This is a genomic window from Aliiroseovarius subalbicans (assembly GCF_022678625.1).
GTDB lineage: Bacteria > Pseudomonadota > Alphaproteobacteria > Rhodobacterales > Rhodobacteraceae > Aliiroseovarius_A > Aliiroseovarius_A subalbicans.
In genome coordinates, this window is sequence record NZ_JALBYQ010000004.1 from 114376 (window position 1) to 228708 (window position 114333).

Genomic DNA, 114333 nt, shown 5'->3' on the forward strand with positions numbered 1-114333 from the left:
GACGAGGCCGCTTTGATCCACGCGCTGCAAAGCGGCCAGATCGGCGCGGCAGGGCTTGATGTCTATGAATTCGAACCCGACGTGCCCGAGGCGCTGATTGCTCTCGATAACGTCGTGCTTCTACCTCACCTGGGTACCGCGACACTGGAGGTGCGCAGCGCGATGGGGCTACTGGCTGTCGAAAACCTGGAAAACTTTGCGCGCGGTGACGGATTGCTGACGCCGGTGTGATCCGGTGCCTTGGATTGGGGGCCAACCCCCAAACCCCCGGGATATTTCCGGCAAGAAAAAGGCAACGAAGCATTAACCTTATTGGGGCATGAAAGTGGTGCGGTACAGGCGGGGACGCCGATGACCGCGCAAGGAAAAGAGTATGCACTCTTGAAAGGGGGAGCGGAGACGCCCCCCTTTTTCTTGCCTCAAGTATCCCCGCCGGAGGCACCCGAGGCGGAGGCGAAGCCGACAACGAGACAAACATGTGCGCCGAAGGCGCTCTTTTCAGGGCCGTGTGCGGGGCTGGTCGTGGGGCGCATCAGGACGAGTCGCGATCCCCCATCGCCTCGCGCCAATGCACGCGGCACAGCGAGACATAGCTTTCGTTCCCACCGATCACCACCTGGTCGCCGTCGCGCAGCACCCGGCCCTGATCGTCCTGGCGCACAACCATCGTGGCTTTTTTGCCGCAATGGCAGATCGTGCGCGCCTCGCGCATTTCATCGGCCAGGGCCAACAGCGCGGCCGAGCCAGGGAACAGGTTGCCCTGGAAATCCACCCGGAGGCCATAGCACATGATCGGCACCCTCAGGTCGTCCACCGCGCGGGCGAGCTGCCAGACCTGTTCGGGTTCAAGAAATTGCGCCTCATCGATGAAGACGCAGGCGACAGGCCCCTGATCCAGTTGCGCCTTGATCTTGGCAAACAGATCCTCGCCCGTTTCGAACGTGTCGGCCTGGGCGCCGATGCCGATCCGCGACCCGATCCGCGCATCTCCCGCGCGATTGTCCAGCTTTGCTGTGATCAGGAAGGTGTCCATCCCGCGTTCGCGGTAGTTGTAGGATGCCTGAAGCAACAGGGTCGATTTGCCCGCGTTCATCGTCGAATAGTGGTAATAGAGCTTAGCCATACCCTGACCTAACCTGCACCGGGGCAGGTTTTCAACCCGGTGCGCATGCATCCGGGGACACGGTCAGGTGGGGGGAGGGGTGTCAGCCTTAGGACTTAGAGGTCAGGGGCAGTGACTGCCCTGGGGATGGAACAAACCTCTCGCACTTTTACGCACTGACACTCCGCTTCACATCTCGGTTTTACCCGCAATGCCCCGCCGCAGGAACACGCGGCAGACCCCCATCTGTACCGACACTGGGGTGTCGGTCACTCGTTACTCTCTTCCGGTCACCCGGAATGTCTTCATAAAGCCATTCCATTGCGATGCGATTAATGGGAAAAGGAATATGTTATTCCCCCCAAACCGATTTGGGGGCCAGAAAACGGGGATAGTGATGGCGGGTGTCGGGAGTTACCTGAAGAAGCATACCGAGGCGTTGGTCAAGGATGTTGGGCTGGAGGCAGCCTGTGAGCTGACGGGAAAATCGAAGGCGACATTGGGGCGGTATTACTCGGATTCGGAAGAACATTCCGACCGTTTCATGCCCATCGATTCGGTTGCCGCGCTGGAAGAGGCGTCCCGCTATCCACATGTCACCAGTGCCCTGGCCGAATTACGCGGCATCACCATGTCCTATGACAGCGAGAGGCGCAACGCACCCGAGGGCGGCGTGAATGCCGATGTCATCGCGCTCAGCCACCGCTTCGCAATGCTGATGGCCGAATACCAGCAGTCGATTGAAGATGGCATCATCACGATCAACGAAGCCAAGCGCCTGCTGCGTGAAACGCTTGCGTTGCAGCACGTGTTGCTGGACATGAAACTGCACCTGGAAGACGAGGCGACCTGAGGCCTTAACCCAGAAGCACCGCCAACCACGCCACGCCCACAGCGATTGCGGTGACGGCGACGGCGCTGGACGCCAGGTCCTTGGCGCGACCCGCCAGGTCATTTTTCTCGGTCGAGATGTAATCCACCGTGCGTTCGATCGCCGTGTTCATCAGCTCGGCGGCCAGAACCAGAACCCCAAGCGCCAGAATCAGTGCGCGTTCGCCGCTGCTCATCGGGATCAGGATGGCCAGGCCGCCGGACGCCAGATTGGCCCAGACCCATTGGTGCAATGACGGCTCGTTGCGCCAGCAGTCCAACCAGCCCTGCCAGGACCAGACGGCGCGTCGCACGAATCGGCTCCATTCACGTTTGAGCATGGCGCAGCCCCGCATTGTCCAGGTAGTGATCCACCGCGTCCTGCACCCGGCGAAACCGATCGCCACCCAGCTTGGTGCCGCCATACCAGCGGGTCACGACGATGATGTGGTTCTCAAGCTGTTCGCGCTGCAACATGCGCAGGATGACCATGCCCGCCCCTGCTTCGCCATCGTCACCCTTGGTCGGGCCTTCGGGCAGTAGCGCAGCCCATGTGTTGTGGGTGGCCTTGGCATAGCGCTTGTCGCGCGTCAGTTGCTTCAGAAATGCCTTGGCGTCTGCGCGTGACGCAACCGGGCCGCCCGACACGGCATATTTCGATCCACGATCGGTCAGAAAGCTTTCGAATTGCTGCAAGGGCCCCTCCGTTGCGAAGAGGTTAGAGATATTCCCGCAGGTTTTCCAGAAGTGCCTTGTTGCGGCACAGGCCGGGGGTGTGGCGCGCGCCGGCGCCGTGCTGATCCAGCCACAGATCGCACCCGTCCGGGTCGCGGCAATCCATGCAACGCGTTACGGTAGCGTCGAACTGTGTCGCGGACAGCCGCGCGCCTTCAACCTCGCGCCTCAGGTCCAGTCCAAGGGTATCGGCCATGCGGTTCACCAGCTGGATGTGGCGGTTGCGTTTGTCGGTCTGCGGCATGTTCTGTCCCCCATTGGCACCCTCAGAAAACAGGCAAGAGCGACGGACCGCCTTGATCCGCGTCAAATCACCCACCCTTGGGGTTTTCACAAAGCCGCGCTAGTCTGGGCGCATGTTTACCATCGAGCATGAATTCGACGCCACCGTCGTGACCCTCGTGGACGAAGGCGAAGCCTTCCTGCGCGAGGATGTGACCATCAACGCCTTCGAGGATTGTGTGACCCTGGAACAATGGGAACCGCAGGAGGATAAGGTGCACAAGATCACCCTGTCGATGAGCCAGTTGCGCGACCTGGCCGCGGCGCTGGACCTGCCTGAAGGCGTCTACCAACTGCGCCGCGCGCGCTGACGCGCGAATTTTCGCAGAAAATTCGCCACCGCCCCGCAGGTGCAGATTATTTCAAATAATCTGGCTGTCGGTGGCCTCGCTGCGCTCGGAAGGTTGCGTGGCTCTGGCGGTTCACGCCACCTTGAAGGTCTTGTCCCGACTGGTTGCACCGCGCACAAGGGTCAGACGCGATTTTGGCACGCCCAATGCGGTGGCAAGAAGTTTCGTGACCGCGCTATTGGCCTTACCGCCCTCGGGCACGCTTGTGGTATAGACGCGCAGCCCGTCTGTCGTTTCCTCAACCGCATTGCGCGAAGCTTTCGGCGTGACCCGCACTGCGATCTCGGCACCCTCATGGGTCAGGTGGCTCAGCATGCCCTTTTTCATCCCGCCACCCTGTGCGATTGCGCTTTACAGGGCAAGCGGGCGCAGACAATCTGGGCCGCGCAGCGGAGGATGACATGACAACGGGCTTTTTCTGGGACGAACGGTGTTTCTGGCATTCTGGCGGCAATTATGCCGGGACCGTGCCGGTGGGCGGGTTGGTGCAGCCCCTTGCGGCCGGTGGCCTGCCTGAAAGCCCCGAGACCAAGCGGCGTTTGAAAAACCTGATTGATGTCACGGGCCTGTCTGGCGATCTGGACCTGCGCGGCGCCGATGAGGCCAGCTTTGAGGATCTTGCCCGCGTGCACCCGCCCGCTTTCCTGCGTAAGTTCAAAGACGTTTCGGACGCCGGCGGCGGTGAACTGGGTCTGCGTACGCCATTCGGGCAGGGCGGCTATGAAATCGCCGCGCTGTCGGCGGGGCTGTCAATTGCGGCGCTGGAGGCGGTTCTGCGCGGCGAGGTGACCAACGCCTATGCCCTGTCGCGCCCGCCCGGTCACCATTGTTTGCCGGAGTTTCCCAACGGCTTTTGTCTGCTCGCGAACCTTGCCATTGCCATCCGCGCCGCCCAGGCGAAGGGGCTGGCGAAACGGGTTGTCGTGGTCGATTGGGACGTGCACCACGGCAATGGGACCGAGGCCGTGTTCATCAACGATCCCGACGTGCTGACCATTTCCCTGCATCAGGAGCGGAACTATCCGCTGGACACCGGGGACGCCGAGGTGCGCGGCGAGGGCGCGGGCGAAGGCGCCAACATGAACATCCCGCTGCCCCCCGGCGCCGGGCACGCGACCTATCTTGAGGCGATGGAGCGGCTGGCTTTGCCCGCGATCCGCGCCCATGCCCCCGATGTGATCGTCATCGCCTGCGGCTATGACGCCGCCGCGATCGACCCGTTGTCGCGCATGTTGGCGACCGCCGATACGTTCCGCCAGATGACGCGCATGGTGACAGACCTGGCGGGCGAGCTGTGCGACGGGCGCCTGATGATGGCGCATGAGGGCGGCTATTCCGAGGTCTACGTGCCGTTCTGTGGCCACGCGGTTCTGGAGGAGATGTCGGGATCGGACATCACCGCGCCCGATCCGCTGGCCGACATTTTCGCGGCGCGCCAGCCCTCGCCCCGGCTTGAGGCGCTGTATTCGGACTATCTGGGCGAGCTTGTGGCGTTTTTCGGTCTCTCCGGTTGACGGGATCGGACCGAGCCCCGACATGTTGCCCGACACCGGAGGACCAAGATGCCAGACCCGAACCCCGCCGCGCTCGATTTCCTGCTGACGCGCCGATCGCGCCCTGCCAAGACGCTGGTGGCGCCCGCGCCCACGCGCGACCAACTGATGCCGATCCTGACCGCCGCCGCGCGCACGCCGGATCACGGCAAACTGGAGCCGTGGCGCTTCATCGTGCTGGAAAAACCCGCGCTGGCCCGGTTGGCCGGGCTGGCCGAAGCCCGCGGTGCCGCGCTGGGCTTCGATGCGGACAAGATCGAGAAAGCGCGCCAGCAATACGCCAACGCTGACCTTGCCGTGGCGGTCGTGTCGGCCCCAGTGGACAGCGACAAGGTGCCTCGGATCGAACAGATCTACTCGGCCGGGGCGGTGTGCCTGGCGATGCTGAATGCGGCGCTGGCGGTGGGCTGGGGCGCGAACTGGTTGTCGGGCTGGGCCAGCCACGACCGGGGGTTCTTGGCCGAAGGGCTGGGACTTGCCGCGCACGAAAACCTGGCCGGGTTGATCCATATCGGCAGCGAAAGCTGTGCGCCGCCGGAACGCCCGCGCCCGGATCTGGGCAAGATCACGGATTGGGTGGACACATGATGCTCACCGATTTCTCCCGCGCGCTTGGACAGCTGGGCGACACTCGCTTTCGCCGCGTTCTGCTTCTGGGCCTGGGGCTGACCCTTGGCCTTCTGATCGCGATCACGCTTGTGTTTTCCTGGCTTGTCGGCTGGGTGACGCCGGACAGTTTCTCGCTCCCATGGATCGGGGAAATCACCTGGGTTGGCTCGGCGCTGTCCTGGGGCGCGGTGCTGCTCATGTTCGTGCTGTCGATCTTCCTGATGGTGCCGGTGGCCTCGGCCTTTACCGGCATCTTTCTGGATGACGTGGCCGAGGCGGTCGAGGATCGGCACTATCCGGGCCTGCCCAAGGTTCCCGCGATGGGCCTGTGGGACACGATCCGCGACAGCGCGAGCTTTTTCGGCGTGATCGTGGTGGTGAACCTGCTGGCGCTGATGCTGTTCTTTTTTGTCGGCCCGTTTGCCCCGGTTCTGTTCTGGGCGGTAAACGGTTACCTTCTGGGGCGTGAATACTTCCAGATGGCCGCGATGCGGCGCCTTGGGCGTGAGGGTGCGAACCGGCTGCGTGCGCGCCATACCGGTCAGATCTGGGTGGCCGGGACCTTGATGGCGATGCCCCTGTCGATCCCGATTGTGAATCTTCTGATCCCGGTCCTGGGGGCCGCCACGTTCACGCACATGTTCCACCGTCTGAACACGGAATAGGGTCCGGGACCTGCCCCGGTCAGCGCCCGCCCACCCACCCCGCCGCCCGGGGCAGGGGGGCGGGGCTTTCATTTTTCGAAAGTATCCCCGCCGGAGGCCTGAAATCCAGCGCGCAGCGCCACAGAGCGCAGCAAGGCCTCCGCCCGCCCTCAACAGAGGGGGCGCATCGCGCCCATGATGCGAGGGTGGACTTACAGGATTTCGCTAGGCGGGTCGTAGCGATCGAACCAGTCCATGTCCTCGATCGTGATCCAGCCCGACAGGATGATGCCGGCAATCACGATCCACAGCACGGTGGCAATTGCCGTCACGATCAGCATCGTGCGTTTCAGCCGGAAGTTGGCCGGCGCGCCCGCGTGGGTGCCGGGCATCACCTCGCCTTCGTCCCCTTGGGTGCGCAGACGCACGGGCAAGGTCAGGAACATGGTCATGAACCAGATCACGGCATAGAGCACGATAGCGGCGGTGATGGTCATCAGATCTGTTCCAGCTCGACCAGCGTGCCGTTGAAATCCTTCGGGTGCAGGAACAGGACCGGTTTGCCGTGGGCGCCGATCTTGGGCTCTCCGGTGCCCAGAACGCGGGCGCCATCGGCCTTCAGCTTGTCGCGCGCGGCGATGATGTCCTCGACCTCGTAGCAGATGTGGTGGATGCCGCCAGCTGGGTTCTTTTCCAGGAACCCCGCGATGGGCGAGCCTTCGCCAAGCGGATACAGAAGCTCAATCTTCGTATTGGGCAGCGTGATGAACACCACCGTGACGCCGTGATCCGGTTCGTCCTGCGGTGCGCCGACCTCGGCCCCCAGGGTGTCGCGGTACAGCGCGGATGCGGCTTCAAGGTCCGGCACGGCAATGGCCACGTGGTTCAGGCGTCCGATCATCTTTTCTCTCCTCATATCGCGTGTTGGGCTGCTTATGCCGCCTGATCGCGCCCTGCACAAGCGACCTCGCGCCGCATCTTGCGGGGCGTTAACCCGGTATTAGGCAAAGGCGTGGTCTGGTCGTCTCAAGGAAAGGAGTCACGTCATGAGCGACGATATGGAACGATATGTCCTGAACCGGGCCCCCAGCGCCGACCGGCCGCTGCAGGGGATGACGGTTCTGGTGGTGGAAGACAGCAGATTTGCGAGCGAGGCGATCCGGCTTTTGTGCCTGCGGTCCGGCGCGCGGATCCGGCGGGCCGACAGTCTCGCGGCGGCGCATCGACACCTCGCGGTCTACCGTCCGTCGATCATCCTTGTCGACATGGGCCTGCCGGATGGGTCGGGTGCGGACCTGATCCACGAACTGGCACAGGCCACCCCGCGGGTCGCGGTCCTGATGGGGATCAGCGGCGATGACGATGCACAGGCCCTGGCGATGGAGGCGGGCGCGGACGGGTTCATGGCCAAGCCGATCGAAAGCCTGGCGCAGTTCCAGCAATCGGTGCTGGCGCATCTGCCGGCGGGAGAAGGTCCGACCAAACCGCGTGCACTGCCCACCGAAACCGTGTCGCCGGACCCCGTGGCCTTTCAGGACGACCTGACCCATGTGGCCGACGTGATCAACCAGGCCCCCGACGGGCGCACCCTGGATTACATCGCGCAATTCCTGTCTGGCGTTGCACGCACCGCGCATGATTACCCGCTTGAGGCGGCGGCGGTCAGCCTGGCCCAGTCCCGCGCCAACGGGCGTGGCACCGGGTCCGACGTGGCCCGCGTGGCCGGGATCGTGCAGGAACGCCTGCAATCACGCGTCTGGATCTGAGATCACCGTAGTGCTGGGTCACCTGCGACCCGCACCAAACGGGTAAGATCGCCCAGGCGTTCGCGCTGCCGCCCGTCGGCATCGAAATTTGACGGGGCAAGCCAGACCGCAAAGGCTTCTTTCAGCGCCGGCCAGTCCTTGTCGATGGCCGCGAACCAGGTGGTGTCGCGGTTTCGCCCCTTGACCACCGCGGCCTGGCGAAACACGCCCTCAAAACTCAACCCCAACCGCTGCGCGGCCCGGCGAGAGGCTATGTTGGCCGCGTCGCATTTCCATTCAAAGCGGCGATACCCGGCCTCGAACGCCCATTCCATCATCAGATATATCGCCTCGGTGGCGGCGCGGGTGCCTTGCAGGGCGGGGGAGAAATTGATGTGTCCGACTTCGATCGACCCGGCCTCGGGGGTGATCCGCAGGTAGGACGCGACCCCTTCCCAGACGCCGCTGTCCTTGTTCAGAATGGCATGAAACCGGGGATCTTTCCCCGCGGTCGCCTCGCGCATCCAGCGGTGATAACTGGCGGCCGAGGCGAACGGACCATAGGGCAGGTAGGACCAGATCGCGTCATTGGCGGAATTGGCCTTGAACAGGGCAGCGGCATGGGTGTCTGCCGACAAGAGGTCCAGTTGGGCGTATCTGCCCTCGAAATGGTCGGCATCCGGGAACCGGGGAGGTATCCAGTTGGTCAGCAGTTCACCCTGTGATTGTTTTTCCATTTCAACCTCTTGCGCCACACCATTCCCCTCCACCCGGTTAACGGGTTGCAATCGTCATTGCAATTCCCCGCGACTTTCGCAATTGCGCCGCATTTCAAGGGCAAAAAAGGCCCCGTGACCCCGGCTTTTGTGGGCCGGGATACGAGTGTGTGACTTTGAGGAGAGCAATAAAATGAGCGCCAAAACGCTGATCAAGAAATTCGCAGACGATGAGCTGGGCAATGCCATCGTTGACTGGGTGGTCCTGATGGCCGGCATGGTCCTGATGGCGATCGCCGTCGGCTTCACCATCGCCGAGAACATCGACACGGTCGCAGACGGCACCGCTTTGGAAATCGACGCGATGGAAGCGAACCCCAAGCTTTGAACGAAAAACACCGCCCGGCAATGCGGGCGGTGTCAAACGGGCTTCAGTCCGGAGTTTTTTCTTTTATTCCTGCGGGATGACGCGCAGGTGAAGTTCGCGCAGCTGTTCGTTCAGCGGTTCGTTGGGCGCGTTCATCATCAGGTCTTCGGCGCGCTGGTTCATCGGGAACATCACGACTTCGCGGATGTTCGCCTCGTCTGCCAGCAGCATCACGATACGGTCCACACCAGCGGCGCAGCCCCCGTGCGGCGGGGCGCCGTATTGGAACGCGTTGACCATGCCGCCGAAGCGTTTCTTCACCTCATCCGCGCCGTAACCGGCGATCTCAAAGGCCTTGAACATGATCTCGGGCGTGTGGTTCCGGATCGCACCGGACACCAGCTCATACCCGTTGCAGGCCAGATCGTATTGATAGCCGACGGCGGACAGCGGATCGCTTTCCAGAATGTCCATGCCACCCTGGGGCATCGAGAACGGGTTGTGGTCGAAATCGATCTCGCCGGTTTCCTCGTCCTTCTGGAAGATCGGGAAATCGACGATCCAGGCGAAGGCGAAGCGGTTCGTGTCGGTCAGGCCCAACTCATCCCCGATGGTGGTGCGCGCACGACCCGCGACTGGTTCGAACGCCTTGGGCTTGCCGCCCAGGAAGAACGCGGCGTCGCCGATCTCAAGTCCCAGCTGCTGGCGGATCGCCTCGGTGCGCTCCGGCCCGATGTTCTTGGCCAAGGGTCCAGCGGCTTCCATGCCACCCGCAACCTCGCCGGATTTCAGCTTGGCCTGGGCTTCTTTCACGGTGATGCCCAATTCCTGCGCCACCGCGTCGGCGGTCTTTTCACGCCAGAAGATATAGCCCATGCCGGGCAGGCCCTGTTCCTGAGCGAACTTGTTCATCCGGTCGCAGAACTTGCGGCTGCCACCCTTCGGGGCGGGAATGGCGCGAATTTCCGTGCCTTCGTTTTCCAGAAGGCTCGCGAAGATGGCAAAGCCCGAGCCGCGGAAATGTTCGGACACGACCTGCATCTTGATCGGGTTGCGCAGGTCGGGCTTGTCGGTGCCATACCACAGCGCGCTGTCGGCATAGGAGATCTGCTCCCAGTCCTGATCAACCTTGCGACCGCCGCCGAATTCCTCGAACACGCCCTTCAGCACCGGCTGGATCGTGTCGAATACGTCCTGCTGGGTGACAAACGACATCTCCATGTCGAGCTGATAGAAATCGGTGGGCGAGCGATCGGCGCGCGGGTCTTCGTCGCGGAAGCACGGCGCGATCTGGAAATACTTGTCGAAGCCCGCGACCATCATCAGCTGTTTGAACTGCTGCGGCGCCTGCGGCAGGGCGTAGAACTTGCCAGGGTGCAGGCGCGACGGCACCAGGAAGTCGCGCGCGCCTTCGGGCGACGAGGCCGTGATGATCGGCGTCTGGTATTCGCGGAAATTCAGGTCCCACATCCGCTTGCGCATCGATGTGACAACGTCCGAACGCAGCTTCATGTTGTTCTGAAGCTTCTCACGACGCAGGTCGAGAAAGCGGTATTTTAGCCGGGTTTCTTCCGGGTATTCCTGATCGCCGAACACCATCAGGGGCAGTTCGTCAGCGGCGCCCAGCACCTCCAGGTCGCGCACGAAAACTTCGACTTCGCCGGTCGGAATTTTCGTGTTCACCAGGCTTTCGTCGCGCGCCTTCACGTTGCCGTCGATGCGGATGCACCATTCGCTGCGCACCTTTTCCATGTCGGCAAACACGGGGCTGTCGGGGTCGCACAGGACCTGCGTCATGCCGTAGTGGTCGCGCAGGTCGACGAACAACACGCCGCCGTGGTCGCGGATGCGGTGCACCCAGCCCGACAGGCGGACGGTTTCGCCCACGTTGGATTTGTTCAGCTCGGCGCAGGTATGGCTGCGAAAGGCGTGCATGGTCGGCTCCCATTCGGGGTTCAATTGATCTGCGCCGATACACATGGCGGGGCGGGCAAAGTCAAGGGATATGCGGGTTAATAGGGTGGCTGCGCCGGGGATGTGGCGAAAAGTCTTACGATCCACGGGCGCCGACGCCAATTTGAACCTTGCACATGGCCTGTCGATGCCTATAACCCACGACAATTTGCACGCGCGGGGTTTCCCCGTGTGAGTCTGCCTGCTGCGGGGATGAAACTATGCCGAAAAGAACCGATATCAACTCCATCATGATCATCGGGGCGGGGCCCATTGTCATCGGGCAGGCGTGTGAGTTCGACTATTCCGGTGCCCAGGCCTGCAAGGCTTTGCGCGAGGAAGGCTACCGCGTCATCCTGGTGAACTCGAACCCCGCGACGATCATGACCGATCCCGGCCTGGCGGATGCGACTTATATCGAACCGATCACCGCCGAGATGGTCACCAAGATCATCGAGATCGAAAAACCGGATGCGCTGCTGCCCACGATGGGTGGCCAGACCGGGTTGAACACGGCGCTGGAACTGGACGATCTGGGGGTTCTGGAAAAACACAACGTCGAACTGATCGGCGCCAAGCGTGACGCGATCGAAATGGCCGAAGACCGCAAGCTGTTTCGCGAAGCGATGGACCGGCTGGGCATCGAAAACCCCAAGGCCACCATCGCCAACACGATGGATGAATGCCTGGCCGCGATTGATTATGTCGGCCTGCCTGCCATCATTCGCCCCGCCTTCACCCTGGGTGGCACCGGCGGTGGCGTGGCCTATAACCGCGAAGAATATGAACATTTCTGCCGCTCGGGCCTGGATGCCAGCCCCGTGAACCAGATTCTGATCGACGAAAGCCTGCTGGGCTGGAAGGAATACGAGATGGAGGTGGTGCGCGACACCGCCGACAACGCCATCATCGTTTGTGCCATCGAAAACGTCGATCCGATGGGCGTGCATACCGGTGATTCAATCACCGTGGCCCCCGCGCTGACCCTGACCGACAAAGAATACCAGCTGATGCGCACGCATTCGATCAATGTGCTGCGCGAAATTGGTGTGGAAACCGGCGGGTCGAACGTGCAATGGGCGGTGAACCCGGCGGACGGCCGTATGGTCGTGATCGAGATGAACCCGCGCGTGTCGCGGTCCTCGGCGCTGGCATCGAAAGCCACCGGTTTCCCGATCGCCAAGATCGCCGCGAAACTGGCCGTTGGCTATACGCTGGACGAATTGGACAACGACATCACCAAGGTGACGCCCGCGTCGTTCGAACCCACCATCGACTATGTCGTCACCAAAATCCCGAAATTCGCGTTCGAAAAATTCCCGGGCTCCGAACCCTACCTGACCACCGCGATGAAATCGGTGGGCGAGGCGATGTCGATCGGCCGCACGATCCACGAAAGCCTGCAAAAGGCGCTGGCCTCGATGGAATCGGGCCTGACCGGGTTCGACGAGGTCGAGATCGAAGGTGCGCCGGAAGTGGCGGCGATTTCGATGGCGATTTCCAAGCAGACCCCGGACCGGATGCGCACCATCGCGCAAGCCATGCGCCACGGCATGTCGGATGAAGACATCCACGCGATCACGTCCTTCGACCCCTGGTTCCTGGCCCGCATTCGCGAGATCGTCGAGGCCGAAGAGGTCGTGCGCGCGAACGGCCTGCCCCAGGACGAAGCCGGGATGCGCAAGCTCAAGATGCTGGGCTTCTCCGACGCCCGTCTGGCCATCCTTACTGGTCAATCCGAAACCGATGTGCGCCGCGCCCGCCTGAACGTTGGCGTCAAAGCCGTGTTCAAACGCATCGACACCTGCGCCGCCGAATTCGAAGCACAGACGCCTTACATGTATTCGACCTATGAGGCCCCGATGATGGGTGAGGTCGAGTGCGAAGCCCGCCCGTCGGACCGCAAAAAGGTCGTGATCCTGGGCGGTGGCCCGAACCGGATCGGTCAGGGGATCGAGTTCGATTATTGCTGCTGCCATGCCTGTTTCGCGCTGACCGACGCGGGATATGAAACCATCATGGTCAACTGCAACCCGGAAACGGTGTCGACAGACTATGACACCTCGGACCGGCTGTATTTCGAGCCGCTGACCTTTGAACACGTGATGGAAATCCTGCGGGTTGAGCAGGAAAACGGCAGCCTGCACGGCGTGATCGTGCAGTTCGGCGGGCAGACGCCGCTGAAGCTGGCCAATGCGCTTGAGGAGGAGGGCATCCCGATCCTTGGCACCACGCCGGATGCGATCGACCTGGCCGAGGACCGTGAGCGGTTCCAGGCGCTGGTCAACGACCTGAAGCTCAAGCAGCCGAAGAACGGCATCGCCTCGACCGACGCTCAGGCGCTTGATATTGCAGGGGAAATCGGCTTTCCGCTGGTGATCCGCCCGTCCTACGTCCTGGGTGGTCGCGCGATGGAAATCGTGCGCGACATGGCGCAGTTGGAACGCTACATCGCCGAAGCCGTGGTGGTGTCCGGCGACAGCCCGGTGCTGCTTGACAGCTACCTGTCCGGCGCGGTCGAACTGGACGTGGACGCGCTGTGTGACGGCAAGGCGGTGCATATCGCCGGCATCATGCAGCACATCGAAGAGGCCGGCGTGCATTCCGGCGACAGCGCCTGTTCCCTGCCGCCCTATTCCCTGCCGCAAGACATCATCGACGAGATCAAGCGCCAGACCAACGCGCTGGCGCTGGCGCTGAACGTTGTCGGCCTGATGAACGTGCAATTCGCGGTCAAGGACGGCGAGATCTACCTCATCGAGGTGAACCCGCGCGCCTCCCGTACGGTGCCGTTTGTTGCCAAGGCCGTGAACAGCCCGATCGCCACCATCGCCGCCCGCGTGATGGCCGGTGAGCCCTTGTCGAACTTCGACCTGGTCGACCCGAACATCGATGGTTTCGCGGTGAAAGAGGCGGTTCTGCCCTTCGCCCGCTTCCCCGGTGTCGACACGATCCTGGGCCCGGAAATGCGCTCGACCGGCGAGGTCATGGGGTCCGACAGCGACTTCCATCGCGCCTTCCTCAAGGCGCTGATGGGCGCAGGGGTTGAGCTTCCGCATGGTGGCACCGTGTTCCTGTCGATCAAGGACGACGACAAGACGCCGATGCTGACGGACACCGCCAAGGCGTTGAAAGAGCTTGGCTTTACCATCCTCGCCACTCGCGGCACCGCGGCTTTCCTGACCGAAAACGGGATCGACAGCGAGATTGTGCACAAGGCCTATGAAGGCGGGCGCACCATCGTCGACATCATGAAGGATGGCGAGGTTGCGTTGGTCATGAACACGACCGAAGGTGCGCAAGCGGTGAACGACAGCCGCTCGATGCGCAACGTGGCCCTGATGGACAAGATCCCGTATTTCACCACGTTGGCCGCTGCCCACGCCGCCGCCTTCGCGATGAAGTCGCGCGAAACCGGCAAGGTCGGGGTGCGGTCGCTGCAGGAAAAAGCGGCGCGCTGATTTGACGGAACCGGGGGGCGGGGCCTAGGGTGGATCAACCCGAAAAGGAGGCCCCCCATGTTCCGACGCTCGTTTCTTGCCGCCACCTTCGCCTTTGCCGCGACCGCCACCGCGCAGGTCTTCCCCGCCGACATCACCGGCACCTACACCGCCTTCGGCATGAACCCGAACGGCTCGACCTACAAAGGCCGGGTCCGGATCGAGCAATCCGACACGGGGCAAGTGGCGTTTGCCTGGCAAGTGGGCAATTCCACCTACGCCGGCCAAGGCGTGCGTGAAGACCGCGTGGTCACCATCGACTGGGGCCAGAAAGACCCGGTGGTCTATGTGATCATGGACAGCGGAGAGCTGCACGGGACGTGGGCCGGGGGGAAGGCGTTGGAGCGGTTGGTGCGGGAGTGAGGGTGGCGCGCTGCACCTCCTGGGCGCGGTTGCCCCCTATCATAATGGTCAGTTAGAAGTCTGGTTCGAGTGCTGGACCGTAGCGCGTCAATAGCTCTACAACGTGGTCAACCAATTGGCCCGTCGTATCGGTCAATACTGCGATCCCATCGTCACGCGGCATTTGAAAACCCCGAACTGTGAAATCTCCCGTTGAGGGATCAATGTCGAAGTGCCGTTCGATTATGCCAGAGTACGAAGGATGTACCTGTAGTGAGAGCGAGCGATAAACACTCTCATACTCGTGAGTCATGCCAGTCCGGTTGAACTTGTCGGTGATTGAAAGGGCTTTCCCACCCATCTCTTCAACCTCTTTCATCTTCTTGTCAGTGGAAGCAATTTCGTCCTCGATTGGGAGTTCGCTGGCAATCCGCGCAAAGAACGGGTTTCCTTTTGTTGCCTCTCGCAGCTGCGTTCGTATGCCTCTTAAGAAACTGGCCTGTAAATGTAAGTGGTAGTCAGGGAAATCGCAAAGGTTCCTCAATTCCACTAGATGCTCCAATGCGGACCGAAGAATAATTTTGGCGTCAAAGCCCTTTCCATTTTTCAGAAGGAATACCACAGCGTGACAGCGCTCCAAGAGCGAGGCGGACAGGCCTACAAAAATCTGATGGCGAAATTTTTGCTTGTCGAACTTGGTATTTTGAAGCTGGTCGATTGCTCCAAGAATCCTACCCTCGACGTCAGGCAGCGTGAAATCTGTGTCAATTTCTGCGGTTCTCAAACCAACCGCCCCCACAAATCATACTCCCCCGCCTCGTCCACCTCGACCGACACGATCTCCCCGACCGACAGTCCCTCGGTGCCCTCATCAATGAACAGGTTTCCGTCGATCTCCGGCGCGTCCGCTTTGGTGCGGCAGGTGGCGATGCCGTCTTCGTCGATGTCGTCGATGATCACGTCCATAACCTGGCCGACCTTCGCCGCCAGTTTCGCCTCGGAAATCGCCTGGGCTTTCTCCATGAAGCGGTTCCAGCGGTCCTGTTTGACCTCATCCGGCACGTGGTCGGGCAGGTCGTTGGACCGGGCGCCCGCGACGTTTTCGTATTGAAAGCAGCCGACGCGATCCAATTGCGCCTCGTCCATCCAATCCAACAGAACCTGGAATTCTTCTTCCGTTTCACCGGGATAGCCGACGATGAATGTCGATCGCAGCGTGATGCCCGGGCAATCGCGCCGCCAGGCGGTGATTTCGTCCAGCGTTCTCGCGGCGGCGGCAGGACGCGCCATACGCTTTAGTACGGATGTCGCCGCGTGCTGGAACGGGATGTCCAGGTAGGGTAGGATCAGCCCCTCGGCCATCAGCGGGATCAGCTGGCGCACGTGGGGGTAGGGGTAGACGTAATGCAGCCGCACCCAGGCGCCCAAGGAACCCAGATCGCGGGCCAGGTCAGTGATATGGGCACGGTGGCCCCGGTCTTCGGCATGGCGGATGTCCACACCATACGCTGACGTATCCTGACTGATGACCAGAAGCTCCTGCACCCCGGCCTCGACCAGCTTTTCCGCCTCGCGCATCACCGCATGGGCGGGGCGAGATGCCAGTTTGCCGCGCATGTCCGGGATGATGCAGAACTTGCAGGCGTGATTGCAGCCTTCGGAAATCTTCAGATAGGAATAATGCCGCGGGGTCAGTGACACGCCGGTTGCGGGCAGCAGGTCCACGAACGGATCCGGGTCCGGCGGCACGGCGGCGTGCACGGCGTCCAGCACCTGTTCGTATTGATGCGGGCCGGTGACGGCCAGGACGGACGGGTGCGTTCCACGGATGTAATCCTCTTCGGCGCCCAGACAGCCGGTGACGATGACTCGACCGTTTTCGTTCAACGCTTCGCCGATGGCTTCAAGGCTTTCGGCCTTGGCAGAATCCAGGAACCCGCAGGTGTTCACCACCACGGCGTCCGCGCCCGCATAGTCAGGCGAGATCGCGTAGCCTTCCGCGCGTAGGCGGGTCAGGATGCGCTCGGAATCAACCAACGCCTTGGGGCAGCCCAGGCTGACCATGCCGATCTTCGGCTGGCCGGGGCGGCTGGGTTCACTGATCCGAGCCTTCGGGGCCAGGTCGGGGCGGAGGTTGGGCGGGTTCGTTGTCATGCAGCGGGGTATAGAACGTGCCCCGCCGACAGGAAAGCGCCAATCCCGAGGGAGCGGCGAAGGCCGCTTTCGAGGAATTAAGCGCGCCGCAGGCGCACCTTTGGATCAAACCTTAAAGGTTACCGTTTGCGGTCGCGGCGCGAGGACATGGGCTGGAACGCCACGCCCACATGGGCCTCGCAATAGGGTTTTCCCTGTTGCACGGGCAGGCCGCAGAACCAGAAATCTTCCGTGGCGGGGTCGCCGATCGGCCATTTGCAGGTGCGCTCGGTCAGTTCCATCAGGTTCAGCTTCTTCGCACCTTTTTCAACTTCACGCACCGAGGCCAGCGCTTCGGGGCTGATCTCGTTGGCCGAGGGTTGCGGCGGCAGGGGCTGACCTGCGGGGATGATCTTGTTGCGGGCCGACGCCGGTTGCTTGGGCGGGGCCGCACTTTGTGTCGCGGGCTCGACCTTCTTGGGCTCGGCAGGCTTTTTCGGCGCGGGCTTTGGCTTTGCTGCTGCCGCCGTTTTCGGGGCCGGTTTTTCCTTGGCCGGGGCCTTGGTGCCGCCGCCAGCGCGGTTGGACAGGCCAAGCCGGTGCACCTTGCCGATCACGGCGTTGCGGGTGACGCCACCAAGTTCCTTGGCGATGACCGAGGCGGATTGCCCCTCCCCCCACATCTTTTTCAGAATTTCAACGCGTTCGTCGGTCCAGGACATGTCTTTTCCCATCTGCGGGCGCGCGCGCCCGGTCATTCAACAGGGGCCTATTCTAGACACCCCGCCGCCGGATACAAGGCCATTAGCGCCGTGCGCGACTTTCGCGCCACAACATCAGCGCCGCGCCCGCAATGATGATCGCCGCACCGGCAAGGCTACTGCCCGCCGGGACCACATCGAAAACAGCGAAATCATACAGCCCGACGAAGATCAGCGTGGCATAGGAGAACGGCACCGCAAAGCTTGCGTCCGCGCGTTTCATCGCCTGGATGAAGCAGGCCTGGGCGGTCGCCATCATCAACCCCAGCGTGATCAGCGCGCCCCATTGCGCGGCGGTGGGCGGGGCCCAGACGAAAAGCACCGCCAGGGTGGCGATGGCAAGCCCGATCGCGTTGTTGATCAAAAGGATCTGCAAAGGACGTTCGCGTCCGGTGAGCAGTTTTATCAGGGTGATCTCGAACCCCATGACAAGGGCCGCGCTTAGCGCCAGAAGGGCCGCAGGTTGAAACGTGCCCGCACCGGGCCGGATCAGGATCATCGCACCGATCACGGCAATGCCTGCGGCGGTCCACCGCCATGGCCCGACTCGTTCGCCCAGCAGCGGGATCGCCAGGATCATGGCAAAGACCGGGTTCAGGAATGAAATCGCGGTGGCGTCCGCCATTGGGATGAAAGCCACGGCGGCGAACATCAGGGAAATACCGGACCAACCTGCAAGGCTGCGGGCGAAATGGACCGAGAGGTTGGGCGTCTCGATCCTGGGGCGCAGGATCAGCGCCGTTGTACCGATCGCCAGAAAGGCGAACAGAAACCGCCCGTGCGAGATCTGCAGCGGGTGCAACGCATCCCCCAACACATCGCGCCCGGCCATTTTGGCAAGCAGCGAGGTGCCCGCGATCAGGGCGGCGGCCAACAGCATGAAACCTGCCGAGGCCGTGGGGTTGGGGCGCGTCTCCATCCCCCTTGCGCTAGCCCGCTGCAGCGCGAATGAAAAGGGTAGACAGGGCGCGCGGGCCGGATTATCAGCGCCCCATGATCAAACGCCTGCATATCACGACCGACCGACGCCGACGCAAATTCGTCTGACGTCCGTTTCCGTTTGATCCCGCGCCGATCTGGCGCATCCACCCTGAAATTGTTGACACGAGCCTGCCCATGCGGCACCCAAAGGCTTCTTTTACGTGGAGAAAACCATGATCCCCTCCGTTTTGCCGACCTATTCGCGCGCGCCCCTGTCGTTTGAGACGGGCGAAGGCAGCTGGCTGATGACGGCAGACGGGCGCCGATATCTGGACCTTGGCGCGGGCATCGCGGTGAACGCGCTGGGTCATGCGAACCCCGATCTGGTGAACGCTTTGACCGCGCAGGCGGGCAAGCTGTGGCATACCTCGAACCTGTATGAGATCCCGAACCAGCAGGCGCTGGCCGATGCTCTGGTCGAGGCGACCTTTGCCGACACGGTGTTTTTCACCAATTCGGGCACCGAGGCCGCTGAACTGGCGGTCAAAATGGCACGCAAGCATTTCTTTGAGGCCGGTCAACCTGAAAAGGTTGAGATCATCGCCTTTGACGGCTCGTTTCACGGCCGGTCCTCGGCCGGGATCGCGGCGGCGGGGGGCGACAAGCTGACCAAGGGCTTCGGGCCATTGCTGCCGGGGTTCAAACATCTGCCCTTTGCCGATCACGATGCAGTGGCGGCGGCGATCACCGACAAGACGGCGGCGATCATCATCGAACCGGTGCAGGGCGAAGGCGGCATTCGCCCGGTGCCGGACCAGTGCCTGAAGGGGCTGCGCGATCTGTGCGACGAACACGGGCTGCTGTTGATCTTTGACGAGGTGCAATGTGGCGTGGGCCGGACCGGCAAGCTGTTTGCCCATGAATGGGCGGGTGTGACGCCCGACATCATGATGGTCGCGAAAGGCATCGGAGGCGGTTTTCCATTGGGGGCTGTTTTGGCGACGGAACACGCGGCCAGCGGCATGGTCGCGGGCACGCATGGCTCGACCTATGGCGGTAACCCGCTGGCCTGTGCCGTGGGGCTGAAGGTGATGGAGATCGTCAGCGATCCGGCGTTCCTGGGTGAGGTGAACCGCAAGGCGGGGCTTTTGCGTCAGAAGCTTGAGGGGTTGGTGGCCAGCCACCCCGACGTGTTCGACAGCGTGCGCGGATCGGGCCTGATGCTGGGCCTGAAGTGCAAGGCGGTGAACATGGACGTGGTCAACGCGGGTTACGGCGCCAAGGTGTTGGTGGTGCCCGCCGCAGACAATGTCGTGCGCCTGCTGCCGCCCCTGACCATTTCCGACGACGAGATCAGCGAAGCCGTGTCCCGGCTTGAGAAAGCCGCAGGCGCGGTGGAGAACAGCAAATGAACCACTTTCTGGACATCAACAAGACCGACCCCGCCGACCTGCGTGGCATGATCGACCAGGCGCGGGTCATGAAGGACGCGCGCAAGGGGCTGCCCAAGGGCACCAAGGACGCAGATCAGCCGCTGAAAGACCACATTGTGGCGCTGATTTTTGAGAAACCCTCGACCCGCACGCGGGTGTCGTTCGATGTCGGCGTGCGCCAGATGGGCGGCGAAACGCTTGTGCTGTCGGGATCGGAAATGCAGCTGGGACATGGGGAAAGCATCGCGGACACGGCGCGGGTCCTGTCGCGCTATGTCGACCTGATCATGATCCGAACGTTCGAGGAAAGCGCGCTTTTGGAGCTTGCGGAATATGCTGACGTGCCGGTGATCAACGGGCTCACGAACCGCTCGCATCCCTGCCAGATCATGGCCGACATCCTGACCTATGAAGAGCACAACGGCCCGATCGCGGGGAAAAAGGTCGTGTGGACCGGGGATGGCAACAATGTCTGTGCCTCGTTCATCCATGCGGCTGGGCAGTTCGGCTTTGACCTGACCTTTACCGGGCCGCCGAACCTGGATCCCGAAGCGGTGTTCATCGAAGAGGCCCGCGCAAAAGGGGCGAAGATCGAGATCGAACGCGATGCGGCAAAGGCCGTTGAGGGTGCCGATCTGATCGTGGCAGACACCTGGGTGTCGATGCACGATGCGCAGTCGACCCGCGAGCGGCGTCACAATCAGCTACGCCCCTACCAGGTGAACGACCACCTGATGGCGGGGGCCAAGGATGATGCCTTGTTCATGCATTGCCTGCCGGCGCACCGGGAAGAGGAAGTGACCAATGCGGTCATGGACGGCCCGCAATCGGTGATCTTCGACGAGGCCGAGAACCGCCTGCACGCCCAGAAGGCCGTCATGCGCTGGTGCCTGGGCGTCTAGTCGCTGCGCGATTGCGCCCCGCCCCCTTCACGGCTGCGCCGCTTGGGGGCGCGGCGCGGCAAGCTCGCTTCGCTCGCCATGGTATCTGGTGGCCTCGCTGCGCTCGGCAGGGGGCGCAGCCTTGGTTGGGCGCGCCTACCCGACGATCGCGTTGAGGAGGAAGAAGATCACCGCTGACATCACCGCGGCGGCGGGGACGGTGATGACCCAGGCGGCGACGATCGTCATGAAGTGGGAGCGGCGCACCAGTTTGCGGCGCCGCCGTTCCTCGGGGGCGACACGTTTTTCCGCCGGTCGGTTGGCAGAGGACAGGCGCTGACGTTTCTCCATGTGCCATTCACGGTAGAAACCGACGCCGAAGACGCCGCCCACCGCGATATGGGTCGAACTGACGGGCAGGCCCAGCCAGGAAGCCACGATCACCGTGATGGCTGCCGACAGCGCGACGCAATAGGCGCGGATCGGGTTCAACTTGGTGATCTGGCTGCCCACCATTCGGATCAGCTTGGGGCCAAACAGGACCAGGCCGAACGAGATGCCGAAAGCGCCGATCACCATGACCCACATCGGGATCGTCACCTTCGCGGCGAAATCCCCGAATTGTTCCGCGTGGACGATGGCCGCCAGCGGGCCCACCGCGTTCGCCACGTCATTGGCGCCGTGGGCGAAGGACAGAAGCGCAGCCGAGAAGATCAGCGGAATGGCAAACAGGGTTTTCAGCGACTTGGTGCGGTTTTCAAGTCCCTCGGCTTGGCGCGCAACCAGCGGTGCAGCAACCGCATAGGCGATGGCCCCAATGACCACACCGATGAACAGCGCGGTGGGCAGGTCGATCTTGACGATCCGCTTCAACCCCTTGATCGACAGATAGGCGCCGAAGGCCGCCGCCATGATGCCGATCAGCACTGGCACCCAGCGTTTGGCCGCGGCGATCTTGTCCTCTTGATAGACAATGCGCGCTTTGATGAAAGCCAGGAAACCAGCGGCGATGAGACCGCCCAGCACCGGGGAAATCACCCAGCTGGCGGCGATCTTGCCCATTGTCGGCCAGTTCACAGCGACAAAGCCCGCCGCAGCAATACCCGCGCCCATCACGCCCCCTACGACAGAATGGGTCGTGGAGACCGGCGCCCCAACCCAGGTGGCCAGGTTCACCCACAAAGCCGAGGAAATCAGCGCGGCCATCATCGCCCAGATGAACACGCGTGTTTCGGCGAACCCTGCCGGGTCGATGATGCCTTTTGAGATGGTCGACACCACGTCGCCCCCGGCCAAAAGCGCCCCCGCGGTTTCAAACAGCGCTGCGATGACGATGGCGCCGCCCATGGTCAGGGCATTTGCCCCCACCGCCGGCCCCATGTTGTTGGCCACATCGTTGGCGCCAATGTTGATCGCCATATAGGCGCCGAAGGCCGCCGCCGAGACGACCACGAAGGAAATCGGCGTCTGGCCGAACAGAACCGCCGAGGCCAGCGCGGCGATCACGATGAAGGCGAGCGCGACGCCCATGCCGACCATCGGACGGGCCACATATTGCGAGGCGTACTCGAATTGGCTGATACGATTGAGGTCTTTGTCCAGTGTTTTCCACTGGCCCGAATTGTTGTTGTCGGTCATGCGCGCGTTTCCCTGTTCTCAGGTAAGACAAACTGGTCGTGGCCCTTATGGGTCCACGATTCCGCGCTACAAAATTCGGATTAGATTCGCAACACTCCTGTTGCCGGTCCTGTCAGTTTTTCAGGATGGATCAGAAATCGCGCAAAAGCTGCTGCAGGTCTTTTTCGTCGACCATTTCGGCGGCTTCCTCCGTCGCGACCCATTTCAGTTCGCGTTCCTCGGCCTCGGGGAAGTCATCCTCCATCGCCTTGACCTTGATCGGATAGACTTGGGCCGAGCAGCGCGCCGGGGCGCCTTCGTTCATCTGTTTGGTGAACTGGAATTCGCCCAGCGGTTCTTTGGCCAGCTTTCCGTCGGTCACGCCGGCTTCTTTCCAGGCGTCCTGCATCGCGGCCTCGGCGGCATTCATTCCGTCGATCGGCCAGCCCTTGGGCAGAATCCAGCGGCCAGTGCCACGCGACGTGACCAAAAGCACCTCTTTGCGGTCACCTTTGCCGCGATAACATAGCGCCGCAACCTGAAATCGGTTGGGGCGTTTGATCAAGGGGCGCACGACCTCGGACCAGGCCTGCTTGAGAAGCGTAGACATTGAAAAACCGCCTGTTTTGTTTTTTTTCGTTGAGCGGCAGATATAGGGTAATGACACGAATTTGCAAGTAAAACGCCCGAAATTGCGGTTTTTAGCTCCGAAATGTCACTTTTTGCGTGGTTTTGCCCGCAGCGTGGGATCAGCCTGGGACGGGTCTTCGGGCCAGGGATGTTTTGGGTATCGCCCGCGCATGTCCTTGCGCACATCGGCGTATGAACTGGCCCAGAAGGCAGGCAGGTCGGCAGTGGTCTGCACCGGTTTCTGACCGGGCGACAGCAGCGTGATGCGCAAAGGCGTGTGGCCCATCATCGGGTGGCGGGTGACGCCGAACATCTCTTGCAGACGCACCCGGATTTCCGGGGCTTCGCCGGAATAGTCGATCGGAATTTTGCGATCCATCGGCGTGGTGAAATGAGCTGGCGCGGCCTTGTCCAGTGCCTGCATCTGGTTCCAGTCCAGAATGGCGCGCAACGCCGGCAAGATGTCGAACTTCTTCCAACCCTCGGCCGTTTTCACACCGGTCAGATGCGGCAGCAGCCAGTCCTCCAGCGTGTCCATCAGCTGATCGTCGGACAGGTCCGGCATGTCATCGACCAAGGCCGCGCGCGCGATGAACCGCTTTGCGGCGTCCGAGGGGCGCAGGCCCAGATCGCGCACGCCGTCCAGCATGGCGCGGGCCACGGCCTCGGCGGGGGCGTCCTTCCACATCCTGTCGTCCAGAACCACGGCGCCCAGACGTTCCTGCCGCCGGGCCACCACGCGGCGCTCGCGTTTCGACCAGGTGCAGCTGTCGTGCCAGGCGATTTGGTCGCCATGCACCGCGCGCAGCTCGGCCTCGGTGATCTGGATTGCCTGACGGATTCTTGCTTCGCGCGGGTTGCCGTCCGTGTCCGTCACTACGATCAGGCGGGCGGCGGCCAGCGTGTCGTCTGCCTCCAGCAGTGCACCCTTGCCGCCCGACAGCACGAACCGCGGCTCATCTCCGGGGCGGCGCAGCCCGATGCGGTCGGGATAGGCCAGCGCGGCCATTTGCGCCGGGGTCAGCTCACTGGCGGTCTTGACCATGCGCGCCAGACGCTTGGCCTCATGGCGAACCTGCTCGATCACGCTGCGATTGGTCTGCCAGGGGCGGCGGGCGGCAAAGGCACGGGGGTCCGCCAGCGCTTCGAGCCTGAGCGACAGGTCAACCGGGGCCGAGAACGGCAGCGGGTCACGCTCGGCCAGAAGGGCCGCCAGTGGCGCGGCGGGGGCGCCCGCAATGGCCAGCATATGCCCCAGCCGGGGATGCAGCGGCAGGCGCGCGAGCGCCCGGCCATGATCAGTGATCCGCCCCTGATCCAATGCCCCCAGCTGCGTCAACAGCGCCTGCGCCTCGCCCAACACGCCCGGATTGGGCGGGGTCAGAAACGCAAGATCCGCCCCGTCCGCCGAGCCCCAAAGCGCCAGCTCCAGCCCAAGACCGGTCAGGTCGGCGGCTTCGATCTCGGCCGGGGGGAAGGGCGGCAAGCCACCCTCTTCGCCCTTGGTCCAAAGTCGGTAGCAGGTGCCTTCGGCCACACGGCCCGCACGGCCCCGGCGCTGTTCGGCCTCGGCCTTGGACACGCGTTCCGTGACCAGCCGCGACATGCCCGACCCAGGATCGAACCGCGCGCGGCGCGCCCGGCCCGCATCGACCACCACGCGCACGTCCTGAATGGTCAACGAGGTTTCCGCGATCGCGGTGGCCAGCACGATTTTGCGGCCAGAGGTGGCGGGCTGGATCGCCGCGCGCTGGTCCTTGAACGGCATCGCGCCGTAAAGCGGGCGGATCTGACAGTCGGGCGGCAGACGCAAGGCGGCAGCCACCCGGCGGATTTCGCCCTCGCCGGGCAGAAAGACCAGCACGCCGCCCCCGGTTTCGGACACCGCGCGGGTCACCAGGTCGGTCACGGCGGTCTCGAACCGGGTCCGCTTGTCGATGGGCCGCTCCAGCCAGCGCGTGCCTACCGGAAAGGCCCGGCCTTCGGAAATGACCACCGGCGCGTCGTCCAGCAACCGCGCGACTGGCTGGGCGTCGAGCGTTGCCGACATGACCAGCAGCATCAAATCGTCGCGCAGGGCGCCGCGCGCCTCCCAAGTCAGGGCCAGGCCCAGATCGGCATTCAGGGAACGTTCGTGAAATTCGTCGAAGATCACCGCGCCGATGCCCTCAAGCGCGGGGTCGGATTGCAGCATCCGGGTCAGGATGCCTTCGGTGACAACCTCGATCCGGGTGGATTTGCCCACTTTGGCCTCGCCGCGAATGCGGTAGCCGACGGTTTGCCCGACCGTTTCGCCCATGGTTTCAGCCATGCGTTCGGCGGCGGCGCGGGCGGCAAGGCGGCGTGGCTCCAGCATCAGGATGCGGCCCTGGATCAGCCCGGCATCAAGCAGCGCCAGCGGCACAACGGTGGTCTTGCCCGCGCCCGGCGGGGCCATCAGCACCGCCCGACCCTGGGCGCGCAGGGCGTCCAGAAGCGGAGGGATTGCGTCATCTATCGGCAGGCCGGAGTTCATCCGCCCGTTATGGGGCCGGACGCGGGGCGGGTCCAGCGATTCAGGATCGGTTCAGGTGCACTCGAAGACAGAGCGTCCGGACTTCCGCGCGCTTCCATCTGGACATCACGCTGCCGTGCGGGCAAGTAAACGGCAAAAGCGGGGGAAACATGGACATTCAGGACCTGTCACAACGCATCATTGCCGGAGAGCGCCGGGCGCTTGCGCGGGCCATCACCCTGGTCGAAAGTGGCCGGGCGGATCACCGCGCGCAGGCCACCGCGCTTTTGGAGGCCGTGAAGGGCGCGGGGCGCGAGGCGCTGCGTATTGGCCTGTCCGGCACGCCGGGCGTGGGCAAATCCACCTTCATCGAGGCCTTCGGCCTGCACCTGACCGGACAGGGGATGAAGGTGGCGGTGCTGGCGGTGGACCCGTCCTCGGCGCGGTCGGGCGGGTCGATCCTGGGCGACAAAACGCGCATGGAACGGCTGTCGCGCGATCCCAACGCCTTCATCCGCCCGTCGCCCTCGCAATCGCAACTGGGCGGTGTCGCACGCCGCACCCGCGAGGCTGTGGCCCTGTGCGAAGCGGCCGGATTTGACGTGGTGCTGATCGAAACGGTGGGCGTGGGCCAGTCGGAAACGATGGTGGCAGAAATGTCCGACCTGTTCCTTCTGCTGCTGGCCCCTGCGGGTGGGGATGAGCTCCAGGGTGTGAAGCGTGGCATCATGGAGATTGCCGACCTGATCCTTGTGAACAAGGCGGATGGAGAGCTGAAACCGACCGCCACGCGGACCTGTGCGGATTATTCCGGTGCGCTGCGCCTGCTGCGCAAACGGGTGCAGGACCCAGAGGGATTTCCCAAGGCGCTGATGGTGTCGGCGGTGACCCACGACGGGTTGGAGGCCGCTTGGGACGAGATGACGACGCTTGCCGAATGGCGCAAGGCGCAGGGGCATTGGCCCCGCCGCCGCGCCGAACAAGCGCGCCACTGGTTCGAGGAAGACGTGCGCCAGGGGCTGCTGGCGGTGCTGGACCGGGCAGACACGCGCGCGGCCCTGGATGCGCTGGGGCAGCAGGTGGCACTTGGAGAGCTGACGCCGTCAGCTGCGGCGACCGGTATGTTGTCGAAACTCGGCGCGTCTGACTGATCTTTGTTTGGCCTTGCGCCGCCTCATCCCGCGCTGATGCGACCTTGATCCGGGGCGCAATTTTGGCTGACGCGCGACCCGGGGTCGGGAAAACCGGGGGTGACTTGCGGGCACATTTCCGCTACCCATAGCCAAGCAACATGTAGGAGATGTGCCAGATGCGCCAATTCAGGACCCCATATCGCGCCTAGTCGCCGGTTCTGACGGGCTGCGCGACAGCCCCCATCTCACGCACTTCCCCATTTCGCGCAACGGAGCGCAGACATGTTTCGCTTTTTTGAATCCCTCGTAAACCCTTTCGGCTCGCATTCGGCCGATACACCGCCTGCGACCTTGTGGGCTTACCTGCGCAGCCATTATGGCCCGTTCCGCAAATGGATGGTCTGGATGGCGGGCACTGGCATCCTGGTCGCGCTGATCGAGACCGGGCTGATTTTCTATACCGGGCGCATCATCGACCTGATGAACCAAACGCCTGCCGAACAGTTTTGGCCCGCGCACGGGGTTGAGCTGGCTTTGGCCGCGCTGTTCATCCTGTTCATTCGCCCCCTGGCGATTACGCTGAACCACCTGTTTCTGGAGCAGACCCTGGCCGGAAACATGCAAGAACAGGTGCGTTGGCGGGCCCATAAACACCTTTTGGGGCAAAGCCTGAGCTTCTTTCAGAACGACTTCGCCGGGCGCTTGTCGAACCGGGTGATGCAGCTTGGCCCGGCGGTCGAGGACAGCACTTATATGTTCTTCGAGGGCATCTGGTACTCGGTCACCTATGTGCTCTCGGCGATGGTGATCCTGTCGCAGGTCGATCCGCGCCTTGCGGTGCCTTTAGGCCTTTGGTTGGTCATCTACGTGCTCTACGTGCGTTTTGTTGCCCGTCGGGTGGCGGTGGCAAGCGAGAAGTGGTCGGACGCGCGCAGTCTGGTCACCGGCCGGGTCGTTGATGCCTATGCCAATATCGAAAGCGTGAAGCTGTTTGCCCAGGGTGAAGGCGAGGAACGCTATGTCCTCTCTGCGATGAAACGCCTGCGGCTGCGGTTCCAGCGCTTTTTGCGCCTGATGACCGAACTTAGCCTGGGACTGAACCTGATCAACGGCTTGCTGATCGCGGGCATGTTGGGCCCGGCGATCTGGCTGTGGACGCGCGGGATCGTCTCGGCGGGCGAGGTCGCGGCGGCCTCGGCCCTGACCATTCGCTTGAACGGCATGTCCGGCTGGATCATGTGGGTCACCATTCGCCTGTTTGAGCATATGGGCGTGATCCGCGAAGGCCTGCGTTCCATTGCCGTGCCGCATGAGCTGACGGACGTGCCGAACGCGCCTGCGCTCGTCGTTACCAAGGGTGCGATCACGTTTGACGACATCAGCCATCATTATGGCAAGGGTGTTGGCGGGCTGGATCACGTCTCGCTCACCATTCCCGAGGGGCAGAAGGTCGGGCTTGTCGGGCGCTCGGGCGCGGGCAAGTCGTCCTTGGTGAACCTGCTGCTGCGCTTTCGCGATACCGAGGCCGGGCGCATTCTGATCGACGGTCAGGACGTGGCGGGCGTGACGCAGGACAGCCTGCGCCATGCGATCGGCATGGTGACGCAAGACAGCAGCCTTTTGCACCGCTCGGTGCGGGCCAACATCCTGTATGGTCGGCCTGATGCCACTGAGGCGCAGATGATAGCCGCCGCCGAACGCGCCGAGGCGCAGGACTTCATCCAGACGCTTGAGGACCCGCAGGGACGTCTGGGTTATAACGCGCAGGTGGGCGAACGCGGTGTGAAGCTGTCGGGCGGGCAACGCCAACGGATCGCCATCGCCCGCGTCATGCTGAAGGACGCGCCAATCCTGGTGTTGGACGAAGCGACATCGGCGCTGGACTCAGAGGTCGAGGCGGCGATCCAGAAGACGCTTTACGGCATGATGCAGGGCAAGACGGTGATCGCAATTGCGCACCGACTGTCCACCATCGCCCAGATGGACCGCATCATTGTGCTGGATCAGGGCCGGGTAATCGAGGACGGCAGCCACGATGATTTGCTAGGCCTCAGCGGCACCTATGCAGGACTGTGGGAGCGGCAATCGGGCGGGTTCCTGGCCGATGAGTAACCCTAGCTTGCGCAGCCGTATCTCGGACCTGATCGACGCTTTCCGTCCCGCCGAGGGCGCGCCGCCGCGCACGCTCTTGGCCTTCATCCGCTGGTGCCTGTCGGGCGCCTGGCCGGTGCTGATCGCGGGCTTCGCTATCTCGGCCATCGCGGGGCTGACGGAAACCGGCACCGCCTGGGTGCTGGGTGTGGTGATCGACGCGGTGGTTGAGCGCGGAGAGGCCGCGTTTTTCACCTCTGCCAACCTGGGGCTTCTGGCTTTGGCGCTGGGCTTTTTCCTGATCGCACGCCCGGTGGCCTTCGGCCTGTCGGCGATGGCGCAATCGGTTGTGGTCGGCCCGAACGTGACGCCCTTGGTGTTCACCCGCGTGCATCGCTGGGTGTCGCAGCAATCGGTTGATTTCTTCGACGACGATTTTGCCGGGCGGATTGCGCAGAAACAGGGGCAGGCGGCGACCTCAATCACCAACCTGGCGGTGGAAACGGTCAACGTCGTGGCCTTTGCCCTGGCCACGCTGGCGGGCACGTTTTTGTTGGTCACCACGATTTCGGGCTGGCTGGCGCTGATCTTCGCGGTCTGGCTGCTGCTCTATTTCGCGCTGATCCGGGTGTTCCTGCCGCGGATTCGCATTCGCGCGCGGGCACGGGCCGAGGCGTCGGCCTCGGTCACCGGACAGGTTGTGGATACGATCACCAACATCCGCGTGGTCAAGATGTTCGCCCACGCGGCGCGTGAGGATGACGCGGCGCTGGGCGCGGTTCAGGTGCATCGCGACAAGATGCTGGCCTTTGGCTGGCTGTCCACCGGGTTTCGCTTTTGCCTGATGTTGCTGGCGGGTCTGTTACCGATCCTTCTGGCGGGAGGCGCGCTTTTGGCTTGGCAGGCTGGGCAGGCCACGCCGGGCGACATCGTTGCGGCGGGCGTGGTGTCGATCCGTATCGCCCAGATGACCGGCTGGGTCAGTTTCACCCTGATGGGCATCTACGCCGACATCGGACAGGCCGACGACGCGATGGAGACGCTGACCCCCGATCGTCGCCTGCTGGACGCGCCGGACGCGTCGGATCTGGCTGTGCCGAACGGCGCAATCCGGTTTCAAGACGTCAGTTTTGCTTACGGGCGCAAAACCGGCGGGGTGTCGGGGATCGATCTGGACGTTCCGGCTGGACAGAAAGTGGGCATCGTCGGACAATCGGGGGCGGGCAAGTCGACGCTCGTGTCGCTGCTCTTGCGCCTTTATGACCCCGAACAGGGCCGCATCCTGATCGACGGGCAAGACCTGCGCGACGTGACGCAGGACAGCCTGCGCCGCGCCATTGGCATGGTCACGCAGGAAACCGCGCTGTTCAACCGCTCGGCCCGTGACAACATTCTGTATGGTGATCCAGAGGCCGATGAGGCCGCGATGATGGCGGCGACCGCGAAGGCCGAGGCGCATGAGTTCCTGCTTGGGCTTGAGGACAACCAGGGCCGCCCGGGATACGACGCGCATCTGGGCGAGCGCGGGGTGAAACTGTCGGGCGGTCAACGTCAGCGTATTGCCCTGGCCCGCGCGATCCTGAAGGACGCGCCGATCCTGGTGCTGGATGAGGCGACCAGCGCTTTGGACAGTGAGGTCGAGGCGGCGATCCAGGCCGCGCTTGAGCGGGTGATGCAGGGCAAGACCGTGCTGGCCATCGCCCACCGCCTGTCCACGCTGAAACAGATGGACCGGATCATCGTGTTGAGTCAGGGCCGGGTGATCGAGGACGGCCCTCACGATGTGTTGCTGGCCGCCGGGGGCACCTATGCGGGCCTGTGGGCGCGGCAATCGGGTGGGTTCCTGGCCGAGGAGTGACCCGCCCCCGCCCCACAGGCAGGGCACGCCCACCCACCCACCCCGCGCCCTGCCTGCGCGGCGGGGGCGGGGGCGGGTCAGGAAAGCCGGGGAAGGACTGCGATTCGGGTTGACGGTCGGGGTGATTCCGCCTAAAGACCGCGAACGGAATTCGGGGCGCTGCCATTGCGGCGCCCGTTTGTATTGACCGGCCGATTGTGGGAACGCTCACGTTCCGGCCCGAGAAGCAAGGAAAAGAGCCATGTCGCGTCGCTGCGAACTGACCGCCAAAGGCCCGATGTCGGGCAACAACGTGAGCCACGCCAAGAACCGCACGCGCCGTCGGTTCCTGCCCAACCTGAACGACGTCACCCTGATGTCGGACGCTCTGGGCCGCTCGTTCAAGCTGCGCATTTCGGCTGCGGCCCTGCGTAGCGTCGACCACCGTGGTGGTCTGGACGCCTTTCTGGCGAAAGCCAAGGACGAAGAGCTTTCGGCAAACGCGCTGAAGATCAAGAAAGACATCGCGAAAGCCCAGGCAGCCGCCTGATCCTTTCCGATCCGATTTCAGGCCGCCCGGGGTTCCCGTGGCGGCCTTTTTCGTGCGCCTGTGGGCGGGCCATCGCGCCGTGGCAGATTGTCACTTGCACACCGGTTTTGTGCGGCTTACCTCTTGCACCGTGATACGCGCGATATTCGCATATGTTCTGGCGCTCGTTCTGACCGTCACGGGGTTCTCCTTCGCTCAGGCGCGGGGGGTCCATCCCGATATGGGGATGGAGATGGTGATCTGCACCGGCGTTGGCATGACCACGATAACCGTGGGTCCAGACGGTGCGCCGATCGAAACAAATCATGTTTGCCCCGATGCGGCGCAGAGCTTTGTGGCTGCATTTGCGTTACCTGTTGTTCTGAGGCCCGAGGCGCGGCTTGTGGGTGTCGTGACACCGCAGGTGACCCCGCTGGTGGGGTCGCATCAGGAACTCTCTCCCTCTGCCCGTGGTCCCCCGGCGTTGGTCTGAACCCAACCCACCCCAAGACCACGACCAGATTTTTTCAGGAGAGACAGATGTCCCCGATCAAAACCCTTCTTGCGGCCACCGCCGCTGTGTCCTTCGCCATTCCCGCCTTTGCGGAAAGCCACATCATGATCCAGGATGCCTATGCGCGCGCCGCTGGCATGAACGCGATGGCTGGGGCTGCTTTCATGCAGATCATGAACCACGGCGACGAAGACGACCGGATGATCGCCGCCAAGGCAACCGTGTCCAAGCGGGTCGAGCTGCACACCCATATCGAAAATGACGAAGGCGTCATGCGCATGGTCGAAGTCGAGGAAGGCTTCCCGGTTGCGGCCGGTGAAACCCACATGCTGCAACGCGGTGGCGACCACGTGATGTTCATGGGCCTGACCGAGCCTTTCACTGATGGCAAGGTCATCTCGGTGACCCTGGTCTTTGAAAAGGCCGGTGAGATCACCGTCGACATTCCCGTCGATCTGAACCGCAAGCCTGCGAATGGTATGGCGATGCAGATGGGCGACGGCGAAGGCATGCAGCACGGCGACGGTGAAGGCATGCAGCACGGCCAGGCTACGACCGGCGCTGACAACAACTAAGGTTCGGGCGTCGGGGGGGCGGATTGCGTCCCCCGTTACCCCCCGAACCGCCTGAGACAGGGGGTTCGTCACCCCCGGATGGCCGCACCGCCAAGGTGCGGCCTTTCTGTGTTCTGGCTCAGCTTGTCAGCACCTCTTCGACCCAGTCTGGCACGATCTGGCTGGCCGGGCCGGTGCGCACGGTGTCGAACTGGCCCACCGTGTCGGACGGCTCCAAGTTCAGCTCCAGCGTCGCGATGCCAGCGGCGCGCGCTTCGCTGACGAAACCTGCAGCCGGATAAACGTTGCCCGAGGTGCCGATTGCCACGAACAGGTCGGCGCGCAGCAACGCGTCCTGGATCGCCTCCATGTGATACGGCATTTCGCCGAACCAGACGATGTCGGGGCGCGTGGTCGGGCGGTGGCAGTCGGGGCAGGGCGACAGCGGGTCCATCACTGCGGGCGCGGGCCAGCGCGCGCCGCAATCGTGGCACAGCGCGCCCGACAGGGCGCCGTGCATGTGCAGGACATCGCGCGCACCGCCTCGTTCGTGCAGGTCGTCGACATTCTGCGTGACCAGGGTCACACGACCCGCGTGCCGGGATTGAAGCCGCGCCAGGGCGTCGTGGGCCGGGTTCGGCGCCGCCGCAAGGCAATTGGCGCGCCGGGCGTTGTAGAAGTCATGCACCAGCGCCGGGTTGCGGGAAAACCCTTCCGGCGTGGCGACCTCGTTCAGGTCATAGCGGGTCCACAGCCCGTCCTTGTCGCGAAACGTGCCCAGCCCGCTTTCGGCGGAAATGCCCGCGCCGGTCAGGATCAGGATATCTGTCATCAAATGCAGCCCTCTGTTCTACCCTATTCAGGCCCGAACCCGGGGTGTGTGCAAGCCCCTTGCCCCTTGACCCAAACCGTCGGGCGGTGGTTTGCTGAGCCTATGGCCCTGACACGCCCGATACAGCCGATGCCGCCGGACATTGCCGACCGGTTGCGGGCGCTGGGCTTGAACAAGGCATTTGACGCCCGCCCGCCCTATCAACGCAACGATTACCTGGCTTGGATCGCCCGGGCAAAACGACCGGCGACGCGGGAAAAGCGGCTGGCCCAGATGCTGGAGGAGCTGGCGGGCGGCACGCGCTACATGAACATGGCCTGGCGGCGCGCGCCAGGGCGGGGCCTCTGATGGGCCACGCGCCCTGGCATATGTGGCTGGTGGCGCCGGTCGCCTTGGGCTTTGGCGGGGCGCGTGCCTGGGATTACCTGTCGACCCACGGCGGCGGGGGCGGGATTCTGACCGGGGTCACCTATGTGCAGATCGTCTCGGCCGGGCAAGGCCTGCCGGGCTGGGTGGCCGCGGCCTGGGCCGTGGGGGTCTGGCTGGGCGTGATCGGCGCGCTACTTTTGCTGCTGAAATCGCGGTTTGCCAGCACCGCATTCGCCCTGTCCCTGACGGGCACTTTCGTGACAGCGCTCGGCTGTGCCGTTCTGACAGTGGTGCCAATGGCGCAGCTTTTCGGGTCGGGAAGGTTGCTTATCACGCTCGGCATCCCGATCGTGACCTTTCTGCTTTGGCGCTATGCGCGGCGGATGACACGGGCGGGGCATTTGCGCTAGACCAACGCCATGACCACACGCATCCTGTTCGTCTGCCTTGGCAACATCTGCCGCTCTCCGTCCGCCGAGGGGGTGTTTCGCGCCCTGTCGCGGGCGCTGGATGTCGAGATCGACAGCGCGGGCACCTCGGATTGGCATGTGGGGGAGCCGCCCTATGGGCCGATGCAGGCGGCGGCGCGGGCGCGCGGCTATGACCTGTCGGCGTTTCGGGCGCGGTTATTTCAGGCGCGCGATTTTGCGGAATTCGACCTGCTGATCGGGATGGATACGGACAACCTGCGCGACATGGAGCGGCTGCGCCCACCCGGCAATGACACGCCTGTGGCCGTGTTCACCGACTACGCTGACACGGGCGCGGATCATGTGCCCGACCCGTATTACACGCGGGACTTCGACGGGGCGCTGGACCTGATCGAGGCTGCTTCACGCGGATTGATTGCTCAGCTGCCGCAATAGGTGCGCACTGCCTGACCGTATTCCTTGTAGCGCTTCCAGAACCGTTCGTCGCTGTTGCGGTCGGACTGGCGCAGTTCTTGCGTTGTGTGCGGGTCACTGAAAAACTTGGCGATTTTCGAGATTTCCGAGCGGTTGAACATTGCCTCGGCGACGTCCTGCACGCAGCCACACAACTGGCGCGACGCGTCGCGCCGATCGGCCTTCAGGCAAGCGCGCTCAATCTTGCCCGCAGCTTGCGCGTCGGGCACCAGAAGGAGCATCAGCCCCAAAGCCATCAAAAGGTGTTTCATGTCTCTGCCTCATGTTGCCGGGTTTTCCCGGTCCGTGTTGAGGACAGTATAGCAGGGCAGGGCGCCGGGCTCAAATTCACATTTTCAAGCCAGCGGCGTTTTGCCCCTGCACGCCCCAGCCACGGGGTGCGCCCACCCACCCACCCCGCCCCCCGCATCCGCGGCGCGCAGGGGCAAAAGCGGTGTCACAGCAGGCGCAAGTTGACCTGGTCGGACAGGGCGGCCACGTCCCCGGGCCGGCACAGGTTGGAGGCATCCGACATCACCGCGGCCGATGCGGCGACCACTCCCTGCGCCAGCGCCTGATCCCAATCCGCGCCGCACGACAGCGCAAGCGTGAAGGCGCCCACGAAACTGTCGCCAGCGCCAACCTTGCTTTTCACCGGAACCTCGGGCGTCACGGCATGCCAGCAGCGCCCGTCCTGGGCCAGGATCGATCCCTTGGCGCCCAGCGCCAGCACCACGACCTCGGCCACGCCGCGATGCACAAGCGACTGGGCAAACCCCGCGACCTCCTCCAGGCTTGTCAGTGGGCGCCCCGCCAGCATGTCGCTTTCGGCCCCGTCCAGGCGCAGCACGTGCTGACGCGCCGACCCGACGTCCATCAGCGCCTTCAGGGCCGCCCCGGAGGTGTCCAGCACCAGCCGCGCTTCGGCTTCGTCCACCACGGCGGCCAGTTGGGTCGGGAAATGCAGCGGTACGCCGGGTGGCTGCGAGCCGGACAGCACGACATACCCGCCCTTGGGCGTCACCGCGCGGATCGTTTCCAGTGCGCGAAAGGCGTCCTCGGGCGACCATTTCGGCCCCGGCATGACAAACCGGAATTGCTGCCCGTCCGAGCGGTCGATCACCGCCAGCGACAGCCGGGTTTCGCCTTCGATGCGAAAGCCGACCGCCTCGACGCCCTCTTCTGCCAGAAGCTCGGCGAATTGCTGGCCGCGATAGCCCGCCAGCGCCACGAAGGCGCGCGCCTTGCCGCCCAGCGCCTTGATTGCCCGTGCCACGTTGATGCCGCCCCCGCCCGGATCCAGATCCGGCACGTCACAGCGCAACTTGTCCTCGGGTCGGACGTGATCGACGCTGGAGGACATGTCCAGCGCGGGGTTCAGGGTAACGGTCAGGATGTCGGACATGGGGGACTCGGCAAAGGGGCGTCAGGTGTTCGCGCTAACGTATCCGGTCCGGTGCAGGGGGGCAATGATGTGGGTCAAAGCCCGCGCCGCCGTCAGGGGTTCAGCTCTTTCCACCGCACCACGTCATCCCAAACCGCGATGGCGGCAAGGATGGCATCAAGTATGGCATTTGCCACTTTCGCAGGCCCCATTCCGGCCCATTCGATCGCCGCCTTGGCCAATTGGCACAGCAACCTCAGCACTTCGCGGATGTTGCCGAACACCAGGGTCAGGACCATCTTGAGAATGCGCCACGCGGTTTTGAGCGCCACACCAACAAAGCCAAGGAACGCGTCCGCAAACAGCGTCATCGCCTTCTTTGCGGCGTCATGCTTGCGCGCCTTGGCGGTCTCTTCCTTGCTGCCCGCCAGATACCGTTTGTAGGCGGTATAAGCCTTGGTGAACTTGCCGAACGCCGCGCGTGCGGTGCTCAGCCAGCTTTTGGGTCGCTTCAGCTTGTCGGCCAGATTCTTTGCCCAGGTCTTGCCTTTCGCAACCCCGATCCCCAGCAGGGCAAACGCCAGTGACAGGCTGTCCAGGATGCCCTGGATGAAGACGATGATCTTGTCGATATCCTTGGCCTTCGCCTTGCCCAGTGGCATGTCTGCCGCCACCGCGCCGTTGATCATCAATTGCATCCGGTCGCCGGTTTCCTTGATCTCGAAAATCTGGAACGTGTCGACGTTCTGCGCGACGATTGTTGGATCGACCGGGCCCAGCACCGGCGCGCGGGCCACGTCCTCCCGCACGTCGTTCCACAAGGCCTGACGGCTGTCGATGCCCATTGCGTCAAGCTCATCACGGTCATCCAGGAAGGTGCCGGACAGCACCGCACGCTCAATCGCGGCCATCGCCTGGTCGGCGCTGCCCCCGGTGTCCAGAAGCGCGGCCAACTCCTCGGGCAGGTCGCTGTCGAAATCCTCGGGCGCGACGATTTCTGCGCCCAGCAAGGCCCGCAACGTGTCTGCATGAAGCAGGTCGGGGTCATAGGTCACATCGTCAATCGGCGCGGCGGTCAGGGTTTCAAGGGTCATCGGGGGCTCCCTCTATAGGTGAATGTGCGGACTGAAATTCCACCCAGTATGCCACAGTTTCCGCCAAACGCCGAATGCACGACACGGGTGAGGCCGCGTTTCGGGGTGAAAAGGCCACTCCGTCACGCTTCAAGCCAGCTTGACGCCGCGCCCATTCCCCCGCATATCCCACTCATGACTGACCTCAAACATATCCGCAATTTCTCGATCGTCGCGCATATCGACCACGGGAAATCCACGCTTGCTGACCGCTTGATCCAGGAGACGGGCACCGTCAAGGAACGCGACATGCAGGCGCAGCTTCTCGACTCGATGGATATCGAGCGCGAACGCGGCATCACGATCAAGGCCAACACGGTTCGGATCGACTATACGGCGGACAATGGTGAGGCTTATGTCCTGAACCTGATCGACACCCCCGGCCATGTCGATTTCGCCTATGAGGTCAGCCGGTCCATGCGCGCCGTCGAAGGCTCGCTTCTGGTGGTCGACAGCACCCAGGGGGTCGAGGCACAAACGCTTGCGAACGTCTATCAGGCGATCGACGCAGACCATGAAATCGTGCCGGTTCTGAACAAGATCGACCTGCCCGCGTCCGATTGTGACCGCGTGGCGGAACAGATCGAGGACGTGATCGGCATCGACGCAACCGGCGCCATTCAGGTGTCGGCCAAGACCGGCCAGGGCATCCACGAAACGCTTGAAGCGATCGTGAACGAACTACCCGCCCCGCAAGGCGACCCCGACGCGCCACTCAAGGCGATGCTGGTGGACAGCTGGTACGACGCCTACCTCGGCGTCATCGTCCTGATCCGCGTGATTGACGGCAAGTTGAAGAAGGGCGAGCGCATTCGCATGATGCACACTGACGCGGTCTATCCCGTCGACCGCATCGGCGTGTTCCGCCCGCAGATGGAGATGATCGACGAACTGGGACCGGGTGAAATCGGCTTCCTCACCGCGTCCATCAAACAGGTGCGCGACACCCGCGTGGGCGACACCGTGACCCATGAGAAGAAAGGCACGACCGACGCGCTGCCCGGCTTCAAACCGGCGCAACCGGTGGTGTTCTGTGGCCTCTTCCCGGTCGACAATGCCGAGTTCGAAGACCTGCGCGACTCGATCGAAAAACTCGCCCTGAACGACGCCAGCTTTTCCTCGGAAATGGAAACCTCGGCCGCGCTGGGCTTCGGCTTCCGCTGCGGTTTCCTTGGCCTGCTCCACCTCGAAGTCATCCGCGACCGGATCGAACGCGAATACAACATCGAGCTGATCACCACGGCGCCCTCGGTGATCTATCACGTCTATATGAAAGACGGCGAAAAGATCGAGCTGCACAACCCCGCCGATATGCCCGACCTGTCCAAGGTCGACCATTTGGAGGAACCGCGCATCAAGGCGACGATCCTGGTGCCCGACGAATACCTGGGCGACGTGCTGAAACTGTGCCAGGACCGGCGCGGCATCCAGATCGACCTGACCTACGCCGGCTCGCGCGCCATGGTCGTCTATGACCTGCCGCTGAACGAGGTCGTGTTCGACTTCTACGACCGCTTGAAATCGGTGACCAAGGGCTATGCCTCCTTCGACTATCAGATGGAGGGCTACCGCGAAGACAACCTGGTGAAAATGTCGATCCTGGTGAACGACGAACCGGTCGACGCGCTCTCCACCATGGTCCACCGCGACCGCGCCGAAATGCGTGGCCGGGCGATGGTCGAGAAACTGAAAGACCTGATCCCCCGCCACATGTTCAAAATCCCGATCCAGGCGGCCATTGGCGGCAAGGTCATCGCGCGCGAGACCCTGTCAGCCATGCGCAAGGACGTGACGGCCAAGTGCTACGGCGGCGACGCGACGCGCAAGAAGAAGCTGCTGGAGAAGCAGAAGGCGGGTAAGAAAAAGATGCGCCAGTTCGGGAAAGTGGACATTCCCCAGGAAGCATTCATTAGCGCCCTGAAAATGGACAGCTGAAAGCTGTTTCCTTTCAGGGTGAGTGCGCGGCAGCGCGTTGCCCGCAACGCGCGTGCGCACCCGCTCAAGGCCCAGTCGCAAACATCCCCACAAAGCCCCGCCCGGACGACAGGCCGGGCAGCGCCCCACCGACCGAAAGGTGCGTGCGCGCATGCGCCGGGAGGTGATCCTCCCCCCGGGAGGGCGCTTCCGCATCCGTCGCGGTATGTATCGAGGTTTCGTGTGATGGAATTCGGTCGTCCCCGATCCAAGCAAATCCAACTTTAGTATCGGTGAGCAAAGATACGTCAGGGAATTGGAAAGACGCTTTTGGCGGTGCAAAAATTCGGGAAAAGTTGCCCACTTTGGCCTGAAGTATATCAAAGGTCCGGTGAATATGTGGCTCTCTGGGTCTGAGTTGAGTTTCGTAATGAAAATGTACTCCGACCGTTCGACAAAGCAGTAGTATCTGGAGGCTACCATTTTCCCCACGACCACTTCTGAAACTGACGCCACTTCGGTCTCTCTGATGCGTCTGGACAATTTGAAACTTCAGTGGCCTTGCCCCGCACCCACCCCGTCCGCTTCACCCAGGCCGCCCCCGGGCGTTTGCCGGTTTCGGGGTCTTGCGGCCCGAAGAACTCCTCGTCCTCGTCGTCCCAGATCCGCCTGAGTGCTGCCAATGACACCAGCCGGCGGCGTCTTTGCCGTGGCGTTTGATGATGACTGTCTGGTCCTGGTGGATCACTGCGTCCAGAAGGGCGGTCAGGCGGGGGCGGACGTCGGTGGATCGGACTTTCAGGACCATTCATTAAACCTTTTAAAGACTTGCAACTTCGCCCCCGAACCCTCTTAAAACAGTTTAAAGAATTCGCAATCTGACCGAACGGAGCCGCCATGCCTTGCCCCCTTTGCGCTGCCGATCTGCCCCTGTCCAACTTCGCCGTAGAAGGCGGGCCCGAGGGCGCCTCGGTCGCCATTTGTGACACCTGTTCCGGCCAGATCGACGGCGCCTTGGACCCCGATCACTGGCGCGGTCTGGCCTCAGCCATGTGGGACGAGGACGCAGGCATACAAGTATTGGCAATACGTGTTTTGAAACGGTTGGACACGGGCTGGGCGCGTGACCTTCTGGATCAAGCCTATCTGGATGACGACACCCAGGCCTGGGTTGACAATGTCACGGCTGAAACCGCGCATCGCGACGCCAACGGCGCGCCGTTGTCTGCGGGCGACACGGTGGTGTTGATCAAGGACCTGCCGGTGAAGGGCGCGGGCTTTACTGCCAAGCGCGGCACGGCGGTGCGCGGCATATCTCTTGTCGCTGACAACCCGGCCCACATCGAAGGGCGCGTTGAGGGGCAACGCATTGTTATCGTGACGGAATTCGTGAAGAAGAAGTAGACATACAGCCGCGCCACAAGGTCGCGTGGCCGGGGCAGGGCCCTGTGTGATACCCCCCGCGCATAGGTTTTCGGAGGCGGACATGATCCGGCTAGCACTTTTGTTTCAGGGCATCATCGGCTCAACCATCGCCAGCGTTTTCGTGGTCGGCGCGCTTGTGGCGGGCGTCACCGGGTTGTGGCCGCTTCTGGGCCTCGCCGCGCTGGGGCTTGCGCTGGGTTTCCCCGTCGCGCTGATCATCGCCAAGCGTATGATGGACGACTGATCCAGATCAAAGACGTATTAGAGATAGGCCTTATAACCCCTCATCGAAACCGCGCTTTTCTATGAGGAGGGACACATGTTCCGTTTGGCTTTGCTTCTCTACGCCGTGATCGGCACATCACTGGCCGGCATCATCATGGTCGCCGCCCTGACCATGGGCTATGACACCACGATGCCCGTGATCTACTCCGCAGCAATCGGCTTCGCCCTCGGCCTGCCGATTTCCTGGTACGTCGCGAAACAACTCAGCGCCTGATTTTGCAAACCACCTGTTGCAAGGGGTCGCGTCCCGGGGGTATCCCTGCGGACAGCGACCCCTTAGCTCAACTGGATAGAGCAGCTGACTTCTAATCAGCAGGTTGAGGGTTCGAGTCCTTCAGGGGTCGCCAATTTAATAATAAATATCAAATACTTAATTGCTATGCACTTTCCTGTCCGGTAGGCTCGGTTTCCATGAGGAAGCAATAAGGAAGCACTCGGACGCATGAATTTATGTTGTAACGGAACAACAGATTCTGTTTGAAGGATCGACCTGCCCCGTGCATCGTGCGGTTGAAAATCAAGTTAGAAGGCCGATGCAGTCCATTTCAGAATTCATTGAGCGTTGGGAAAATTCGGGCGGCAGCGAGCGGGCCAATTACCAACTTTTTCTTTCCGAGCTGACCGAGGTTCTGGGGCTGGAGAAGCCTCTTCCCGCAACCGACACCGGGCAAAACGATCATTACCGGTTTGAGCGTCCCGTCACCTCTGCGGCCATTGGCGAGAACTCCACCAAGTTCATCGACCTCTACCGCCGAGGCAGCTTCGTTCTTGAAACTAAGCAAGGATCGCAAGCCAAGGTTGCCAACCCTGACCGGCTGACCCTGCCCGACATGCCCCAGGTCAAACGTGTGGGCCATGGGGTTAGGGGCACCCGGTCCTATGACCGCGCGATGGTCAAAGCCAAGGGCCAGGCTGACAACTACGCGCGCAGCGTCGCTAAGGAAGACGGCTGGCCACCGTTCATTATCGTCTGCGACGTGGGTTTCATGTTCGAGGTTTACGCGGACTTTTCGGGCCAGGGCCACGGCTACACCCAATACCCCGACGGCACCTCCTTCCGCATCGAATTGCGCGACCTGGAACGCAAGGAAATCCAGGAGTTGTTCCATGCGATCTGGAATGACCCGCTTTCCCTGGACAGTTCCAAGATCGCCGCCGCCGTCACCCGCGAAATCGCGGACCAGCTTGCCCAACTTGGCAGATCATTTGAGGCACAGGGTCACGATGCGGAAAAGGTTGCGTCCTTCCTGATGCGTTGCCTGTTTTCCATGTTCGCGGAGGATGTGGAACTGATCCCCCGCGACAGCTTTACCGACCTTCTGGTCGATATGTCCAAAGACCCCGGACACGCCCACCACATGCTGCAAGCTCTGTGGGAAACGATGGACAAGGGCGGCTTCTCGACTGTCCTGAAAACCGACCTGCTCAAGTTCAACGGTGGCCTCTTTGCCGAGGCCGAGGCATTGCCGCTGGACAGTCAGCAGATCGCTCTCTTAATCGGGGCCGCGCGCAAGGATTGGCGCAAGGTTGAACCGGCGATCTTCGGCACCCTTCTGGAACGTGCGCTGGACGAGCGCCAGCGCCACAAGCTGGGGGCGCATTACACGCCGCGCGCCTATGTGGAACGACTGGTGATGCCCACCGTCATTGAACCGCTGCGATCCGACTGGGAAGATGTGCAGGCCACCGTTGAACTGCTCCTGTCACAGGGCAAAGAGGAGGACGCGCGCAAGACCGTCCACGCGTTCCACCGCAACCTGTGCGAGGTGCGCGTGCTGGACCCCGCCTGCGGGTCTGGCAACTTCCTCTACGTCGCGCTGGAACTGATGAAACGGCTGGAAGGCGAGGTCACCGCCCTGCTGGAACAGCTGGGGGAAACCCAAGCCGCCCTTGGCCTTGCGGGCCATACCGTGGACCCGCACCAGTTTCTGGGGATCGAGCTGAACCCCTGGGCCGCCAAGGTGGCCGAACTGGTGCTGTGGATCGGGTATCTGCAATGGCACTTCCGCACCTATGGCAAGGCGACGCCCGCCGAGCCGGTGCTTAAAGACTTCCACAATATCGAACATCGCGACGCCGTGCTGGATTGGGACGACCATCAACCACGTCTGGATGATCAGGGCAACCCGGTCACCCGGTGGGATGGGGTCACTACCATACGCCACCCCGTGACGAGGGAAGAGGTGCCCGACCCTGACGCCCAGACGCAGGTCTTTGACTATACCAAACCCCGCGCGACCAAATGGCCAGAGGCCGATTTCATCGTGGGCAACCCGCCCTTCATTGGGGCCTCACGCCTACGCGACAATCTAGGCGATGGTTATGTCGAGGCGCTGTGGAAAGCCTATCCCAAGATGCCGCAAAGCGCCGATCTGGTCATGTTCTGGTGGGAAAAGGCGGCGCTGGCCGCGCGGGCCTACAACGCCAAGACGGGCAAAGGCACCCGCCGCTTTGGCCTGATCACCACGAACTCCCTGCGCCAGACCTTTAACCGCCGCGTGCTGGAGCCGCATCTGAACGACCCGAAAAAGCCGCTCTCCCTGCTCTTTGCCATCCCGGATCACCCTTGGGTCGATACGCTCTATGGCGCTGCCGTGCGGATCGCGATGACCGTGGGCGCGGCGGGCAATCGCGCAGGGCGGCTGCTTAACTTGGCAACCGAGAGCAAAGAAAAAAGCGAGGCTGACGGAAAACCGGTGACGTTTGATCATCAGGTGGGAAAGGTCCTAGCCAATCTGCAAATCGGAGCGGACGTGATCGGATGTAAGCCGCTGATGTCAAACAAGGGCTTAGCCCATATGGGCATGAAGCTTCATGGTGCCGGTTTCATAGTAACCGAAGAGGAGGCAATAGAGCTTGCCGATGGCGACGAACAAGTTTTTGGCACGTTGATCCGTCCATATATGAATGGCCGTGACCTCGCGCAGTCCTCTCGCGGCTTGTTTTCGATAGATTTGTATCCACTTTCCGAGGAAGAAGTTCGAACGCGACATCCAAAGATTTATCAACATGTCAAAGACAACGTTAAGCCGGAGCGTGACCAGAACCGCGAACCTTGGAGAAAGAAGCATTGGTGGTGGTACGGACGAACGCACGAGGACCTAAGAGCGGCAGCAAAAGACATTGAAAACGTTATCGCGACAACGCGTACTGCAAAACATCGCCTCTTTTCTTTGCTGCCATCAACACTGATTGCTGAAAGCAAAATCGTAGTGATCTCTTTGGATGACTGGTGGCAGCAGGCTGTCCTAAGTAGCCGCATACACGAGGTCTTCGCGCTCGCAGCAGGCGGTTGGCTCGGCTTCGGGAACGATCCGACCTACAACCATTCAGATTGCTTCAATAAGTTCCCCTTCCCTGATCTCACCAACAACCTGCGCACCCGTCTCCGAACGTTGGGCGAAGACCTCAATGTCCATCGCAAGCGCCAGCAGGCCGCCCACCCCAAGCTGACCCTGACACAGATGTACAACGTGCTGGAAAAGCTCCGCGCCGGAGAGACCATCGAGGGCAAGGACCGCGAGATTTACGACCAGGGCCTGATCGGCATCCTCAAGGACCTGCACGATCAGATCGATGCCGCCGTGGCCGAGGCTTATGGCTGGCCAGTGGACCTGAGCGATGAAGACATCCTCTTCCGCCTCGTGGCCCTCAACAAGGAGCGCGCCGAGGAAGAGGCGCGCGGCCATATCCGCTGGCTCCGCCCCGACTACCAGAACCCCACCGGCACCCAGACCGCCAAGGGCGAAACCAAGGGCATGGACCTTGGCCCGGTCGAAAAGGTCAAGAAACTCGCCTGGCCAAAGTCCACCCCGGATCAGGTCGCCGCCGTCCGCGACGCCCTGTCCGACATGGGCACGGCCACCCCCGAACAGCTCGCCCGCCATTTCATGCGCGGACGGGTGGCCTGGGTGCAGCCTATCCTGGACAGCATGGATGTTCTGGGCCTCGCCTCGCAGGGCGGGGACGGCACCTATCACATGACGCGCTAGTCGGGGAAGCGGTCAGTCGCAATAGGTCTTGCGAATGCCAACAATTGCCTGTCCGGGCACCTCGCTGGTGTCTATCATCCCGCCTTGTGCTTCCCACCGGGAGTATTTCGGCTCGTCGCAGTCCAGGTAGAGAACGCCGAAAAAGTCGCCGATCTTTCCGTCCCCTCTGAGATACACCTCATGCTGGTTGTCGGAAATCCTGCCCAAGTAGACCGTTGACCAGCTTTGCGTGTAGGGATGGTCCAGGATTTTTTCGTAGACAAGCACAGGCTGGTCGGCATGGGCGGCCGATCCGACCAAAGTGCTCAAGATTGCTGCTGAAAATGTTCGGGTGAATCGCATTGAATGTTCCCTCCTTGTGTATTTTAGACCTCACTAAAATACCGGGGCAAGTTCTGGTCAACCAGCCTCCCCGGCGCACGGATCAGGCAATGAAGCGATACCTGCCCTTTGCGTCATCCAGCTTGTTCGAAGCGCGCTCAGGATCGGTTCTGACGGCTTCCGAAAGCCTCTCCCCTACCTGGACCATATAGTCAGCCAATTCGGCCTCTTCAGTGCCCTCCAGGGCTGCAAGCGTGGTTGCGTTGCCGATGACCTGGGCCCGGATCATCTTGATGTGTTCTTCACGGTGAACATGCTTAATCGCATTGGCGTCAACATAGCTGCGCATTTCCACTAGGTCGTCATCGGAGACCACCGCAGCCAGGTCCCATATCGGATGATTAGCCCATCGCGCCCGGTTGGTGTCAGTCGCGTCTGGTACGCAGTAACGTACCTTCTGGAATGCCTCAGCCACCACATCGCCGAAAAGGGCGTCCAACTGCTCCCACGTCCTGATCTGCCAGCGGTCTTTCAAAAGGTCTTTCCCCGCGCGCACCTCAATCCGCCAGACGCGGCTCTGGGAGGCGTCAGAGGCGTTCAAAGGCGGCAATCCGTCCCGTTCGAGGTTGGTGTTCCAGATATCCCACCAGATGGGCTTGAGCCGGTCTATGACCTCCTGGCGCTTGTCATAGACGATGACCTGGCGTCCAGGCATTTTCCCAACTGTGACCGAGGTGAAACGACCGGACTTCCCGTTGCTCCCGACATCTTCCGGCGCGGCCCGGTGATCGGCCCGGTTGGTGTGGCTGTGAATGACAAACTGTTCCGGGTTCAGTTTGAATTCCGGCGCCAACACATCGACACAGAAATCCACCCGGGCAATGCTCACCTGGTGCGCGGCGAATTTGACGCCCAGCCTACCCAGGGTGCTGTCGATGTGGGCACGAACATGGCCAAGCCCCTGCGTTGCCAGCACGGTTGAGCCGATGATGACACGGATACCCCAGGAATCACGCGCGTTGGGTTTCTTGAAAGCCCAGCGAAAGCCCAACGGTCCGCCGGTCAGGATGAAGCGGTATCCACCCCCGCCGTGGGGTTGCAGATCAAATACGGCTCCACCGTAGGTTATGGGGCGGGGTGCACGGGCGTCTTCGGCCTGCTCCTTCTCCGCTTCAAGGAAGGCAAAGAGTTTGTGCGAGATATTTGCCTGGATGGAGAGGGTGAGGTGGTCAAAGCCTTGGTGAACGATCTTCATTGTGTGCTGTTTCCTGTGTCGGGCGGTATTTCCAGAGGGGGGTGCTACTACCACCCCCCTCTGGCGGCGACCGCCGTGTTTGGGGATAAGTTTTGGGATTGGGCGGGCGCTGTCGCGCCCTTCAATGGTGCCTCCGGCGGGGCAGCATTTGTTTTGGGGCCGGGCGGGACGCCCGGCGGCGTCACGATGCTTCCATCGTCAGCTTGCGCGAAATCCAATTCTCTGCGCGTTCAGCGCATTTGGAGACATTCAGCAGGTCATTGTGGGAAAACGAACTGGTGTTGCGCCAGTCGCCATCCTGGGTCTTGTAAGAGCGCGAGATATCGACGGAATAGAAACCGTCGTTTTCCCAGATCGTCGCGGTGATCAGACCTATTTTGAATTTGAAGGCTGGTTGCTGTGACATGTCTTTGTCCTTTGGTTCGAGTTGGCGGCATACAAAAAAGGGCGTGGAGTGGTGAGACCCCACGCCCTCAAGAGCCATCCGGCCCCAAAATCCCGCTCAGCGCTGCCAACTCCGAGCGGGCAAAACTTTTAGATGTTCGGTGCTTGCGATGTGTTCGCGACCCGGCGCTGTTCAATCCATTCCATCACGTCGCCATAGGCGTATCGGACAGAACGGGCAGAAATTTTGATGAACTTCGGACCACCGCCGCGATAGCGCCAGTTCTGCAAAGCGCGCACCGAATAGCACAGCAGGTCTGCGGCTTCGTTTTCATCCATCAGGCGGTTTGGGTCTTCGACGGGAAGAGGTAATTGGGTCTGTTGCATCTGATTTGTTCCATCTGTTGGGCTTTGGCGTCGTGCCGATGGAACAAAAGGTAGATTGGCGCAAAGGCCCGAAATAGACTCCGAAATTCTTTTTAATTGTCAGGTAATTAAAAAAGTAGATATCCCTTATTTAACAGGATTTTAGCTATGCGCCATTTGGGGCGAGGTTAATTAAGGGGACCGCCCCCTCAATTAATTCGCGATTTCTTTCTCTTGCGCCCAGGTGTTTTTCGCGACGGCGAAGCGACAATTCTCCAAACCCTGTCAAATTCCTCTCCGGAATAGTTGTTGTGTTCAGAGAACTCAGCAGCGGCCCGTAACTTGAACTCACTCTTGGAAATTTCTTCGTGCGGGTCTTTTTCGAATTGCTCACGTAAATAGCGTTCCAATTGAGCGGTGATGGTCATCTCACCTGACTTCAACGCACCTGGCCCAAACCGCGTAATCCAACCATCAAAGCTTTGCATCGGGACAAGCGCTGGACCAATGCCCATGGCTCCGAACTGTTCTGGTGCCCGAACCGTCGATAGATAGAAATCGACGTGAAACTGTGCCTCCGCTGCCCACCGGTCCCATTCAATCGGAACCCCGTCCCCGAGCATCAATTGCAGGTCACCTTCTTTGAAAGCGTTCTTCAATTCACTTTCAACGGCGCACCTTCGGTCAAACCGTTCGGGGAGTTCGTGTGTGCAGTTGGTCAGGTCCGGCAGATCGTGATATTCTTTACGCAGCTTCCGTTGCTTGCTTTTTAGGGCACCGTACTCTTCGCCCCGACGATCCCGCTCCGCCAATGTGAGGTCTGCGGTGTTTTCTGAATCAAGCTCCCGCAAACGATCGTCCAGCTTTACCAAAAAGGCCTCGATTTCCGTTTTACGCTTTTCAACAGGGCGCAGGTCATTCCAGGGTTCTCCTGTTCTGACTTCGTGACCCGACCACTCATCCCCGAACATGGCCTCTCCGGTCCGGTCGAATACCTGCAAAAGGAAGTAGTAGGGGGAAATGTGATATGACCGCACGTTAGGTTCCAATGTCTGAGCTTGCCTGTATCGTCGTGATATTGCCCTGAGAAGACAGGTGCAATGTCATGAGCCAGGTCATCGCGATAGGTGGCCGGGAAAGAATGGAAACCACTTGAAAGGTTTCAGCCATTACGTCCCCCAACTCCTTCGTAGGAATCGTATCGTAGGGAACGTTCGTACCCTACGAAGGAATGTAGCTATTAGTTAAGGCGTTCGCGCCGCGCCTATTTAGCTAATAGGCCGTCCTACCTTACGCACTCCGAACCCTTTCACTTCGGCGTCCCAGGCAAAGTAGCTTTTTGCCTTCACCTCCAGCCCTTCAACTTCCCGCTTTGTCAGTTTCATGCCTTGCTCCGTTCTCCCCGGCGCGGATTTGAGGAAGCTATAAGGAAGCAACCAACGCCGAAACATGGCGTTATTCATGAAACGTGAGCGTGGAGAGCGTCAACGTAAATGGTTGTTTCTAATGTGTTTTTGACCGTGTGGCGAAATCCGGCGAACTGGTGAGAAGCCACCTAGAGGGAGCTTCTAATCAGCAGGTTGAGGGTTCGAGTCCTTCAGGGGTCGCCATATTTTACAACAGCTTGCAAAGTATACCTCCCATCTGGCGTTCCTGTTTTAGGAGACTGGGGGACAAATTGGGGCTTTCTTTCCGGAATTCCGGAGACGGCAAGGAATTGTGAGTTTTCATTTGCTTTGACGTGGGATCGCTCTTGGCACTACCCTCAGAAAGTATCGTTTTGAGCTATTCCCCATTTGTTGGACAGTACCTGGCGTGATCTAAACTACTCTGTGCACCTGCTGATCGGGCTGTGTTGCTTCGTTTCGCTGCCAGTAGATCACAGCGGGTGGTTTGCCGCCAAATGCGGAATGTGGACGTTTGTAAACATAGAAATCGATCCACTTCCTTACGCCTGCTTTCGCCTCGGAACCGGTCACCCGTGCGTGCAGATAGACGCATTCGGAATTCAAAGACCGCCACAGCCGTTCGACGAAGATGTTGTCGAGGAAACGGCCCTTAAACCTCTGGTCTTGGGCAACCGCCCGCTCTGCCCGCCATTTGGCCCATCGTTTCCGCTGCGCCTGGGCAATACGTTCTCGCGCTACAAAGGTCTGTGGCTCGGGGGCATCGTAGCCCATGCCGCGGGTATTCTCGCCTTCCAATCAAGTTGTATCGCCATCAATTACACAGGTGTAGCGGGCACCAGAACCGCATTGTTCGAAAGCCAAACCGGGGTGCGCTGGTAGCGAAAACGCCATTGCCAATGAGATGGTCAACACTACCCGTCGCATGCGCAGCATTTGCCACCTCGGGCTCAAAGCTGGTATGTGATCAGGCCGCAAAGATGGCGGTCTTGGGCCAACATTTGTGCTCTACATCTGGGTCATGGAGAATTGTCCGTTGGGCACTGGTTGCCTAAGGTCGTGATCAACAGAGAGGAAATCCTTTGAAAAACGTGACAACTGCCCACCACGCAATATGCGCTCTCTTCCTGTTGCTATCTCCGTCTGTAGGGGGCGCCTGCACAATTCTTTCCAGCCCAAGTCTTTGCGATCCAATTGCTCAGGAATCAGATTTCTGGATTGGTGAATACAAGGGAGAAACATACAGTTTCTATATGGAGATAAACAATCAGCCCTTTACGCCAAGTTTTGAAAAACACGGAACCATGACAATTTTCGCTTTGGAGGGTGCGTTGGGGTTTGCAGGCGGAGGAGCCTTTCAGGGACAAGCTGAATTGCAGCGGTTGCCCGGTGAACCGATGGACCCCGTATCAAATCAAAACTGGGACTGGGTTTTTGATGATATGGATTACATTCGGGAAAAAAGCGAAGAGATGGAGTACATCGAGGAAGATAGCAGAGTGGTCTGCCCATTGCAGCATTGGCCGCGTTGGAGCGGACAATACCACCCACCCAATTCACCGGTCATGACCCTTTACCTCATGGCTACCGGATATGACGAAATGATTGGTCAGGCGTACTATTCAGGGGTGCAAAACGGAGCTGATGTCTTCATCGACAGCCGCTTCCTCATCAAAAATCAATCGGTAGATTCTTCCGATTTCGACCGCGAAGTTTTCCCGGATGACAGCCCCGAGTGCCAGGCGGAGTGTTCGGATAATAATCTATGCATAGATTAAGTGAACCTTCCTGACGGGTAACCTTTAAACTAGACCCCCCGAAGCCTGCCTTCCTTGCAGCAAAGTCGCGGTTTTTTTTGACTCGCTGGAGTTTGTGCCAGATTTGGCACATCGGGTATCAATACCTGGCTCAAGCAGTACACCCAAACCCGTCCGCATCAGGCACCCAACATGCGACCGCCAGTCCCCGACACTATGCACAAAGGTGGCACATAGAAATGGAACTGGACACCACCCCTTAATGATTCGACCGCAATGCCGCTAGGGCAGACTTCCAAATTCCATTTCGAGAACAATACTTAGTCAGTCAGGATGATTGTTCGAAACGTTTCAGTGTCCGATGTCAAGTTTGTCATACTCATGGAAACAATAAGGCAAAAATGTGGCGGAATTCTTGCGGTGCAGACGTATTTGAGTCAGTGTCAATGCCGCGTTGATCCTAACGCATCAGTCTGCCTATTGGGTGGGGAAGGAGGGATCATGGTTTCCCTAAAGACATTCGCACTTGCTGGATGTGTGTCACTTTCGGCGACGTTTGCAACCGCGGCGACAGTGAGTATTTCGAGTATTGAGGGCGTCTGGCAAAACTCACTCCTCAGTGATGGCGGGACTGCGACCGGAGAGGGCACGTCGTCCATCTCTTGGGGCCAACCTGCGACAAACCTTGGCGCGAGCGGTTTTAGCTTTACCTCGAGCTCAACGCCGATTGTAAACGACAACCCGTTCGAGGTTGGGATTTTTTCCCACTACAACAATCCGATTTATTTTACGTCGCTTCTCTCAACTGACTTGCTTGTAAACGTTACAGGTAGTGTCGGGGGGATTGGCTTCTCGCTCATGTCTTCGTTCAGCCTAACCCACGATGAGACCTCGAACAGTGGAACCTGCGAATACTCTGGAATAACTGTTTGCCCAGACCGGGTTTCCTTGGTTTCCTCGGTCACACCAACTTCGAGTCTTGAGGCGGATGGGCAAATCCATACCTTTTTCCTGGACGGTTTTGACACAGGCGGAGGCCCATTTACCTTTTTTGATACTGAGGAAAACGGTCTCAACACAGCGGTATTAGTTGGTAGGTTCGAAACGACCCCCTCACCGATCCCGCTTCCCGCCGCAGGCTGGATGATGCTTGCCGCAATCGGCTTTCTGGGAGCCGCGCGAAAGTTCCGAATTCCGGTCAGGCCTATGAGTGGCTGAAGTTTTTGGGGAAATGCCGGTTTGCTAACCCACAGAAACCCAATCGGCAGTTTGCCGATAAACTGGGCGTGTGCGCAACCTGTCCGATGCTGCGATGCGCGTGTGTGAGCAGCCCCACTTGAGTGGCCCAAATTGAAAGTTAGTGCATAATTGCCCTGCGCATACAGCCTCTCGTGCCACCTCACTCCTTAGCGGGAGGCGGGCGGCCACCTCTCGTTTGCCACCGCGCGCACCATGCCCCGGTTCGATACCTTCCAGAAGCTTGCCGATATTTCGTACCGCCCGAGAACGGATGCGCTTTGCCCCATTTTCAGGCCTACCTCATGGTATAGACCCGCTGCCGGAAGGCTTCTTCCGACGTCCTGTGCTACCTGGTATCCCCTGTCACAGATGAAAAAGCGGCGAGATTGGGAAAACCCCTGATACAATGCAACGAGCGACGGCACAGCACTTGCAAAGAGAGCGATTTGTGCTCGGAAGAGGATGACATCCCCTCGTGAGGTGTTGCTCCCTTGCCTCGCCCGGCACACACCTCCACCAAGGGTGGTGGTTTCGCAACACGTAATGCCGCTATAAGGGCCTGGATACTAGAACGCATTCCGGGGCGAAATTAGGGGTTATGAGGATGAGGCTTAAACTCTTCGTGTTGGTGAGCATGCTGGCAACCGCTGGCTGTGAAAATGTCGATTTGGGCGATTTCTCGTCGACCAGCGACAGTGCTGAATCCGTCCAGGACACTTCAAACGTTAGCTACTATCCGAATGATCAGTTGATTGTTTCGGGCAAAGCGCACTTCGCCGAAGGCAACTATGGTAAGGCCTATCGGTCTTTCGAGAAGGCGATTGACGTTGCGCCTCAGGACCCTCAAGCGTGGCTTGGCTTTGCGGCGTCTTCAGATATGTTGCGCCGGTTCGATAAATCTGACTTTGCATACAAGAAGCTGCAACCAGTCATCGGGAACCGCATCGAATTCCTGAACAATTACGGTTATTCGCACCTTCTTCGCGGCAACCTGACGACGGCGCGGGCTCTTTTCTTGAAGGCCTATGAAATCGATCCTTCCAACGAATTTGCCGCAACCAACCTCCAGTTGCTGCGAAACTCAGTCAATTATCAGCGTCGCTCACCTGGCGATCTGAGTGGAATCTAAAAGCTTGGGGCGGAATCGCTCTCCACAAAGGCTGTAAAGTGTCGTTCGATTGGCTGCACTCCTTGATCGTTTTCGCTGCAATAGCCTTCTTGGTCAGGATCGCCTGGTATGATTTTCTGACCTTGAAGATCTCAAATTTCGAAGTGATCATCCTGACCCTCATCGCGCTGGTGGCGTCGGTATTGGGCGGGACCTCGCTGGTCTTGCCCCATGTGCTTGCAGGGCTCCTGCTTTTTTTTATCGGGTTTTCCTTCTGGCTCCTTGGGGGACTGGGCGGAGGGGACGCAAAACTGTTCTTTCCGATTGGCGTGTTGATCGGCTGGCATGGCCTGGCCGGGTTCGCGGTCATCTTGTTGCTTGCATCCTTCTTGTCGGCCTTGGTCGTGCGATATTCTCATTCGTTGAAGGGCGATGGGCCGTTGGTTCGAAGATTGCAGGAAATTCAAGCCTCTGGAAAATTTCCTTTTGGAGTTCCAATGGGGCTGGCGGGGGTTCTGAACGCCTCATTCTGAGGGCCTGACACCAATTTTCACGCGGCAATTCAACTTACTCTGGAAATATGGTATAATGAACATCGCTTATTGCAGCGCTTGAACGGTTTTAGACTTAGCGATTGGTGACAGGGAGCTGAAAAGATGAATTTCCGACTTTTGCGCGACAATCGTGGATACGTCTTTTTCCTGACGTTGTTGTTTCTGCCCGTTTTCTTGGGGGTGGCCCTTCTGGTTATTGATCTGGGGCGCGGGAACAACTCTCATTCTGATCTTCAATCCGCCGCTGATGCTTTGGCTTTGGCTGCGGCGCGAGAGTTGGACGGGGGCACCAACGCGATCGTTCGGGCCCGCACAGCGATGGAGGCGGTGGATAATACGGTCAGCTTCCTGGGGACGACAGCGACAACATCCAATATCATCCTTGAGTATGAGGATGTTTCGGGGAATGAATTCACCGTCATTTTCCTTGATGATATCCCGGCGAATGACCACGACCCGATTAACCAGGCTTGGGTGGACGCTCACAAAACAAACTTAGGCACCGAGGCCGAATTCGTCTATGTGCGGGCGTCTTCACTGGATTTCCAGTCCATTTTTTCCTCGGCGATCGACTCTCTCGTTGGCACTGTACCGATCAGCGCCGCAGCTGTCGCAACATCACGAAGCGCAGCTTGCAACGTTCCCCCGGTGTTTATCTGCAACCCTTTTGAAGGCACCGGCATCACCGATCTCCAGACGGCCTTTGCCTCGGGTTTTTTCCACGGTCGAATCGTGAAGCTGCACCCCAAACAGAACCAGACTGATCCCGCCGCGCCGGGCAATTTCGGATACTTGCAGACAAATGGGTCGTCCAGCGCGTCAGCCATTCGCGGATACTTTGCGGGCGACAGCAATCCGACCTGCTACGATTCTTCGACGGTTGAGACCAAGCCGGGTTACGCAACATCGATCGCGACCGGCTACAACATCCGGTTTGATATCTATGACGCACCTTTCAAGAACGATCAGGACGTGTATGCGCCCGCATATAATGTTCGCAAAGGATATGAGCCGGGCAACGGGAACGTCTGCAACAAACAGGAATTGGTGGCTCCGTTCGACTCCGATTTCATGGGTTTCCCTGACAATGACGACGGCAATCCCGCCACGATTGACATGACAACGCCAGTCAACGGGGCCGGTGGAGCCCTGATCGGGACAACGAATAACTGGGATCTCCCGCTTTATTGGAGCGTCAATCACCCCTCGCAGACCGCATTGGACGTGAACACGGATTATCCTGACATCAGTTCGTTTGGCCATCTGGGGTTAATACCGTCGCGCTATGATATCTATCGCCATGAAATCGAAATGCAGGTGGACCCAAGCGAAGACAATCTGGTCGCAGAAGGGTCGCCCGGGGGTGAATCGGGATTGCCCATCTGTAGCCTTTCGAAAAACGGAAGCTTGCCTGCGTCAGATCCATTGCTTGACCCCAACGCGAGGGATCGCCGGATCATTTTTGCGGCGGTCATCGACTGCCTGGCAAATCCGTTCAACGGCCAGGCCACAATTCCGGTCAACAGTTTCGTAAGCGCCTTCATGGTTCGCCCGATGGAAAAGGCAAGTAACAACGGCAAAGGCAATAATAACTCCGAGGATTCTACGCTGCTGGAAGGTGGAACTATTGATATCGAAATTGTGGACATTACCGGTTCCGGCGGGAACGGGTCGCTTGATGCGTTTGTCCGGGACGAAGCCATTCTGGTTAGGTGAAGTAACCCATGGCTGCGAATCAACAGGATCCGATTCGGCCTTGTGCGTTTCGTTGACGCCCGGTCATTAAGTACCGATTTGTGAACAATAAAACCTGAGCTGATGCCTTTGTCGCAACGAAGAACCGCATTTTGCTGAAAAAGGGCGGAAACGAGGCGAAATTTTGACAGTGGCGCGACGTTGAACTAAACTTGAGAGTGAGCGCGACACCCGGATTGCTTGCGTGTTTCAGGGGTCGCGTATCATAGGTGGAAGGTCGAAACGTCTTTTGACTTTTCGAGCTGATTTTTTGGGAGTAAAAAAATGTTTGAATACATGAACGCATTGATGCTGCGGTTTAAGCGCGACCAGGACGGTATCGCATTGACCGAGTATCTGATCTTGCTTGGCCTGCTTACCGCCGCTGTGATTGCAGCTGTTCTTCTGTTCGGTGAACAGCTTGGGATTCAGTGGGGAACCTGGGGTACCTGGATGAGCGGTGCCAACCTGGGCGCGCCGACCTGATCGGAAAAGCTTTGCGTGCCTGAAAAGGGCGGGTTAGTACGCCTGTGATCTAGGGCGCGAGCTTTCAAAAAAACAAGTCGTGCCGGTCGCCTGTTTTGGTGGCTGGCGCGATACATTTAAAGATGAGCAGGGCCCAACCATGCGAGCAACGACCGTTATCAGCCTTGTTTTGGCACTTGTATTAGCAGGAATGGCCGCATTTGGCGCACGGCTTTGGCTGAATACTGAACGGGCGCAGCTGGCTTCAGAAGCGTCCAGGCCAGTGCAGGTAGAGCTCGAAGAAAAGAACACGATCGTCGTTGCGAAGGTCGTCCTTCAGTTTGGCCAAAGATTGACCAGGGACAAGCTGGAAGAAATCGAATGGGCGGCTTCCGAGCTTCCCAAAGGCACATTCTCTTCGATGGATCAGCTGGTGTCGAACGATGAAGAAGCGGCCCGCTTTGTCGTTTCCTCGATTGAAATCGGAGAGCCGATTTTTGCTGCCAACATCACACAGCCTGGTCAGCGCGCGAAGCTGTCGACCGCCCTTACGCCGGGGATGAAAGCTGCCGCGATCAGGGTGAACGATGTCCTGGGGGTTGCGGGTTTTGTCCTTCCCGGGGATCGGGTCGACATCATGCTTACCCAAGATTCTGGTGGAAAAGCCTTTGTGGACGTCCTGCTTCAGGGCGTGAAAGTTCTTGCGATTGACCAGATTGCCGATGACCGCAAGGACCAGCCGAGCGTCGTGCGAACCGTAACATTCGAGGTAAGCACCGAAGAGGCGCAAAAGCTTGCACTTGCCGCCTCCGTGGGACGACTGTCCCTGGCCTTGAGGAACATCGGGTCGGCGGAAACGGAAAGCCTGCGTCGCGTTACCATCCAAGACTTGGTCGACCCCAAGGTTGCCGAGGACTTGAGATTGCAGCAGGCGCGCGCCTTGGCCGAGGCGGAAAACACCGAAAGTGAAGCCGAAGTGATGCCAGATCAGGTCGAATCGTTGCTAAAAGGCTTCATGGAAGAGATTTCCGGGCGGCTTGATGGTGTGGAGACGAGTATTGATGAGGCGAATTCTGTTACTGAAGTACCTAAACCTGTAGCGGTTGCGCCGATCGCACTCGCCCCCCCCAAGCCGACAACGGCAACGGTTGGCGTTATTCGCGGTGGAAAGCGTTCCGACTACAGGGTTCCAGTCGTGGAGGCCATCGAGGCTGAACCACGTTAATCTAAGGGGCGAGCAGTTGCCCGATAAATGCATGAGGGTTGAGCCATGATTGCAGAAGGCAGAGTAAAAAAACAGCGGGCACAGGGCACAGGGTTTATCGCCTATGCCTTTATCGCATTATTAACGTCGATCAGTCTCCTTGCCAGTGGTCCACAGGCTGCTGCAGAAGAGATCGTACGCGAGGTTTCCCTGGGGGATGGTGTCGTCGACAAATTCACCCTCGCACCGGGCCACGTCCTTACAATAATGACCGACCAAGCCGTTGGTGACATTGTTGTCGGTAACTCGGCTGTTGCGGACGTGTTTCCTCTCACAGACACCTCGGTCTACATTCAGGGTAAGCAAAGCGGGTTTACCAATATCGCGCTTTACGGGCCCGGAAAGAAGCTTCTGGGCGTTGTGAATGTCCGCGTGAAGTTGGATTTCTCGGAATTGCAGACTGTTATTAACCGGACGGTTCCAAGCGCCAGCGTGAGCGTTGCCAACGTGAACGACCGAATCAGGTTGTCCGGCGAAGTTCGGGACAATGTTGATCTCAAGCGCGTCCTGGAAATTGCCCGTCAGTATTCGCCGGAGCCCGTGATCAACGGCATTCGCGTGAGAAGCGGGCAGCAGGTTCAACTGGATGTGCGCATCCTTGAAGTGCAACGAAATGCCGGAAGAGAACTGGGCGTCGACATGACGGTTACCAATGGTGCTGGCGCCACTCCCTTAACTACAACTGGGGGCGCGTCGGAGCCGTTCGGAACGATTGTTGGCAATGTTCTTTCGGTCGCGGGCACACAGGTTGACGTTGTCATCCGGGCGCTGGAAGCAAAAGGGCTTGCCCGGCGATTGGCGAACCCGCAGCTGATCACGACGAGCGGCGTTGAGGCCAATTTTGTTGCCGGTGGGGAAGTCCCGATCACGCGATCGTCGATCGATGCAAATGGGAATTCTGTTGCGGGCACGGATTACCGTGAATACGGCGTGCGCCTGAACTTCCGCCCCGAAGTTTTGGACAATGGAATCATCCGCCTGAGGGTTCGACCCGAGGTTAGTAGCATTGATGAAACCTATCTGGCCGAGACTGGATCGACAGGGTTCATTTCGCGCAAGGCAGACACGACAGTGTCCTTGCGTGACGGTCAAAGTTTTGCAATTGCCGGACTCCTTGATGTGAGCAACACACGCAGCATCGAGCAACTCCCGTGGCTTGGCCAGGTACCGATCTTGGGGGCTCTGTTCCGGTCGACCGATTTTCAAAAGCGGGAAACCGACCTTGTTATTCTCGTAACACCGCGTCTTGTTCGACCGGCTGCTCCTGATGAGCCGCTTCGAACACCGCTTGATAACACACGGTCCTCCAACGACGTCGAGCTGTTCTTGTACGGCATGCTGGAAGTCGATCGCAAAATGCTCCGAGCTTTCCGTGAAGGTGAAGGCGTCGTGGGTCCGTACGGGCATATTATCAACTTGGAGTTCGAAGATGGTCTTATTGTCAAATAAACGCGTTTTGGCGGCTTCCGCAGTTCTCGTTCTTCTTGCTGCGTGTTCGGACTACCAGAACAATCGAGATACGGTTTCCCTCAGAGCGGGAGACGCCATGCAAGCGAATTCTGCTATTCATGTGGTTTCTCCTTGGCCTCCGTATGTGGAAGATACCGATCTGACGGATGACAACTAACCTCAGCCTATTAGGCGGGTGACATTATTCTGTTTAAGAACGGAGGCTTGTGCAGGTCGGGAGGGGCACGGAAACACTAGTTTGGGGTGAACCGGTGACGAATAGATGGAAAAGGTTTTACAGAAAAGAAGACGGTGCGATCCTTGTTGAAGCGCTGATTGTTATTCCTGTCGTTTTCATAATGACCCTTGCGATCCTGGAATTCGGCAACGTGCTTTGGCAGCGCCAACAGGTGCAAACTGGTGTTCGGGATGCCGCCCGATACTGGGCCCGCTGCAAGCCGGTCGTGCCAAGCTTCGCTTCAAATTGCACAATTGATAAGGCCCGAAATGTCGCGTTCTACGGAAACCCGGAAGGCACGCCGCCTCGGCGTATTCCGAACTGGGGTCAGGCGAGCCAATTAACCATTTTGCCCACAAAGGCGAACTTGCCGGGTGCACCAACAGAAACGGATCTTGTCTATGTTCGCGCGGAATTGGACTATTCCGGATCCCCGCTTTTCAATCTTCTTGCCCTTGGCACAGTCACCATCGTGTACGCGCAATACCAGAGGTATATTGGATGGTGAGGCATGGTCGCATTCGCAGGTTCCGCGGTGACGAAAACGGAACGTCTCTTGTCGAAGGGCTTCTTGTTCTTCCGATTGTCCTGCTGACATTCGCTGCGTTGGTGGAGTTTGGTTTTGCTGTTTACCAATGGAACCAGACTGTTAAGGCTCTCCAGTTAGGCTCGCGCATTCTTGCGGTTTCTGATCCGGTCATTGACACAACGGGGTCCGCTTGGCAGGGGCTGACCGACTATGGCACCAGCCTCGAAGGCGACCCGGTTCCCGATACGTCGGTGGTGGCGCAATGCGGGGCAGGGATGGGGGCAGCCTGCCTGTCAAGCGAGATTGATAGGCTTGTTTATGGAGTAGATGCGTCTGGTAGTGTCGACTATTCCTGCGATCCCGCCTACGGGGGTCTTTCCGGCATGTGTGATTTCAGTCCAAAAATCCGTCCTGCGAACGTCTGGGTCACCTATCGTCGATCCGGTTTGGGTTATGTCGGGCGCCCTGATGGCCCGGTCGTTACGATAACAGTGGGCACTGCGGGGCTGGGGTTCAATTTGCCCTTCCTTGGCGCCCTTCTCGGCTTCAACAACATTGAAATCCCGGCTCACCCTGTTTCGATTACCAGTGAAGACCTTTCCAGCATTGCACCCTGAGGCCCTATGAACACTAAAGACGCACCATTCCATTTGTTTAATATCCTCATTGCGGGGGAGGATCATGAATCCACCCGCAAGATTGGATCAGTTGTCGAGAAATCGTCTCAGTTCCGAGTGGTGTCTGTTCTTCCCTCGAAAATCCGCAGTGTTGAAGGCGGTACAAAGATTGACGCCGTCATTCTGGATTTTTCAAAAATCGCCTCTCCGTCGTGGGACCTGATTAATGATGTTCGGGCCAACCTGGGTGATTTGCCGATAATCGTCGTGTCCGACAAGCTTGATGAAGTTCAAACACGGCGGCTCATCAAGCTTCAGGTCCACGACTGGCTTCTTTGGCCGATTGACGATGCCAATCTGATGACGACGATCAACAGCGGCATCAGGGGAGCCAGAACCCAGCTCAACAGGGTCCATGCAGTCATTTCTGGCAACGCAGGTGCGGGTGCCTCGATAATTGCGGCTTCAATGACCGATTTGATCGTTTCGAGTTTCCTGAAAAAAAGCGGCGAAACGGCTGCACTTTTTGATCTCGATTTCTCAACTGGAAATTGCGGCTACATGTTGAACATGGTCAACAGCTTCCAGCTTGAAAAGGTTACGGAAAACCCCCAGCGAATTGACGCAGAATTTGCCAACCTGATCCAGAAACGCCTTCGTCATGGGTATTTCGTCTATTCGTTCAAGCGTCCGGAATTGCTTACCGATGACAATGGCTATGAACTGGTCATGAGAATGCTTGATGCCGTGAATGTGCAGCATGAGCATACGGTTGTGGACATCCCTTATTATGAAACCGAGTGGCGCAATGATGTTCTAGCTGCAGTTAACACCTGTACAATCGTCACGGAAGGGAACCTGCCTGCGCTAAAGCATACGCTTGATACCTTGCAGTTGATCAAGTCCCTTAAAGGTGAGGATTTTGCGGTCCAGATCCTGATAAACAAGCAACGCCGATCCCTGTTTGGCAACAGAATTAGCCAACGCAAGCTTGTTGGCCTGTTTGGTGACACGCCGTTGGCCTTTATTTCACGCGATGACAATCTGATCGAAGAAAGCCTGGATCGTGGCATTCTGCCACGTGAAATCTCCAGTCGATCCCGGTTCCTCAAAGATTTGACAAAGTATGTCAAAGGGTTGTTCGAAAAGGAGAAAACGCAGAAATGACAGGGTTTTTTAGATCTCTCAATACCTTCCTGCTGCTTCTTCTCTTTGTCGCCATGCCCATTTCGGCGCATGCTTTCTGGGACAATGCCGGAGAGGAGGGTGCGCTTTTTCAAGGCAATACTTACTTGCAAGTTGAATCTGCAAAACCGGTCCCACGCGATCATGGCCCGTCGTCCGTTGAAATTGTTCCCTACGCTTCCAGCGAAAGGCCAGGGTCAATTGTGATTTCAAATTCTGACCGCTACCTTTTTCGAATTCTCGAGGGAGGGAAAGCGGAGCGATATAAAATCAGTGTTGGGCGTGATGGCTTCACTTGGACGGGCACTGCTTACGTTGGCGCCAAGAAAGAATGGCCCGCCTGGCGTCCCCCTTCGGCAATGCGTCAACGACAACCATCCTTGCCAACCTATGTGCCACCGGGGCCTTACAACCCGCTTGGCGCGCGTGCGCTATACTTGTTCCAAAATGGTGCCGATACCCTTTTTCGCATCCATGGTACGAACGACTCGGAGTCTTTGGGTGGGTTTCAGACTTCAGGATGCTTTCGGCTTTCGAATGCAGATGTGATGCGTCTGTATAAACTGGTAGGCAATGGTACAAAAGTAGTCGTGAAATAGCGGTCTCAGGGGTGGAAAAATGGTAGGACGTTTCTTCAAAAAGTCTCACGGCGCCGATGCCGGACCGGACTCACACAGTGGAGAGCCGCGTGTGGACGAGGGAATCCCCCCCTCCAACGGGTTGGACCAGGCGCGCGACAGTGATGGTCACAAGCGTGCAGCCCTGCCCGATTTCGTGTCCGAGCGCGTAGATCTTCACCGCTATCTTCTGGACAAGATCAACCTTGCTGTTCTCGACACAATGGACATGGAGGAGTTGCACGACGAACTTCGTCCGTTGGTCCGAGAATACGCTCGTGTAAACGATTTCCCCCTCAGTTCGAAGGAACTCAACAACTTCATCTCCGATATCGCCAATGAGATGTTGGGTTTGGGCCCGCTTGAGCCGCTGATTGCCGACGATTCCATTTCAGATATTTTGGTCGTTGGCGCGGGAACCGTTTACATTGAACGGTTCGGTCGATTGGAACAGACCAGCGTCAGGTTCAAAGACGAAGACCACCTGATGCGTATCGTGCAAAAAATCGTTGCGTCCGTTGGACGAAGAGTTGATGAATCCTCTCCCCTCGTTGATGCACGATTGGCGGACGGATCGCGGGTGAACGTTGCAGTCCGGCCTGTTGCTGTTGATGGTCCCCAAGTTTCAATCAGAAAGTTCTCTCGCACGCCTTTGAGTTTATCGCGATTGGTGGACAATAAGGCCTTGCCGAAAAAGATCGCGGACCTGATCTCTGCCGCCGTGGAAGGCAAGGTTTCGGTCGTGATCTCGGGGGGGACCGGTTCCGGTAAAACCACACTTCTGAACGCGCTGTCCGCGTTTATTCCGCACGAAGAACGAATGGTGACGATCGAAGATGCGGCAGAACTCCAGTTGCAGCAGCCCCACGTGGTGCGCCTTGAGACGCGCCCACCGACGCTCGATGGGCGCAATGAAATTCTTCAGCGCGACCTTGTGAAAAACGCCCTTCGGATGCGGCCTGACCGGATCATTGTCGGGGAAGTCAGGGGCAGCGAGGCCTTCGACATGCTTCAGGCTATGAACACGGGTCACGAAGGTTCCATGACAACCATTCACGCCAACAGCCCAAGGGATGCGTTGTCGAGGATTGAACAAATGGTCGGAATGGCCGGTATGCCGATGAGCCAGACGGCCATTCGGGCGCAAATTTCATCCGCGATCCATATGATCATCCAGGTTGATCGCCAGCGTGACGGGTCGCGGAAAATCGTTTCTATTGCGGAGCTTACCGGGATGGAGGGCGACGTTATTCAGCTTCAGGAAATCATGACATTCAACCGCTTGCGGATCGCACAAGATGGCACAATCGAAGGCGAATTCCGAGCAACGGGGATCAGGCCACGCTTCCTGGAAGAGCTCGAGACAATCGGCCTTTCGGTAGACAAAGAAACCTTCGATCCCTCCAAATCGATTGGATAACCAGTGGCACAAATTCTAATCACCGCGTTCGTCTTCGTATCAGCTCTGCTGCTCATTGATACCGTTCTGAGGGTGCTTTTCCGTTCAAGCACCGCGTCGAACGAAATCAATAGTCGCCTGCGCCACCTGAAGACCAACGAAACGCAAACTGGTGCTTACAACCAGTTGATATCGCGCCGCGGTGTCGGAACGCGGGGCCGCGCACGCGCGCTTTCGGATCGGTTCATGCGTTACTACAGTCAGACTGGACTGGAGTTTAACAGAGCACGGCTTTTGGGCACTTTGCTGGTTCTGTTCTCCGGTTCTTGGCTGTTTTGCATGTTCTTCCTGACCAAGGGCCTTCCGCAACAGATCGCCTTTGCATTCGGTTTCACGATTGTGGTGTCGCTTTTTACAGCGAGCATTCTGCGACGGCGCAGGATTTCCAAGTTCGTTGCACAACTCCCCACCTCGATTGATGTCATCGTTCGGTCTCTTCAGGCCGGCCACCCACTGAATGCTGCGATTGCAATGGTTTCGAAAGAAATGTCCGATCCGATCGGATCGGAATTTGGCTTGCTAAATGACCAGATAACTTTCGGGTATGACGTTGAAACCGCCATGTTGAACATGAACGAACGCGTGGGAGCCGATGAGGTGAAGCTTCTCGCGGTGACGGTGACAGTTCAATCCGGCACTGGTGGGAACTTGGCGGAAATTCTTGAAAATCTAGCGGGAATGATACGCGATCGCTCGATGCTACGCGCCAAGATCCGTGCAATTTCAGCCGAAGGAAGGATGACAGCAGTCGTGATGGCCGCATTCCCATTCGGCTTGTTCTTCATGATCCGCGCACTTGTCCCGGACTATTTCGATCCACTCATCGACACAGGGTATGCGTTAACTGTGGTCATCGTTTGTTTGTCCATGATGCTGGTTGGGATTTATGTCCTGTACCGCATGGTAAACTTTGATTTCTGATGAAATTCAAAGGCTAGGCATATGAATCAATACCTAATCCTTACCGCAGTATTCCTGTCGGTCCTGTTGCTCGCTTTCTCAATCGTGAACTACTTTGCGTCGCGTCAGGAAATGCGTCGGAAGATTTCCAGGATTCAGAAAACCTCGTCTTCTCGTCAACGGCAGGTGCAAAGACAACTCGATCAGGTTCTAACTGACGAAAATGACACCGTTCGCTATTTTTTTGAAGTCCTGCGTAACAAGTCTCCTAACAGTTTGCCTTCTCGTCTTATCCGAGCTGGATTCTTCTCACGCCGGGCACCGTTTTTCTTCAATCTGATACGCGGGCTTCTGGCGTTCTCAATTTTTGCGGGCGTTTGGCTGGGCGTCAATTTCTTGGGAACATCTGTTAGACCTGCGGTCATTTTTCTTTTTGCCGCAGCAATGTCCGGGACATCTTTCATCATGGCGAGCGTTGTGCTCGACAAGTTGGGTAAGAAACGTGAGACGGAATACAGAAAACTGTTCCCGGACTTCATGGATCTTCTCATCGTTTGTGTGGATGCGGGACTGGGTATTGATTCAGCACTCGACCGGGTTGCCCGTGAGTTTTTGCAAACGAACCCGGATTTCGGAACACACCTCAGCATCATCGTGTTGGAGCTCAGGGCAGGTCGGCCAATTCATGAGGCGCTTATGAATTTCGCGCACCAAGTTAATCTGGAAGAGGCACGATCGCTTGCAACACTCTTTCGCCAGTCCATGGAATTGGGTGCGAGTGTTGGTAAAACGCTTCGTGTTTTCAGCGCTGAAATGCGCTCACTGAGAATTATTCGCGCTGAGGAAAAGGCAAATTCATTGCCTGTAAAAATGCTGTTTCCACTCGCTCTGTTTCTCTTTCCTGTGAACCTCGTAATCGTCCTGGTGCCCGTTCTGCTCGCGATCGTGAAGATGTTCCTGAGCTTGAATCCACCGGGATGAAGTTGCGCAGAATCCTACTTTGAAAGGTCCGAGATTTTCTTCTGTGCGCGAGAGACGGCAACGTTTTTCCATGCCATCTCAAGCAGCTCCAAAGAAACCTCGGCCTTCTGATCGAGGAAAGCCGTAATTGCATTGATATGGTTGAGAAGGAAACCAGGGTGCGCGCCTGATGGGGTTATATCGCGCGTCTCATAATGGTCCGTGAAAAACTGTGAAAGAGCACCTGCCTGGTACTCAAGATCCAGTTCTTTGCACTTGTCTCGGAAAATCTGGAGATAATCTTCTTTGGTGGGGCTGGGTACAAATATCTTGAAGTAGATACGGCGCAACGAGGCATCGTCGCCCAGGTCCTCTGGGGCAATATTGGTCGAGAACATTACAAGCTGGTCGAAAGGTACTTTGAACTTTTGGCCAGTGTGCAGGGACATGATGTCAAAACCTGACTCCAAGGGCACAATCCATCTGTTCAGAAACTCAGTTGGTGTTGACCTTTGGCGTCCGAAGTCGTCGACCACAAATACCCCACCAAGTGCCTTTAGGTGCATTGGAGCTTCATAAAGCCGGGCCCTCTGGTCGAATTGTAGGTCGAGCATGTCGAGTGTGAGTTCACCACCCGCGATGACAACAGGACGCTTAACCCTTACCCAACGCCGATCCGCTTCTTTTTCTACCGAAGCATCGACCGGAACAGTTTCGTGCAAGGTTTCATCAAAGAAGCGGATAATCTGGTTTCCGACAATGATTGCGTAGGGCACGTAAATCTCTTGCTGGAAGGAATCTCCAAGTGCTTCGGCGATAGAGGTCTTCCCGTTTCCCGCATCACCATAAAGAAGAATGGAGCGGCCAGAATTTACAGCGGGCCCAAGTTGAGCCAGCATCCCCTTCGGCAATACAAGATGAGAAAGAGCTTCTGTGAGCTCGTCGCGGTGCACTTTTTCGTGCTTGATGGTCTGCAGTGATACTTGGTTCCTGAACGTGTCGAGGGGAACCGGGGCAGGCCCAACATACCGAGAATTCATCATGGATTCAAAGGCTAAAGCAGTACCCCGATCCGTCAACGCATAGCGAATGTCAGACTTGATGTCCGGGTTTTCCAACCCGCGTGCTTCAATCAATTGTAAAGACTGCATCTCTTTCAAAATCAGTCGAACCACAAAGGGGGAAAGCTTTGACACGTCGGAAATTCCCGCCGCGACCATTGAGCCGCCTTCGTTCATGATCTTGGCAACGAGTGACACCAGAAACTGTGTTTCAAGCCCAGTTTCTTCCACTGTTCTAGGTGATGAAGGGGGCGGAAAATGCATCAAATGATCCCTTTTCTTTTAGCGTATTGGACAACTCCTTTGAGGACAAGCTTAGCTGCACAGTGAAGTCACCCGACAAAACCTGGCAACCCGCGAAGGTGTATCCACCTTTTGGCAAAGTGGCTGGGGCAATCTCATGGTCGCAGGCTACTTCAGGTATTGATTTGGACAGAATTTGTGTTCGGATACCTAAGATGCAACAAAGGATCCTATGAATTTGGTTAGGCTTGGGGCTGGTACATGTTCCTCAGATTTCTGTTCTTTTCCGGCTCTGCGGCACTGGTGAACTTGTTGACCGGTCAACTCCTTTATGGCGCACTCAAGCTCAATGCCGGTGCGGAGTATGCTTTTTCGGTCGCGGTGGCGTTCCTTTCCGGCATGCTCATCAGCTATGTCCTCAATCGGCGCTACACTTTTCCGCCCTCCGGAAAAGAGGCGCGCGACGAAGTCAGTGTTTTTTTTCTGGTCTCTATCGGTGGGCTTTTGTTGACAACTGGAATAGCCCATAGCGTCTTTTTTGGCGCCCCTGCATTCTTGCAGCAGGTATCGACACTGATGCCTGGAAAATTGTCACCTGAAACGCTTGCCCATGTGATTGGGATCGGCATGACCGCCGTTTATTCGTTCTTTGCGCATAGGGATATCAGCTTCCGCCGGAAGGCGGTGCCCAAGAAGGCGACCATTTCCGAAAGCGCGCGTGGAAAAGACATTGGAGAAACTTAGATCTTGAGCAAAACAGCTATAATCATCGGCGCTGGTCCTGCGGGTTTGACCGCGGCCTATGAATTGGTAAATCGGACCGACATCAAACCGATACTTTTCGAGGCTGACCACCAGGTCGGTGGAATCTCTCGGACCGTGAACTACAAGGGCAACCGGATCGACATCGGCGGCCATCGGTTTTTTTCGAAATCGCAAAGGGTGATGAATTGGTGGGAACACATCCTGCCATTTCAAACCGCTAGCGATGCCGGTGAAAGCGTTACGCTGACGTATCAGAACAAAACCACTCAAATGCAGGCGCAGGGTCGGGGCGCAAACCCTGATGAAATCGACGATGTGATGTTGGTGCGTCCGCGCGTCTCGCGCATCCTCTACAACCGGAAATTCTTCGACTACCCGATCAGCTTCAGCTGGAAAACTCTGAGCAACCTTGGACTGTTACGGTCGGTACGGATCGGCTTCAGCTACCTGCGTGCGTCTGCCTTTCCGATCCGCCCCGAGACCAGCCTCAGGCATTTCATCATCAACCGGTTCGGGCGCGAGCTGTATGCGACCTTTTTTGAGAACTACACCGAAAAAGTCTGGGGCGTGCCCTGTGAACAGATTCCGGCCGAATGGGGCGCTCAGAGGATCAAGGGCTTGTCGGTCGTTGCGTTGCTGAAGAACGCGCTGAAGAAGATACGGCGTGAGGGAGACGGCATTGCGCAAAAAGATACCGAGACCAGCCTGATCGAGCGCTTTCTTTATCCCAAGCATGGCCCGGGGCAGTTGTGGGAGAAGGTTGCACGACAGGTCGAAGCTGATGGCGGTGAAATTCACCTGCTATCCCGTGTGGTGGCGATACACCACCAGGACGGCTCGATCACGGCCGTCGACGTTGTCGACAGCGACGGCATCAAGCGGCGTGTTGAAGGCGATCTCGTGTTTTCAACGATGCCGATCAAAGACTTGATCGAAGGCTTCGAACCGGCTGCACCGACGCCAGTGGCAGATGTTGCATCGGGTTTACCTTACCGCGATTTTCTGACCGTGGGACTGTTGCTTGATGAGTTGGCGGTCAACGGCGGTGCGCGGGCCAGTGAACTGGCCGAGAAGGTTCCTGACAACTGGATTTATGTTCAGGAACCAGATGTTACCGTTGGGAGAATACAGATATTCAACAATTGGAGCCCCTATCTGGTGGCAGAGCCGGATCGCATCTGGATCGGGTTGGAGTATTTCGTCGATGAGAGCGACGAGATTTGGTCACAACCGGATGAAAAGACAGTTTCGCTTGCAGTGGCAGAACTCGACCGGCTTGGGTTTTCGGCCCCAGAGGCCGTTCAGGACGCGGTGGTTGTTCGAACCCCGAAAGCGTATCCGGCGTATTTCGGGACCTATGACCAGATCCAGACGGTTCGTGACCACGTTGCAGATTTTGACAATTTGTACCTGATCGGGCGCAATGGAATGCACCGCTACAACAATCAGGACCACTCCATGTTGACGGCGATGGTTGCCGTCGACGGGATTGTCGAGGCGGTGGATAACCGCGATGCTCTCTGGGACATAAATGCTGAACAAGAATACCATGAGGAGAAATGACGGCGGGATGGTGCAAGGGAAAGACGCTCTGCTAGGGACCACCACTGGCCCGAACACCCCTGGGCAGCGTTTGGCCCGCATCGCTCTGCTTGTCTCTGCGGTCTGTGCGCTTTGGCTGGCAACGCGGCCTTATCGCGGGATCGTGCATGACGCGCGGCTCTACCTTGTGCAGGCGCAAAATGCGCTTGAGCCTGAGAAATTTGGCGCTGACCTGTTTTTCAAATACGGCTCGCAGGATTCGTTCTCTGTGTTTTCGAGTTTGTATTCGCCTGCCGTCGAGTTCTTTGGCCCGGGGGGCGCCCATTTGTTGTTTTGGGCTCTTGGGCAGGCTGTTTGGGTCGCGTCCCTTTCTTACATGGCCGTGACCCTCTACAACAACCGCCGTTTGGCCATCATTGCCATCGCAGCTGTCATGTCCCTCTCACCGTTTTATGGTTGGGGGGTTCTCCAGTATGGCGAGCCATTTGCAACGCCGCGTATCTTTGTCGAAGCCTTCTCGGTTTTGATGATTTCGCTAATCTACCAAAAAAGGGTGTTGCAGGCAGGCGGCTTGCTGGTTGCCGCATTTTTGCTCCACCCGCTGATGGCGCTGCCGGGCTTGGTCTTTTATTTGCTGCTCACCGTGCCGTTTTTTCGCGCAATTCTGCCCCTCACTGTTGTTGGACTTGTCGCGCTGGTGGCGCTGGCCCTAACCGGAAATGATCCGTTCACGAGGGTATTGGAAACCTATGACCCTGAATGGCTGGAAATCGTTTTTGAGCGCTCGCCCCATGCCTTCATTCAAGACTGGGCAGTACAGGGTGCCATTCTGGGGGCGATGCCGCTTGTCGCCCTCAGCTTTGTCACCTGGCGCGGGGATGGGGGGTTTCGGAGGATTGCGGCCGCTGGCCTGATCATGGGGCTGGTTTTCTTACTGATCAGTTGGATCGGCGGTGACCTCGTTTCAAATGTCCTGATCCTCAATCTGCAGCTTTGGCGCGGCCTCTGGATGGTTGCGCTGCTCGGCAATTTTTTCGCGGCCTATGTCGTTTACTTGCTTCCGGTGAACGGACGTAGCCGCACTTTTTTCATCATCGCCATTGTCATGAACGCGATTGAAACGCAATTGGGGTTCCTGCCCCTTGCGGCAACACTTGTTGTGGTAGCGTCTGGACTGGCGTTCTGGGCCGATCAATCTCTGTCCGGAAAGGTGTTGCGTGGCATTCAACTGATTGGCTCTGTGATCCTGGCCGCGGCGACACTTTTTCTGATCGCCGAAATACTTTTCAAATCTACTTCGTGGGACGTGTTTGAAACGCTACCTGATCTCGCCCGAGTGGCCACAATATTCCTAGCGGCGTTTGTGCTCGTATCCTGGCCGTTACCCCTGAGGGCAGGCAAAGGTCTCTGTATAGCCCTCTCGGTCGCACTCATTGGATGGAGTTTGTTCATCGTCGATGCGCGGGACGCAAAAGCACGATACATTTCAAGCTCTGAGCCGCCGGAGGCCGAGGTTTTCGAACAGATCGTAGGAAGGAACACCTACTGGGAAGGCGGTGTTGATATCCTGTGGTTCAAGATGCGCCAGCCAAGTTTCTTTTCCTGCACCCAAGGCGCCGGTGTCATGTTCTTCCGTGACACCGCTATTGTATATGCACGCCGCTCGAGGGTGCTGAAACCGCTGAATACTCCTGGCGATCTTGGTGGGGCCGACGCGCTATGTTTCCAACGCACCCAAAACCTCAGCGAGACCTCAATCAAACCGGAACAGATCCGGGCAGCATGTGACGCCTTGCCGAAGCTCGACGTCATGGTTTTGCGCACGAAGGTCCCCGATCTGCCATACAAGAGCTGGCAGCCCGATTTCCCCGTGCCCCCATCCGGATTTGATGTCACGGGTCCAGCCGGGTCCGACCGACGCGGCGATTTAGGGGAATCGGATGGGCTTTTCTACATTTATTATTGTGACGAGATTCGCGAGGGGATTGGGAAATAGGGTCGCATTGATCCAGGGAGAACCGGAGAACGGCCCCGTCATAGATTTCACAAACGTAGCGAAGAGCGTTTTCCAGCTGAGGGAAAAGGGGCATTTCATTCCCCGATTTGTGGACCCAATTTGGAAGATTTCAGGGTTTGCTGCTTTTCATCACCTAGCCTCAGGCGAAGTTGATGCCAACCTCACCGAACGGGCCGAAATCGGCGTCGATGACGGTGCCTGCCGGGCATTCAACTGGGCGGATGAAGCTGCCGGACAGGATGACCTGACCGGGTTCGATCCGCTGGCCATATTGCGCCATGCGGGCGGCCAGCCAGGCGACGCTTTCGGCCGGGTCGTTCAGCACGCCGGCACCCAGGCCGGTTTCTTCCACCTCGCCATTGCGGCTGACAATGGCTCCGGTCCAGCGCAGGTCGTAGGCGTCAGGCACGTGGCGCGCGTTCCCCAAGACGATCCCCGCGTTGGCCGCGTTGTCGCTGATCGTGTCCAGTACACTGCGGGTCTGTCCGGTGGCAGGGTCGGCGCGTTGGATGCGGGTGTCGAGGATTTCGATCGACGGTGTGACGTAGTCGGTCGCCGCGATCACCTCATCCCGCGTCACTTGGCCCGACAGGGGCGCCTTCATCACAAAGGCGATTTCCGCCTCGATCCGGGGCTGAATGTAACGGCCCGTGGGCACGGTGGCGCCGTGATCGAACGCCATGTCATCGAACAGCACCCCAGAGTCAGGAATGTCGATCCCCAGCGCATATTGCATCGCCTTTGAGGTCAGGCCGATCTTCCAGCCAATGACCCGCTGCCCCTGCGCCAGTTTCGCCGTCATCAACGCCGATTGGATCGCATAGGCGTCGTCCATTGTGATGTCAGGGTATTGCAGCGACAACAGGCCGATCTGCTGGCCGCTGCGTTCGGCCGCAAGCAGGGCTTCGGCGGCGTGGGCGTGATCTGCGGGCGTCATGCCTCGTCCTCGACGCCGTTGCGCAGAAGGCCAATGCCGTCCACTTCAACCTCAACCACGTCGCCGGGTTTCAGATAGCGCGGCGGGTCGAACCGCGCGCCAGCACCAGTGGGGGTGCCGGTGACGATGATGTCGCCGGGCTGCAAGGTCATGAAGGTCGAGATATAGGCGATTTCCTCGCGGATCGGGAACATCATGCGGTTCAGGGTATCGTCCTGGCGCACCTCGCCATTCACCCGCGTGATGATGCGGGCATCGTCCAGCTGGGCGGCGTCGGTGAAGGGCACCAGCCACGGGCCAATCGCGCCGGAGCGGTCCCAATTCTTGCCTTGCGTCACGTTGAACTTTGCATGCCGCACCCAGTCGCGGATGGTGCCTTCGTTGCACAGGGTCAGCGCCGCGATGTGGTCATAGGCGTCGTCTTGCGAGATGCGCCGGCCGGTCTTGCCGATCACGATCGCCACCTCGCCTTCGTAATCCAGCGTTTCGTTCTCCGGCGGGCGGATCAGGTTCTGTCCATGCCCGGTAAAGCCCGAGGCAAAGCGCGGGAACAGCGACATGTGCTTGGGCTGGGCGCTGCCATCCTTATATTCCGCGTTCCGGTCCGGGAAGTTCACGCCAACGCACAGGATGCGCGGGGCGTTCGGGATTGGGATGTCATAGGTGATGTCGGTGTGGGTCACGGCGCGACCTTCGGCGGCGGCAGCCAAAGCGGGCAGCCCCCCTGCGCGGATCACCTCCAACATTGTCGGCCATTGGGGAAAGTCAGGCGACAGGGCGATCGCGCCGGTATCAGTGATTGCGCCGTAATGGGCCGCACCATCGGCGGTGTAGCTTGCGAATTTCATGTCGATCTGCGCCCTTTACTGCACCGGAAAAATGACGTTGACCTGGCCCGTGCCGGACGAGGGGAAATAGGGCGATACAACCTCGCATTTGCCATCATAGCTGTCCCACCCCAGCGCGCCATACAGCATCGCCGTGTCATGCATGAACCCTTCGCCATCGCACTTGCGGGCGTATTCCGGCAGCATTTTCAAGAAGGTGGCGTGATCGCCCCTTTGCCACATGTCCAGCACGTGCTGATCCATCTGGTGGTTGAACTCGCTTGAGATCGTGAAGGTGCCGTTGTTGGCGGCATAATCCTTGTTGTCCCAAATCCGGTGGCTCAGGCTGCCCGACGCCAGCAGCAGCACTTTGCTGTCCGACGCCTCGACCGCCTTGCGGATGGCGGCGCCGACCAGGCGGCTTTCGTCGTGGCTGTGTACCGTTGCCCAGGCCGCAACCGACACGACTTGCATGTCATGTTCGCGGCTCATGAACCGCATCGGCACCAGGGTGCCGTATTCCAGCTCCAGGCTGTCCAGCCTGTGGGCCAGCGTAAAGGCACCCATGTCGCTGGCCGCTTCGGCAATCGCGTCACCCAGTTCGGGATTGCCGCGGTAGTCATAGGGCAGATCCCAGATGAACTGCGGAAATTCGTTCGAGGTGAACATGCCCTTGAAATGGGAATTCGCGTTGATGTGAAAGCCCGCGTTGATCACCCAATGCGTGTCACAGATCACCACCGTGTCTGCGCCCAGCGCCTTTGCCCGGCGGGCAATTTCATAATGCCCTTCGATGGCCGGTTGGCGGGTGCCTTTCAGGGGGCCCTCCTGCTCTGACATTAGCATCGTGGGCACGTGCGTGACCTTGGCGGCAAGTACGATTTCACCCATTGGTTCTTCCTCCCTTATGCGCCCAGACGCGGAATTTTGTGGTCACCCAGGGCCAGGCCCACGTGTTTTTGTTCCATGTAGAACTCAAAGCTCCAATCGCCCCCGTCGCGCCCGATGCCTGAGGCCTTCACGCCCCCGAACGGGGTTGGCAGGTGGCGCACATTTTCGCTGTTCACCCAGATCATGCCTGCTTCCAGCCGGTCCGTGAAGCGCAAAGCGCGGGTCAGGTCGTTGGTCCAGAGGTATCCGGTCAGGCCATAGGCCGTGTCATTGGCAATCTCTAGCGCTTCCTCTTCCGTTGAGAACGGGATCGAGGTCAGGACCGGGCCGAAGATCTCTTCTTGCGCGATGCGCATCTGGTTGTGGGCGTTGGTGAACAGGGTCGGGCGCACGAAATAGCCTTCGTCACCCACACGCGTGCCCCCGGCGGCGACGGTCGCGCCGTCTTTTTTTGCGATGTCGAAATAGCTGGTGACCTTGGCGAAATGTTCTTCGCCGATCATCGGGCCGATCACCGTTTCGGGGTCCAGCGGATGGCCGACCTTGATGTTGTTCACACGCTCGATCAGCCGGGCCTCGAATGCCTCGCGGATCGTGTCGTGAACCAGCAGGCGTGACGACGAGGTGCAGCGTTCACCGTTGATCGAATAGATCATGAAGATCACCGCATCCAGCGCCCGGTCCAGGTCGGCGTCGTCGAACACGATCACCGGGTTCTTGCCGCCCAGCTCAAGATGCACGCGCTTGAGCGTGTCGGCGCCCTGTTTCTGGATCATCGACCCCGTGCGGCTTTCCCCCACAAAGGCCAGCGCCTTGATCGCGGGGTGTTCGCACAGCGCCTTGCCGGCCTCTTCGCCGAACCCGTTGACCAGGTTCCAGACCCCCGGTGGCAGCCCGGCCTCTTCGGCGATTTCCATCAGGATACGGGCCGAGATGGGGGACAATTCGGCGGGTTTGTGCACCACGGTGCAGCCCGCCGCCAGTGCCGGCGCGATCTTCCAGGTCGACAGCATGAAGGGCGTGTTCCAGGGCGTGATCACGCCAACCGGGCCAATCGGCATGCGGGTGGTGATGTTCACCAATGTGGGCGAGCGCAGGTTCTTGCCATCGCGGGCCGAGGCCACCTGATCGGCGAAGTAGCGGAAGTTTTCGGCACCCCGAATGGCCGCCTTGGACATGAAACGGTGCGCCTGTCCGGTGTCCCAGCATTCGCAAAACGCGATTTCTTCGGCGCGTGCCTCGATGCCTTCGGCGATGCGGATCATGATCTTCTTGCGCTCGGCCGCCGGCATGTCGCGCCAGGCCGGGAAGGCGGTAGCGGCGGCCTTGGCGGCGGCGTCCACGTCTTTGGCCCCGCTGCGTGCGACCGTGCAGATGTGGCTCTCGTCCACCGGGGTGGCGTTGTCGAACCGGCCCAGGCTGCCGTCCACATCCTGCCCGCCGATGCGATTCAGGATGCCGGTATCGGAAAATCGGGACAGGTAGCCGTTCAGCTTTTCGATGTTCGTGGACAGGTCGGACATGGGGGCCTCGTTGCTCAAGATCAGGCGAATCTCACCGCGTTGATTAACATGTTAAATAAAAGAGTGCAGCGAAGTCAACACCGGACTGAAATGCTCACGCCGAGGCGATCCAGTTTCTGAAATGCACCAGTGGTGGGTGATCCGCGCGTGTGTCTGGCCAGACCAGATAGTAAGTGCCCAGATGCGCGGCGGGGCCTTCGGCGGCGATGATCAGGCTGCCCGCAGACAGCTCACTTTGCACCAAAAAGGTGGGGGCAAGCCCGACGCCCGCGCCGTGGATCGCCGCCTGGATCATCGTGGCGAACTGATCGAACACCATGCCGGGCGGGCGGGCCACGTCCCGTCCCTGACCGGCAAACCAATGCTGCCAGGCCCGCGCGCGGCTTTCGAGGTTGAGAAGCGGCAGGTTCAGCAGTGCATCGGGCGTCACGGCATGGCCGCCGGTCAGGTCGGGGGCGCACACCGGCACCATTTCCTCTTCCATCAGCGGCAAATATCCGACACCTGGCCAATCACGACGTCCGAAATGGATCGCGGCGTGAAACGGCTCGGTGGCAAAGTCGAACGGGCGCAGGCGGGTGGTCAGGTTCACGGTCACCTCGGGATGCGCCCGGGCAAAATCGCGCAGGCGCGGGGCCAGCCAATGCATGCCGAAGGCGGGCAGGATGGACAAGTTCAAGACCCCGCCCGACGGAGCATCCCGCAGGGTTGACGACGCCTGTGCCAGCAGGTGCAACGCCCGACGCGCCTCGCTCACGTAGTCTGCCCCGACGGGGGTCAGCGCTAACCGCACGCCGCTGCGCTCGATCAAAGCCACGCCCATCTGCGCCTCCAACGCCTTCAACTGCCGGGAAATCGCGCCCTGGGTCAGCGACAGTTCTTCGGCCGCCGCTGACGCGCCGCCCAAGCGGTCGACCGCCTCCAACGCCAGCAGGGATGAGATCGAGGGCAGGTCGCGACGGGGGGCGATCATATGAGTTTTTCTCATGGTGTGCGGACAAGCTATCAATAGCACGGCGCTGCAAAATCGGCAATAAGGGCGTGAATGCAAGTTGACCAGCCATGAGGACATGCCATGACAACGCCCGCCCTGAAAGCCAAAGACGCCCCCAATCTGGGCCGTTTCGACTGGGAAGATGCCTTTCGCCTTGAGGACCAGCTGACCGAAGATGAGCGCATGCTGCGCGACGCGGCGCGGGGGTTTGCCGACACCAACCTGGCCCCGCGCGTGGTCAAAGCCTATGCCGAAGAAACCGTCGCGCCCGAGCTGTTTCGCGAGATGGGCGAAGCGGGTCTTCTGGGTGTCACCGTGCCCGAGGAATACGGCGGGCTGGGCGTGGGCTACGTCGCCTATGGCCTGATTGCGCGTGAGATTGAGCGGGTGGACAGCGGCTACCGCTCGATGATGTCGGTGCAATCGTCGTTGGTGATATACCCGATCTATGCCTATGGCAGCGAAGAGCAGCGCAAGAAATACCTGCCGGGCCTTTGCTCGGGCGCGCTGATCGGTTGTTTCGGCCTGACCGAACCCGACGCGGGGTCCGACCCCGGCGGCATGAAGACCCGCGCGGTAAAGACCGACACGGGCTATCGCCTGACGGGCTCGAAGATGTGGATTTCCAACGCGCCGATTGCCGATGTCTTCGTGGTCTGGGCCAAATCCGAGGCCCACGGCGGCAAGATCCGTGGCTTCGTGCTGGAAAAGGGTGCCAAGGGGCTGTCGGCACCGAAAATCGAAGGCAAGCAGTCGCTGCGCGCCTCGGTCACCGGTGAAATCGTCATGGACGGGGTCGAGGTTGGCGAAGACGCGCTTTTGCCGAATGTTGAGGGCTTGAAAGGCCCGTTCGGCTGCCTGAACCGCGCGCGCTATGGCATCTCCTGGGGTGTGCTGGGTGCGGCTGAATTCTGCTGGCACGCGTCGCGGCAATACGGGCTGGACCGCAAGCAGTTCGGCAAGCCGTTGGCGCAGACGCAGCTGTTCCAGCTGAAGCTCGCCAACATGCAGACCGAGATTTCGCTGGGGCTACAGGCCAGCCTGCGCGTCGGGCGTCTGATGGATGAGGCCAACGCGGCGCCTGAGATGATTTCCATCGTCAAACGCAACAATTGCGGCAAGGCGCTGGAGATTGCCCGCCACGCCCGTGACATGCACGGCGGCAACGGGATCAGCGAAGATTTCCAGGTGATCCGTCACATGATGAATCTGGAAACGGTGAACACCTATGAAGGCACCCATGACGTGCACGCCCTGATCCTGGGCCGCGCGCAGACGGGTCTTCAGGCGTTCTTTTAAGGCGCGCGGATGGACCGGGCGGATATCATTGACGCAGCCTTTCGCGACCGTGTCGCGGCGGGCACCTTGCCGCCCGGTGCTGCGCCTTCGGGCCCGCTGAGTCGTGACAAGGCGATCGCGGTTTTTCGCGCCCAGGTGCTGAGCCGGAACCTGGACCGCCGGTCGCGCAAGATGCAGGCGGCGGGGGACGGGTATTACACCATCGGGTCGTCGGGGCACGAGGGCATGGCGGCGGTGGCCGCCGCGTTGCGCCCCACGGATATGGCATTCCTGCACTATCGCGATGGGGCGTTTCAGACCATGCGATCGGGCCAGGTGCCCGGCGTCACGCCGACCTGGGACATGTTGCTGAGCTTCGCCACATCGCGTGAAGACCCAATGTCGGGCGGGCGCCACAAGGTGCTGGGATCGCGCGCGATGATGATCCCGCCGCAGACCTCGACCATCGCAAGCCACCTGCCCAAAGCGGTTGGTGCGGCCTATTCCATCGGCCTGGCGCGGCGCCATGCGCCTGAGCACAAGGTGTTGGACGACGATGGGCTGGTGGTCTGTTCCTTCGGCGATGCCTCGGCCAATCATTCAACCGCGCAGGGTGCGATCAACACCGCCTGCTGGACCGCGTATCAGTCCATTCCCCTGCCGCTTCTGTTCGTTTGCGAGGACAACGGGATCGGCATTTCCACCCGCACGCCGGACGGCTGGATCGCCGCGAACTTTGCCGCAAAACCGGGGTTGACGTATTTCCACGCCGATGGCTTGAACCTTTATGAGACCTTCCGCGTGGCGCAAGAGGCAGCGGCGTATGTGCGTGACCGAAAACGCCCGGCGTTCCTGCATCTGCGCACGGTGCGGCTCTATGGTCATGCAGGATCGGACTTGCAGCAGGCCTATCTCTCCAAGGAGGTCTTCGAGGGTTGGGAAGGCGATGATCCGCTGCTGCATTCTGCGCGTTTGCTGATCGACGCGGGTGCGCTCAGCGCGGATGAGGTGCTTGCCATCTATGACGAGGCCGAAGCGCAATGCGCCCGGGTGGCGCAAGAGGTCGTGACCCGCCCCCGCCTGTCCAGCGCGGCAGACGTCATGGCCAGCCTGATCCCGCCGCCACGCCCCTGTGCGCCCACCAACGGCCCCGGCGCGGCAGAACGCAAGGCCACCTTTGGCGCGGATGAAAAGGTGATGGCCCAGCCGCAGCCAATGGCGAAGCTTTTGAACTGGGCGCTAACCGACCTCATGTTGGAGCACGGCGAAATTGCCTTGATGGGTGAGGACGTGGGGCGCAAGGGCGGCGTTTACGGCGTGACGCAAAAGCTGATCGACCGGTTCGGCCCGGACCGGGTGATCGACACGCTGTTGGATGAACAAAGCATCCTGGGGCTGGCGATTGGCATGGCGCACAACGGCTTCGTCCCGATCCCGGAAATTCAGTTCCTGGCTTATCTGCACAATGCCGAGGATCAGCTGAGGGGCGAAGCCGCGACGCTGCCGTTCTTTTCGAACGGGCAGTTCACCAACCCGATGGTCCTGCGCATCGCAGGGCTGGGGTATCAAAAGGGCTTTGGTGGGCATTTTCACAACGACAATTCGCTGGCGGTGCTGCGCGATATTCCCGGCCTGATCCTGGCCTGTCCGTCACGCGGGGATGACGGCGCGATGATGCTGCGTGAATGCGTGCGCCTGGCGCGCGAGGAACAGCGCGTGGTGGCTTTCGTCGAGCCGATCGCGCTGTATCCGATGCGCGATCTGCATGGCAACAAGGATGGTGGTTGGATGGCGTCATATCCCGCGCCCGACCGCCGGATCGCGCTGGGCGAGGTCGGCGTTACCGGCGACGGGCCGCTGGCCATCGTGACCTACGGCAACGGGCATTACCTGAGCCAGCAGGCCGCTAAGGCGTTGGAAAGCGACGGCATCGCCACCCGCGTGATCGATCTGCGCTGGCTGGCTCCGCTGCCGGTTGATGGGATGCTGGCCGCTCTCAAGAGGGCAGAAAAGGTGCTGGTGGTCGATGAATGCCGCATCTCTGGCAATCTGTCCGAGGCATTAATGGCGGCGCTGCACGAAGGCTGCGACCTGCCGCATGCCCGTTTGGCAGCCGAGGACAGCTTCATCGCGACCGGCCCGGCCTATGCCGCCACCATGCCGTCAGCGGCCAGCATCGCAGACGCGGCGCGCGCGCTGTGGGGGCAGGGATGACACTGACTGCCTTTGTGATCGCCCCCGGGCGCGGCACCTATTCCCGGTCGGAGCTGGGATACCTGGCGCGTCACCACCCAGGGTCCGCGGCGGTGGCCGAGGTGGACGCGCTGCGCCTTGCCGAAGGGCAACAGGCGGTGTCGGCGCTGGATGGGGCGGACCGGTTTTCGGTCGCCACGCACACGCGCGGGGACAATGCCGCGGCCCTGATCCACGCCTGCGCGTTCGCCGATTTTCAGGCGATCGACCGCGACCGGTTCGACATCCTGGGCGTCACCGGTAATTCGATGGGCTGGTACATCGCGCTGGCCTGCGCCGGGGCGCTGTCGCCGGTCGATGGTGCGCGACTGGTGAACACGATGGGCGGTCTGATGCACGACCACCTGATTGGCGGGCAGCTGATCTATCCCTTCATGGATGACAGCTGGGGCGAGATCCCCGGGCTGCGGGGCGACATCATGGAGGCGGTCGCACAGATCGACGCGCAGCCGGGCCATGCTTTGGGCCTATCGATTGACCTGGGCGGGATGCTGGTTCTGGCTGGCAATGACGCGGGGCTGGCGGCGTTCGAGTCTTCGATGCCGATAGTGCAAGACCGCTTTCCCATGCGGCTTCACAACCACGCGGCGTTTCACACCGATTTGCAGGCGCCGGTGGCCGCCGAGGGCCGCGCGCGTCTGCCGCGCGACATGATGCGTCAACCGGGGCTGGCGATGATCGACGGGCGCGGGGCGCTGTGGCATCCCGGAGCCTGTGACCTGACAGCGCTGTATGACTACACGCTGGGGCAGCAGGTGACGCAGCCCTATGATTTCACCGCAGCGATCCGCGTGGCGGCGCGTGAGTTGATGCCGGATGTCTTCATCATCCTTGGCCCCGGCACGACGCTGGGCGGCGCGGTGTCGCAATCTTTGGTGCGGGCGGGCTGGCGCGGTTGGGGCGGCAAGGCGGATGTGAAGGCCGCCGGTCCAGTGATTCTGTCGATGGGCGACGCAGCCCAGCGCGGCGCGGTAGCCCGGGGCGGGTGATCTGCCGGTCAGACATGCACGAAATGCAGCCTGTCGAAACTTGAGCGCCAGGCGGCGACTTCGGGCGCCAGCGCCTCGGGGTCGTTGCGCCCCAGCGCGCGGGCAATCAGCCCGGCCAGGCGTGGCGCGTCATCCGGGGTCATGCCCCAGCGCACCAGTTCCGGCGTGCCGATGCGCAACCCGTTCATGTCGCCTGGCACTTCGGCGATCGGCAGGCCGATGCCACAGGCCAGGAACCCAGCCCGGCGCAATGTTTTGGATGCGGCCTGACCGCCGCCAAAACCCGCCGCCTCGATGGCGAATTGATGCGACTGCGTGCCTCCGGCGAAGACCGGAAGGCCTTCGGCGGCAAGGGCAACGGCCAGGGCCTGCGCCATGTCGATCATCGCGCGGGCGTAATCCGTTCCGAAGTCGCGCCAGTCCAGCAGGCTCAGCGCCAAAGCGGCCGATTTCGCGGCGTCGAAATTCGCGGTCATGCCAGGAAAGGCGATGGCGTCCAGGCGCTGGGCAAGCGCCGCGTCATTGGTCACGATCAGGCCTGAGGGCGGGCCGCCCAGGCTTTTGTAGGTCGACATCGTCATCAGATGTGCGCCCTCGTCCAGCGGGTTCTTCCACGCCCCGCCCGCGATGATGCCGCACTGGTGCGCGGCGTCGAACAGAAGCGTCGCGCCGACCTCATCGGCGATGGCGCGGACCTGGGCCACCGGGTGTTCAAACAGGTTCAGGCTACCACCCAGGGTGATCAGCTTGGGCCGGACGTCGCGGGCCAGCACCGCCAGCGCGTCCACGTCCACCGTGTAGCCGTCGGCATTCACCGGCGCGTCGTGGGTGACAAGACCGTAGAGCCCCGCGCAGCCGTCCGCGTGGTGGGTGACATGACCGCCGATGGCGCCGGGCGGCGCGATGATGGCATCCCCCGCTTTGCACGTCGCCATGAAGCCATAGAGGTTGGCGATGGCCCCCGACGGCACCCGGATCTCGGCGTATGCCGCATCGAAAATCTCGCCCGCCAGCTCAGCGGCGATAACCTCGACCTCTTCGATCGCTTCCAACCCCATCTCATACTTGTCGCCCGGGTATCCCAGGCTGGGCCGCGTGCCCATGCCCGACGCCAGAGCGGCCTCGGCGCGTGGGTTCATCACGTTGGTGGCCGGGTTCAGGTTGAAACACTCGGCTTCGTGGATCTGGCGGTTGTCCGCGATCAGCGCGTCGATGCGCGCGGCCACCCCGGCGCTGTCTGCCTGCGCAGTCTGGGTCGCGATCCGTTGGATCAGGTCTTCGGTCGGCACCCAGGGGCGCGAGGCAAGGTGGGGCATGCTGTGTCCTTTCGCTTGACCAGACCGGACCAGAAACCGGTGCACAGGGCAATTGCGAATGCGACACGGGCTGGTCATTTTCGGCGCTGCGTGGTCTCGTATCCCGTGACCGTCAGTCGAAAGAGCCGCGATGAAACTTGCCAACCCACACCACCCCGCCCCCGAGGACGCCGAAGCGCGCCGCGCGATTGCCCCGGTGATCTGTTACCCGGTCGAGACCCTGCCGGGCCCGGACCTGGACCTTTATGCTCAGGCGCGTGAGGGGATGGAGCGGGTGGCTGAGGTGCTGGTGCCGCCACGTGACGCGCGCAGCTTTCGCGTACCGGCCGGGCATTTCTTTCGCATACGCTCGGTTGAGGGGCCGCAGGTGGGGGACCTGAACCTGTGGAACGCGGCGGACATGAACGAGCGGTTTTATTCCGGCAAGACCCGCGCCCTGCATGGCACGCATCTGTCCACCGGGGACCGGATGTGGTCGGGGTTTCCATACCTGCGCCCGATGGCGACGATCACCGACGACACGCTGGACTGGTACGGGATCGACGACTTTGGCGGCTCGGTGCATGACGTGATCGGCACGCGCTGTGACCCGTATACGCATCACCTGCTGTCCGGGGGCGATTACCACCATTGCTGCCATTCCAACCTGACCCGGGCCGTGGCCGATGCCACCGGCTGCGCGGTACCTCAGGCCGAGCCAATGGTGCACGACGTTCTGAACGTGTTCATGTGCACAGGCTTTACCCGCGACACCGGGCAATACTTTATGAAGGCAAGCCCGGTACGCCCCGGCGATTACCTTGAGTTCTTTGCCGAGATCGACCTGATGGGCGCGCTTTCCGCGTGCCCCGGCGGGGATTGTTCGGACGAACATTCCTCGGACAAGGCCGCCTGTCACCCGCTGCGGGTCGAGGTCTTCGCGCCGCGCCCCGGCGCCCTTGCGGGCTGGCAATCGCCACCGGTCAGCGGCTATTCGCGAAGCCACGGTCGGTAAGCTTGCCATTTGCGCCCCTGAGGCACAGGGTGCTTGCATTGTATTTGAAGGGGTAAACCATGCGCTCTCCGGGGTTTCGGTTCTTGGTCGTGGGTCTTTTGATCCTCGCGATGTTCATTCCGCTGATGATGGTGTCAGACATCGTCAATTCACGCCGCAGCTATTCGCAAAGCACCGTGTCCAGCGTGGGCGCGGAATGGGGTGGGCCGCAGCTTTTGTCCGGGCCGCAGGTGATGATCCCGGTGCGCGAAGCGGTGCAGGTCACGGTGACGCGCGATGTGGTCGACCCGGTGACGGGGCGGGTGGTCTTGCACGCCGAAAGCGGTCAGCCGATCCGCGAAAGCTTTGAAGAAACGCGCATAGAAGCCCGGGCGCCGGTGTTTCTGTATCCCGATCAATTTGATGTGGCCTTGTCCAGCCAGACCCAGTTGCGCCACCGCGGCATCTTCCAGGTGCCAGTCTATCAGGCCGAGGCGGTGCTTGAGTTCACCTTCCCGACGGGCGAAGCCGAAAGCGTGCTGCGCGGGCAGGAAGAGTTGATCTGGGACGAGGCCGCGCTGAGCATGGTCGTGACCGCGAACCGCGCGCTCAGGGGCGAGGCGGTGCTGGAGATCGACGGCAAGGCGGTGGCGTTGGAGCCGAAACCGAAAGGGTCAGGTATCCAGGCCGCGCTGGGCGATCCACAGGGGATGAAGGCGTTTCGCCTCTCGCTTGGCCTGAACGGGGCCGAGTGGTTGCAGGTGGCCGCAGTGGGTCGCACCACGCGGGTGACGATGCAAAGCGACTGGCCCGATCCCAGTTTCCAGGGCGCGTTCCTGCCCGATGGGTCCGACATCTCGGAAATCGGGTTCTCTGCCGACTGGACGATCCCGCATCTGGCGCGCAACCTGCCGCAGGTCGCGCGGGAAAACCACGACGGGCGCGCGCGCGCCGACACCGCCTTTGGCGTCGCCTTTTACCAGCCGAACGATTTTTATCAAAAGGCCTGGCGCGCGGCGCGCTATGGCATCCTGTTCGTCGGCCTGACCTTCCTGACCGTGCTGTTGATCGAAGGGCAGCGTGAAAAGCCGGTGCACCCGGTGCAATACATCCTGATTGGCCTCGCGCAGGCGACCTTCACGCTTCTGATGCTCGCCTATGCCGAACAGATCGGCTTTGGCCCGGCGTATCTGTTGGCGGCGGGGGCGACGATTGCCGTGCTGGTCATGTTCGGCGCCGTGGGGCTGAAACTGGGCAAACGCACCTGGGTTCTGGGCGCGATGCTGGTCGTGCTTTACGCGGTTCTGTTCCTGATCCTTTATTCCACCGATTATGCGCTGATCGCGGGGTCCACGCTGGCCTTCCTGGCGCTGGCGGCGACGATGTTCGTGACCCGGAACGAGGAATGGTATGGCCCGCCGCGCGAGCCGGGGCAGGGCTGGTTCGGGCGGCGCAAGGTGGCCGCCGCGCCGGCGCCGGCGCCGGCGCCCGCCCCGAAGGATCAGCAGTAGCGTTCGATCCCGACGATCTGCGCATCCGAGTATCGGTCGCCATGCGCCCAGCCCGGCGGCATCAGCCGGGCAATTTCAGCGCGGTCGTCGGCGCTGAAGTTGATCTGATCGGCCTCGGCCCAGTCGCGCAGGTGATCGGGCGTGCGGGTGCCGGGGATCGGGATCAGGTGGTCACCCTGATCCAGTGTCCAGGCGATGGCCAACGCGGGCAGGGTCCAACCTCGCCCATGCGCAAATCTGCGCAGGGTTTCGATCTGTGCCTGGTTGGCACTGAAATTCGGTTCAAGAAACCGCGGGTTGTTCTTGAGGAACCCGATCGACTGCACCTTTTCAAAAGACGGTGCCACTTCGCTCATCATCCCGCGCGCAAGCGGTGAGAAGGGCACGAAGGTGGTGCCAAGCTCCGCGCAGGTCTGGATCAGGCCCAGATCCGGATACCGGGTCCAGAGCGAGTATTCATTCTGAACCGCCATGACGGGCGCCACGCTGGTCGCCCGGCGCAGGGAACTGGGCGCGATTTCCGAATAGCCGAAGCCGCCGATCAGACCCTCCTGGCGAAAGCCTTCCAGCGTTTCGGTCACCGCCTCGATGGGCAGGTCGAACTGGCGCCGGTGCACATAATACAGCGCGACGTGAGCGACACCCAGCCGCGCCAGTGACCCTTCCAGCGCCCGGCGCAGGCCGGGTTCGGAATTGTCCGTCTGCCCGCGTTCGCCACCGATCACGATGCCGCCCTTGGTGGCAATGGTGAAGCTGTGGCCGCGATCCTTCTGCCAGTCACCGATCAACTGCTCGGACAGGCCGTTGCCGTAAAGCTCGGCGGTGTCCAGCAAGGTGATCCCGGCGTCGCGCGCCGCGTCCAGGGTGGCGAAGCTCTCCTCACGATTGGTTTCACCATAGAAGCCGGCAAAGCTCATGCAGCCCAACCCGATGGCAGACACCTCGGGGCCATCCAGGCCCAGCTTGCGCATCTTCATGCGAAAGCGGCTTCAAGCGCGATTTCGACCATGTCGCCGAAGGTCTTTTCGCGCTGGTCCGAGGGCAGGTCTTCGCCGGTCAACAGGTGATCAGACACGGTCATGATCCCCAAGGCGCGTACGCCGTGACGCTGGGCGAGGGTGTAAAGCTCCGCAGCTTCCATCTCGACGCCCAACACGCCGTGGCGCTGCATTTGTTCGTTCAGATCGGGGCGTTCGTCATAGAACGTGTCCGAGGAATAGATGCCGCCCACATGCACACCCACATCGGTTTTTCGGGCCGCTGCCACGGCGGCTTCAAGCAGGCCATAATCGGCGCAGGGCGAATAGTTCAGCTCGCGCATGATGGTCGAAGACGGGGTGGCGACGGTGGTGCAGGTCATCGCGATGATCACGTCGCGCACCTTGATCCGATTCTGCATCGCGCCGCAGGACCCGATGCGGATCAGCGTCTTGGCGCCATAATCCCGGATTAGTTCGTTGGCATAGATCGACAAGCTGGGCATGCCCATGCCCGAGCCCTGGATCGTCACGCGATTGCCCTTCCAGGTGCCGGTAAATCCCAGCATGCCGCGCACTTCGTTGACCAGTTCGGCACCCTCAAGGAAGGTCTCGGCCGCCCATTTCGCGCGGTAGGGGTCACCGGGCATTAGGACGGTTTCTGCGATCTGGCCGGGTTTGGCGCCGATATGGATGGTCATGGCAATCTCCTTTGTTCGCGCCAGCCTATCGCGCGGCGGGGACGGGGGGAAGGGGATCGGGACTTGTCCCGATAAGGTCGCCCGATATGGTGGTGCGACACGAAAGGGGAAAAACATGCGCGCTTTGGTTTCAGGATTGGTGGTTTTGCTGGCAGTCACGGGATCGGCGCTGGCGCTCGACAGCAGGGAAGTCGCCTTCGTGAAATCCGTCTTTGCCCAGCTGCAACCAATCTCGATCCGCAAGAACCGCGAATACTGCGGATATATCGGCTATGACGCGGGCGGACAGCTGATCGCGTCGAAGGCCAATCGCGGGCGCAAGGGATCGTGCCGGGCAGACGACCCGGTGGGGATGGAGGTGATCATCGCCTCCTACCACACCCACGGCGCCTTCTCGACGCGCTATTTCAACGAAATCCCGTCCGGGGATGACATGGAGGGTGACGAGGCCGAAGGCATCGACGGCTGGGTCGCCACGCCGGGCGGCCGGCTGTGGTATATCGACAGCCAGGACATGGTGACCAGCCAGATCTGCGGCATCGGCTGCCTGCCGATGGACCCGGATTTCATCAAGGGCGACATGGGGCTGGTGGCGCAGAGCTATAGCTATGAGCAGCTGGTCAGGCGGTTGGAGGAGTGATCACTCCGCCGCCACCGCCGCAGGGTCCACCAGCGTCACGATATCATCCATGATCACGTTCAGTTCGAAATCCTTTGGCGTATAGACCTTGGCAACCCCCATCGCGCGCAGGCGGTCGGCGTCTTCGTCGGGGATGATACCCCCGGCGACAACCGGAACATGGCCCAGACCGGCGGCGCGCATACGTTCCATCAGTTCTTCGATCAGCGGGATGTGGCTGCCGGACAGGATCGACAGGCCGACCACGTGCGCCTCATCGGCCAAGGCGGCGTCGACGATTTCCTCGGGCGTCAGGCGGATGCCTTCGTAAGAGATGTCCATGCCGCAATCGCGCGCACGCGCGGCGATCTGTTCGGCGCCGTTGGAGTGGCCATCAAGGCCGGGTTTGCCGACCAGGAACTTCAGGCGGCGGCCCAGAGTGTCAGACACGGCATCGACGCGGGCGCGTATCTCGTCCAGCCCTTCGGTGCGGTTCGACGGGTTCTTCGACACGCCTGTGGGTGCGCGATACTGGCCGAACGCGGTGCGGACCATTTCGCCCCATTCGCCGGTGGTCGCGCCGGCCTTCGCGGCGGCGATCGAAGCGGGCATGATGTTTTCCCCCGACAGGGCGGCGGCGCGCAAGGCTTCCAGCGCGGTATTTACAGCGGCATCGTCACGATCGGCGCGCCATTTCTCAAGGCGTGCGATCTGATCGGCTTCGGCGTCAGCATCGGCCACCATGATGGCGCCGTCGCCAGCGGTCAGCGGGCTTTCGGCCGCTTCCGTCCAGCGGTTCACGCCGACCACGGTGGTCTCACCCGCTTCGATCTTGCCGATCCGGGTGGCGTTACTGTCGACCAGGCGCGACTTCATGTATTCGATCGCAGCCACGGCCCCGCCCATCGCGTCGATCTGCGCCAGTTCTGCACGCGCGCCGTCCTTCAGTTCGCCCACCTTGCGGTCGACGGCAGGGTTGTTGTCGAACAGGTCGTCGAATTCCAACAGGTCGGTTTCATAGGCCAGGATCTGCTGCATACGCAGCGACCATTGCTGGTCCCAGGGGCGCGGCAGGCCAAGTGCTTCGTTCCAGGCGGGCAGCTGCACCGCGCGGGCGCGGGCGTTTTTCGACAGGGTCACGGCCAGCGTTTCCAAGAGGATGCGGTAGACGTTGTTCTCCGGCTGCTGTTCGGTCAGGCCCAGGCTGTTCACCTGAACGCCATAGCGGAAACGGCGGAATTTCGGGTCTTCGACGCCGTAGCGTTCCGCGGTGATCTCGTCCCACAGCTCAACAAATGCGCGCATCTTGCACAGTTCGGTGACGAACCGGATGCCGGCGTTTACGAAGAAGGAAATGCGCCCGACCATGGCCGGGAAGGCCTCGGCGGGGACCTTTTCCTTAAGGTCGTCCAGAACGGCGATGGCGGTGGCCAGCGCGAAGGCCAGCTCTTCCTCAGGTGTCGCACCGGCCTCTTGCAAGTGATAGGAACACACGTTCATCGGGTTCCATTTCGGCAGGTGTTCACGGGTGTAGGCCGCGACATCGGTGATCATGCGCAAGGACGGTTTGGGCGGGCAGACATAGGTGCCGCGCGACAAGTATTCCTTGATGATGTCGTTTTGAACCGTGCCTTGCAGCTTGGAGACATCCGCGCCCTGTTCCTCGGCGGCGGCGATATAGAGCGCCAACAGCCAAGGTGCCGTCGCGTTGATCGTCATCGAGGTGTTCATCTGCTCAAGCGGGATGTCCTTGAACAGCGCGCGCATGTCGCCGAGGTGGGAGAGCGGCACGCCAACCTTGCCGACCTCGCCCCGCGCCAGTTTGTGATCCGAGTCGTATCCCGTCTGCGTCGGCAGATCGAACGCCACCGACAGGCCGGTCTGCCCTTTGGCCAGATTGGTGCGGTAAAGTTCGTTCGAGGCCTTGGCGGTCGAGTGACCGGCATAGGTGCGGAAAAGCCAAGGGCGATCTTTGGTCGGGCTGTTCATGATACTGACTCGCGATTATGTTGCGCTGCAGCATTTTTTACAGACGAAAGAATATTACGCAAGTCCGAAATGGACATAACGAAAGTTGCGCCACGTCAGATGACGCGTGGGGCCGGCACGCCCCGCGCCTGATCACCTTACTGGTAGGTATAGGTCGATGTGGTGCAGACATCCACGCCGCGACGTTCCAGAACGTCCCCGTCCGAGAACACGGCCTTGAAGTCGAACATGCAGTAGCCCGAGCCATCATCGAAGTTGATGTTCACAGTCGTTCCCGTCGGCACCACGTCGGTACCCAGGATGTCTTCCTCCCAGCTGTCCGAACCTTCGTTGGAGCCGTAGAATTCAACAATGGTATATCCAGTGTCGTTGATGATCGTGACGCGGCGATCCTGCGCCTCGGCTGTGACTGTCGACATCGCAAGGGCTGCCAAAACCGTGGCGGCGATGAAAACTCTTCTTCCAAACAGCATAGTTCTCTCCATCCTTCTTTGTGGCCTAATTGTACTCAGTTTCGACCTGCCACGACAGGAATTCTGACGGGCGCATCGTCGCATGGCTCTTTACCTTGTGTGGGTTTCCTGAGAACGTGCCCGGATGATGCGCGTGGTGGAATTGCCCCTTTGGCTGTTGGTCCTGATCCTGGCTTTCGCCACGGTGACCTTCGCGTCGCATTTCCTGTTTCCTTCGGTGCGCTGGTTTTTTCGCAAACGGCTGCAAAGGGCCGTGGCGCGGCTGAACGAACGGTTGGAGCGGCCGATCGAGCCGTTCAAGCTGGCGCGGCGCCACGACATGATCCAGCGGCTGAGCTATGACCCCGGGGTGGCGCAGGCGATTGTCGACCATGCGGCGGAAAACGGGGTGCCCGAACAGGTCGCCTTTGAAGACGCGCAGCGCTATGCCCGCGAGATCGTGCCGCGGTTTTCGGCCTTTGCCTACTTCAGCTTCGGCATCTGGCTGGCGAAGCTTCTGAGCCGGGCGTTCTACCGCGTGCGCCTGGGGGCGTTCGACGCAGCAAAGCTGGGAAATGTCGACAAGGACGCCACCGTCGTATTCGTCATGAATCACCGGTCGAACATGGATTATGTGCTGGTCACCTGGCTGGCGGCAGAACGCAGCCACCTGTCTTATGCGGTGGGCGAATGGGCGCGGGTCTGGCCATTGCGCACGCTGATCCGCTCGATGGGGGCTTATTTCATCCGCCGCCGTTCACGCAACGCGCTCTATCGCAGGGTGCTGTCGCGCTATGTGCAGATGGCCACCGAAGGCGGCGTAACCCAGGCGATGTTCCCCGAAGGCGGGTTGAGCCTGAATGGCGAGGTCGGCGCGCCGAAGATGGGGCTGATGTCCTATATCATCGACGGATTTGAACCGGGCAAAAACCGTGATGTGGTCTTCATCCCCGTGGCGATGAATTATGACCGGGTGCTGGAGGACCGCGTGCTGGTTGCCGCCGACATGGGCGGGCATCGCAAGTTCAAATTGCGCTGGAAATACATCATCCGCCACGTCTCGACACACCTGTGGCAGCGGATTACCGGAAGATTTCACCGCTTCGGCTATGCCAGCGTGTCGTTTGGCACGCCAGTGTCGCTGACCGATTTCCTGGCCGGTGCCGCGCGCAACGAGCGGGGTGACATAACCGCTCCGCTGGCCGACGAAATCATGGCGCGTATTCGCAAGGTCGTGCCTGTCCTGCCGGTTCCGGTCGTGGCCGCGATCCTGTTGGAGAACGAGCAGCAGAGCCGCGAGGCGGTGGTGGAACGCTTCAAGCTGCTGGTCGAGGACATGAAGGCGGGCGGCGCGCATGTGCACATGCCGCGTGATGATCTGGACTATGCGGTTGAGGTCGGCCTGCGCCTTCTGCTTCTGCGCAAGTTGGTGATCGAGGAAGACGGCATGTTCCGGGTGAACCCGACCGATCGCCCGGTGCTGGGTTTTTATGCGAATTCCATCGCGCATCTGTGCGGTGCGGTCCCGACGCGGGTGATCGCCTCTCTGGAGGCAGAGGCGTAAGGCGGCGCTGACGCCACGCTTCGTCGCGACATAAAATTACAAAAATGATACCAAATGCTGTTGCAATCTTGCGGGACCATCCGTAATGCTGCATGAGCAGCCGCTTTTCTGCATTGCGGCAATAGAATCAAAAACAGGAGGCCCCCATGGCTCTGGATACCGATACCGGCATCGCTCAATACGACGCACCCGAAAAGGACCTCTATGAGGTCGGCGAAATTCCCCCGATGGGCTATGTGCCCAAGTCGATGTACGCTTGGGCGATCCGTCGCGAACGTCACGGTGAACCCGACAAGTCGTTCCAAGTCGAAGTCGTCGACACCCCCAAGCTGGACAGCCATGAAGTGCTGGTTCTGGTGATGGCCGCTGGCGTGAACTACAACGGCGTCTGGGCTGGTCTGGGCGTTCCGATTTCGCCCTTCGACAGCCACGGCGCCGATTATCACATCGCCGGGTCCGATGCCTCGGGCATCGTTTGGGCCGTGGGTGACAAGGTCAAGACCTGGAAAGTGGGCGACGAAGTCGTGATCCACTGCAACCAGGACGACGGCGACGACGAAGAATGCAACGGCGGCGATCCGATGTTCTCGCCCAGCCAGCGGATCTGGGGCTATGAAACCCCCGACGGGTCCTTTGCCCAGTTTACTCGCGTGCAGGCGCAGCAGCTTCTGCCGCGTCCCAAGCACCTGACATGGGAAGAAAGCGCCTGTTACACGCTGACACTGGCCACCGCATACCGCATGCTGTTCGGCCACGCGCCGCACGAGCTGAAGCCGGGTCAGAACGTTCTGGTCTGGGGTGCCTCGGGCGGTCTGGGCAGCTTTGCGATCCAGCTGATCAACGCCGCCGGCGCAAATGCGATCGGTGTCATCAGCGACGAGGACAAGCGCGACTTCGTCATGTCGCTGGGCGCCAAGGGCGTCATCAACCGCCGCGACTTCAACTGCTGGGGCCAGCTTCCCACGGTGAACACACCGGAATACGGCGAGTGGTTCAAGGAAACCCGCAAATTCGGCAAGGCGATCTGGGACATCACCGGCAAGGGCAACAACGTCGACATGGTGTTCGAACACCCCGGCGAAGCCACCTTCCCGGTGTCCACCTTCGTCTGCAAAAAAGGCGGCATGGTCGTGATCTGCGCCGGCACTTCGGGCTTCAACTGCACCTTCGACGTGCGGTACATGTGGATGCACCAGAAACGTCTTCAGGGCTCGCACTTTGCGCACCTGAAGCAGGCGGCATCGGCCAACCGCATGATGGTTGAGCGTCGGATTGATCCCTGCATGTCCGAAGTTTTCCCCTGGGCGGAGATCCCGGACGCACACATCAAGATGCTGCGCAACGAACACAAGCCCGGCAACATGGCCGTGCTGGTGCAGGCACCCAAGACGGGCCTGCGCACGCTGGAGGACGCGCTGGACGCGCGCTGACCCGGCTCTGAAACAGGAAAAAGCCCTCTGGTCTCCAGGGGGCTTTTTTTGTCAGGTGGGACACGTTGTAGTTGCAACGCCCCCGCGCTGACGTGCACGAATCACCCGATTCTGCCGGAGTGTCGGAGCGTGCAGTGGGCTAAAACAAGACTAATCAAGGCCTTAAAAACAGCGCCCTCCCCGGAAATAGCGAGCCACAAACCGCGAATTTCATCAAAAAGTCACACATGTCATGGTTGTTTTCCCTTTTGTAACCTGGCGAGGCTTTACATGGCGAACGAATGGATCATTGATGTTCTTACCGACCTGAAGGCGTTTGCCGAGCGCAATGGGCTGGAGGCGACTGTGGACGTGCTGGACGACGCGCGCCTGGTGGCCCTGGCGGAACTGGCAAGCAGTGCAGGTGGCAAGGCGGAGACCACGCGGGCGCATGAAAGCGACACTCGAGACCATCCTGGCCTCATTGCAGGCCGCAACCACGCTTGAAGCGCTGCAGACAACGACCGATACGCTGTGTTCCTACTACAATGTCAGTCACGTGGTTTACCATTGGGTGAACGCGGTCGGCGAACGCTTTGGCGCCGGGACCTATTCGCCCGAATGGGTCGATAACTATCTCGAAAAAAACTATCTGAGCATGGATCCGGTGATCTTCGGCTGTTTCCAACGCTTCACGCCGGTCGATTGGAAAGAGCTGGATTGGTCTTCGAAATCAGCCAAGGCGATGCTGCGCGACGCGCTTGAGTTTGGCCTGGGCAACCAGGGCTATACGATCCCGATCCGGGGGCCGAAGGGACAGTTTGCGCTGTTCACGTTGAATTCGCACACGGATGACGACAGCTGGGTAGGGTTCGTTGATGAAAATGCCCGTGATCTGATGGTGCTTGCGCATGAGTTCAACAAGAAGGCGCTGGAGTTCGAACAGGGGGGCGAAGCGACCGCGACCCCGACGCTCAGCCCGCGCGAATTGTCCGCGATGAAGTGTCTGGCGCAGGGGATGAGCCGGGCCCAGGCGGCGAACGATCTGGGCATTTCCGAGCACACCCTGCGCGTTTATATCGAAGCCGCGCGCCACAAGCTGGGTGCGCTCAACACCACCCATGCGGTGGCACGCGCGCTGTCGACGGGTGTGATCATCGTGTGATCTAGCCCCTGATCCGGGCAAAACGCACGGCACATTCGGGCCTTGTTAACCAATTTTGTTCACCTTTGTTCCCAAGCACACGGACGAAGGAGCCCCCCATGTTGCGTTATCTCTATGTCAATGACTTGCCCCGTTTCCCGCTGCTGCGCGACACGATGTTCCGCGACCGGACGGAACAGTTTTCCAAACGTCTGGGCTGGGATGTGCAGGTGAACGCGGCGGGGGAAGAGCGTGACGAATACGATGCGCTGAACCCGCTCTATGTGATTTGGGAGGGTGCGGACGGCCGCCATGGCGGGTCGATGCGGTTCCTGCCCACGACCGGTGACACGATGGTAAACGACCATTTTGGTCACCTGACGGACGGCGTGCGGATCGAAAGCCCGCTGATCTGGGAATGCACCCGGTTCTGCCTGTCCCCCGGTGCGGATCGCCGTGTGTCGGCGGCACTGGCGCTGGGCGCAGGCGAACTGATGGCGGCCTTCAAGCTGGAACACTACGTCGGCGTCTTCGACCCGCGGATGGAGCGGATCTACCGTCTGATGGGGCTGGAGCCCGAGGTGATCGGTACGGACGGAGAAGGCAAGGCGCGCATTGGTGTTGGGCTTTGGGCGATGAACGACGCGGCCTTTGCGCCGACCTTGAAGCGGGTTGGCGTAACACGGGACATCAGCCGAGGCTGGCTGCGCTATTCGCTGGCGGGACACCGTTCCGACGTGGCGCAGAAGATGCCGGAAAGTGCCTGACCGGCAGCGTGCGGTGTCGGACTTTTTCAAAAAGTCCGTGCCGTTTTCTTTGAAAGAAAACGGGAGCGCGCCCAAGCCGGATGCTGGCGCTTGTTCGGCCGCCGGGGTAGGGTCGCATCATGACCCTTCCCCAAGTTACTTTCTCTGACGACCAGGCCGAAGCACATGACCGCGTGTCCGACATGCTGCGCGGTGCCGGTGTGGATCTGGACGAGGGCCTGCTGACGCCGCTGTCGGATGGCAAGGCACAGGTCATGGCGGTGGTTGGCAAGGCCGGGTCCGGCAAGACGCTGTTGCTGGCGCAGCTCTATCACGCGTTGGAGGATGCCGGCGTCGAGGTCGTTTCGGGCGACTGGGAGGGCAAGCGGCGCAAGGACCGGCGCACCCTGGCGATCCTGGCCCCTACCAACAAGGCGGCTAGCGTGCTGCGCAACAGAGGCGTGCCCGCGACGACCATTCACCGCATTTTGTATACCCCGGTTTATGACCCCGAATACGAAAAGATCGCTGAATGGCTGGCGGGAAATGGCCCTCGGCCCGAGATCGAGGGCCTAACCGACCAAGCGCTGGACCGGGCACATGCCTTCTATCAGGTTCAGAAGTCTATCCCCGGCGCCCTTGCGGCGGCCGGTTTGCGCGGGTCGGATTTCATCACCGGTTGGAAGCGGCGCGATGATCCGCTGGACATCGGTTTTGTCGACGAAAGCAGCATGCTGGACCAAAAGCAGTTCGACGATTTGCGCGAGATTTTCCCGACCCTGGTCCTGTTCGGCGATCCGGCGCAGTTGGCGCCTGTGGGGCAGTCGGGCGAGATGGTGTTTGACAAGCTGGGTGGAAATCGGCGGCTGGAACTGCACCGCATTCACCGGCAGGAGCAGGATAATCCGATCCTGGACCTGGCCCATGCGCTGGCCGACCCTGTCTTGGGCTTCGAGGATTTCGAGCGCATGATCGAAGACGCCGCGCGGCGCGATGATCGCGTGGTGCTGGCCCCCCGGGTCAACGCCGACCTCATGTCCCGCAGCCCTGTGCTGGTGTGGCGCAACGTGACCCGCGTGCGTCTGATCCGCGCCTTCCGCATGGCATTCGACGCGCCCGAGCATGAGCTGTTGCCCGGCGAGCCGCTGATCTGTGACGGGATCGAACTGCCTTTGAAGCACCGCAAGAAACGCATCGACCTTGAGGCGCGTGGCCTGATTAAGGGCGCGCAATGCGTCTATCTGGGGCCGGGCAACAAGCCGGGATTTTCCCGGCTGCACGTGATGGGCGCCGAAGACCCGCGGGTCTCGGCGGCCTCGATCATCAAGATCGAATTGCCGGACGAGGAAGAACCCTTCATCCCCTATGCTGCCCGCATGGGGGCGGCGTTTCTGCACGGTGCGGCGGTGACCATTCACAAGGCGCAAGGGTCGCAATGGCCTGAGGTGCAGGTCTTTGCCCCGGATATCTGGGCCGCCTCGCGGGCGGGGCGGATGGAGGCGGGGTTACCTTTGTGGAAGCGGTTGGCCTATGTCGCGATCACACGTGCCGAAACGCGGCTGCACTGGGTGAAACGTTATGCGCTGGCGCGCCCATCTGCGCCTTTGGACACGGCGGATCTGCAAGTCGCGCCGGTACCCTTGACCCTGGAGGTGCAAGATGACGCGTAGCATTCTGATTACCGGCGCCAGCGCGGGCATTGGCCGCGCGACGGCCGAGCTGTTCCTGCGCGAAGGCTGGACCGTCGGCTTGCTGGCGCGGCGTGGCGCTGTTCTGGAGGAGGTCGCAGCCGGGCGGACGAACGCCGTGGTGCTGGAGGCTGATGTCACCGACGCGGCGGCAGTTGAGGCGGCGTTTGACCGGTTCACCGGGGCTGCTGGAGGCCTGGACGTGTTGTTCAACAACGCAGGCCTGTTCACCCCGGCCGCGATGATCGATGAGGTCACGCTGGAGGATTGGCACCAGGCGGTGAACGTGAACCTGACAGGGATGTTCTTGTGCGCCCGGGCCGCGTTTGCCCGGATGCGGGGGCAGGATCCGCAGGGTGGTCGGATCATCAACAACGGGTCGATCTCGGCCCATGTGCCGCGTGAGGGCGCGGTGACCTATACGGTCACGAAACACGCGATCACCGGGTTGACCCGACAGCTGAGCCTGGACGGACGCGGGTTCGACATTGCCTGCGGCCAGATCGACATCGGCAACGCGCGCACGGAGCTGTTGCAGGGGATCATCGACGCTGCAGTCGAGGCGGGGGAGACGCCGCCGCCGACGATGGACGTGGCAGACGTGGCGCGCTCGGTCCTGCACATGGCGACACTACCCGCCGAAGCAAACGTGCAGTTCATGACGGTGATGGCGACCAAGATGCCTTTCATCGGGCGTGGATAGTCCGAGTTTTTGAAAACAACTCCGGTCACAAGGGCGCAAAGCCTGTGTCAGGTGCGCAGGATCAACCGGAAGGCCGCGGATGCGCCCCAGCCCGCCGCGATGGCGATGACGAGTGACAGGATGCCATAAACCAACGGGCGTTCATGCGCGAGGTTGAAGATCCAGCGCTCAAGCCCGACCTTTTGCACGTTGATGATCGTTTCGTATTGCGACGCGACATAGCCGCCGCGGGTCAGGTAGATGCGGGTGCGGTATTCGCCCTCGGTCAGGTTGGCTGGCAACAGGATGCGGGTGTCGAACAGGGTGTCCTGCGCCAGTTTCACCGCGTTTTCTTCAACTTTGTAAAGCCCCGCGTCACCACGGATGCGTACCACGGCCTCGGCAAAGTCGCGTGGGTTCAACCCTTCCTGGGCCTCGCCGACCAGGCGGATCGCCTGGGGGATGGAAATGTGGTGGCGCAGGTCGTCGATCTCGCTGATCGAGTTCGCCAGCGTGTTCGACGTGGCCACGGCATAGAAGGACGGGGCCGAATCCACAAGAACGGCGTCGGTGTTCACCCAGATGCCCCAGCGCTTAGCCTTGCGGCGCACGGTGACCGGGTGCGACGGGCCTTCGACCACGACGACGACCTCAAGCGGTTCGCCCACAGGCGCGGGGGCGTCACGCTTCACCGCGCCGAAGATCAGGATTTCGGAGCCGACGAAGGTGGCGGTGATTGACACGCGGTTCTGGCTGAGGCCGGCGACAACCTGTTCGCCACGTGCGGGAAGGATCATCAGCATGAGAAGAGCAAGCGCGAGGCGGATCATATCAATGCCCCCCCGCGCCAAGTTCATAGAGCTCCGACGGCATCAAGAGCAGGTCCAGCGCCAGCTTGCCACAGACCGCCAGCACCATGATGGCCAGGAGAATGCGCAGTTGTTCGGCCTTCAACTTGACTCCGATCCGCGCGCCGATCTGGGCGCCAATGACGCCGCCGATCAGCAGAAGGACGGCAAGCCCCATGTCCACGGTGAAGTTCGTGGTGGCGTGCAGAAGCGTGGTGAAGGCGGTGACAAAGATGATCTGGAACAGCGACGTACCCACGACCACCTTGGTCGGCATGCCCAGCAGATAAATCATCGCGGGCACCATGATGAAGCCACCACCGACGCCCATGATCGCGGCCAGGATGCCGACCAGCACGCCGACAATGATCGGCGGGATGACCGAGATATACAGCCCCGAGGTGCGGAATTTCATCTTGAAGGGCAGGTTGTGCACCCAGGTGTGCTTGCGCCGCGTCGACACCGGCGCGCCGCCGCGTGTCTTCATGATCGCGCGCAGGCTTTCCAGGAACATCAGCCCGCCGATGATGCCCAGGAAGATCACATAGGACAGTTTGACCAGAAGATCGACCTGACCCATCGCCTTGAGGTAGTTGAACAGCTGCACGCCAAGTGCGGCGCCGATCAGACCGCCGACAAGCAGCACCAGACCCATCCTCAGATCCACCGTCTTGCGCTTGAAATGCGCCAGCACGCCTGAGAAAGACGAGGCGACGATCTGGTTCGCTTCGGTGGCGACGGCCACGGCGGGCGGGATGCCGATGAAGAACAGCAGGGGCGTCATCAGGAACCCTCCGCCAACGCCAAACATGCCCGACAGGATGCCGACGATACCGCCGAGACCCAGAAGCAGGAACGCGTTTACCGAGACCTCGGCAATGGGAAGGTAGATTTGCATGTTCAACTACTGGTGCAAGAACTTGAATGTGTCCAGTGCCCCTGCGGCAAACTGACACTTCATTAGTGCGACAAATCGGAGCGGTGTGTCACGTAATAAGTGTCGGCGGCCCCGCTTTCGCAGCAATTATTAGATCAGCAAGCCGTCCTGGGACGCAAAGTTGGGCGTGCGCGGGGTGTTGAGAATCACCTTTCTTGCGGCGACCGGGCGCAATGACCCGGTCGCGCGTAGGTTCAGCGTTCCTTGACGTAGGGCACACCGCCAGCGCGGGGTCCGATGGCCTTGCCACCGAACCCGGCCAGAATCAGCACCGTCAGGATATAGGGCAGCGCCTGCATGAACTGCACCGGGATGACGATCCCGCCCAAGTCGATGCTTTGATAGCGGTTGGCGATGGCCTCCAACAGGCCGAACAGCATCGTCGCCCCCAGCGCGTGCCAGGGTCGCCACTTGGCAAAGATCAGGGCCGCGAGCGCGATATAACCGCGTCCCGCGCTCATCTCTTTGACGAATCCCGCCGCCAGACCAGTGGCAAGGTAAACGCCCGCCAGGCCGCACAGCACGCCCGCGATCACCATCGCGGCATAGCGTAGCTTGATCACCGAGACCCCGGCCGTGTCCACCGCCGCCGGGTTTTCCCCAACCGCGCGCAGACGCAACCCGAACCGGGTGCGATAGAGCAGGAACCAGCTGGCAGGCACGGCGATCAGCGCGATGTAAACTAGGAAGGTGTGGCCCGATATCAGGTCATGATACAGCGGCCCTGCGACCGGCACCGGCATAATCGTTTCCGACAGCGGTAGTTCAATCGGTGAAAACCGCTCGCCGCCCGACAGAGACGGGGTGCGTCCGCCCAGCGAGAACCACGCCTCGCCCACAAGAACGGTGATGCCCGAGGCGAAGAAGTTCAGCGCCACGCCGGAAATCAGCTGATTGCCCTGGAAGGTGATCGAGGCCAGGCCGTGGATCGCCGAGAACACCATGGACGCGCCGACACCGGCCAGAAGACCCAGCCAGACCGACCCGGTCAGCGCCGCAACGCCCGCCGAGAAGAAAGCCGAGGCGAGGATCTTGCCCTCAAGCCCGATGTCGAAAATGCCGGCGCGTTCGGAGAACAGCCCGGCCAGACAGGCCAGAAGTAGCGGCGTGGCAAGGCGCACGGCGCTGTCCATGATTTGCAGGATGGTCAGGAAATCCATCAGCCTTCCCTCCGTTTTGCCGCGCGTATGAACATGCGTTCCACCGGCATGCGGACCATGTTGTCCAGCGCGCCGGTAAACATGATCACGAAGGCCTGGATCACGGTGATCAGTTCACGCGGGATCTTGGTCCACAGCGCCAATTCGCCACCGCCCTGATAAAGAAATCCGAACAGGAAGGCCGCCAGCAGCACGCCGAACGGGTGGTTGCGACCCATCAGCGCCACAGCGATGCCGATGAACCCTGCGCCTTCGACCGAGTTCATGATCAGGCGTTCGCTTTCACCCATCGTGTTGTTGATCGACATCATGCCCGAAAGACCACCCGAGATCAGCATGGCGATCATCGTCAGTTTGAAGGGCGAAATGCCGGCATAGATCGACGCCGCCGGGTTCTTGCCGAAGGCGCGGATTTCATAGCCCAAGCGCGACCGCCACATCAGGAAATAGACCCCGACACAGGCAAGAAGCGCGATGAAGAAGGTCACGTTCGCGGGCGTTCCGCGGAACATCACGTTCTCGGCGGTTGAGAACATGTCCTGGAAAGTGGGCAGCCGGGTCGGCTCGGGGAAACGGGCCGATGCCGGGTCCATCGACCCCTGCGGACGCAGCACATTGACCAGAAGGTAGTTCAAAAGCGAGGCGGCGATGAAGTTGAACATGATCGTGGTGATCACGATGTGGCTGCCACGCTTGGCTTGCAGGTAGGCTGGGATTGCCGCCCAAAAGGCGCCGAACAGCGCCCCACCCGCCATCGCGAACACAAGCGCCAAAGCCCAGTGTGGAAAGGGGATATAAAGGCAGACAAGCGCCACCCCCAGCCCACCCATCGCGGCTTGACCTTCGCCGCCGATGTTGAACATCGCGGCCTGGAACGCGATCGACACGGCCAGCCCGGTGAAGATGAAATTCGTGGTGTAATAAAGCGTATAGCCCCAGCCATAGGTCGACCCCAAGGCGCCCGTGACCATCATCTTGACCGCCGCGACCGGATCCTCGCCAATGGCCAGGATCACCAGGGCGGACAGGGCAAAGGCGATAATCAGGTTCAGGATCGGGATCAGGGCAACGTCGGCCCAGCGTGGCATTTTTTCCATCACGCAGCCCCTTTCGTATCAGTGACGCCGGCCATCAACAGGCCCAGCTCTTTTTCGTCGGTTTCGGCGGGCAGGCGTTCGCCCATGATGTGCCCGTCGAACATGACGGCGATGCGGTCGGACATAGACAGGATTTCCTCAAGCTCGACCGAGACCAGCAGGATCGCCTTGCCCTGGTCGCGCAGGTCGATGATGCGCTGGTGAATGAACTCGATCGCGCCAATGTCCACGCCGCGGGTTGGCTGACCGACCAGAAGTAGGTCAGGATTTCGCTCGATCTCACGCGCCAGCACGATTTTCTGCTGGTTGCCGCCGGAAAAGTTCTTGGCCGACAGCATTGGGTTCGGGGGGCGCACGTCAAAGCGGTCCATTTCCCCCTGCGCGGTTTCGATCATGCCCGCGTTGTCCATCAGAAGCTTGTTCTTCTGGTATTCCGGCGCGTGGTGATAGCCGAACGCCAGGTTCTCCCAGGCGGTGAAGTCCATGATCAGGCCTAGGTGCTGGCGATCTTCGGGCACATGCGAGATGCCGCGCTCGCGGCGTGAACGCCCGTCGGAATGCTTGCCGGTCAGGTCGATCGGGTCGTCGTTGATGCGAATTTCGCCGGTGCCGTTGGCAAAGCCGCCAAGCACTTTCAAAAGTTCGGACTGGCCGTTGCCGGACACACCGGCGATGCCCAGGATTTCACCCGCCTTGACGTGCAGGTCGATGCCCTTGAGCCGCTCGACCCCGTGGTCGTCGACCATGCGCAGGTCTTTCACCTCCAGCACGGTGTCGCCCGGCGTCGCGGGTTTCTTGTCGACGCGCAAGAGCACCTTGCGGCCAACCATCAACTCGGCCAGCTCCTCGACGTTGGTGTCCTTGGTCTTGACCGTCGCGGTCATTTCCCCGCGGCGCATCACGCTGACGGTGTCGGTGATTTCCATGATCTCGCGCAGTTTGTGCGTGATCAGGATGATCGTCTTGCCCTGGGCGCGCAGGCCTTCGAGGATGCGGAACAGATGGTCCGCCTCGGCTGGCGTCAGAACCCCGGTGGGTTCGTCCAGGATCAGGATATCGGCCTGGCGATACAGCGCCTTGAGGATTTCGACACGCTGCTGCATGCCCACGCCCAGATCTTCGACCAACTTGTCGGGATCGACGTGGAGTTCGTATTCGTCTGCCAGTTCTTTCAACAATTTGCGCGCCTTGGCCAGCGACGGGCGCAGCATTTCGCCCTCTTCCGCGCCCAGCACGACGTTTTCCAGAACCGAGAAGTTTTCGACCAGTTTGAAGTGCTGGAACACCATCCCGATACCGGCGGCAATGGCGGCCTGGCTGTCGGGGATCTGGGTTTCCTGACCATTGATGAGGATCGTGCCCGCATCGGCCTTGTAGAACCCATAGAGAATGGACATCAGAGTGGATTTCCCGGCGCCGTTTTCGCCGATGATCCCGTGAATCGTCCCGGGCATGACCCGGATCGAGATGTCCTTGTTCGCCTGCACCGGACCAAAGGCCTTCGAGATGCCGCGAAGTTCGATAGCCGGGGCAACCGTTTCCGGTTGCCCCTGTGTGTTTTCGACGTTCATCAACGTGCCCTTATTCGACCGGGCAGCTGTCGTCGGACATGTAGTCGTGGACCATGATGTCACCGGCAATGATGCCAGCAGCCGCCGCTTCCACGGCCGCTTTCATGTCATCCGAGACCAGCGCTGCGTTGTGCTCGTCCATCGCGTAGCCCACGCCACCGGCGGCCAGGTTCATGACCTTGATGCCGGCTTCCATCTCCATGCCAGCCGAGAAGGCTTCATAGACGGCGTTGTCCACGCGCTTGGTCATCGAGGTCAGGACCGAACCGGGGTGCATGTGGTTCTGGTTGCTGTCCACGCCGATGCCCAGAATGCCCAGGTCGGTTGCAGCCTGCAGAACACCGATGCCGGTGCCGCCCGCGGCGTGATACACGACGTCCGCGCCCTGGCTCTGCTGTGCCTTGGTCAGCTCGGCGCCCTTCACCTGGTCGTTCCAGGCGGCGGGGGTGGTGCCGGTCATGTTCTGGATCACGGTGGCATCCGGGTTCTGCGCTTTCACGCCCTGGACATAGCCACAGGCAAAGCGGCGGATCAGCGGAATGTCCATGCCGCCGACGAAGCCGACGATGCCGGATTTCGACGCCATCGCGGCCATCACGCCTACCAGGTACGAGCCTTCGTGCTCGGTGAATACGACCGAGGAGACGTTCGGCGCGTCAACGACCATGTCGACGATGGCGAACTTGGTGTCCGGGTAGTCGGGAGCGACCTGTTCAAGGGTCGAGCCGAAGGCAAAACCGGTCATGACGATCGGGTTTGAGCCGGCTTCGGCCAGACGACGCAGGGCCTGCTCACGCTGGGCTTCATTCTGCAGTTCGAATTCCTGGAACTTGCCGCCGGTTTCTTCTGCCCAACGGTTCGCGCCGCCATAGGCGGCTTCGTTGAAGGATTTGTCAAATTTGCCGCCAAGGTCGAAAATGATCGCCGGGTCGGCCAGCGCGGCGCCCGCGGTCAGGGCCACGGTCGCGGCCGCGCCGAGGAATTTGTGCATGAGGGTCATGTGTCGTCTCCCAATAGTTTTTTACGTGGGGGCGTGGACGTTTGCCGCCGATTCCCCCATTTGCGAGCAGATCGCTGCATAGGATCATCGTCAATTTAGGGCGCAGGGCAAGGGTGTGGTCAAGTTAAGTTTTGACCGAAGGGTCAAATAACGTCAGATTTCGGCGTGATCGCGCAACTGGTGCGCGAACTTGCCGCTAGGTCAGTGTTTTGGCCATCATCACCGCGTCCACCGCCGGGGCGCTTTCGCGCTGGTAATACGCGTCGCGTCGCCCGGTTTCGACGTACCCTGCGGCACCATAGAGCGCCCGCGCCGGGGTGTTGTCCGCGGCGACCTCGAGATACGCGCAGGTGGCCCCGCGCCGAAGGGCCGCAGCTTCGAATTCCGCCAGCAGGCCGCGTGCGATGCCCTTGCGGCGGCCCTTGGGCAGGGTGGCAATGGTCAGCAGTTCGACCTCGTCCAGCACCACGCGGCCCAGGGCAAAACCGGCCGGGTTGGTCACGGCGAAGATGTGGGGGCTGTCCAGGAGGGTGGTGAATTCGGCGGCGGACCAAGGGCGCTGGTCGGCAAAGGCGGCGGCGTGGATCCGGGCCAGATCCGAAGGCGTCACGGCAGGATCACCGGTGCCGGGTCACGCGGCGGGGCGGCGTCGGCGGCGCGCACGTAAAGCGGCGCGGGGCGCGGGATGTCACCGCCTTGCGCCAGGCGCGCGGCCGCGATCCTTGCAATCGCCGAGGGCAGCGCGGTGTTGGCATGCGGGCCAATTACGGGCGACAAATCGGCGGCGTCAGAGGCGGGGATCACGGCAGGGGCCGGATCGATCCCCAGATGCTGAGCATAGAGGTGGTCGCGGCGCGCATCGACCAGTGACCAGACCGGGCGCGTCTGGCCGTGGGCCTGCGCCTCAAGCGTCGAGACACCCACGGCAGGCACGCCCAGCGACAGCGCCAGCCCCCGCGCGGCGGCGACGGAAATGCGGATGCCGGTGAAATTGCCGGGCCCGATACCGACGCCGATCGCGGCAAGGTCCCGCCAGGTGGCGCCACCTTCGGCCAGCACCTCCTCCAGCAGCGGCATCAGGCGCTCGGCCTGGCCGCGGCCCATGTCCTCGTGCCGGTTCACGATCACCCGGTCACCCGATAGCAAAGCGGCCGCGCAATGCGCGGCCGATGTGTCAAATGCCAGGATCAGGGGGTCAGGCCGCAACAGGGCGCACCTCGACCACCTCGGGGATGTAGTGCTTCAGCAGGTTCTCGATCCCCATCTTCAGTGTCAGGGTCGACGACGGGCAACCCGCGCAGGCGCCCTGCATGTGCAGGTATACGATGCCGCGTTCGAACCCGTGGAAGGTGATGTCGCCACCGTCCTGCGCCACGGCGGGGCGCACACGGGTGTCCAGGAGTTCCTTGATCTGGCTGACGATCTCGCCATCTTCACCGTGGTGTTCGGCGTGAGCTGCAGCGGCCGCGCCCTCCATCACCGGCTGGCCGGATTGGTAATGCTCCATGATCGCGCCCAGGATCGCGGGTTTGATGTGGTCCCAATCGACCGCCTCACCCTTGGTCACGGTGACGAAATCGGTGCCAAAGAACACGCCCGCCACGCCGGTGACGGCGAAGATGCGCTGTGCCAGCGGCGATTTGCCCGCCGCGTCCGGGGTCGGGAAGTCGGCAGTGCCCGCTTCCAGCACGGCCTGGCCGGGCAGGAATTTCAGCGTCGCGGGGTTCGGGGTGCTTTCCGTCTGGATGAACATATGGCTTACCTTTTCTGTTGGGTATTCATATGCGCGCGGGCGGCAGGTGAGTCAAGGTTGACCCTATACAAAGCTGCCTGAACGCTATAGGTGCGCCCGATTGCCCCCTTATTCGAAAGCCGATCCCGTGAAACAAGCCCTTGCCGATGCGCTGAAGAAGCGCGGATATGACACGCTGACCCAGGTACAGGAGGCCGTGAACGCGCCCGACCTGTCTGAGTCCGACCTGTTGGTGTCCGCCCAGACCGGATCAGGCAAGACCGTGGCCTTTGGCCTGGCAATCGCGCCGACGCTGTTGGGCGACGGTGAGCGGTTCGAAAGCGCCGGGGCGCCGCTGGGCCTTGTCATTGCGCCCACACGGGAGTTGGCGATGCAGGTGCGGCGCGAGCTGACCTGGCTTTATGGCGAAGCGGGCGCGTTCCTTGCATCCTGCGTGGGCGGCATGGACAGCCGCGACGAACGCCGGGCGCTGGCACGGGGGGCGCATATTGTCGTGGCCACGCCGGGGCGGCTGCGCGATCACATCATGCGCGGGGCGATTGACCTGAGCGCGCTGCGCGCCGTGGTGCTGGACGAAGCTGACGAGATGCTGGACCTGGGCTTTCGCGAAGATCTGGAGTTCATCCTGGGCGAAGCGCCCGAAGATCGCCGCACCCTTCTGTTTTCGGCCACCGTGCCGCCGGCGATTGCGAAGCTTGCGAAAGGTTATCAGCGCGACAGCGTGCGCGTGACCACCGTTGCCGAGAAAAGCCAGCACACCGATATCGAATACAAGGCGATGAGCGTGACGCCGCGCGACGGTGAAAACGCGATCATCAACGTGCTGCGGTACTACGAAGCGCCCAACGCGCTGGTGTTCGCTAACACCCGCGCCATGGTTGCGCGTCTGACCACGCGCCTGTCGAACCGGGGGCTGAACGTGGTGTCGCTGTCGGGTGAGCTGACCCAGGGCGAACGCACCAACGCGCTGCAGGCGATGCGCGACGGGCGGGCGCAGATTTGCGTCGCCACCGATGTGGCCGCACGCGGCATCGACCTTCCGAAGCTGGATCTGGTGATCCACGCGGAACTTCCGTCGAATCACGAAACGCTGCTGCACCGCTCGGGCCGTACGGGACGCGCCGGGCGCAAGGGGGTCAGCGCACTGATCGTGCCGCCCGCCGCTTACAAAAAAGCGCAGCGCATTTTGAAATTTGCCAAGGTGCAGGCCGAATGGGTTCAGGCGCCCTCGGCCGAGGCGGTTCTGGAGCGCGACGCCGAACGCATGCTGGCCGACCCGGCCTGGGTCGACCCGGTCAGCGAAGGCGAAGCCGGACCAGTTGCGTCGCTGTTGGAGCAGTTCCAACCCGAACAAATCGCCGCCGCCTTCCTGCGCCTGTATCGCGCGCAACATTCCGCGCCCGAAGAATTGGGTGCGGTGAACACCAAGCCCGAACCGCGCCGCGAGTTTGGGCCCAGCGTCTGGTTCTCGGTGTCCGGCGGACGCGCGGCGGGGGCCGAGCCGCGCCGGATGCTGCCGATGCTGTGCAAAGCGGGCAACATCACCAAGGATGAGGTCGGCGCGATCCGCATCCAACAGAGCGAAACCTTCGTCGAAATCGCCGAACGCGCCGTGGACGGGTTCCTCAAGGCGTTGAATGGCCGGATGGAGATCGAAGAGGGCGCGGTGTTGACCCGTCTGGAGAAACCGCCGGTTCTGTCCGGGGGCAAGCCGACTGGCAAGCCCCCGTTCAAGGGCAAGGCGCCCTATAAAGGCAAGCCTGACTACAAGGGAAAACCGACCGGCACGACGAAGCGGGTCGATTGGGATGACGCACCCGCGCCGCGGTCGAAAAAACCCAAGGGCGTGCCGAAAGGCGGCGCAGCGAAGCCCCGCGCCCCGCGCGAAGACCGCCACGAAGGCGCTGTGAGCGAGCGCAAACCGCGTCACAAACCTGTTGGCAAGCCGGTGGGGAAGCCTGCGGGCAAACCAGCGGGAAAACCAGCGGGAAAACCGACCGGGACCTCGAAAGGCCCGCCGCCGCCCAAGGGCAAATCGTCGTCGAAGAAGAACCGCGCACGGGCCGCTGCGAAGAAGGCTCTGGCAAAGGGTAAGGGCGGCAACGCTGCACCCAAACGGACCAAGTAAGCCGTTCCTGGCACACCGCCCCCCCACCCGCCCCGGGGACGGCGGGGGGTGCTGCCGGTGTCAGGTCACCGCTTCCAGCCGGTCCTTGGACATCTGGCCGGGCACAATGGTGATCGGGATCGGCAGATCAGACGAAGACCGTGTCAGTTGCGTTACCAGCGGGCCGGGGCCAGACTTGCCTTCGCCCGCGCCCAGGACCAGCACGCCAATATCATTGTCTTCGCGCACATGGGCCAGGATTTCCGGCACCACCTCGCCTTCGCGGATCACCAGTTCGGGGTCAATTTCCTGACGGTCACGCATCCATTTGGCGAACACTTCGAAATGCACTTCGATCCGTTCGCGGGCCTCTTCACGCATGATGTTGCCAACGCCGATCCAGTGGTTGAATTCGTCCGGCGGGATCACCGACAAGACGGTCACGCCACCACCGGTATTTGCGGCCCGCATCGCGGCGAACCGCATCGCGTTCAGGCATTCATGGCTGTCATCCAGCACCACGAGAAATTTACGCATATTCGTCCCCTGTCTGTGCGGGAATGATGGACCAAGGGCGCCAGCCGCGCAAGTTGGCAAATGCGTCAGGCGCTGTGGGCCCAATCCCAGTAAAGTTCACGCACTTTGCGGGTCACCGGGCCGGATTGGTACATGGTGCCGTCGAATTCGGTCACCGGGGTGACCTTGGACATGTTGCCGGACAGGAACACCTCATCGGCGGCGTGGAAATCGTCGAAGGTCAGCACGGTTTCGTGCACCTTGATGCCCTCGGCGGCCAGATTGTTGATGTGGCGCGCGCGGGTGATGCCGGACAGGAAGGTGCCGTTGGCGACGGGGGTAAACACCTCTCCGTCACGCACCATGAACACGTTGGCCGAGGCGCTTTCGGCGACATTGCCGATCGCATCGGCCACCAGCGCGTTGCCGAAGCCCTTGTCGCGGGCCTCGGCCAGCATCCGCGCGTTGTTGGGGTAAAGGCAGCCGGCCTTGGCGTCGACCACCGCGTCCTCCAACACCGGGCGGCGGAACCGGGTGCGCGTCAGCGTGGTTGATGCATCCTGCGGCGCCATCGCCACCTGTTCCAGCGAGATCGCAAAGCCGGTCGCGTCAGGTTCCGGCACGATGCCCAGATCGCCGCCTTCCAGCGCCCAGTACATCGGGCGGATATAGACCGACTGGTCCTTGGCATAGGCCTTCAGCCCCTCGCGCACGATGTCGATCATGTCCTCAGTGGTCACCGTGGGCGTGATCATCAATGCTTGCGCCGAGCGGTTCACGCGGCCGCAATGGGCGTCCAGATCGGGGTGGATGCCTTCAAAATACCGCGCGCCGTCGAAAACGGTGGTGCCCAGCCAGGACCCGTGGTCGGCCGCGCCCATCACGGGTACGTCGCCTTCGTGCCAGGTGCCGTTGAAATAGGTGCGGATATTGGTGCCGAATGCCATGTCGGGTCCTCCTTCAGGGGCGCAGAGTAGCAGGGAAAGGTCAGGTGTCCAGACCTTTTACCGGGGCAAGGTGCGGGCAGGGGGAGATGTCGCAGTGCTCTCCCCGTTCGGAACGCTGGAACATGGGCATGGGAATGCCTATGTTTTCCCCAAGCGAAGAAGGAGCATTCCATTGGGGTTGGGCGATATTGCCGACAGCATCACCCGCCAGATCGAGGCGGCGGGGGACGCGACGCATGAGGCGTTGTTCGAGCCGGTGATCCGGCTGGGCGTGACCGGGCTGTCGCGCGCGGGCAAGACCGTGTTCATCACCTCGCTGGTGGCGAACCTGATGGACCGGGGGCGGATGCCGCAACTGGTCGCCGCCGCCGATGGTCGCATCCAAACCGCATTCTTGCAGCCGCAACCGGATGATACCGTACCGCGATTTGACTATGAGGCGCATCTGGCCGCGATGACCGGGCCGACCCCGCGCTGGCCCGACGGCACGCGCGCGGTAAGCGAGCTTCGCCTGTCGTTCCGGGTGCAACTGGGCGGGATTTTGTCCGGCCTGCGCGGCCCGCGCACGGTGCATCTGGATATCGTGGACTATCCCGGTGAATGGCTGTTGGATCTGGCGCTTCTGGACCTGTCCTATGCCGATTGGTCGGCCGAAACCCTGTCGCGGATCACCGCGCGGGCGCAGGCGGCTGAATATCTGTCCGCCGCCGATCATGCGGATGGAGAGGCGCGGTTGGACGAACCCGCGGCGAAGGCGCTGGCCGAAAGCTATGCCGGGTATCTGCAGGCGGCGCGCAAGGCCGGGTTTTCGGATTGCACACCGGGGCGGTTCCTGCTGCCCGGTGACATGGCCGGGTCGCCCGCGCTGACCTTCGCGCCCCTGCCGAAACCCGCCCGCAGCCCACGCGGCAGCCTGTACCGCGAGATGGAGCGCCGCTTTGAGGCCTATAAATCGCGCGTGGTGAAGCCGTTCTTTCGCGACTATTTCGCGCGGATCGACCGCCAGGTTGTGCTGGTCGACGTGCTGGGTGCGATCAATGCCGGCCCCGCTGCGCTGGACGACCTGCGCCGCGCGATGGCGGAAATCCTGCAGGCGTTTCGCCCCGGCACCAACGCCTTTCTGACGCAGCTGTTCATGGGGCGGCGGGTCGAACGCATCCTGTTTGCCGCCACCAAGGCCGACCACCTGCACCATTCGCAGCACGCCAAGCTGACCGCGATCACCGAGGCGCTGCTGCGCGAGGCGCGTGATCGTGCGGATTTCGCGGGCGCCACCACCGGCGCCATGTCGATCGCCGCCCTGCGCACCACGGTCGAAGAAACACTGGACCACAAGGGCAAAAGCCTGGACTGCGTGCGCGGCACGCTTTTGGACAGCGGCAAATCGGCGGCCTTCTATCCCGGCGATCTGCCAGAAGATCCAGCGCGCCTGCTGTCGCCCGCCCGCGATGGGGCTGAAAGCTGGCTGGACGCGGATTATCAGGTGATGCGCTTTGCCCCGGCAGAGGTCAGCCTGAAACCGGGCGAAGGCCCGCCGCACATCCGGCTCGACAAGGCGGCCGAGTTCCTGATCGGGGACCGGCTGTGATCGTGGAACCCGCCCGTGTGACCGACGCGCCCGAGATCGGTCGCATCCTGTCGGGGTGGATCGACGAAACCCCGTGGATGCCGCGCGTTCATACGTGCGCTGACGAACAGGGCTTTGCGCGGATGCTGGTCGACAAGGGCTGGACCAGCGTGGCGCGTCGCTGTGGCGTGCCGGTCGGGTTTCTGGCCCGTGACGGGGGTGCGGTCCACGCGCTTTACCTAGCGCCGGGCGTGCGGGGGCAGGGCGTGGGCAAGGCGCTGCTGGACCGGGCCAAGGCCGAAACCCGGGCGCTTGCGCTTTACACCTTTCAGGCCAACGCGGGCGCACAGCGGTTTTACCTGCGCGAAGGCTTTTCTGAGGTCGCCCGCACCGACGGCGCGCGCAACGACGAGAACCTGCCGGACATCCGGTATGAATGGAGAGCGCCATGAGCGACGACGCAAAAGGCCCCGCAAAAGGCCCTGTCCTGATCGAACTGGACGCCCCGGCGGGTGACACGCCGGCCACTGCCCCGCCGGTGCCGGAACCGGATCTTCCCACCCCGACCGGCCAGGCGATGCAGACCGTCGCCACCCTGACCGCGCGCCGCGGCGGGCGGATCGGGCGTTGGTTCTGGGGGCTTGCGGTGGCGATCGTGGGTTTCGTGACCTCGGTCGCGGCCTATGATTTCGTCACCGGCCTGATCGCGCGCAACCCGGTTCTGGGTGCCACAGCGCTTGCGTTGGTCGTCGCCTTCATCGCTGTCATGCTGGTCATGGCCCTGCGCGAATGGATCGCCTTTGCCCGGTTGCGCCGGGTCGATGGGCTGCACCGTAAGGCCGAGGCGGCGCTGGCGCATGGCTCGCTTCCCGAAGCGCGCGACGTGACCCGGCAGCTTGCCCGGCTTTACGCTGGGCGGGATGAGCTGAAATGGGGTCTGGAGCGTATGGGCGAACGTGTGGACGAACAATTCGAGGCCGAAGCGCTGATCGAACTGGCCGAGGTCGAGCTGATGGTGCCGCTGGATCAGGCCGCGCAGCGCGAGGTCGAAGCCGCCGCGCGCCAGGTCGCGACGGTGACCGCCATCGTGCCGATTGCCTTGGCCGATGTGGCGACCGCGCTGACGTCGAACATCCGAATGATCCGGCGGATTGCCGAGATTTACGGCGGCCGATCTGGCGCATTGGGAAGCTGGCGCCTGACCCGCGCGGTGATGACCCATCTGGTGGCCACCGGCGCCGTGGCGGTGGGGGACGACATGATCGGATCGCTCGCAGGCGGCGGCGTGTTGTCAAAGCTCAGCCGCCGGTTCGGCGAAGGCGTGGTGAACGGCGCGCTGACCGCCCGCGTGGGCGTCGCGGCGATGGAGGTCTGCCGCCCGCTGCCGTTCCACCGCAAACCGCGCCCGTCGGTGACCGGGCTGGTGAAACGCGCGTTGACGGGCCTGTTCGGGACGTGAGCCGGGTTCTGGTCATCGGCGCCTATGGCATGATCGGTGCGCATGTGGTGCGCGACCTGACCATGCGCGGGCATCAGGTGATTTGCCTGGGGCGCAATGCCACCACCGCACGCCGTGTGCTGCCCGACGCCGACTGGATTTTCCACGACCTGCGCGATCTGGTCGATGCGGCGACATGGGCCAGCGTTGTGACCAACCATAGCCACGTGGTGAATTGCGCGGGCGCCTTGCAGGACAATGGCGCGGACGATCTGGCCACGGTCCACAACGACGCGATCGCCGCGTTGGCGTCGGCCTGCACGGCGCAGGGGGTTGGCCTGATCCAGATCAGCGCGGTGGGCGCGGATCCCGGCGCGGCGACTGCTTTCATGGATTCCAAGGCGCAGGGCGACGCGGCGATCCGCAATTCAGGCGCGGCGTGGTGGATTTTCAAGCCGGGGCTGGTGCTGGCGCCAAACGGATACGGCGGCACCGCGCTGATGCGCATGTTGGCCGCCGTGCCGCTGGTGCAACCGATGACGATGGGTGACGCGCTGCTGCAGACCGTGTCGATCGCGGATGTTTGCGACGCCGTGGCGCGCGCGGTGACCGGCGACATTCCAGTGGGGACCGAGGCTGATCTGGTCGAGGACGAGGCGCACCGGTTGCAGGACCTGGTGGCCGCGTTCCGCAACTGGCTCGGTTTTCCCGCCGCCCGCGCGACGCTGCGCCTGCCCGCTGCCCTGATCCGCCCGGTGGGCTGGGTCGCGGATGGGCTTGGCCGGTTGGGCTGGCGGTCGCCCTTGCGGTCGACGGCGCTGAGGGTCACGCAGGCTGGGGTTGGCGGAGACGCGATGCAGACCCGTGCCGTATTGGGCCGTCCGGCGCACCCGTTGAAGCACACGCTGGCCGCGATGCCCGCCCGGGCCGAGGACCGTTTGGCCGCGCGCATGGCGCTGCTTATGCCCGTGGTCGTCGCGGTGCTGTCACTGTTCTGGATCGCCTCAGGCGTGATCGGGCTGGCCCGTCTGGGCGAGGCCGCGCAGCTTTTGCAGGATCAGGGCTGGGGGACAGGGCGCGCACAAGTCTCGGTCGCCTCTTGGGCGGTCGTGGACATCGCGCTGGGCCTGGCAATCCTGGTTCGGCGTTGGGCGAGACCCGCAACGCTGGCGATGGCTGGCGTCTGCGCGGTCTATTTGATTTCAGCCAGCGTGGTCACGCCCACCTTGTGGCTGGATCCGCTAGGCCCATTGGTGAAAATCCTGCCTGCCGCGATGCTGGCGCTGGTCGCCCGCCCGCTGTTGGAGCCGCGCTGATGGAGGTCCTGCTGATCCTGCGCTGGCTGCATGTGATCGGGGCAGCGGTTTTGCTGGGTACCGGCGCGGGCATCGCGTTTTTCATGTTGGTGGCACATCGCACCGGAAAACCCGCGCTGATTGCCCACGTGGCGGGCAGTGTGGTGCTGGCGGATACGCTGTTCACCGCCACCGCCGTGATCGTGCAACCGATCACCGGCACGCTGTTGGCCTGGGGGCTGGGCTGGAGCCTGACGGAGGGTTGGATCGCGCTCTCCCTGGCGCTTTATGTCGTGACAGGGCTGTTCTGGCTGCCGGTGGTCTGGATCCAGATCCGCCTGCGCGACATTGCGCGGGTGGCGGCGGCGAACGATGACCCGTTGCCGCCCGTCTATCACAAGCTCTGGCGCATCTGGTTTGCCTGCGGCTTCCCGGCCTTCTTTGCCGTCATGGGCATCGTCTGGCTGATGCTGGCGCGCCCGGACATCGCGCTGCCATGGCAATAGGCTGGACGCCACCAATGCCCCGGCCTATAAGGCCCACATGATGCATATGGCCGCCATCATTATTCGAATTACCGGCCCGGCGCTCTGATCAGACGAGCCGCCGGGACAAGGCGCATGGACCCCGCGCCGCCCCTTCGAACATCCCAGAATTCATCCTGAAAAGGACCGGACCTATGTGCTCCGACACTCCCGAATACAAACAGACGCTGAACCTGCCGAAAACCGATTTCCCGATGCGCGCAGGCCTGCCCAAGCGCGAGCCGGGCTGGCTGGAGCGGTGGGAGAAGATCGGCGTCTATGACCGGCTGCGCGAAAAAGAGGGCCGCGCGCCCTTCACGCTGCATGACGGCCCACCCTATGCCAACGGCCACCTGCACATCGGTCACGGGTTGAACAAGACGATCAAGGACATGATCGTGCGCTCGCACCAGATGATGGGATTTGACGCGCGCTATGTGCCGGGCTGGGATTGCCACGGCCTGCCGATCGAATGGAAGATCGAGGAGCAATACCGCCAGAAAGGGCAGGACAAGGACGCGGTCGACGTGGTCGATTTCCGCCAGGAATGCCGCCGGTTCGCGGAGAAATGGGTCGACATCCAGCGCGAGGAATTCAAGCGTCTGGGGATCACCGGGAACTGGCCGGACCCCTATCTGACGATGGACTTCCACGCCGAACGGGTGATCGCCGAGGAATTCATGAAATTCCTGATGAATGGCACGCTGTATCAGGGGTCAAAGCCCGTGATGTGGTCGCCGGTCGAAAAGACCGCGCTGGCCGAGGCCGAGGTGGAGTATCACGATCACAAATCGCATACGATCTGGGTGAAGTTCCCGGTCGTGTCCGGCCCCGATGACCTGAAGGGCCTGCCGGTGGTGATCTGGACCACAACGCCCTGGACCATCCCGCAGAACCGGGCAGTTTGCTACAACGAAACAATCGCCTATTCACTTTACGAAATCACCGACGCGCCTGAGGAAAACTGGGCGCGCAAAGGCGACAAGCTGATCGTGGCCGACGCCCTGGCCGAGGGTATTTTTGCCTCTGCGCGGGTGGATGAGTATCGCGCCCTGCGCGCGGTGTCGGCCGAGGAGTTGGCGGGTATCACCTGTGCCCACCCGTTGCGCGGGGCGGCTGACAATGGCGAATGGGACTACGACGTGCCGCTGCTGCCCGGCGATCACGTGACCGATGACGCCGGCACCGGGTTTGTGCACACGGCACCCAGCCACGGCGACGACGATTACCAGATCGGCCTGAAATATAAGCTGCCGATGACGCACAACGTGCTTGAGGACGGCAGCTTCCGCACCGACCTGCCGCTGTTTGGTGGTGAGCTGATCATCACCCATAAGGGCAAAGAAGGCGGCGCGAACACAGCGGTGATCAACAAGCTGTCAGATGTTGGCGCGCTGTTGGCACGCGGGCGGCTCACGCACTCCTATCCGCATTCGTGGCGCTCGAAGGCGCCGCTGATCTATCGCAACACGCCGCAATGGTTCGTCGCGATCGACACGCCGGTTGGGGATGGTCAGGACGAACATGGCACGAGTATTCGCGAACGCGCGCTGACCAGCATCGACAAGTTGGTGAACTGGACACCGCAGACCGGGCGCAACCGGTTGTATTCGATGATCGAGGCGCGGCCCGACTGGGTTCTGTCGCGCCAGCGCGCCTGGGGTGTTCCGCTGACCTGTTTCGTCAAGAAAGGCGTCATGCCGCATGACCCCGATTTCCTGCTGCGCGACCCGGCGGTCAACGCCCGTATCGCCGAGGCCTTCGAAGTCGAGGGCGCCGATAGTTGGTATGTCGCCGGCGCCAAGGAACGGTTCTTGGGCAACGACTACAATGCCGACGAATACGAGCAGATATTCGACGTGCTGGACGTGTGGTTCGATAGCGGGTCGACCCACGCCTTCGTGCTGCGCGACCGTGCGGACGGGACCGAGGACGGAATCGCAGACGTCTATATGGAAGGCACCGACCAACACCGCGGCTGGTTCCATTCGTCGATGCTGCAGGCTTGCGGCACCAAGGGCCGCGCGCCGTACCGCAACGTTGTGACCCACGGTTTTACCTTGGACGAAAAGGGCATGAAGATGTCCAAATCTCTGGGCAACACCATCGTGCCGGAAACCATCGTCAAGCAATACGGTGCAGACATCCTGCGCCTGTGGGT

The 114333-nt window shown here is 61.1% G+C and carries 111 protein-coding genes, 1 tRNA gene and 1 pseudogene (2 of these 113 cut by a window edge); 65 read left to right on the forward strand and 48 right to left on the reverse strand.

What is annotated here, in order from left to right; all coding sequences use genetic code 11:
* Positions 1-231 carry the final stretch of a 2-hydroxyacid dehydrogenase gene (locus MN188_RS13275; protein ID WP_242109629.1) on the forward strand. Its footprint begins 720 nt before the window's first position, so only the last 231 of its 951 coding nucleotides appear in the window; the start codon falls outside the window, past its left edge; the stop codon is at positions 229-231.
* A gap of 301 nt (positions 232-532) precedes the next feature.
* On the opposite strand, the gene MN188_RS13280 is transcribed toward MN188_RS13275, so the two are convergent.
* A complete protein-coding gene (locus MN188_RS13280) occupies positions 533-1123 on the reverse strand; it encodes a thymidine kinase (protein ID WP_242109630.1) in 591 nt (196 codons plus the stop codon).
* Between the two features lie 376 nt (positions 1124-1499).
* Between MN188_RS13280 and MN188_RS13285 the strand changes: the two genes are divergently transcribed.
* On the forward strand, positions 1500-1955 hold the full coding sequence (locus MN188_RS13285; protein WP_242109631.1) for a hypothetical protein: 456 nt from the start codon (positions 1500-1502) through the stop codon (positions 1953-1955).
* A 4-nt stretch (positions 1956-1959) separates the two neighbouring features.
* Here MN188_RS13285 and MN188_RS13290 read toward each other — a convergent pair whose 3' ends face one another.
* From MN188_RS13290 to MN188_RS13300, 3 genes are read right to left on the reverse strand one after another with little or no spacing between them, the layout of a single operon-like run.
* The gene (locus MN188_RS13290; RefSeq protein WP_242109632.1) at positions 1960-2313 is read right to left on the reverse strand and encodes a diacylglycerol kinase; all 354 of its coding nucleotides are present in this window, start codon (positions 2311-2313) and stop codon (positions 1960-1962) included.
* Complete coding sequence (locus MN188_RS13295; RefSeq protein ID WP_242109633.1) at positions 2300-2668, reverse strand: YigZ family protein; 369 nt, start codon at positions 2666-2668, stop codon at positions 2300-2302. The genes MN188_RS13290 and MN188_RS13295 overlap by 14 nt, the downstream gene beginning before the upstream one ends.
* Before the next feature lie 22 nt (positions 2669-2690).
* Positions 2691-2951, reverse strand: a complete 261-nt coding sequence (locus tag MN188_RS13300) for a DUF6455 family protein (RefSeq protein ID WP_242109634.1) — start codon at positions 2949-2951, stop codon at positions 2691-2693.
* Positions 2952-3063: 112 nt separating this feature from the next.
* Between MN188_RS13300 and MN188_RS13305 the strand changes: the two genes are divergently transcribed.
* Complete coding sequence (locus MN188_RS13305; protein ID WP_242109636.1) at positions 3064-3300, forward strand: hypothetical protein; 237 nt, start codon at positions 3064-3066, stop codon at positions 3298-3300.
* Between the two features lie 111 nt (positions 3301-3411).
* Here MN188_RS13305 and MN188_RS13310 read toward each other — a convergent pair whose 3' ends face one another.
* Entirely contained in the window at positions 3412-3666 is a 255-nt protein-coding gene (locus MN188_RS13310; protein WP_242109637.1) for a DUF167 domain-containing protein, read from the reverse strand.
* 74 nt (positions 3667-3740) lie between these two features.
* On the opposite strand from MN188_RS13310, the gene MN188_RS13315 reads away from it, so the two are divergent.
* The 3 genes from MN188_RS13315 to MN188_RS13325 are packed head-to-tail and all read left to right on the forward strand — an operon-like array spanning position 3741 to position 6166.
* Positions 3741-4853 carry a class II histone deacetylase gene (locus MN188_RS13315; protein WP_242109639.1) on the forward strand — a complete coding sequence of 371 codons (1113 nt, stop codon included), beginning with the start codon at positions 3741-3743 and terminating at the stop codon, positions 4851-4853.
* Positions 4854-4901: 48 nt separating this feature from the next.
* The gene (locus MN188_RS13320; protein WP_242109641.1) at positions 4902-5480 is read left to right on the forward strand and encodes a nitroreductase family protein; all 579 of its coding nucleotides are present in this window, start codon (positions 4902-4904) and stop codon (positions 5478-5480) included.
* On the forward strand, positions 5480-6166 hold the full coding sequence (locus MN188_RS13325) for an EI24 domain-containing protein (RefSeq protein ID WP_242110003.1): 687 nt from the start codon (positions 5480-5482) through the stop codon (positions 6164-6166). The genes MN188_RS13320 and MN188_RS13325 overlap by 1 nt, the downstream gene beginning before the upstream one ends.
* Before the next feature lie 191 nt (positions 6167-6357).
* On the opposite strand, the gene MN188_RS13330 is transcribed toward MN188_RS13325, so the two are convergent.
* Positions 6358-6642: a DUF1467 family protein gene (locus tag MN188_RS13330; protein WP_242109643.1), complete on the reverse strand. Its 285-nt coding sequence runs from the start codon at positions 6640-6642 to the stop codon at positions 6358-6360.
* Positions 6642-7046 carry a methylmalonyl-CoA epimerase gene (gene mce, locus MN188_RS13335; protein ID WP_242109646.1) on the reverse strand — a complete coding sequence of 135 codons (405 nt, stop codon included), beginning with the start codon at positions 7044-7046 and terminating at the stop codon, positions 6642-6644. Before mce ends, MN188_RS13330 begins: the two co-directional genes overlap by 1 nt.
* A 145-nt stretch (positions 7047-7191) precedes the next feature.
* On the opposite strand from mce, the gene MN188_RS13340 reads away from it, so the two are divergent.
* Positions 7192-7911, forward strand: a complete 720-nt coding sequence (locus MN188_RS13340; protein WP_242109648.1) for a response regulator — start codon at positions 7192-7194, stop codon at positions 7909-7911.
* A 2-nt stretch (positions 7912-7913) separates the two neighbouring features.
* Here MN188_RS13340 and MN188_RS13345 read toward each other — a convergent pair whose 3' ends face one another.
* Positions 7914-8627 (reverse strand): GNAT family N-acetyltransferase, encoded by a 714-nt coding sequence (locus tag MN188_RS13345; protein ID WP_242109650.1) that lies wholly within the window; start codon positions 8625-8627, stop codon positions 7914-7916.
* A gap of 172 nt (positions 8628-8799) precedes the next feature.
* Between MN188_RS13345 and MN188_RS13350 the strand changes: the two genes are divergently transcribed.
* Positions 8800-8994, forward strand: a complete 195-nt coding sequence (locus MN188_RS13350; protein ID WP_242109652.1) for a hypothetical protein — start codon at positions 8800-8802, stop codon at positions 8992-8994.
* Positions 8995-9057: 63 nt separating this feature from the next.
* On the opposite strand, the gene aspS is transcribed toward MN188_RS13350, so the two are convergent.
* On the reverse strand, positions 9058-10908 hold the full coding sequence (gene aspS, locus MN188_RS13355) for an aspartate--tRNA ligase (RefSeq protein WP_242110004.1): 1851 nt from the start codon (positions 10906-10908) through the stop codon (positions 9058-9060).
* Positions 10909-11147: 239 nt separating this feature from the next.
* On the opposite strand from aspS, the gene carB reads away from it, so the two are divergent.
* Both carB and lfb1 read left to right on the forward strand, forming a co-directional pair.
* Positions 11148-14387 carry a carbamoyl-phosphate synthase large subunit gene (gene carB / locus MN188_RS13360; protein WP_242109654.1) on the forward strand — a complete coding sequence of 1080 codons (3240 nt, stop codon included), beginning with the start codon at positions 11148-11150 and terminating at the stop codon, positions 14385-14387.
* Positions 14388-14444: 57 nt separating this feature from the next.
* Positions 14445-14789, forward strand: coding sequence for an LIC10280 family protein (lfb1, locus tag MN188_RS13365; RefSeq protein ID WP_242109656.1), 345 nt, complete (start codon positions 14445-14447; stop codon positions 14787-14789).
* A 52-nt stretch (positions 14790-14841) separates the two neighbouring features.
* Here lfb1 and MN188_RS13370 read toward each other — a convergent pair whose 3' ends face one another.
* The 4 genes from MN188_RS13370 to MN188_RS13385 form a co-directional block, all read right to left on the reverse strand.
* A complete protein-coding gene (locus MN188_RS13370; RefSeq protein ID WP_242109658.1) occupies positions 14842-15552 on the reverse strand; it encodes a DUF5677 domain-containing protein in 711 nt (236 codons plus the stop codon).
* Entirely contained in the window at positions 15549-16922 is a 1374-nt protein-coding gene (rimO, locus tag MN188_RS13375; RefSeq protein WP_242109660.1) for a 30S ribosomal protein S12 methylthiotransferase RimO, read from the reverse strand. Before rimO ends, MN188_RS13370 begins: the two co-directional genes overlap by 4 nt.
* A 119-nt stretch (positions 16923-17041) precedes the next feature.
* Positions 17042-17623: a GcrA family cell cycle regulator gene (locus tag MN188_RS13380; protein ID WP_242109661.1), complete on the reverse strand. Its 582-nt coding sequence runs from the start codon at positions 17621-17623 to the stop codon at positions 17042-17044.
* A gap of 82 nt (positions 17624-17705) precedes the next feature.
* Complete coding sequence (locus MN188_RS13385) at positions 17706-18581, reverse strand: DMT family transporter (RefSeq protein WP_242109663.1); 876 nt, start codon at positions 18579-18581, stop codon at positions 17706-17708.
* Between the two features lie 235 nt (positions 18582-18816).
* On the opposite strand from MN188_RS13385, the gene MN188_RS13390 reads away from it, so the two are divergent.
* Positions 18817-19995: an aspartate aminotransferase family protein gene (locus MN188_RS13390; RefSeq protein ID WP_242109665.1), complete on the forward strand. Its 1179-nt coding sequence runs from the start codon at positions 18817-18819 to the stop codon at positions 19993-19995.
* Complete coding sequence (argF, locus tag MN188_RS13395) at positions 19992-20918, forward strand: ornithine carbamoyltransferase (protein ID WP_242109667.1); 927 nt, start codon at positions 19992-19994, stop codon at positions 20916-20918. Before MN188_RS13390 ends, argF begins: the two co-directional genes overlap by 4 nt.
* Positions 20919-21053: 135 nt before the next feature.
* On the opposite strand, the gene MN188_RS13400 is transcribed toward argF, so the two are convergent.
* From MN188_RS13400 to hrpB, 3 genes are all read right to left on the reverse strand, one after another.
* Complete coding sequence (locus MN188_RS13400; protein ID WP_242109669.1) at positions 21054-22535, reverse strand: inorganic phosphate transporter; 1482 nt, start codon at positions 22533-22535, stop codon at positions 21054-21056.
* A gap of 130 nt (positions 22536-22665) precedes the next feature.
* Complete coding sequence (locus MN188_RS13405) at positions 22666-23124, reverse strand: NUDIX hydrolase (RefSeq protein WP_242109670.1); 459 nt, start codon at positions 23122-23124, stop codon at positions 22666-22668.
* A 105-nt stretch (positions 23125-23229) separates the two neighbouring features.
* A complete protein-coding gene (gene hrpB, locus MN188_RS13410; protein WP_242109672.1) occupies positions 23230-25659 on the reverse strand; it encodes an ATP-dependent helicase HrpB in 2430 nt (809 codons plus the stop codon).
* 149 nt (positions 25660-25808) lie between these two features.
* Between hrpB and meaB the strand changes: the two genes are divergently transcribed.
* The 6 genes from meaB (at position 25809) to MN188_RS13440 (ending at position 32317) form a co-directional block, all read left to right on the forward strand.
* Positions 25809-26789 carry a methylmalonyl Co-A mutase-associated GTPase MeaB gene (meaB, locus tag MN188_RS13415; protein WP_242109674.1) on the forward strand — a complete coding sequence of 327 codons (981 nt, stop codon included), beginning with the start codon at positions 25809-25811 and terminating at the stop codon, positions 26787-26789.
* 264 nt (positions 26790-27053) lie between these two features.
* The gene (locus MN188_RS13420; protein WP_242109676.1) at positions 27054-28883 is read left to right on the forward strand and encodes an ABC transporter ATP-binding protein; all 1830 of its coding nucleotides are present in this window, start codon (positions 27054-27056) and stop codon (positions 28881-28883) included.
* Positions 28876-30720, forward strand: a complete 1845-nt coding sequence (locus MN188_RS13425; RefSeq protein WP_242109678.1) for an ABC transporter ATP-binding protein — start codon at positions 28876-28878, stop codon at positions 30718-30720. The genes MN188_RS13420 and MN188_RS13425 overlap by 8 nt, the downstream gene beginning before the upstream one ends.
* 241 nt (positions 30721-30961) lie before the next feature.
* Entirely contained in the window at positions 30962-31249 is a 288-nt protein-coding gene (gene rpmB / locus MN188_RS13430; protein WP_242109680.1) for a 50S ribosomal protein L28, read from the forward strand.
* 37 nt (positions 31250-31286) lie between these two features.
* The gene (locus MN188_RS13435) at positions 31287-31721 is read left to right on the forward strand and encodes a hypothetical protein (RefSeq protein WP_242109682.1); all 435 of its coding nucleotides are present in this window, start codon (positions 31287-31289) and stop codon (positions 31719-31721) included.
* Between the two features lie 47 nt (positions 31722-31768).
* Positions 31769-32317, forward strand: a complete 549-nt coding sequence (locus MN188_RS13440; protein WP_242109684.1) for a copper chaperone PCu(A)C — start codon at positions 31769-31771, stop codon at positions 32315-32317.
* A 118-nt stretch (positions 32318-32435) separates the two neighbouring features.
* Here MN188_RS13440 and MN188_RS13445 read toward each other — a convergent pair whose 3' ends face one another.
* Positions 32436-33128: an NAD-dependent deacylase gene (locus MN188_RS13445; RefSeq protein ID WP_242109685.1), complete on the reverse strand. Its 693-nt coding sequence runs from the start codon at positions 33126-33128 to the stop codon at positions 32436-32438.
* Positions 33129-33230: 102 nt separating this feature from the next.
* Here MN188_RS13445 and MN188_RS13450 point away from each other — a divergent pair, with 102 nt between their 5' ends.
* From MN188_RS13450 to MN188_RS13460, 3 genes are read left to right on the forward strand one after another with little or no spacing between them, the layout of a single operon-like run.
* Positions 33231-33476 carry a YdeI/OmpD-associated family protein gene (locus MN188_RS13450; RefSeq protein WP_242109686.1) on the forward strand — a complete coding sequence of 82 codons (246 nt, stop codon included), beginning with the start codon at positions 33231-33233 and terminating at the stop codon, positions 33474-33476.
* The gene (locus MN188_RS13455) at positions 33476-33907 is read left to right on the forward strand and encodes a hypothetical protein (protein ID WP_242109687.1); all 432 of its coding nucleotides are present in this window, start codon (positions 33476-33478) and stop codon (positions 33905-33907) included. Before MN188_RS13450 ends, MN188_RS13455 begins: the two co-directional genes overlap by 1 nt.
* A 9-nt stretch (positions 33908-33916) precedes the next feature.
* Positions 33917-34363: a low molecular weight protein-tyrosine-phosphatase gene (locus MN188_RS13460; protein ID WP_242109688.1), complete on the forward strand. Its 447-nt coding sequence runs from the start codon at positions 33917-33919 to the stop codon at positions 34361-34363.
* On the opposite strand, the gene MN188_RS13465 is transcribed toward MN188_RS13460, so the two are convergent.
* The 3 genes from MN188_RS13465 to MN188_RS13475 form a co-directional block, all read right to left on the reverse strand.
* The gene (locus MN188_RS13465) at positions 34348-34653 is read right to left on the reverse strand and encodes a hypothetical protein (RefSeq protein ID WP_242109689.1); all 306 of its coding nucleotides are present in this window, start codon (positions 34651-34653) and stop codon (positions 34348-34350) included. The genes MN188_RS13460 and MN188_RS13465 overlap by 16 nt on opposite strands.
* A gap of 185 nt (positions 34654-34838) precedes the next feature.
* The gene (locus MN188_RS13470) at positions 34839-35786 is read right to left on the reverse strand and encodes a 1-phosphofructokinase family hexose kinase (protein ID WP_242109690.1); all 948 of its coding nucleotides are present in this window, start codon (positions 35784-35786) and stop codon (positions 34839-34841) included.
* A gap of 92 nt (positions 35787-35878) precedes the next feature.
* The gene (locus MN188_RS13475) at positions 35879-36859 is read right to left on the reverse strand and encodes a hypothetical protein (protein WP_242109691.1); all 981 of its coding nucleotides are present in this window, start codon (positions 36857-36859) and stop codon (positions 35879-35881) included.
* A 174-nt stretch (positions 36860-37033) separates the two neighbouring features.
* Here MN188_RS13475 and lepA point away from each other — a divergent pair, with 174 nt between their 5' ends.
* From lepA to MN188_RS13505, 6 genes are all read left to right on the forward strand, one after another.
* Entirely contained in the window at positions 37034-38833 is a 1800-nt protein-coding gene (gene lepA / locus MN188_RS13480) for a translation elongation factor 4 (protein WP_242109692.1), read from the forward strand.
* A gap of 876 nt (positions 38834-39709) precedes the next feature.
* Complete coding sequence (locus MN188_RS13485; protein ID WP_242109693.1) at positions 39710-40216, forward strand: PhnA domain-containing protein; 507 nt, start codon at positions 39710-39712, stop codon at positions 40214-40216.
* Between the two features lie 82 nt (positions 40217-40298).
* Positions 40299-40481: a CTP synthetase gene (locus MN188_RS13490; RefSeq protein ID WP_242109694.1), complete on the forward strand. Its 183-nt coding sequence runs from the start codon at positions 40299-40301 to the stop codon at positions 40479-40481.
* Between the two features lie 75 nt (positions 40482-40556).
* Positions 40557-40736 (forward strand): CTP synthetase, encoded by a 180-nt coding sequence (locus MN188_RS13495; protein WP_242109695.1) that lies wholly within the window; start codon positions 40557-40559, stop codon positions 40734-40736.
* Positions 40737-40792: 56 nt separating this feature from the next.
* Positions 40793-40869 (forward strand) — tRNA-Arg (locus MN188_RS13500).
* Positions 40870-41055: 186 nt separating this feature from the next.
* Positions 41056-44514, forward strand: coding sequence for a class I SAM-dependent DNA methyltransferase (locus MN188_RS13505; protein ID WP_242109696.1), 3459 nt, complete (start codon positions 41056-41058; stop codon positions 44512-44514).
* Positions 44515-44526: 12 nt separating this feature from the next.
* Here MN188_RS13505 and MN188_RS13510 read toward each other — a convergent pair whose 3' ends face one another.
* The 6 genes and pseudogenes from MN188_RS13510 to MN188_RS13535 form a co-directional block, all read right to left on the reverse strand.
* Positions 44527-44823, reverse strand: coding sequence for a hypothetical protein (locus tag MN188_RS13510; RefSeq protein ID WP_242109697.1), 297 nt, complete (start codon positions 44821-44823; stop codon positions 44527-44529).
* A 115-nt stretch (positions 44824-44938) separates the two neighbouring features.
* Positions 44939-46090, reverse strand: coding sequence for a hypothetical protein (locus MN188_RS13515; RefSeq protein WP_242109698.1), 1152 nt, complete (start codon positions 46088-46090; stop codon positions 44939-44941).
* Between the two features lie 181 nt (positions 46091-46271).
* Complete coding sequence (locus MN188_RS13520; RefSeq protein WP_242109699.1) at positions 46272-46496, reverse strand: hypothetical protein; 225 nt, start codon at positions 46494-46496, stop codon at positions 46272-46274.
* Positions 46497-46624: 128 nt separating this feature from the next.
* The gene (locus tag MN188_RS13525; RefSeq protein WP_242109700.1) at positions 46625-46861 is read right to left on the reverse strand and encodes a helix-turn-helix transcriptional regulator; all 237 of its coding nucleotides are present in this window, start codon (positions 46859-46861) and stop codon (positions 46625-46627) included.
* Between the two features lie 188 nt (positions 46862-47049).
* Positions 47050-47811 (reverse strand): hypothetical protein, encoded by a 762-nt coding sequence (locus MN188_RS13530; protein WP_242109701.1) that lies wholly within the window; start codon positions 47809-47811, stop codon positions 47050-47052.
* Positions 47812-48660: 849 nt separating this feature from the next.
* Positions 48661-48900, reverse strand: a pseudogene (locus tag MN188_RS13535) (integrase core domain-containing protein); the annotation flags it as partial.
* A gap of 428 nt (positions 48901-49328) precedes the next feature.
* Here MN188_RS13535 and MN188_RS13540 point away from each other — a divergent pair.
* The 15 genes from MN188_RS13540 (at position 49329) to MN188_RS13610 (ending at position 64342) form a co-directional block, all read left to right on the forward strand.
* Positions 49329-50024, forward strand: coding sequence for a hypothetical protein (locus MN188_RS13540; protein WP_242109702.1), 696 nt, complete (start codon positions 49329-49331; stop codon positions 50022-50024).
* 480 nt (positions 50025-50504) lie between these two features.
* Entirely contained in the window at positions 50505-51221 is a 717-nt protein-coding gene (locus MN188_RS13545; RefSeq protein ID WP_242109704.1) for a THxN family PEP-CTERM protein, read from the forward strand.
* 625 nt (positions 51222-51846) lie between these two features.
* Positions 51847-52371 (forward strand): tetratricopeptide repeat protein, encoded by a 525-nt coding sequence (locus MN188_RS13550; protein WP_242109705.1) that lies wholly within the window; start codon positions 51847-51849, stop codon positions 52369-52371.
* A gap of 38 nt (positions 52372-52409) precedes the next feature.
* A complete protein-coding gene (locus MN188_RS13555; protein ID WP_242109707.1) occupies positions 52410-52883 on the forward strand; it encodes a prepilin peptidase in 474 nt (157 codons plus the stop codon).
* 123 nt (positions 52884-53006) lie between these two features.
* Positions 53007-54620, forward strand: a complete 1614-nt coding sequence (locus MN188_RS13560; protein WP_242109708.1) for a pilus assembly protein TadG-related protein — start codon at positions 53007-53009, stop codon at positions 54618-54620.
* A 303-nt stretch (positions 54621-54923) separates the two neighbouring features.
* The gene (locus tag MN188_RS13565) at positions 54924-55124 is read left to right on the forward strand and encodes a Flp family type IVb pilin (protein ID WP_242109709.1); all 201 of its coding nucleotides are present in this window, start codon (positions 54924-54926) and stop codon (positions 55122-55124) included.
* Between the two features lie 139 nt (positions 55125-55263).
* Positions 55264-56328, forward strand: coding sequence for a Flp pilus assembly protein CpaB (cpaB, locus tag MN188_RS13570; protein ID WP_242109710.1), 1065 nt, complete (start codon positions 55264-55266; stop codon positions 56326-56328).
* A gap of 45 nt (positions 56329-56373) precedes the next feature.
* Positions 56374-57816: a type II and III secretion system protein family protein gene (locus MN188_RS13575; protein WP_242109711.1), complete on the forward strand. Its 1443-nt coding sequence runs from the start codon at positions 56374-56376 to the stop codon at positions 57814-57816.
* 272 nt (positions 57817-58088) lie between these two features.
* Positions 58089-58562 (forward strand): TadE/TadG family type IV pilus assembly protein, encoded by a 474-nt coding sequence (locus MN188_RS13580; protein ID WP_289053023.1) that lies wholly within the window; start codon positions 58089-58091, stop codon positions 58560-58562.
* Positions 58556-59200 (forward strand): TadE/TadG family type IV pilus assembly protein, encoded by a 645-nt coding sequence (locus tag MN188_RS13585; RefSeq protein WP_242109713.1) that lies wholly within the window; start codon positions 58556-58558, stop codon positions 59198-59200. The genes MN188_RS13580 and MN188_RS13585 overlap by 7 nt, the downstream gene beginning before the upstream one ends.
* 6 nt (positions 59201-59206) lie before the next feature.
* On the forward strand, positions 59207-60367 hold the full coding sequence (locus MN188_RS13590) for a P-loop NTPase family protein (RefSeq protein ID WP_242109714.1): 1161 nt from the start codon (positions 59207-59209) through the stop codon (positions 60365-60367).
* Entirely contained in the window at positions 60364-60984 is a 621-nt protein-coding gene (locus MN188_RS13595) for a L,D-transpeptidase (protein WP_242109715.1), read from the forward strand. Before MN188_RS13590 ends, MN188_RS13595 begins: the two co-directional genes overlap by 4 nt.
* Before the next feature lie 19 nt (positions 60985-61003).
* Positions 61004-62422 (forward strand): TadA family conjugal transfer-associated ATPase, encoded by a 1419-nt coding sequence (locus MN188_RS13600; protein ID WP_242109716.1) that lies wholly within the window; start codon positions 61004-61006, stop codon positions 62420-62422.
* A 3-nt stretch (positions 62423-62425) separates the two neighbouring features.
* Positions 62426-63382, forward strand: coding sequence for a type II secretion system F family protein (locus tag MN188_RS13605; protein ID WP_242109718.1), 957 nt, complete (start codon positions 62426-62428; stop codon positions 63380-63382).
* Positions 63383-63403: 21 nt separating this feature from the next.
* On the forward strand, positions 63404-64342 hold the full coding sequence (locus MN188_RS13610) for a type II secretion system F family protein (RefSeq protein WP_242109719.1): 939 nt from the start codon (positions 63404-63406) through the stop codon (positions 64340-64342).
* A gap of 14 nt (positions 64343-64356) precedes the next feature.
* On the opposite strand, the gene MN188_RS13615 is transcribed toward MN188_RS13610, so the two are convergent.
* Positions 64357-65646, reverse strand: a complete 1290-nt coding sequence (locus MN188_RS13615) for a P-loop NTPase family protein (protein ID WP_242109720.1) — start codon at positions 65644-65646, stop codon at positions 64357-64359.
* Positions 65647-65886: 240 nt separating this feature from the next.
* Here MN188_RS13615 and MN188_RS13620 point away from each other — a divergent pair, with 240 nt between their 5' ends.
* Genes MN188_RS13620 through MN188_RS13630 form a run of 3 tightly spaced genes read left to right on the forward strand, consistent with a single transcriptional unit; the run spans position 65887 to position 69928 of the window.
* Positions 65887-66369, forward strand: coding sequence for a GtrA family protein (locus tag MN188_RS13620; protein ID WP_242109721.1), 483 nt, complete (start codon positions 65887-65889; stop codon positions 66367-66369).
* A 3-nt stretch (positions 66370-66372) separates the two neighbouring features.
* Positions 66373-67953, forward strand: coding sequence for an NAD(P)/FAD-dependent oxidoreductase (locus MN188_RS13625; protein WP_242109722.1), 1581 nt, complete (start codon positions 66373-66375; stop codon positions 67951-67953).
* Positions 67922-69928: a hypothetical protein gene (locus MN188_RS13630; RefSeq protein WP_242109723.1), complete on the forward strand. Its 2007-nt coding sequence runs from the start codon at positions 67922-67924 to the stop codon at positions 69926-69928. The genes MN188_RS13625 and MN188_RS13630 overlap by 32 nt, the downstream gene beginning before the upstream one ends.
* A 160-nt stretch (positions 69929-70088) precedes the next feature.
* Here the strand turns inward: MN188_RS13630 and hpaH are convergent, their stop codons facing one another.
* The 5 genes from hpaH to MN188_RS13655 all read right to left on the reverse strand — a co-directional run bounded on the left by hpaH (position 70089) and on the right by MN188_RS13655 (position 75100).
* Positions 70089-70886, reverse strand: coding sequence for a 2-oxo-hept-4-ene-1,7-dioate hydratase (gene hpaH, locus MN188_RS13635; RefSeq protein WP_242109724.1), 798 nt, complete (start codon positions 70884-70886; stop codon positions 70089-70091).
* A complete protein-coding gene (locus MN188_RS13640; RefSeq protein WP_242109725.1) occupies positions 70883-71734 on the reverse strand; it encodes a fumarylacetoacetate hydrolase family protein in 852 nt (283 codons plus the stop codon). The genes hpaH and MN188_RS13640 overlap by 4 nt, the downstream gene beginning before the upstream one ends.
* Before the next feature lie 15 nt (positions 71735-71749).
* Positions 71750-72604 (reverse strand): 3,4-dihydroxyphenylacetate 2,3-dioxygenase, encoded by an 855-nt coding sequence (gene hpaD, locus MN188_RS13645; protein WP_242109726.1) that lies wholly within the window; start codon positions 72602-72604, stop codon positions 71750-71752.
* A 14-nt stretch (positions 72605-72618) separates the two neighbouring features.
* On the reverse strand, positions 72619-74127 hold the full coding sequence (gene hpaE / locus MN188_RS13650) for a 5-carboxymethyl-2-hydroxymuconate semialdehyde dehydrogenase (RefSeq protein WP_242109727.1): 1509 nt from the start codon (positions 74125-74127) through the stop codon (positions 72619-72621).
* A gap of 94 nt (positions 74128-74221) precedes the next feature.
* Positions 74222-75100 carry a LysR substrate-binding domain-containing protein gene (locus MN188_RS13655; protein WP_420839005.1) on the reverse strand — a complete coding sequence of 293 codons (879 nt, stop codon included), beginning with the start codon at positions 75098-75100 and terminating at the stop codon, positions 74222-74224.
* Between the two features lie 102 nt (positions 75101-75202).
* On the opposite strand from MN188_RS13655, the gene MN188_RS13660 reads away from it, so the two are divergent.
* Genes MN188_RS13660 through MN188_RS13670 form a run of 3 tightly spaced genes read left to right on the forward strand, consistent with a single transcriptional unit; the run spans position 75203 to position 79641 of the window.
* The gene (locus MN188_RS13660; RefSeq protein WP_242109730.1) at positions 75203-76420 is read left to right on the forward strand and encodes an acyl-CoA dehydrogenase; all 1218 of its coding nucleotides are present in this window, start codon (positions 75203-75205) and stop codon (positions 76418-76420) included.
* A gap of 9 nt (positions 76421-76429) precedes the next feature.
* A complete protein-coding gene (locus MN188_RS13665; protein ID WP_242109731.1) occupies positions 76430-78613 on the forward strand; it encodes a dehydrogenase E1 component subunit alpha/beta in 2184 nt (727 codons plus the stop codon).
* The gene (locus MN188_RS13670; protein WP_242109732.1) at positions 78610-79641 is read left to right on the forward strand and encodes an ACP S-malonyltransferase; all 1032 of its coding nucleotides are present in this window, start codon (positions 78610-78612) and stop codon (positions 79639-79641) included. Before MN188_RS13665 ends, MN188_RS13670 begins: the two co-directional genes overlap by 4 nt.
* Before the next feature lie 8 nt (positions 79642-79649).
* On the opposite strand, the gene MN188_RS13675 is transcribed toward MN188_RS13670, so the two are convergent.
* Positions 79650-80957, reverse strand: a complete 1308-nt coding sequence (locus MN188_RS13675; protein WP_242109733.1) for a serine hydroxymethyltransferase — start codon at positions 80955-80957, stop codon at positions 79650-79652.
* Between the two features lie 130 nt (positions 80958-81087).
* On the opposite strand from MN188_RS13675, the gene MN188_RS13680 reads away from it, so the two are divergent.
* Positions 81088-81951, forward strand: a complete 864-nt coding sequence (locus tag MN188_RS13680) for an urea carboxylase-associated family protein (RefSeq protein WP_242109734.1) — start codon at positions 81088-81090, stop codon at positions 81949-81951.
* Between the two features lie 59 nt (positions 81952-82010).
* Entirely contained in the window at positions 82011-83441 is a 1431-nt protein-coding gene (creD, locus tag MN188_RS13685) for a cell envelope integrity protein CreD (protein ID WP_242109735.1), read from the forward strand.
* On the opposite strand, the gene MN188_RS13690 is transcribed toward creD, so the two are convergent.
* Both MN188_RS13690 and deoD read right to left on the reverse strand, forming a co-directional pair.
* Entirely contained in the window at positions 83432-84418 is a 987-nt protein-coding gene (locus tag MN188_RS13690; RefSeq protein WP_242109736.1) for an aldo/keto reductase, read from the reverse strand. The genes creD and MN188_RS13690 overlap by 10 nt on opposite strands.
* Positions 84415-85119: a purine-nucleoside phosphorylase gene (gene deoD, locus MN188_RS13695; protein ID WP_242109737.1), complete on the reverse strand. Its 705-nt coding sequence runs from the start codon at positions 85117-85119 to the stop codon at positions 84415-84417. The genes MN188_RS13690 and deoD overlap by 4 nt, the downstream gene beginning before the upstream one ends.
* A gap of 115 nt (positions 85120-85234) precedes the next feature.
* Between deoD and MN188_RS13700 the strand changes: the two genes are divergently transcribed.
* Positions 85235-85759, forward strand: a complete 525-nt coding sequence (locus MN188_RS13700; protein ID WP_242109738.1) for a DUF4329 domain-containing protein — start codon at positions 85235-85237, stop codon at positions 85757-85759.
* On the opposite strand, the gene MN188_RS13705 is transcribed toward MN188_RS13700, so the two are convergent.
* Together MN188_RS13705 and MN188_RS13710 are read right to left on the reverse strand one after the other, a co-directional pair.
* A complete protein-coding gene (locus tag MN188_RS13705; RefSeq protein ID WP_242109739.1) occupies positions 85760-87727 on the reverse strand; it encodes a protein meaA in 1968 nt (655 codons plus the stop codon).
* A gap of 137 nt (positions 87728-87864) precedes the next feature.
* Positions 87865-88146, reverse strand: a complete 282-nt coding sequence (locus MN188_RS13710; RefSeq protein ID WP_242109740.1) for a hypothetical protein — start codon at positions 88144-88146, stop codon at positions 87865-87867.
* Positions 88147-88324: 178 nt separating this feature from the next.
* On the opposite strand from MN188_RS13710, the gene MN188_RS13715 reads away from it, so the two are divergent.
* From MN188_RS13715 to MN188_RS13745, 7 genes are all read left to right on the forward strand, one after another.
* Positions 88325-89743, forward strand: coding sequence for a 1-acyl-sn-glycerol-3-phosphate acyltransferase (locus tag MN188_RS13715; protein ID WP_242109741.1), 1419 nt, complete (start codon positions 88325-88327; stop codon positions 89741-89743).
* 146 nt (positions 89744-89889) lie between these two features.
* Positions 89890-91173 carry a crotonyl-CoA carboxylase/reductase gene (gene ccrA, locus MN188_RS13720; protein ID WP_242109742.1) on the forward strand — a complete coding sequence of 428 codons (1284 nt, stop codon included), beginning with the start codon at positions 89890-89892 and terminating at the stop codon, positions 91171-91173.
* A 270-nt stretch (positions 91174-91443) separates the two neighbouring features.
* On the forward strand, positions 91444-91659 hold the full coding sequence (locus MN188_RS13725; protein ID WP_242109743.1) for a hypothetical protein: 216 nt from the start codon (positions 91444-91446) through the stop codon (positions 91657-91659).
* A complete protein-coding gene (locus MN188_RS13730; RefSeq protein ID WP_242109744.1) occupies positions 91604-92317 on the forward strand; it encodes a helix-turn-helix transcriptional regulator in 714 nt (237 codons plus the stop codon). Before MN188_RS13725 ends, MN188_RS13730 begins: the two co-directional genes overlap by 56 nt.
* Before the next feature lie 98 nt (positions 92318-92415).
* Complete coding sequence (locus MN188_RS13735; protein ID WP_242109746.1) at positions 92416-93063, forward strand: acyl-homoserine-lactone synthase; 648 nt, start codon at positions 92416-92418, stop codon at positions 93061-93063.
* 119 nt (positions 93064-93182) lie between these two features.
* Entirely contained in the window at positions 93183-94712 is a 1530-nt protein-coding gene (locus MN188_RS13740; RefSeq protein WP_242109747.1) for an ATP-dependent DNA helicase, read from the forward strand.
* Positions 94702-95433 (forward strand): SDR family oxidoreductase, encoded by a 732-nt coding sequence (locus tag MN188_RS13745; protein ID WP_242109748.1) that lies wholly within the window; start codon positions 94702-94704, stop codon positions 95431-95433. Before MN188_RS13740 ends, MN188_RS13745 begins: the two co-directional genes overlap by 11 nt.
* Positions 95434-95480: 47 nt before the next feature.
* Here MN188_RS13745 and MN188_RS13750 read toward each other — a convergent pair whose 3' ends face one another.
* The 9 genes from MN188_RS13750 to MN188_RS13790 form a co-directional block, all read right to left on the reverse strand.
* Positions 95481-96242: a TIGR02186 family protein gene (locus tag MN188_RS13750; protein WP_242109749.1), complete on the reverse strand. Its 762-nt coding sequence runs from the start codon at positions 96240-96242 to the stop codon at positions 95481-95483.
* 1 nt (position 96243) lies between these two features.
* Positions 96244-97158, reverse strand: a complete 915-nt coding sequence (locus MN188_RS13755) for a sulfite exporter TauE/SafE family protein (RefSeq protein WP_242109750.1) — start codon at positions 97156-97158, stop codon at positions 96244-96246.
* A gap of 233 nt (positions 97159-97391) precedes the next feature.
* Positions 97392-98357 (reverse strand): ABC transporter permease, encoded by a 966-nt coding sequence (locus tag MN188_RS13760; RefSeq protein ID WP_242109751.1) that lies wholly within the window; start codon positions 98355-98357, stop codon positions 97392-97394.
* Positions 98357-99454 (reverse strand): ABC transporter permease, encoded by a 1098-nt coding sequence (locus tag MN188_RS13765; RefSeq protein WP_242109752.1) that lies wholly within the window; start codon positions 99452-99454, stop codon positions 98357-98359. Before MN188_RS13765 ends, MN188_RS13760 begins: the two co-directional genes overlap by 1 nt.
* Positions 99454-101025 carry an ABC transporter ATP-binding protein gene (locus MN188_RS13770; protein WP_242109754.1) on the reverse strand — a complete coding sequence of 524 codons (1572 nt, stop codon included), beginning with the start codon at positions 101023-101025 and terminating at the stop codon, positions 99454-99456. The genes MN188_RS13765 and MN188_RS13770 overlap by 1 nt, the downstream gene beginning before the upstream one ends.
* Before the next feature lie 10 nt (positions 101026-101035).
* On the reverse strand, positions 101036-102025 hold the full coding sequence (locus MN188_RS13775) for a BMP family lipoprotein (RefSeq protein ID WP_242109755.1): 990 nt from the start codon (positions 102023-102025) through the stop codon (positions 101036-101038).
* Between the two features lie 196 nt (positions 102026-102221).
* The gene (locus MN188_RS13780) at positions 102222-102635 is read right to left on the reverse strand and encodes a GNAT family N-acetyltransferase (protein ID WP_242109756.1); all 414 of its coding nucleotides are present in this window, start codon (positions 102633-102635) and stop codon (positions 102222-102224) included.
* Positions 102632-103231 (reverse strand): tRNA (adenosine(37)-N6)-threonylcarbamoyltransferase complex dimerization subunit type 1 TsaB, encoded by a 600-nt coding sequence (gene tsaB / locus MN188_RS13785; protein ID WP_242109757.1) that lies wholly within the window; start codon positions 103229-103231, stop codon positions 102632-102634. The genes MN188_RS13780 and tsaB overlap by 4 nt, the downstream gene beginning before the upstream one ends.
* On the reverse strand, positions 103221-103778 hold the full coding sequence (locus MN188_RS13790; protein WP_242109758.1) for a NifU family protein: 558 nt from the start codon (positions 103776-103778) through the stop codon (positions 103221-103223). Before MN188_RS13790 ends, tsaB begins: the two co-directional genes overlap by 11 nt.
* Positions 103779-103905: 127 nt before the next feature.
* Here MN188_RS13790 and MN188_RS13795 point away from each other — a divergent pair, with 127 nt between their 5' ends.
* Positions 103906-105906 carry a DEAD/DEAH box helicase gene (locus MN188_RS13795; protein WP_242109759.1) on the forward strand — a complete coding sequence of 667 codons (2001 nt, stop codon included), beginning with the start codon at positions 103906-103908 and terminating at the stop codon, positions 105904-105906.
* Between the two features lie 60 nt (positions 105907-105966).
* Here MN188_RS13795 and MN188_RS13800 read toward each other — a convergent pair whose 3' ends face one another.
* Together MN188_RS13800 and MN188_RS13805 are read right to left on the reverse strand one after the other, a co-directional pair.
* The gene (locus tag MN188_RS13800) at positions 105967-106422 is read right to left on the reverse strand and encodes a universal stress protein (protein ID WP_242109760.1); all 456 of its coding nucleotides are present in this window, start codon (positions 106420-106422) and stop codon (positions 105967-105969) included.
* 65 nt (positions 106423-106487) lie between these two features.
* The gene (locus MN188_RS13805; protein WP_242109761.1) at positions 106488-107348 is read right to left on the reverse strand and encodes a branched-chain amino acid aminotransferase; all 861 of its coding nucleotides are present in this window, start codon (positions 107346-107348) and stop codon (positions 106488-106490) included.
* Positions 107349-107520: 172 nt separating this feature from the next.
* On the opposite strand from MN188_RS13805, the gene MN188_RS13810 reads away from it, so the two are divergent.
* The 6 genes from MN188_RS13810 to ileS all read left to right on the forward strand — a co-directional run.
* Positions 107521-108936, forward strand: a complete 1416-nt coding sequence (locus MN188_RS13810) for a YcjX family GTP-binding protein (protein WP_242109762.1) — start codon at positions 107521-107523, stop codon at positions 108934-108936.
* Positions 108933-109367 carry a GNAT family N-acetyltransferase gene (locus MN188_RS13815; protein ID WP_242109763.1) on the forward strand — a complete coding sequence of 145 codons (435 nt, stop codon included), beginning with the start codon at positions 108933-108935 and terminating at the stop codon, positions 109365-109367. Before MN188_RS13810 ends, MN188_RS13815 begins: the two co-directional genes overlap by 4 nt.
* The gene (locus MN188_RS13820) at positions 109364-110374 is read left to right on the forward strand and encodes a YcjF family protein (RefSeq protein ID WP_242109764.1); all 1011 of its coding nucleotides are present in this window, start codon (positions 109364-109366) and stop codon (positions 110372-110374) included. The genes MN188_RS13815 and MN188_RS13820 overlap by 4 nt, the downstream gene beginning before the upstream one ends.
* A complete protein-coding gene (locus MN188_RS13825; protein WP_242109765.1) occupies positions 110371-111669 on the forward strand; it encodes an SDR family oxidoreductase in 1299 nt (432 codons plus the stop codon). Before MN188_RS13820 ends, MN188_RS13825 begins: the two co-directional genes overlap by 4 nt.
* Positions 111669-112154: a DUF2269 family protein gene (locus MN188_RS13830; protein WP_242109766.1), complete on the forward strand. Its 486-nt coding sequence runs from the start codon at positions 111669-111671 to the stop codon at positions 112152-112154. The genes MN188_RS13825 and MN188_RS13830 overlap by 1 nt, the downstream gene beginning before the upstream one ends.
* Positions 112155-112327: 173 nt before the next feature.
* Positions 112328-114333 carry the 5' portion of an isoleucine--tRNA ligase gene (gene ileS, locus MN188_RS13835; protein ID WP_242109767.1) on the forward strand. It continues 886 nt past the right edge of the window, so only the first 2006 of its 2892 coding nucleotides appear in the window; its start codon is at positions 112328-112330; its stop codon lies off the right edge, out of view.

Coding starts and splice junctions, on each gene's coding strand:
- MN188_RS13545 (WP_242109704.1), top strand. CDS start 50,505: ATGGTTTCCCTAAAGACATTCGCACTTGCTGGATGTGTGTCACTTTCG.
- MN188_RS13450 (WP_242109686.1), top strand. CDS start 33,231: ATGGCCCTGACACGCCCGATACAGCCGATGCCGCCGGACATTGCCGAC.
- MN188_RS13340 (WP_242109648.1), top strand. CDS start 7,192: ATGAGCGACGATATGGAACGATATGTCCTGAACCGGGCCCCCAGCGCC.
- MN188_RS13800 (WP_242109760.1), bottom strand. CDS start 106,422: ATGCGTAAATTTCTCGTGGTGCTGGATGACAGCCATGAATGCCTGAAC.
- MN188_RS13495 (WP_242109695.1), top strand. CDS start 40,557: ATGTTCCGTTTGGCTTTGCTTCTCTACGCCGTGATCGGCACATCACTG.
- mce (WP_242109646.1), bottom strand. CDS start 7,046: ATGATCGGACGCCTGAACCACGTGGCCATTGCCGTGCCGGACCTTGAA.
- cpaB (WP_242109710.1), top strand. CDS start 55,264: ATGCGAGCAACGACCGTTATCAGCCTTGTTTTGGCACTTGTATTAGCA.
- MN188_RS13710 (WP_242109740.1), bottom strand. CDS start 88,146: ATGTCGACAGTCACAGCCGAGGCGCAGGATCGCCGCGTCACGATCATC.
- MN188_RS13425 (WP_242109678.1), top strand. CDS start 28,876: ATGAGTAACCCTAGCTTGCGCAGCCGTATCTCGGACCTGATCGACGCT.
- MN188_RS13750 (WP_242109749.1), bottom strand. CDS start 96,242: ATGATCCGCCTCGCGCTTGCTCTTCTCATGCTGATGATCCTTCCCGCA.
- MN188_RS13550 (WP_242109705.1), top strand. CDS start 51,847: ATGAGGCTTAAACTCTTCGTGTTGGTGAGCATGCTGGCAACCGCTGGC.
- MN188_RS13565 (WP_242109709.1), top strand. CDS start 54,924: ATGTTTGAATACATGAACGCATTGATGCTGCGGTTTAAGCGCGACCAG.
- rimO (WP_242109660.1), bottom strand. CDS start 16,922: ATGACAACGAACCCGCCCAACCTCCGCCCCGACCTGGCCCCGAAGGCT.
- MN188_RS13665 (WP_242109731.1), top strand. CDS start 76,430: ATGGACCGGGCGGATATCATTGACGCAGCCTTTCGCGACCGTGTCGCG.
- MN188_RS13655 (WP_420839005.1), bottom strand. CDS start 75,100: ATGATCGCCCCCCGTCGCGACCTGCCCTCGATCTCATCCCTGCTGGCG.
- MN188_RS13640 (WP_242109725.1), bottom strand. CDS start 71,734: ATGAAATTCGCAAGCTACACCGCCGATGGTGCGGCCCATTACGGCGCA.
- MN188_RS13585 (WP_242109713.1), top strand. CDS start 58,556: ATGGTGAGGCATGGTCGCATTCGCAGGTTCCGCGGTGACGAAAACGGA.
- MN188_RS13330 (WP_242109643.1), bottom strand. CDS start 6,642: ATGACCATCACCGCCGCTATCGTGCTCTATGCCGTGATCTGGTTCATG.
- MN188_RS13770 (WP_242109754.1), bottom strand. CDS start 101,025: ATGAACGTCGAAAACACACAGGGGCAACCGGAAACGGTTGCCCCGGCT.
- MN188_RS13830 (WP_242109766.1), top strand. CDS start 111,669: ATGGAGGTCCTGCTGATCCTGCGCTGGCTGCATGTGATCGGGGCAGCG.
- MN188_RS13455 (WP_242109687.1), top strand. CDS start 33,476: ATGGGCCACGCGCCCTGGCATATGTGGCTGGTGGCGCCGGTCGCCTTG.
- MN188_RS13460 (WP_242109688.1), top strand. CDS start 33,917: ATGACCACACGCATCCTGTTCGTCTGCCTTGGCAACATCTGCCGCTCT.
- MN188_RS13465 (WP_242109689.1), bottom strand. CDS start 34,653: ATGAAACACCTTTTGATGGCTTTGGGGCTGATGCTCCTTCTGGTGCCC.
- MN188_RS13790 (WP_242109758.1), bottom strand. CDS start 103,778: ATGTTCATCCAGACGGAAAGCACCCCGAACCCCGCGACGCTGAAATTC.
- MN188_RS13590 (WP_242109714.1), top strand. CDS start 59,207: ATGAACACTAAAGACGCACCATTCCATTTGTTTAATATCCTCATTGCG.
- MN188_RS13560 (WP_242109708.1), top strand. CDS start 53,007: ATGAATTTCCGACTTTTGCGCGACAATCGTGGATACGTCTTTTTCCTG.
- deoD (WP_242109737.1), bottom strand. CDS start 85,119: ATGACCATCCATATCGGCGCCAAACCCGGCCAGATCGCAGAAACCGTC.
- MN188_RS13620 (WP_242109721.1), top strand. CDS start 65,887: ATGTTCCTCAGATTTCTGTTCTTTTCCGGCTCTGCGGCACTGGTGAAC.
- lepA (WP_242109692.1), top strand. CDS start 37,034: ATGACTGACCTCAAACATATCCGCAATTTCTCGATCGTCGCGCATATC.
- MN188_RS13615 (WP_242109720.1), bottom strand. CDS start 65,646: ATGCATTTTCCGCCCCCTTCATCACCTAGAACAGTGGAAGAAACTGGG.
- MN188_RS13325 (WP_242110003.1), top strand. CDS start 5,480: ATGCTCACCGATTTCTCCCGCGCGCTTGGACAGCTGGGCGACACTCGC.
- MN188_RS13390 (WP_242109665.1), top strand. CDS start 18,817: ATGATCCCCTCCGTTTTGCCGACCTATTCGCGCGCGCCCCTGTCGTTT.
- MN188_RS13290 (WP_242109632.1), bottom strand. CDS start 2,313: ATGCTCAAACGTGAATGGAGCCGATTCGTGCGACGCGCCGTCTGGTCC.
- creD (WP_242109735.1), top strand. CDS start 82,011: ATGCGCTCTCCGGGGTTTCGGTTCTTGGTCGTGGGTCTTTTGATCCTC.
- hpaD (WP_242109726.1), bottom strand. CDS start 72,604: ATGGGTGAAATCGTACTTGCCGCCAAGGTCACGCACGTGCCCACGATG.
- MN188_RS13525 (WP_242109700.1), bottom strand. CDS start 46,861: ATGCAACAGACCCAATTACCTCTTCCCGTCGAAGACCCAAACCGCCTG.
- MN188_RS13740 (WP_242109747.1), top strand. CDS start 93,183: ATGACCCTTCCCCAAGTTACTTTCTCTGACGACCAGGCCGAAGCACAT.
- MN188_RS13765 (WP_242109752.1), bottom strand. CDS start 99,454: ATGGAAAAAATGCCACGCTGGGCCGACGTTGCCCTGATCCCGATCCTG.
- MN188_RS13690 (WP_242109736.1), bottom strand. CDS start 84,418: ATGAAGATGCGCAAGCTGGGCCTGGATGGCCCCGAGGTGTCTGCCATC.
- MN188_RS13735 (WP_242109746.1), top strand. CDS start 92,416: ATGTTGCGTTATCTCTATGTCAATGACTTGCCCCGTTTCCCGCTGCTG.
- MN188_RS13400 (WP_242109669.1), bottom strand. CDS start 22,535: ATGACCGACAACAACAATTCGGGCCAGTGGAAAACACTGGACAAAGAC.
- MN188_RS13385 (WP_242109663.1), bottom strand. CDS start 18,581: ATGGAGACGCGCCCCAACCCCACGGCCTCGGCAGGTTTCATGCTGTTG.
- MN188_RS13470 (WP_242109690.1), bottom strand. CDS start 35,786: ATGTCCGACATCCTGACCGTTACCCTGAACCCCGCGCTGGACATGTCC.
- MN188_RS13520 (WP_242109699.1), bottom strand. CDS start 46,496: ATGTCACAGCAACCAGCCTTCAAATTCAAAATAGGTCTGATCACCGCG.
- MN188_RS13700 (WP_242109738.1), top strand. CDS start 85,235: ATGCGCGCTTTGGTTTCAGGATTGGTGGTTTTGCTGGCAGTCACGGGA.
- MN188_RS13715 (WP_242109741.1), top strand. CDS start 88,325: ATGATGCGCGTGGTGGAATTGCCCCTTTGGCTGTTGGTCCTGATCCTG.
- MN188_RS13675 (WP_242109733.1), bottom strand. CDS start 80,957: ATGCCCCACCTTGCCTCGCGCCCCTGGGTGCCGACCGAAGACCTGATC.
- MN188_RS13305 (WP_242109636.1), top strand. CDS start 3,064: ATGTTTACCATCGAGCATGAATTCGACGCCACCGTCGTGACCCTCGTG.
- MN188_RS13575 (WP_242109711.1), top strand. CDS start 56,374: ATGATTGCAGAAGGCAGAGTAAAAAAACAGCGGGCACAGGGCACAGGG.
- MN188_RS13380 (WP_242109661.1), bottom strand. CDS start 17,623: ATGTCCTGGACCGACGAACGCGTTGAAATTCTGAAAAAGATGTGGGGG.
- carB (WP_242109654.1), top strand. CDS start 11,148: ATGCCGAAAAGAACCGATATCAACTCCATCATGATCATCGGGGCGGGG.
- MN188_RS13315 (WP_242109639.1), top strand. CDS start 3,741: ATGACAACGGGCTTTTTCTGGGACGAACGGTGTTTCTGGCATTCTGGC.
- MN188_RS13805 (WP_242109761.1), bottom strand. CDS start 107,348: ATGGCATTCGGCACCAATATCCGCACCTATTTCAACGGCACCTGGCAC.
- MN188_RS13490 (WP_242109694.1), top strand. CDS start 40,299: ATGATCCGGCTAGCACTTTTGTTTCAGGGCATCATCGGCTCAACCATC.
- hpaH (WP_242109724.1), bottom strand. CDS start 70,886: ATGACGCCCGCAGATCACGCCCACGCCGCCGAAGCCCTGCTTGCGGCC.
- MN188_RS13705 (WP_242109739.1), bottom strand. CDS start 87,727: ATGAACAGCCCGACCAAAGATCGCCCTTGGCTTTTCCGCACCTATGCC.
- lfb1 (WP_242109656.1), top strand. CDS start 14,445: ATGTTCCGACGCTCGTTTCTTGCCGCCACCTTCGCCTTTGCCGCGACC.
- MN188_RS13320 (WP_242109641.1), top strand. CDS start 4,902: ATGCCAGACCCGAACCCCGCCGCGCTCGATTTCCTGCTGACGCGCCGA.
- MN188_RS13475 (WP_242109691.1), bottom strand. CDS start 36,859: ATGACCCTTGAAACCCTGACCGCCGCGCCGATTGACGATGTGACCTAT.
- MN188_RS13485 (WP_242109693.1), top strand. CDS start 39,710: ATGCCTTGCCCCCTTTGCGCTGCCGATCTGCCCCTGTCCAACTTCGCC.
- aspS (WP_242110004.1), bottom strand. CDS start 10,908: ATGCACGCCTTTCGCAGCCATACCTGCGCCGAGCTGAACAAATCCAAC.
- MN188_RS13350 (WP_242109652.1), top strand. CDS start 8,800: ATGAGCGCCAAAACGCTGATCAAGAAATTCGCAGACGATGAGCTGGGC.
- MN188_RS13300 (WP_242109634.1), bottom strand. CDS start 2,951: ATGCCGCAGACCGACAAACGCAACCGCCACATCCAGCTGGTGAACCGC.
- MN188_RS13630 (WP_242109723.1), top strand. CDS start 67,922: ATGCTGAACAAGAATACCATGAGGAGAAATGACGGCGGGATGGTGCAA.
- MN188_RS13725 (WP_242109743.1), top strand. CDS start 91,444: ATGGCGAACGAATGGATCATTGATGTTCTTACCGACCTGAAGGCGTTT.
- MN188_RS13345 (WP_242109650.1), bottom strand. CDS start 8,627: ATGGAAAAACAATCACAGGGTGAACTGCTGACCAACTGGATACCTCCC.
- MN188_RS13405 (WP_242109670.1), bottom strand. CDS start 23,124: ATGTCTACGCTTCTCAAGCAGGCCTGGTCCGAGGTCGTGCGCCCCTTG.
- MN188_RS13310 (WP_242109637.1), bottom strand. CDS start 3,666: ATGAAAAAGGGCATGCTGAGCCACCTGACCCATGAGGGTGCCGAGATC.
- MN188_RS13775 (WP_242109755.1), bottom strand. CDS start 102,025: ATGACCCTCATGCACAAATTCCTCGGCGCGGCCGCGACCGTGGCCCTG.
- MN188_RS13600 (WP_242109716.1), top strand. CDS start 61,004: ATGGTAGGACGTTTCTTCAAAAAGTCTCACGGCGCCGATGCCGGACCG.
- MN188_RS13760 (WP_242109751.1), bottom strand. CDS start 98,357: ATGGATTTCCTGACCATCCTGCAAATCATGGACAGCGCCGTGCGCCTT.
- meaB (WP_242109674.1), top strand. CDS start 25,809: ATGGACATTCAGGACCTGTCACAACGCATCATTGCCGGAGAGCGCCGG.
- rpmB (WP_242109680.1), top strand. CDS start 30,962: ATGTCGCGTCGCTGCGAACTGACCGCCAAAGGCCCGATGTCGGGCAAC.
- hpaE (WP_242109727.1), bottom strand. CDS start 74,127: ATGTCCGACCTGTCCACGAACATCGAAAAGCTGAACGGCTACCTGTCC.
- MN188_RS13285 (WP_242109631.1), top strand. CDS start 1,500: ATGGCGGGTGTCGGGAGTTACCTGAAGAAGCATACCGAGGCGTTGGTC.
- MN188_RS13680 (WP_242109734.1), top strand. CDS start 81,088: ATGAAACTTGCCAACCCACACCACCCCGCCCCCGAGGACGCCGAAGCG.
- MN188_RS13505 (WP_242109696.1), top strand. CDS start 41,056: ATGCAGTCCATTTCAGAATTCATTGAGCGTTGGGAAAATTCGGGCGGC.
- MN188_RS13745 (WP_242109748.1), top strand. CDS start 94,702: ATGACGCGTAGCATTCTGATTACCGGCGCCAGCGCGGGCATTGGCCGC.
- MN188_RS13515 (WP_242109698.1), bottom strand. CDS start 46,090: ATGAAGATCGTTCACCAAGGCTTTGACCACCTCACCCTCTCCATCCAG.
- MN188_RS13660 (WP_242109730.1), top strand. CDS start 75,203: ATGACAACGCCCGCCCTGAAAGCCAAAGACGCCCCCAATCTGGGCCGT.
- MN188_RS13440 (WP_242109684.1), top strand. CDS start 31,769: ATGTCCCCGATCAAAACCCTTCTTGCGGCCACCGCCGCTGTGTCCTTC.
- MN188_RS13420 (WP_242109676.1), top strand. CDS start 27,054: ATGTTTCGCTTTTTTGAATCCCTCGTAAACCCTTTCGGCTCGCATTCG.
- MN188_RS13280 (WP_242109630.1), bottom strand. CDS start 1,123: ATGGCTAAGCTCTATTACCACTATTCGACGATGAACGCGGGCAAATCG.
- MN188_RS13595 (WP_242109715.1), top strand. CDS start 60,364: ATGACAGGGTTTTTTAGATCTCTCAATACCTTCCTGCTGCTTCTTCTC.
- MN188_RS13670 (WP_242109732.1), top strand. CDS start 78,610: ATGACACTGACTGCCTTTGTGATCGCCCCCGGGCGCGGCACCTATTCC.
- MN188_RS13610 (WP_242109719.1), top strand. CDS start 63,404: ATGAATCAATACCTAATCCTTACCGCAGTATTCCTGTCGGTCCTGTTG.
- MN188_RS13445 (WP_242109685.1), bottom strand. CDS start 33,128: ATGACAGATATCCTGATCCTGACCGGCGCGGGCATTTCCGCCGAAAGC.
- MN188_RS13820 (WP_242109764.1), top strand. CDS start 109,364: ATGAGCGACGACGCAAAAGGCCCCGCAAAAGGCCCTGTCCTGATCGAA.
- ccrA (WP_242109742.1), top strand. CDS start 89,890: ATGGCTCTGGATACCGATACCGGCATCGCTCAATACGACGCACCCGAA.
- MN188_RS13730 (WP_242109744.1), top strand. CDS start 91,604: ATGAAAGCGACACTCGAGACCATCCTGGCCTCATTGCAGGCCGCAACC.
- MN188_RS13530 (WP_242109701.1), bottom strand. CDS start 47,811: ATGTTCGGGGATGAGTGGTCGGGTCACGAAGTCAGAACAGGAGAACCC.
- hrpB (WP_242109672.1), bottom strand. CDS start 25,659: ATGAACTCCGGCCTGCCGATAGATGACGCAATCCCTCCGCTTCTGGAC.
- argF (WP_242109667.1), top strand. CDS start 19,992: ATGAACCACTTTCTGGACATCAACAAGACCGACCCCGCCGACCTGCGT.
- MN188_RS13755 (WP_242109750.1), bottom strand. CDS start 97,158: ATGCAAATCTACCTTCCCATTGCCGAGGTCTCGGTAAACGCGTTCCTG.